The organism is Pseudomonas sp. Root71, from assembly GCF_001429045.1.
In the GTDB taxonomy this organism is placed as follows: Bacteria; Pseudomonadota; Gammaproteobacteria; order Pseudomonadales; family Pseudomonadaceae; genus Aquipseudomonas; species Aquipseudomonas monachiensis.
The window spans coordinates 1-112,565 of sequence record NZ_LMHY01000001.1; the positions used below are offsets into that span (position 1 = coordinate 1).

Annotated in this window: 111 protein-coding genes and 2 pseudogenes (1 of these 113 running past the window's edge); 56 read left to right on the forward strand and 57 right to left on the reverse strand. The window is 59.5% G+C overall.

The features are described 5' to 3' along the window. Positions 1-48 precede the first annotated feature (48 nt). From ASD95_RS00005 to ASD95_RS00045, 10 genes and pseudogenes are all read left to right on the forward strand, one after another. The gene (locus tag ASD95_RS00005; RefSeq protein WP_056726683.1) at positions 49-1,170 is read left to right on the forward strand and encodes a Re/Si-specific NAD(P)(+) transhydrogenase subunit alpha; all 1,122 of its coding nucleotides are present in this window, start codon (positions 49-51) and stop codon (positions 1,168-1,170) included. An 11-nt stretch (positions 1,171-1,181) separates the two neighbouring features. Continuing rightward, positions 1,182-1,535, forward strand: coding sequence for an NAD(P) transhydrogenase subunit alpha (locus ASD95_RS00010; RefSeq protein WP_056726684.1), 354 nt, complete (start codon positions 1,182-1,184; stop codon positions 1,533-1,535). After that, positions 1,532-2,886, forward strand: a 1,355-nt coding sequence (locus ASD95_RS00015) for an NAD(P)(+) transhydrogenase (Re/Si-specific) subunit beta (RefSeq protein WP_236709705.1), incomplete at its 3' end; no start/stop codon positions are given. The genes ASD95_RS00010 and ASD95_RS00015, both read left to right, overlap by 4 nt. Position 2,887: 1 nt before the next feature. Continuing rightward, positions 2,888-3,067, forward strand: a pseudogene (locus tag ASD95_RS30185) (NAD(P)(+) transhydrogenase (Re/Si-specific) subunit beta); the annotation flags it as partial. Positions 3,068-3,280: 213 nt separating this feature from the next. Next, entirely contained in the window at positions 3,281-4,774 is a 1,494-nt protein-coding gene (locus tag ASD95_RS00020; protein WP_056726685.1) for an acetyl-CoA hydrolase/transferase family protein, read from the forward strand. Positions 4,775-5,093: 319 nt separating this feature from the next. Then, positions 5,094-5,309 (forward strand): DUF1127 domain-containing protein, encoded by a 216-nt coding sequence (locus ASD95_RS00025; protein ID WP_008018491.1) that lies wholly within the window; start codon positions 5,094-5,096, stop codon positions 5,307-5,309. Positions 5,310-5,633: 324 nt separating this feature from the next. Further along, positions 5,634-5,951 carry a DUF2388 domain-containing protein gene (locus ASD95_RS00030; RefSeq protein WP_056726686.1) on the forward strand — a complete coding sequence of 106 codons (318 nt, stop codon included), beginning with the start codon at positions 5,634-5,636 and terminating at the stop codon, positions 5,949-5,951. A gap of 107 nt (positions 5,952-6,058) precedes the next feature. Next, complete coding sequence (locus tag ASD95_RS00035) at positions 6,059-6,376, forward strand: DUF2388 domain-containing protein (RefSeq protein WP_056726687.1); 318 nt, start codon at positions 6,059-6,061, stop codon at positions 6,374-6,376. A gap of 28 nt (positions 6,377-6,404) precedes the next feature. After that, positions 6,405-6,725 carry a DUF2388 domain-containing protein gene (locus ASD95_RS00040; protein ID WP_056726688.1) on the forward strand — a complete coding sequence of 107 codons (321 nt, stop codon included), beginning with the start codon at positions 6,405-6,407 and terminating at the stop codon, positions 6,723-6,725. Beyond that, complete coding sequence (locus ASD95_RS00045; protein WP_056726689.1) at positions 6,722-8,683, forward strand: DUF7844 domain-containing protein; 1,962 nt, start codon at positions 6,722-6,724, stop codon at positions 8,681-8,683. The genes ASD95_RS00040 and ASD95_RS00045 overlap by 4 nt, the downstream gene beginning before the upstream one ends. A 62-nt stretch (positions 8,684-8,745) precedes the next feature. Here ASD95_RS00045 and trpA read toward each other — a convergent pair whose 3' ends face one another. Both trpA and trpB read right to left on the reverse strand, forming a co-directional pair. Then, a complete protein-coding gene (trpA, locus tag ASD95_RS00050; protein WP_015092933.1) occupies positions 8,746-9,558 on the reverse strand; it encodes a tryptophan synthase subunit alpha in 813 nt (270 codons plus the stop codon). Next, positions 9,558-10,778 (reverse strand): tryptophan synthase subunit beta, encoded by a 1,221-nt coding sequence (gene trpB, locus ASD95_RS00055; RefSeq protein WP_056726690.1) that lies wholly within the window; start codon positions 10,776-10,778, stop codon positions 9,558-9,560. Before trpB ends, trpA begins: the two co-directional genes overlap by 1 nt. Before the next feature lie 124 nt (positions 10,779-10,902). Here trpB and ASD95_RS00060 point away from each other — a divergent pair, with 124 nt between their 5' ends. After that, entirely contained in the window at positions 10,903-11,796 is an 894-nt protein-coding gene (locus ASD95_RS00060) for a LysR family transcriptional regulator (protein ID WP_056726691.1), read from the forward strand. Here the strand turns inward: ASD95_RS00060 and ASD95_RS00065 are convergent. Then, positions 11,793-12,116, reverse strand: a complete 324-nt coding sequence (locus ASD95_RS00065; protein ID WP_056726692.1) for a DUF883 family protein — start codon at positions 12,114-12,116, stop codon at positions 11,793-11,795. The two genes, ASD95_RS00060 and ASD95_RS00065, sit on opposite strands and share 4 nt — an antisense overlap. A 157-nt stretch (positions 12,117-12,273) precedes the next feature. Here ASD95_RS00065 and ASD95_RS00070 point away from each other — a divergent pair, with 157 nt between their 5' ends. Together ASD95_RS00070 and ASD95_RS00075 are read left to right on the forward strand one after the other, a co-directional pair. After that, a complete protein-coding gene (locus tag ASD95_RS00070) occupies positions 12,274-12,489 on the forward strand; it encodes a dodecin (protein ID WP_008045871.1) in 216 nt (71 codons plus the stop codon). Between the two features lie 121 nt (positions 12,490-12,610). Beyond that, positions 12,611-12,832: a DUF1161 domain-containing protein gene (locus ASD95_RS00075; RefSeq protein WP_056726693.1), complete on the forward strand. Its 222-nt coding sequence runs from the start codon at positions 12,611-12,613 to the stop codon at positions 12,830-12,832. Positions 12,833-12,900: 68 nt separating this feature from the next. Here the strand turns inward: ASD95_RS00075 and ASD95_RS00080 are convergent, their stop codons facing one another. Next, on the reverse strand, positions 12,901-13,902 hold the full coding sequence (locus ASD95_RS00080; RefSeq protein WP_056726694.1) for an LLM class flavin-dependent oxidoreductase: 1,002 nt from the start codon (positions 13,900-13,902) through the stop codon (positions 12,901-12,903). Positions 13,903-14,142: 240 nt separating this feature from the next. On the opposite strand from ASD95_RS00080, the gene ASD95_RS00085 reads away from it, so the two are divergent. Further along, on the forward strand, positions 14,143-14,574 hold the full coding sequence (locus ASD95_RS00085; protein WP_056726695.1) for an OsmC family protein: 432 nt from the start codon (positions 14,143-14,145) through the stop codon (positions 14,572-14,574). Between the two features lie 178 nt (positions 14,575-14,752). After that, entirely contained in the window at positions 14,753-14,986 is a 234-nt protein-coding gene (locus ASD95_RS00090; RefSeq protein ID WP_056726696.1) for a DUF1161 domain-containing protein, read from the forward strand. Between the two features lie 5 nt (positions 14,987-14,991). On the opposite strand, the gene ASD95_RS00095 is transcribed toward ASD95_RS00090, so the two are convergent. Continuing rightward, positions 14,992-15,411 carry a PA0061/PA0062 family lipoprotein gene (locus tag ASD95_RS00095; protein WP_056726697.1) on the reverse strand — a complete coding sequence of 140 codons (420 nt, stop codon included), beginning with the start codon at positions 15,409-15,411 and terminating at the stop codon, positions 14,992-14,994. Between the two features lie 40 nt (positions 15,412-15,451). After that, the gene (locus ASD95_RS00100; RefSeq protein ID WP_056726698.1) at positions 15,452-15,874 is read right to left on the reverse strand and encodes a PA0061/PA0062 family lipoprotein; all 423 of its coding nucleotides are present in this window, start codon (positions 15,872-15,874) and stop codon (positions 15,452-15,454) included. 59 nt (positions 15,875-15,933) lie between these two features. Here ASD95_RS00100 and ASD95_RS00105 point away from each other — a divergent pair, with 59 nt between their 5' ends. Beyond that, on the forward strand, positions 15,934-17,031 hold the full coding sequence (locus ASD95_RS00105; protein WP_056726699.1) for an aminopeptidase: 1,098 nt from the start codon (positions 15,934-15,936) through the stop codon (positions 17,029-17,031). Here ASD95_RS00105 and ASD95_RS00110 read toward each other — a convergent pair. The 4 genes from ASD95_RS00110 to ASD95_RS00120 form a co-directional block, all read right to left on the reverse strand. After that, entirely contained in the window at positions 17,013-18,242 is a 1,230-nt protein-coding gene (locus ASD95_RS00110; protein WP_046042661.1) for a nucleoside recognition domain-containing protein, read from the reverse strand. The two genes, ASD95_RS00105 and ASD95_RS00110, sit on opposite strands and share 19 nt — an antisense overlap. A gap of 115 nt (positions 18,243-18,357) precedes the next feature. Then, on the reverse strand, positions 18,358-19,689 hold the full coding sequence (gene gltP / locus ASD95_RS00115; protein WP_056726700.1) for a glutamate/aspartate:proton symporter GltP: 1,332 nt from the start codon (positions 19,687-19,689) through the stop codon (positions 18,358-18,360). An 836-nt stretch (positions 19,690-20,525) separates the two neighbouring features. After that, entirely contained in the window at positions 20,526-20,690 is a 165-nt protein-coding gene (locus ASD95_RS28160) for a DUF1328 domain-containing protein (RefSeq protein ID WP_003177151.1), read from the reverse strand. Between the two features lie 71 nt (positions 20,691-20,761). Beyond that, complete coding sequence (locus ASD95_RS00120; protein WP_056726701.1) at positions 20,762-21,049, reverse strand: hypothetical protein; 288 nt, start codon at positions 21,047-21,049, stop codon at positions 20,762-20,764. 436 nt (positions 21,050-21,485) lie between these two features. Between ASD95_RS00120 and algB the strand changes: the two genes are divergently transcribed. Both algB and ASD95_RS00130 read left to right on the forward strand, forming a co-directional pair. Beyond that, complete coding sequence (gene algB / locus ASD95_RS00125) at positions 21,486-22,832, forward strand: sigma-54-dependent response regulator transcription factor AlgB (RefSeq protein WP_056726702.1); 1,347 nt, start codon at positions 21,486-21,488, stop codon at positions 22,830-22,832. Positions 22,833-22,842: 10 nt separating this feature from the next. Continuing rightward, positions 22,843-24,633 (forward strand): KinB sensor domain-containing domain, encoded by a 1,791-nt coding sequence (locus ASD95_RS00130; protein ID WP_056726703.1) that lies wholly within the window; start codon positions 22,843-22,845, stop codon positions 24,631-24,633. Positions 24,634-24,640: 7 nt separating this feature from the next. On the opposite strand, the gene ASD95_RS00135 is transcribed toward ASD95_RS00130, so the two are convergent. The 7 genes from ASD95_RS00135 to ASD95_RS00165 form a co-directional block, all read right to left on the reverse strand. Next, the gene (locus ASD95_RS00135; RefSeq protein WP_056726704.1) at positions 24,641-26,254 is read right to left on the reverse strand and encodes an EAL domain-containing protein; all 1,614 of its coding nucleotides are present in this window, start codon (positions 26,252-26,254) and stop codon (positions 24,641-24,643) included. A 76-nt stretch (positions 26,255-26,330) separates the two neighbouring features. Next, complete coding sequence (locus ASD95_RS00140) at positions 26,331-27,110, reverse strand: N-acetylmuramoyl-L-alanine amidase (protein WP_056726705.1); 780 nt, start codon at positions 27,108-27,110, stop codon at positions 26,331-26,333. Positions 27,111-27,202: 92 nt separating this feature from the next. After that, on the reverse strand, positions 27,203-29,182 hold the full coding sequence (locus tag ASD95_RS00145; protein WP_056726706.1) for a GGDEF domain-containing protein: 1,980 nt from the start codon (positions 29,180-29,182) through the stop codon (positions 27,203-27,205). After that, the gene (locus tag ASD95_RS00150; protein WP_056726707.1) at positions 29,179-30,057 is read right to left on the reverse strand and encodes an endonuclease/exonuclease/phosphatase family protein; all 879 of its coding nucleotides are present in this window, start codon (positions 30,055-30,057) and stop codon (positions 29,179-29,181) included. Before ASD95_RS00150 ends, ASD95_RS00145 begins: the two co-directional genes overlap by 4 nt. A 14-nt stretch (positions 30,058-30,071) precedes the next feature. Further along, entirely contained in the window at positions 30,072-30,713 is a 642-nt protein-coding gene (locus ASD95_RS00155) for a thiol:disulfide interchange protein DsbA/DsbL (RefSeq protein WP_056726708.1), read from the reverse strand. Between the two features lie 200 nt (positions 30,714-30,913). After that, the gene (locus ASD95_RS00160; protein WP_056726709.1) at positions 30,914-31,543 is read right to left on the reverse strand and encodes a c-type cytochrome; all 630 of its coding nucleotides are present in this window, start codon (positions 31,541-31,543) and stop codon (positions 30,914-30,916) included. 45 nt (positions 31,544-31,588) lie between these two features. After that, positions 31,589-31,879, reverse strand: coding sequence for a c-type cytochrome (locus ASD95_RS00165; RefSeq protein ID WP_008002190.1), 291 nt, complete (start codon positions 31,877-31,879; stop codon positions 31,589-31,591). A gap of 191 nt (positions 31,880-32,070) precedes the next feature. Here ASD95_RS00165 and yihA point away from each other — a divergent pair, with 191 nt between their 5' ends. Then, positions 32,071-32,715, forward strand: coding sequence for a ribosome biogenesis GTP-binding protein YihA/YsxC (gene yihA, locus ASD95_RS00170; RefSeq protein ID WP_046042671.1), 645 nt, complete (start codon positions 32,071-32,073; stop codon positions 32,713-32,715). 323 nt (positions 32,716-33,038) lie between these two features. On the opposite strand, the gene polA is transcribed toward yihA, so the two are convergent. After that, positions 33,039-35,843: a DNA polymerase I gene (gene polA, locus ASD95_RS00175; RefSeq protein WP_056726710.1), complete on the reverse strand. Its 2,805-nt coding sequence runs from the start codon at positions 35,841-35,843 to the stop codon at positions 33,039-33,041. 74 nt (positions 35,844-35,917) lie between these two features. Here polA and ASD95_RS00180 point away from each other — a divergent pair, with 74 nt between their 5' ends. Beyond that, positions 35,918-36,208 carry a DUF2782 domain-containing protein gene (locus ASD95_RS00180; RefSeq protein WP_015092908.1) on the forward strand — a complete coding sequence of 97 codons (291 nt, stop codon included), beginning with the start codon at positions 35,918-35,920 and terminating at the stop codon, positions 36,206-36,208. Positions 36,209-36,265: 57 nt separating this feature from the next. Next, positions 36,266-37,219: a homoserine kinase gene (locus ASD95_RS00185; RefSeq protein ID WP_056726711.1), complete on the forward strand. Its 954-nt coding sequence runs from the start codon at positions 36,266-36,268 to the stop codon at positions 37,217-37,219. Between the two features lie 79 nt (positions 37,220-37,298). Here ASD95_RS00185 and znuA read toward each other — a convergent pair whose 3' ends face one another. Continuing rightward, on the reverse strand, positions 37,299-38,219 hold the full coding sequence (gene znuA / locus ASD95_RS00190) for a zinc ABC transporter substrate-binding protein ZnuA (RefSeq protein ID WP_082563011.1): 921 nt from the start codon (positions 38,217-38,219) through the stop codon (positions 37,299-37,301). 66 nt (positions 38,220-38,285) lie between these two features. On the opposite strand from znuA, the gene zur reads away from it, so the two are divergent. From zur to ASD95_RS00210, 4 genes are read left to right on the forward strand one after another with little or no spacing between them, the layout of a single operon-like run. Next, complete coding sequence (gene zur / locus ASD95_RS00195) at positions 38,286-38,768, forward strand: zinc uptake transcriptional repressor Zur (protein ID WP_056726713.1); 483 nt, start codon at positions 38,286-38,288, stop codon at positions 38,766-38,768. Continuing rightward, positions 38,768-39,553, forward strand: coding sequence for a zinc ABC transporter ATP-binding protein ZnuC (znuC, locus tag ASD95_RS00200; protein ID WP_056726714.1), 786 nt, complete (start codon positions 38,768-38,770; stop codon positions 39,551-39,553). Before zur ends, znuC begins: the two co-directional genes overlap by 1 nt. Continuing rightward, a complete protein-coding gene (gene znuB / locus ASD95_RS00205; RefSeq protein WP_046042679.1) occupies positions 39,546-40,334 on the forward strand; it encodes a zinc ABC transporter permease subunit ZnuB in 789 nt (262 codons plus the stop codon). Before znuC ends, znuB begins: the two co-directional genes overlap by 8 nt. Positions 40,335-40,371: 37 nt before the next feature. Beyond that, positions 40,372-41,088 carry a PA5502 family lipoprotein gene (locus ASD95_RS00210; RefSeq protein WP_056726715.1) on the forward strand — a complete coding sequence of 239 codons (717 nt, stop codon included), beginning with the start codon at positions 40,372-40,374 and terminating at the stop codon, positions 41,086-41,088. Positions 41,089-41,222: 134 nt separating this feature from the next. On the opposite strand, the gene katE is transcribed toward ASD95_RS00210, so the two are convergent. Continuing rightward, positions 41,223-43,361, reverse strand: a complete 2,139-nt coding sequence (katE, locus tag ASD95_RS00215) for a catalase HPII (RefSeq protein ID WP_056726716.1) — start codon at positions 43,359-43,361, stop codon at positions 41,223-41,225. Between the two features lie 210 nt (positions 43,362-43,571). Between katE and ASD95_RS00220 the strand changes: the two genes are divergently transcribed. From ASD95_RS00220 to ASD95_RS00230, 3 genes are all read left to right on the forward strand, one after another. Beyond that, positions 43,572-44,579: a methionine ABC transporter ATP-binding protein gene (locus ASD95_RS00220; protein ID WP_056726717.1), complete on the forward strand. Its 1,008-nt coding sequence runs from the start codon at positions 43,572-43,574 to the stop codon at positions 44,577-44,579. After that, entirely contained in the window at positions 44,579-45,253 is a 675-nt protein-coding gene (locus tag ASD95_RS00225) for a methionine ABC transporter permease (protein ID WP_056726718.1), read from the forward strand. Before ASD95_RS00220 ends, ASD95_RS00225 begins: the two co-directional genes overlap by 1 nt. A gap of 73 nt (positions 45,254-45,326) precedes the next feature. Then, positions 45,327-46,097, forward strand: coding sequence for a MetQ/NlpA family ABC transporter substrate-binding protein (locus ASD95_RS00230; protein ID WP_056726719.1), 771 nt, complete (start codon positions 45,327-45,329; stop codon positions 46,095-46,097). Positions 46,098-46,173: 76 nt separating this feature from the next. On the opposite strand, the gene ASD95_RS00235 is transcribed toward ASD95_RS00230, so the two are convergent. The 5 genes from ASD95_RS00235 to ASD95_RS00255 are packed head-to-tail and all read right to left on the reverse strand — an operon-like array spanning position 46,174 to position 50,073. Beyond that, a complete protein-coding gene (locus ASD95_RS00235; protein ID WP_056726720.1) occupies positions 46,174-46,809 on the reverse strand; it encodes an SCO family protein in 636 nt (211 codons plus the stop codon). Then, on the reverse strand, positions 46,806-47,705 hold the full coding sequence (gene cyoE / locus ASD95_RS00240; RefSeq protein WP_056726721.1) for a heme o synthase: 900 nt from the start codon (positions 47,703-47,705) through the stop codon (positions 46,806-46,808). Before cyoE ends, ASD95_RS00235 begins: the two co-directional genes overlap by 4 nt. Next, positions 47,693-48,763 carry a COX15/CtaA family protein gene (locus ASD95_RS00245; protein ID WP_056726722.1) on the reverse strand — a complete coding sequence of 357 codons (1,071 nt, stop codon included), beginning with the start codon at positions 48,761-48,763 and terminating at the stop codon, positions 47,693-47,695. Before ASD95_RS00245 ends, cyoE begins: the two co-directional genes overlap by 13 nt. A 10-nt stretch (positions 48,764-48,773) precedes the next feature. Beyond that, positions 48,774-49,367 carry a hypothetical protein gene (locus ASD95_RS00250; protein ID WP_056726723.1) on the reverse strand — a complete coding sequence of 198 codons (594 nt, stop codon included), beginning with the start codon at positions 49,365-49,367 and terminating at the stop codon, positions 48,774-48,776. After that, entirely contained in the window at positions 49,333-50,073 is a 741-nt protein-coding gene (locus ASD95_RS00255; RefSeq protein WP_056726724.1) for an SURF1 family protein, read from the reverse strand. Before ASD95_RS00255 ends, ASD95_RS00250 begins: the two co-directional genes overlap by 35 nt. Positions 50,074-50,144: 71 nt before the next feature. On the opposite strand from ASD95_RS00255, the gene ASD95_RS00260 reads away from it, so the two are divergent. Beyond that, positions 50,145-50,348, forward strand: coding sequence for a twin transmembrane helix small protein (locus tag ASD95_RS00260; protein ID WP_007969817.1), 204 nt, complete (start codon positions 50,145-50,147; stop codon positions 50,346-50,348). A gap of 16 nt (positions 50,349-50,364) precedes the next feature. On the opposite strand, the gene ASD95_RS00265 is transcribed toward ASD95_RS00260, so the two are convergent. The 4 genes from ASD95_RS00265 to coxB form a co-directional block, all read right to left on the reverse strand. Then, positions 50,365-51,252: a cytochrome c oxidase subunit 3 gene (locus tag ASD95_RS00265; RefSeq protein WP_056726725.1), complete on the reverse strand. Its 888-nt coding sequence runs from the start codon at positions 51,250-51,252 to the stop codon at positions 50,365-50,367. Between the two features lie 25 nt (positions 51,253-51,277). Further along, a complete protein-coding gene (locus ASD95_RS00270; protein ID WP_056726726.1) occupies positions 51,278-51,829 on the reverse strand; it encodes a cytochrome c oxidase assembly protein in 552 nt (183 codons plus the stop codon). 117 nt (positions 51,830-51,946) lie between these two features. Next, positions 51,947-53,539 carry a cytochrome c oxidase subunit I gene (gene ctaD, locus ASD95_RS00275; RefSeq protein WP_056726727.1) on the reverse strand — a complete coding sequence of 531 codons (1,593 nt, stop codon included), beginning with the start codon at positions 53,537-53,539 and terminating at the stop codon, positions 51,947-51,949. A gap of 82 nt (positions 53,540-53,621) precedes the next feature. After that, the gene (gene coxB / locus ASD95_RS00280; RefSeq protein ID WP_056726728.1) at positions 53,622-54,749 is read right to left on the reverse strand and encodes a cytochrome c oxidase subunit II; all 1,128 of its coding nucleotides are present in this window, start codon (positions 54,747-54,749) and stop codon (positions 53,622-53,624) included. A 369-nt stretch (positions 54,750-55,118) separates the two neighbouring features. Between coxB and ASD95_RS00285 the strand changes: the two genes are divergently transcribed. Further along, positions 55,119-55,769: a hypothetical protein gene (locus tag ASD95_RS00285; protein WP_056726729.1), complete on the forward strand. Its 651-nt coding sequence runs from the start codon at positions 55,119-55,121 to the stop codon at positions 55,767-55,769. 57 nt (positions 55,770-55,826) lie between these two features. Here the strand turns inward: ASD95_RS00285 and ASD95_RS00290 are convergent, their stop codons facing one another. The 3 genes from ASD95_RS00290 to ASD95_RS00300 form a co-directional block, all read right to left on the reverse strand. Further along, complete coding sequence (locus tag ASD95_RS00290; RefSeq protein ID WP_056726730.1) at positions 55,827-57,353, reverse strand: SulP family inorganic anion transporter; 1,527 nt, start codon at positions 57,351-57,353, stop codon at positions 55,827-55,829. A 90-nt stretch (positions 57,354-57,443) separates the two neighbouring features. After that, positions 57,444-58,175, reverse strand: a complete 732-nt coding sequence (locus ASD95_RS00295; RefSeq protein WP_008045785.1) for a carbonic anhydrase — start codon at positions 58,173-58,175, stop codon at positions 57,444-57,446. Between the two features lie 243 nt (positions 58,176-58,418). Further along, positions 58,419-59,477 carry a PA0069 family radical SAM protein gene (locus ASD95_RS00300; protein ID WP_056726731.1) on the reverse strand — a complete coding sequence of 353 codons (1,059 nt, stop codon included), beginning with the start codon at positions 59,475-59,477 and terminating at the stop codon, positions 58,419-58,421. A gap of 219 nt (positions 59,478-59,696) precedes the next feature. Between ASD95_RS00300 and ASD95_RS00305 the strand changes: the two genes are divergently transcribed. The 3 genes from ASD95_RS00305 (at position 59,697) to ASD95_RS00315 (ending at position 61,387) form a co-directional block, all read left to right on the forward strand. Continuing rightward, complete coding sequence (locus ASD95_RS00305; protein WP_056726732.1) at positions 59,697-59,999, forward strand: hypothetical protein; 303 nt, start codon at positions 59,697-59,699, stop codon at positions 59,997-59,999. Positions 60,000-60,084: 85 nt separating this feature from the next. Continuing rightward, a complete protein-coding gene (locus ASD95_RS00310) occupies positions 60,085-60,633 on the forward strand; it encodes a hypothetical protein (protein WP_056726733.1) in 549 nt (182 codons plus the stop codon). Between the two features lie 109 nt (positions 60,634-60,742). After that, positions 60,743-61,387 carry a phosphatase domain-containing protein gene (locus ASD95_RS00315; RefSeq protein WP_201783893.1) on the forward strand — a complete coding sequence of 215 codons (645 nt, stop codon included), beginning with the start codon at positions 60,743-60,745 and terminating at the stop codon, positions 61,385-61,387. A 41-nt stretch (positions 61,388-61,428) separates the two neighbouring features. On the opposite strand, the gene ASD95_RS00320 is transcribed toward ASD95_RS00315, so the two are convergent. Next, positions 61,429-61,716, reverse strand: a complete 288-nt coding sequence (locus ASD95_RS00320; protein ID WP_056726735.1) for a YheV family putative zinc ribbon protein — start codon at positions 61,714-61,716, stop codon at positions 61,429-61,431. Next, complete coding sequence (gene prlC, locus ASD95_RS00325) at positions 61,713-63,764, reverse strand: oligopeptidase A (RefSeq protein WP_056726736.1); 2,052 nt, start codon at positions 63,762-63,764, stop codon at positions 61,713-61,715. The genes ASD95_RS00320 and prlC overlap by 4 nt, the downstream gene beginning before the upstream one ends. Before the next feature lie 88 nt (positions 63,765-63,852). Here prlC and ASD95_RS00330 point away from each other — a divergent pair, with 88 nt between their 5' ends. Next, positions 63,853-64,398, forward strand: coding sequence for a gamma carbonic anhydrase family protein (locus ASD95_RS00330; RefSeq protein WP_056726737.1), 546 nt, complete (start codon positions 63,853-63,855; stop codon positions 64,396-64,398). 26 nt (positions 64,399-64,424) lie between these two features. Next, entirely contained in the window at positions 64,425-65,075 is a 651-nt protein-coding gene (locus ASD95_RS00335; protein ID WP_056726738.1) for an HAD family hydrolase, read from the forward strand. Between the two features lie 67 nt (positions 65,076-65,142). Here the strand turns inward: ASD95_RS00335 and ASD95_RS00340 are convergent, their stop codons facing one another. From ASD95_RS00340 to ASD95_RS00380, 9 genes are all read right to left on the reverse strand, one after another. Further along, positions 65,143-65,766 carry an ABC-type transport auxiliary lipoprotein family protein gene (locus ASD95_RS00340; RefSeq protein ID WP_056726739.1) on the reverse strand — a complete coding sequence of 208 codons (624 nt, stop codon included), beginning with the start codon at positions 65,764-65,766 and terminating at the stop codon, positions 65,143-65,145. Next, positions 65,763-66,701: an MlaD family protein gene (locus tag ASD95_RS00345; protein ID WP_056726740.1), complete on the reverse strand. Its 939-nt coding sequence runs from the start codon at positions 66,699-66,701 to the stop codon at positions 65,763-65,765. The genes ASD95_RS00340 and ASD95_RS00345 overlap by 4 nt, the downstream gene beginning before the upstream one ends. Before the next feature lies 1 nt (position 66,702). Next, positions 66,703-67,506: an ABC transporter ATP-binding protein gene (locus ASD95_RS00350; RefSeq protein WP_056726741.1), complete on the reverse strand. Its 804-nt coding sequence runs from the start codon at positions 67,504-67,506 to the stop codon at positions 66,703-66,705. Then, complete coding sequence (locus ASD95_RS00355; protein WP_056726742.1) at positions 67,503-68,651, reverse strand: ABC transporter permease; 1,149 nt, start codon at positions 68,649-68,651, stop codon at positions 67,503-67,505. The genes ASD95_RS00350 and ASD95_RS00355 overlap by 4 nt, the downstream gene beginning before the upstream one ends. A 54-nt stretch (positions 68,652-68,705) precedes the next feature. After that, positions 68,706-69,734 (reverse strand): DUF5924 family protein, encoded by a 1,029-nt coding sequence (locus tag ASD95_RS00360; RefSeq protein ID WP_056726743.1) that lies wholly within the window; start codon positions 69,732-69,734, stop codon positions 68,706-68,708. 140 nt (positions 69,735-69,874) lie between these two features. Beyond that, the gene (locus ASD95_RS00365) at positions 69,875-71,251 is read right to left on the reverse strand and encodes a M16 family metallopeptidase (protein WP_056726744.1); all 1,377 of its coding nucleotides are present in this window, start codon (positions 71,249-71,251) and stop codon (positions 69,875-69,877) included. 56 nt (positions 71,252-71,307) lie between these two features. After that, the gene (locus ASD95_RS00370) at positions 71,308-72,966 is read right to left on the reverse strand and encodes a Na/Pi cotransporter family protein (RefSeq protein WP_056726745.1); all 1,659 of its coding nucleotides are present in this window, start codon (positions 72,964-72,966) and stop codon (positions 71,308-71,310) included. A 288-nt stretch (positions 72,967-73,254) separates the two neighbouring features. Continuing rightward, a complete protein-coding gene (locus tag ASD95_RS00375; protein WP_056726746.1) occupies positions 73,255-74,022 on the reverse strand; it encodes a TerC family protein in 768 nt (255 codons plus the stop codon). An 85-nt stretch (positions 74,023-74,107) separates the two neighbouring features. Further along, positions 74,108-75,415, reverse strand: a complete 1,308-nt coding sequence (locus ASD95_RS00380; protein WP_056726747.1) for a CitMHS family transporter — start codon at positions 75,413-75,415, stop codon at positions 74,108-74,110. A 432-nt stretch (positions 75,416-75,847) separates the two neighbouring features. Between ASD95_RS00380 and ASD95_RS00385 the strand changes: the two genes are divergently transcribed. Continuing rightward, on the forward strand, positions 75,848-76,249 hold the full coding sequence (locus tag ASD95_RS00385) for a GFA family protein (protein ID WP_056726748.1): 402 nt from the start codon (positions 75,848-75,850) through the stop codon (positions 76,247-76,249). On the opposite strand, the gene ASD95_RS00390 is transcribed toward ASD95_RS00385, so the two are convergent. Then, positions 76,250-76,576, reverse strand: a complete 327-nt coding sequence (locus ASD95_RS00390) for a DOPA 4,5-dioxygenase family protein (RefSeq protein WP_056726749.1) — start codon at positions 76,574-76,576, stop codon at positions 76,250-76,252. A gap of 86 nt (positions 76,577-76,662) precedes the next feature. On the opposite strand from ASD95_RS00390, the gene ASD95_RS00395 reads away from it, so the two are divergent. Beyond that, positions 76,663-77,325, forward strand: a complete 663-nt coding sequence (locus tag ASD95_RS00395) for an NAD(P)-dependent oxidoreductase (protein ID WP_056726750.1) — start codon at positions 76,663-76,665, stop codon at positions 77,323-77,325. Here the strand turns inward: ASD95_RS00395 and ASD95_RS00400 are convergent. After that, a complete protein-coding gene (locus ASD95_RS00400) occupies positions 77,322-78,272 on the reverse strand; it encodes a choline sulfate utilization transcriptional regulator (RefSeq protein ID WP_056726751.1) in 951 nt (316 codons plus the stop codon). The two genes, ASD95_RS00395 and ASD95_RS00400, sit on opposite strands and share 4 nt — an antisense overlap. A 114-nt stretch (positions 78,273-78,386) precedes the next feature. Here ASD95_RS00400 and betC point away from each other — a divergent pair, with 114 nt between their 5' ends. The 3 genes from betC (at position 78,387) to ASD95_RS00415 (ending at position 82,598) form a co-directional block, all read left to right on the forward strand. Beyond that, the gene (betC, locus tag ASD95_RS00405; RefSeq protein ID WP_056726752.1) at positions 78,387-79,901 is read left to right on the forward strand and encodes a choline-sulfatase; all 1,515 of its coding nucleotides are present in this window, start codon (positions 78,387-78,389) and stop codon (positions 79,899-79,901) included. A gap of 16 nt (positions 79,902-79,917) precedes the next feature. Next, on the forward strand, positions 79,918-80,838 hold the full coding sequence (gene choX / locus ASD95_RS00410) for a choline ABC transporter substrate-binding protein (RefSeq protein WP_056726753.1): 921 nt from the start codon (positions 79,918-79,920) through the stop codon (positions 80,836-80,838). 191 nt (positions 80,839-81,029) lie between these two features. Then, positions 81,030-82,598, forward strand: a complete 1,569-nt coding sequence (locus tag ASD95_RS00415) for a SulP family inorganic anion transporter (protein WP_056726754.1) — start codon at positions 81,030-81,032, stop codon at positions 82,596-82,598. A gap of 78 nt (positions 82,599-82,676) precedes the next feature. Here the strand turns inward: ASD95_RS00415 and aroE are convergent, their stop codons facing one another. Further along, positions 82,677-83,498, reverse strand: a complete 822-nt coding sequence (gene aroE, locus ASD95_RS00420) for a shikimate dehydrogenase (protein ID WP_056726755.1) — start codon at positions 83,496-83,498, stop codon at positions 82,677-82,679. A 13-nt stretch (positions 83,499-83,511) separates the two neighbouring features. Beyond that, positions 83,512-84,426, reverse strand: coding sequence for an oxygen-dependent coproporphyrinogen oxidase (hemF, locus tag ASD95_RS00425; protein ID WP_056727025.1), 915 nt, complete (start codon positions 84,424-84,426; stop codon positions 83,512-83,514). Positions 84,427-84,589: 163 nt separating this feature from the next. Between hemF and ASD95_RS00430 the strand changes: the two genes are divergently transcribed. Next, positions 84,590-85,567, forward strand: coding sequence for an NADPH:quinone reductase (locus ASD95_RS00430; protein ID WP_056726756.1), 978 nt, complete (start codon positions 84,590-84,592; stop codon positions 85,565-85,567). 151 nt (positions 85,568-85,718) lie between these two features. On the opposite strand, the gene ASD95_RS00435 is transcribed toward ASD95_RS00430, so the two are convergent. The 3 genes and pseudogenes from ASD95_RS00435 to ASD95_RS00445 all read right to left on the reverse strand — a co-directional run. After that, positions 85,719-86,276: an L-threonylcarbamoyladenylate synthase gene (locus tag ASD95_RS00435; RefSeq protein ID WP_056726757.1), complete on the reverse strand. Its 558-nt coding sequence runs from the start codon at positions 86,274-86,276 to the stop codon at positions 85,719-85,721. Positions 86,277-86,330: 54 nt separating this feature from the next. Further along, entirely contained in the window at positions 86,331-87,437 is a 1,107-nt protein-coding gene (gene dprA, locus ASD95_RS00440; RefSeq protein WP_056726758.1) for a DNA-processing protein DprA, read from the reverse strand. A gap of 81 nt (positions 87,438-87,518) precedes the next feature. Continuing rightward, positions 87,519-88,259, reverse strand: a pseudogene (locus ASD95_RS00445) (peptidoglycan-binding protein); the annotation flags it as partial. Positions 88,260-88,527: 268 nt separating this feature from the next. On the opposite strand from ASD95_RS00445, the gene def reads away from it, so the two are divergent. The 5 genes from def (at position 88,528) to ASD95_RS00470 (ending at position 93,261) form a co-directional block, all read left to right on the forward strand. Next, positions 88,528-89,034, forward strand: coding sequence for a peptide deformylase (gene def / locus ASD95_RS00450; RefSeq protein WP_056726760.1), 507 nt, complete (start codon positions 88,528-88,530; stop codon positions 89,032-89,034). Positions 89,035-89,103: 69 nt separating this feature from the next. Next, entirely contained in the window at positions 89,104-90,063 is a 960-nt protein-coding gene (gene fmt, locus ASD95_RS00455) for a methionyl-tRNA formyltransferase (RefSeq protein ID WP_056726761.1), read from the forward strand. After that, complete coding sequence (gene rsmB, locus ASD95_RS00460; RefSeq protein WP_056726762.1) at positions 90,060-91,370, forward strand: 16S rRNA (cytosine(967)-C(5))-methyltransferase RsmB; 1,311 nt, start codon at positions 90,060-90,062, stop codon at positions 91,368-91,370. The genes fmt and rsmB overlap by 4 nt, the downstream gene beginning before the upstream one ends. A gap of 22 nt (positions 91,371-91,392) precedes the next feature. Next, on the forward strand, positions 91,393-92,769 hold the full coding sequence (gene trkA, locus ASD95_RS00465; RefSeq protein ID WP_056726763.1) for a Trk system potassium transporter TrkA: 1,377 nt from the start codon (positions 91,393-91,395) through the stop codon (positions 92,767-92,769). Positions 92,770-92,943: 174 nt separating this feature from the next. Further along, positions 92,944-93,261 carry a tetratricopeptide repeat protein gene (locus ASD95_RS00470; protein WP_177336489.1) on the forward strand — a complete coding sequence of 106 codons (318 nt, stop codon included), beginning with the start codon at positions 92,944-92,946 and terminating at the stop codon, positions 93,259-93,261. On the opposite strand, the gene ASD95_RS00475 is transcribed toward ASD95_RS00470, so the two are convergent. The 3 genes from ASD95_RS00475 to ASD95_RS00485 all read right to left on the reverse strand — a co-directional run bounded on the left by ASD95_RS00475 (position 93,262) and on the right by ASD95_RS00485 (position 95,059). After that, positions 93,262-93,501 carry a PilZ domain-containing protein gene (locus ASD95_RS00475; RefSeq protein ID WP_056726765.1) on the reverse strand — a complete coding sequence of 80 codons (240 nt, stop codon included), beginning with the start codon at positions 93,499-93,501 and terminating at the stop codon, positions 93,262-93,264. It lies immediately after the preceding gene. Positions 93,502-93,573: 72 nt separating this feature from the next. After that, positions 93,574-94,461: a lysophospholipid acyltransferase gene (locus ASD95_RS00480; RefSeq protein ID WP_008045719.1), complete on the reverse strand. Its 888-nt coding sequence runs from the start codon at positions 94,459-94,461 to the stop codon at positions 93,574-93,576. 40 nt (positions 94,462-94,501) lie between these two features. After that, positions 94,502-95,059, reverse strand: coding sequence for a DNA-3-methyladenine glycosylase I (locus tag ASD95_RS00485; protein WP_056726766.1), 558 nt, complete (start codon positions 95,057-95,059; stop codon positions 94,502-94,504). Positions 95,060-95,140: 81 nt separating this feature from the next. On the opposite strand from ASD95_RS00485, the gene glyQ reads away from it, so the two are divergent. From glyQ to ASD95_RS00505, 4 genes are all read left to right on the forward strand, one after another. After that, positions 95,141-96,094, forward strand: coding sequence for a glycine--tRNA ligase subunit alpha (gene glyQ, locus ASD95_RS00490; RefSeq protein ID WP_003187265.1), 954 nt, complete (start codon positions 95,141-95,143; stop codon positions 96,092-96,094). After that, on the forward strand, positions 96,091-98,145 hold the full coding sequence (gene glyS, locus ASD95_RS00495; RefSeq protein WP_008045717.1) for a glycine--tRNA ligase subunit beta: 2,055 nt from the start codon (positions 96,091-96,093) through the stop codon (positions 98,143-98,145). Before glyQ ends, glyS begins: the two co-directional genes overlap by 4 nt. Before the next feature lie 4 nt (positions 98,146-98,149). Beyond that, positions 98,150-98,689 (forward strand): D-glycero-beta-D-manno-heptose 1,7-bisphosphate 7-phosphatase, encoded by a 540-nt coding sequence (gene gmhB / locus ASD95_RS00500; protein WP_177336487.1) that lies wholly within the window; start codon positions 98,150-98,152, stop codon positions 98,687-98,689. Positions 98,690-98,772: 83 nt separating this feature from the next. Further along, entirely contained in the window at positions 98,773-99,552 is a 780-nt protein-coding gene (locus ASD95_RS00505; RefSeq protein WP_056726768.1) for a lysophospholipid acyltransferase family protein, read from the forward strand. A 393-nt stretch (positions 99,553-99,945) separates the two neighbouring features. Here the strand turns inward: ASD95_RS00505 and gyrB are convergent, their stop codons facing one another. Genes gyrB through dnaA form a run of 4 tightly spaced genes read right to left on the reverse strand, consistent with a single transcriptional unit; the run spans position 99,946 to position 106,156 of the window. Next, a complete protein-coding gene (gene gyrB, locus ASD95_RS00510; RefSeq protein ID WP_056727026.1) occupies positions 99,946-102,363 on the reverse strand; it encodes a DNA topoisomerase (ATP-hydrolyzing) subunit B in 2,418 nt (805 codons plus the stop codon). Positions 102,364-102,368: 5 nt separating this feature from the next. Further along, entirely contained in the window at positions 102,369-103,472 is a 1,104-nt protein-coding gene (recF, locus tag ASD95_RS00515; RefSeq protein ID WP_056726769.1) for a DNA replication/repair protein RecF, read from the reverse strand. Positions 103,473-103,492: 20 nt separating this feature from the next. Beyond that, a complete protein-coding gene (gene dnaN / locus ASD95_RS00520; protein WP_007969885.1) occupies positions 103,493-104,596 on the reverse strand; it encodes a DNA polymerase III subunit beta in 1,104 nt (367 codons plus the stop codon). Positions 104,597-104,635: 39 nt separating this feature from the next. Beyond that, positions 104,636-106,156, reverse strand: a complete 1,521-nt coding sequence (gene dnaA / locus ASD95_RS00525; RefSeq protein ID WP_056726770.1) for a chromosomal replication initiator protein DnaA — start codon at positions 106,154-106,156, stop codon at positions 104,636-104,638. Positions 106,157-106,722: 566 nt separating this feature from the next. On the opposite strand from dnaA, the gene rpmH reads away from it, so the two are divergent. The 6 genes from rpmH to mnmG all read left to right on the forward strand — a co-directional run. Further along, on the forward strand, positions 106,723-106,857 hold the full coding sequence (rpmH, locus tag ASD95_RS28170) for a 50S ribosomal protein L34 (RefSeq protein ID WP_003213577.1): 135 nt from the start codon (positions 106,723-106,725) through the stop codon (positions 106,855-106,857). Between the two features lie 16 nt (positions 106,858-106,873). Then, positions 106,874-107,275 carry a ribonuclease P protein component gene (rnpA, locus tag ASD95_RS00530; protein WP_056727027.1) on the forward strand — a complete coding sequence of 134 codons (402 nt, stop codon included), beginning with the start codon at positions 106,874-106,876 and terminating at the stop codon, positions 107,273-107,275. Then, a complete protein-coding gene (gene yidD, locus ASD95_RS28175) occupies positions 107,268-107,513 on the forward strand; it encodes a membrane protein insertion efficiency factor YidD (protein WP_010207715.1) in 246 nt (81 codons plus the stop codon). The genes rnpA and yidD overlap by 8 nt, the downstream gene beginning before the upstream one ends. A gap of 2 nt (positions 107,514-107,515) precedes the next feature. Beyond that, positions 107,516-109,195: a membrane protein insertase YidC gene (gene yidC, locus ASD95_RS00535; RefSeq protein ID WP_056726771.1), complete on the forward strand. Its 1,680-nt coding sequence runs from the start codon at positions 107,516-107,518 to the stop codon at positions 109,193-109,195. Positions 109,196-109,274: 79 nt separating this feature from the next. Next, positions 109,275-110,645, forward strand: a complete 1,371-nt coding sequence (gene mnmE / locus ASD95_RS00540) for a tRNA uridine-5-carboxymethylaminomethyl(34) synthesis GTPase MnmE (protein WP_056726772.1) — start codon at positions 109,275-109,277, stop codon at positions 110,643-110,645. 550 nt (positions 110,646-111,195) lie between these two features. After that, a protein-coding gene (gene mnmG, locus ASD95_RS00545; protein ID WP_056726773.1) for a tRNA uridine-5-carboxymethylaminomethyl(34) synthesis enzyme MnmG crosses the window boundary here: on the forward strand, positions 111,196-112,565 show its 5' portion. Its footprint extends 529 nt past the window's final position; only the first 1,370 of its 1,899 coding nucleotides appear in the window; it begins with the start codon at positions 111,196-111,198; its stop codon lies beyond the right edge, outside the window.

Below are 112,565 nucleotides of genomic sequence, written 5' to 3' on the forward strand. Positions count from 1 at the left end.
ATCCGTAGTGCATGGGTTTACTCTATAAGATCACGCAGGAGATTTGACGTGCACATTGGTGTTCCTCTCGAAACCCAGACCGGTGAAACACGGGTTGCTGCAACCCCGGAAACCATCAAGAAGCTGATCGGCCAGGGCCATAAGGTCACTGTACAAAGCGGCGCCGGCATTAATGCCAGCGTTGTCGACAGTGCCTATGAAGCGGCAGGCGCAACCATTGGCAGCGCCAATGACGCGTTTGCTGCAGAGCTGATTTTGAAGGTGGTCGCGCCCAGCGACAGCGAGCTGGCGCTGATTAAAAGCGGCACCGTTGTGGTGGGCATGCTCAACCCGTTCAGCAACGAAACCATCGCCAAAATGGCCGAGTGCGGCATTACCGCCTTTGCCCTGGAAGCCGCGCCGCGTACCTCCCGCGCTCAGAGCCTGGACGTACTGTCSTCGCAAGCCAACATCGCCGGTTACAAGGCTGTGTTGCTGGCCGCTCACCACTACCCTCGCTTCATGCCGATGCTGATGACCGCGGCAGGCACCGTGAAAGCGGCGCGCGTGCTGATCCTCGGTGCTGGCGTGGCCGGTTTGCAGGCGATCGCTACGGCGAAACGCCTGGGGGCGGTGATCGAAGCGTCTGACGTGCGTCCGGCGGTAAAAGAGCAGATCGAATCCCTCGGCGCCAAGTTCGTCGACGTGCCCTACGAGACCGATGAAGAGCGTGAATGCGCCGTCGGTGTCGGCGGTTACGCCCGCCCGATGCCGGCCAGCTGGATGCAGCGCCAGGCCGCCGCCGTGCACGAACGCGCCAAGCAGGCTGACATCGTCATCACCACCGCGCTGATTCCCGGCCGCAAGGCACCGACACTGTTGAGCGCGCAAACCGTGGCCCAGATGAAGCCGGGGTCGGTGGTCATCGACCTCGCGGCGGCCCAGGGCGGCAACTGCCCGCTGACCGTGGCCGATCAGGTGGTCGTCGAACATGGCGTGACCATCGTTGGCCCGACCAACCTGGCCAGCGCCGTGGCGGCTGACGCTTCGGCGCTGTACGCCCGCAACCTGCTGGACTTCATGAAACTGTTGTTCGATAAAGAAGGACAACTGGTGATCAACCTTGAAGACGATATCGTCGCCGCGTGCCTGATGTGCCGCGACGGCCAGATCGTGCGCAAGAACGGCTGAGGATAAAAACAATGGAAGACATGCTGATCTCTCACGGTATCTACAACCTGATCATCTTCGTGCTGGCGATCTATGTCGGCTACCACGTGGTCTGGAACGTCACMCCYGCACTGCACACGCCACTGATGGCCGTKACCAACGCCATCTCGGCCATCGTGATCGTCGGCGCCATGCTGGCAGCGGCGCTGACCGTGACSCCGCTGGGCAAGACCATGGGCACCCTGGCCGTGGCCCTGGCCGCCGTCAACGTGTTTGGTGGCTTCCTGGTGACCCGCCGCATGCTGGAAATGTTCAAGAAGAAAGCGGCCAAAGCTCCGGCTGCCAAGACCGCAACAGCAGCCAAGGCTGAGGTGCAGCAAGCATGAGCATGAACCTGGTTACGTCCCTGTATTTGATCGCCTCGGTCTGCTTCATCCAGGCGCTCAAGGGCCTCTCGCACCCCACCACGTCGCGTCGTGGCAACCTGTTCGGCATGCTCGGCATGGGCCTGGCGATCCTCACCACGGTCGGCCTGATCTACAAGCTGGGCTCCGAGCTGGCGCAAGACGGTATCGTCTACGTGATCGTCGGCCTGCTGATCGGCGGCACCGCCGGTTCGATCATGGCCAAACGCGTTGAAATGACCAAGATGCCGGAACTGGTCGCCTTCATGCACAGCATGATCGGCCTGGCCGCGGTGTTCATCGCCGTGGCTGCCGTGGTCGAGCCGCAGTCGCTGGGCATCGTCAAGCARCTCGGTGACGCGATCCCGGCCGGTAACCGCCTGGAACTGTTCCTCGGTGCCGCCATCGGKGCAATCACCTTCTCCGGCTCGGTCATTGCCTTYGGCAAGCTGGCSGGCAAGTACAAGTTCCGCCTGTTCCAGGGKGCACCGGTACAGTTCAGYGGYCAGCACAAGCTGAACCTGCTGCTGGGCCTGGCCACCCTGGGCCTGGGCGTGACCTTCATGCTCACCGGTGACTACACCGCTTTCGCCGTGATGCTGGCCCTGGCCTTCGTGCTCGGCGTGCTGATCATCATCCCGATCGGTGGCGCGGACATGCCAGTGGTCGTGTCGATGCTCAACAGCTACTCCGGCTGGGCAGCGGCGGGYATCGGCTTCTCGCTGAACAACTCGATGCTGATCATCGCCGGYTCGCTGGTRGGCTCRWSCGGTGCGATCCTCTCGTACATCATGTGCAAGGCGATGAACCGCTCCTTCTTTAAYGTRCTGCTCGGYGGYTTCGGCAATACGGCAGAGGCGGCCGGCCCGGCGGGTTCCAAAGAAGCCCGTCCGGTGAAATCCGGTTCGGCTGACGACGCGACCTTCCTGCTGACCAACGCCGACACCGTGATCATCGTGCCGGGCTACGGCCTGGCGGTGGCACGCGCTCARCATGCACTGAAGGAACTGACCGAGAAGCTGACCCATCGCGGCGTGACCGTGAAGTATGCGATCCACCCGGTKGCCGGTCGTATGCCCGGCCACATGAACGTGTTGCTGGCCGAGGCCGAAGTGCCTTACGACCAGGTGTTCGAGATGGACGACATCAACTCCGAGTTCGGCCAGGCCGACGTGGTGCTGGTGCTGGGCGCCAACGACGTGGTCAACCCGGCCGCCAAGAACGATCCGAAATCGCCGATTGCCGGCATGCCGATCCTCGAAGCGTTCAAGGCCAAGACCATCATCGTCAACAAACGCTCGATGGCCAGCGGCTACGCCGGCCTGGACAACGANCCGATTGCCGGCATGCCGATCCTCGAAGCGTTCAAGGCCAAGACCATCATCGTCAACAAACGCTCGATGGCCAGCGGCTACGCCGGCCTGGACAACGAGCTGTTCTACCTGGACAAGACCATGATGGTGTTCGGCGACGCGAAGAAGGTCATCGAAGACATGGTCAAGGCCGTCGAGTAACCCTCTGCGGCACACGGAACGCCCCGACTCGTCGGGGCGTTTTTGTTTGTGCAAATCGTCGGACAAACTATTCTTTTGTTACCGATCCGGTAACGGTGTTTTGCTTGAAAAGCCCGGAATAGACGCCTCGATTGCGACCTTGGTAGCGGGACAGAAGCCGGCGCAATTCACTAGACTGCACGTCCTGCTACCTGTTGCCCGAGATAACAATCCATGTACCGTGACCGTATCCGCCTGCCTTCGTTGTTGGACAAAGTGATGAGCGCTGCCGACGCTGCCGCTCTGATTGAGGACGGCATGACCGTCGGCATGAGTGGCTTTACTCGCGCAGGCGAAGCCAAGGCCGTCCCCCAGGCGCTGGCTGAGCGCGCCAAGGTCACGCCGCTGAAAATCAGCCTGATGACCGGCGCAAGCCTGGGCAACGACCTCGATAAGCAGTTGACCGAAGCCGGTGTGTTGTCGCGACGCATGCCGTTTCAGGTCGACAGCACCCTGCGCAAGGCGATCAATGCCGGTGAAGTCATGTTCATCGACCAGCACTTGTCGGAAACCGTGGAGCAATTGCGCAACCAGCAATTGAAGCTGCCGGACATCGCCGTGATTGAAGCCGTAGCGATCACCGAACAAGGGCATATCGTGCCAACCACCTCGGTCGGCAACTCGGCCAGTTTCGCGATTTTCGCCAAGCACGTGATCGTCGAGATCAACATGGCGCACAACCCGAATCTCGAAGGTCTGCACGACATCTATATTCCGACCTACCGTCCGACCCGCACGCCGATTCCGCTGGTCAAGGTCGACGATCGCATTGGCAGCACCGCCATCCCGATTCCACCGGAAAAAATCGTCGCCATCGTGGTCACCAACCAGGCTGACTCGCCCTCCACTGTGCTGGCGCCAGACGCCGAGACCCAGGCCATTGCCGACCACCTGATCGACTTCTTCAAACAGGAAGTGGCAGCCGGGCGCATGACCAACAAGCTCGGCCCGCTACAAGCCGGAATCGGCACCATCGCCAACTCGGTGATGTGTGGCCTGATCGACTCGCCGTTCGAAGACCTGACGATGTATTCCGAGGTGCTGCAGGATTCGACCTTCGACCTGATCGATGCGGGCAAGCTGAGTTTTGCTTCGGGCAGTTCAATCACCCTGTCGAGCCGGCGCAATGCTGACGTCTTCGGCAATCTGGAGCGCTACAAGGACAAGCTGGTCCTGCGCCCGCAGGAGATTTCCAACCACCCTGAAGTCGTGCGCCGCCTCGGCATCATCGGCATCAACACGGCGCTGGAGTTCGACATCTATGGCAACGTCAACTCCACTCACGTCTGCGGAACGCGGATGATGAACGGCATCGGCGGCTCGGGCGACTTCGCGCGCAACGCGCATCTGTCCGTGTTCGTGACCAAGTCGATCGCCAAGGGCGGTGCGATCTCCAGCGTGGTGCCGATGGTCAGCCATGTCGACCACACCGAACATGACGTCGACATCCTCGTGACCGAAGTGGGCCTGGCAGACTTGCGCGGCCTGGCGCCCCGGGAACGCGCCCGGATCATCATCGACCAGTGCGTGCACCCGGATTACCGCCAGGCGCTCAATGATTACTTCACCACCGCGTGCGCCATCGGTGGGCACACCCCACACATCCTGCATGATGCCCTGAGCTGGCACATCAACCTGGAAGAAACCGGGCAAATGCTGAAGAAGTAATTAGTACAGATGGCAGCTGGCGCAAACACAGTTTCGTCAGCTTGCTCTTGCCTCTTCGAAATATGAAAAAAACTGTACTGCTGTACTGGTCATTTCCTAAGGAAAATTCCTACCTTTTCGGACAAAAACAACAATTTCGCACCTTAATAGTGCGGATAGGTACAGTTGCCTCAATTTAGACCAGTACACCCCCTATAAACAGTTAACTGAGCTCTCACAATACAGATGAACTGTATCTACAGAGACTAGGCAAACAAGAGGATCATGGGCACCAGTTAAACCACTACCTAATCCCGCCATAAGCGGAAGGATGTCAACCATGGAACGTACACTCAGTTCCGAACTGTTCTTCGAAGACACTGCTGCAAAAACCCAGGCTTCCCTGCCTCTGCGCGTTATCGCCAACCTGATGCTGTGGCAGCGCCGCATCACCAGCCGCCATCAACTGGCTCGCCTGGATTCGCGTCTGCTGGCTGATGCCGGGATTAGCGAAGCACAACGCTACGAAGAGCTGAGCAAGCCGTTCTGGCGCTAAGTTAGCGTCGCTGGCTCTGACCTGAAGGTCCACCGCCAGCAACCCGAATTGAAAAAACAAAGCCCGTCGTGGGAAACCACGACGGGCTTTGTCGTTTCGGAGAAGAAAGAAAAAAGCAGTACAGTTTTAACAAACCAAAATTATACCTGAACAGTTGCTTCACCAGATTTGATACAGTCTGGAAACTTCGCCAGATCAACACGATGAGACTGTCGCGGCGTCACGCACAGACAGCTACTATCAATCAGAACCTGGCGGGCAACGAGCGTCTGACACAGCAGACACTGCGCCATCTTCCAATCGGCTTACCCTAGGAGTTACACCATGTCCCGACTTCGCCTGCTCAGCGCTGCAGCCCTGCTTGCCGTAGCTGCCAATTCCCACGCCACCAGTTTTATCGTGACCACCGACGCAGTCGTTGGGGCACTCAAATCCAGTTCCGATGCGACGTCCGACATCACGTCTTCATTCAAAGATGACAAGATCGTGCTCGCCGCGCGTGACGATGCCGCCAGCTTCGTTGCCAGCGAAGGTTCCATCCGTGGGGTGAAACTGGAAAGCGCACTCAACCATATTCGTCATCAGGCACCCCAGTTGAACGCAACCGACGCACAACTGGCGCAGGCGATCCTGACGATCTGATCGACTGCTCTGTTCGGGGACACGCTCGACGTGCCCCGATATTTCCGTGCTGGCTCTGGAATGGGCCTTGCGCTAGCCTTGGGACTCACTTCTAACTGTCGAGTCTCATGCGTTTTCTTGCAAATCTGTTGATCACTCCAGTCATGATTACGGCTGCCTGTTCAGGTTCAGCCCATGCTTACGACGCCTTTAACCTGTCAACCCAGGGGATCGTGGCCAGTGGATATGCCACAAGCATGGTGACCTCCGCCCCCTTCGACCATAAACTGCTGCTCGCAGCCCAGGATGACGCCGCGGCATTCATTGCCAGTGACGGCCAGCTAAGAGGCGCACGACTGGAGTCGGCCCTGCGGTATCTGCGCCGAACCCAGGTAAAACTTCATGCCAGCGACCTTGAACTGGCACAAGCAATTCTCGTCCAATAGTTATCCCTGTTTTTTCTGGAGTCATTCCATGCGTAACCCGCTGATTGCTGCCACTTTAGGCCTGCTGCTGTTGGCCGATGTGGCCCAGGCACATACCCTGGTTGCCACCAGTAATATCCTGATCCGTGCTACCCAGCGCACCCTCGATTTCACTTCCGACACCACCACGTCCATTCGCGATTCGAAAATCGTGCGCGAGGCCCAGGACGACGCCGCCAGTTTCGTTGCCAGCAATGGCGACATACGTGGCGCTCATCTGGAATCAGCCTTCGATTTGCTGCGCACCCGCGTGCCGGAAGCCCGTGACGCCAGTGACCTGGATCTCGCTGAAGCCATCCTCGCACTGTGAAGCGTCCAGGCGCCTGGCTGCTGGCCGGGGCCCTGTTGCTGTTCGGCAACACGGCCCACGCCGGCCTTCAATTACAGCTCAAGACCGAAGGTCTGACACCCGCGCAACAGCACGCCAGCCAGGCGTTGCTCGATGAAGCCATGCAGGCACTGCCGCCACGCTTCGTCGAGCAACTCGATCGACACATCGATGTCGGCTGGACCGATGACATGCCAAGAAATGCCTACGGTCAGGCGACACTGGTGTCCGAACTCGACCTGAACCGCAACCTGCTGGCCGGCCTCACCGATGGCAGCGCCGCGACCAAAAAAACCCATCGCCCCCATGGCACCGTACGCCGGGAAATGCTCGCCACGGTGTTGCACGAGCTGACTCACATCTACGATCGCTCACGCCTGTGGCCAAAGTCGGAGCGTGCACTGATTCAACGCTGTACCCGCCAAGACAGCAGCTCAGGGCTGGTCGGCATCCCCGACCAATGCCGCGGCCAGACCGGCCGCCGCTTTACCCTCAGCGATGATCCACGCCTGCTCGACCTCGCCGGCTGGCCGCAATACGTCGGCCGTCGTGGCGAACGCGAACAGTACAACCGGCAGATCGCGCGCAGCCCGGACATCTACGAGACGAGCAGCCCCAAGGAGTTCGTCGCGGTCAATATCGAGTACTTCCTGCTCGATCCGAGCTATGCCTGCCGTCGTCCCGCGTTGTACCGCTACTACAAAGAACACTTCGGCTGGGCACCCGCTGCCAAAGACGCTTGCGGCAAAACCGTCGCCTTCCTCAATGCCGGCAGTGATTTCGCCAAAACACCACTGGGACAGGTCGATCCTGAACGGGTTTACGCCATCGATTACCTGTTGGCCGAAGCTAACCAGAACCTGTTCAGCTACTGGGGTCACAGCATGTTGCGCCTGGTCATCTGCGCACCGGGCCGGCCTCGCGGACCGGATTGCCGACTGGACCTGGACCAGCATCTGGTGCTGTCATACCGCGCATTTGTCGGTGATGTGCAGATGTCGAGCTGGAATGGGCTGGTCGGCAAGTACCCGTCGCGATTGTTTGTCCTGCCGCTTTCCCAGGTAATCGACGAATATACCAAGACCGAGTTGCGTAGCCTGGCCTCGGTACCACTGAACCTGTCGCGCCGCGAGATCGAAGATGTGGTGGAGCACGCCGCCGAAATGCACTGGAGCTACGACGGCAACTATTTCTTCCTGTCCAATAACTGTGCGGTAGAAGGACTGAAACTGCTGCGTAGCAGCACTAACAACCCGCAACTGGTTGGTCTGGACAACATCATGCCCAACGGCATGCTCGAAGTGCTCAAGGGGCGCGGTCTGGCCGATACCAGCGTGCTGGATGATCCTCGCGAAGCACTGCGCCTGGGTTATCGCTTCGACTCCTTCCGTGATCGCTACCAAGCGATGTTCGAAGTGTTGAAAAAGCAGATGCCGATCAAACAGGAAACTGTCGAAGAGTGGCTGGATCTTAAAGCCGCAGAGCGGCGGCAATGGTTCGAACAGGCCGATTTGCGTACCAGCGCAGCATTGCTGCTGCTGGAACAGGCGAGTTTCCGTCGACAGATGTTGCTGGCCCAGGACGAAGTGAAGCAGCGCTATCTGGGCGCTCGGGAGCTTAAAAACGGCGGCATGGACAAGGCCAACGAGACACTGAAGCAGATTCTCGCCAACAGCGGCTTCCTCAGCCGCCCGGCAGAGTTGCTGGGGACCACTGGTTACGGGTTGCCACAACCGAGCGAATGGCAGCATCTGGAAGCGGAAAGCAGCCAGCGCCAGAAACAACTCCTGGCGCTGTCCGGGGATCTGGACAAGGAGGTGAGGGCGTTGCTTGAACCGGGCCGCGCCGCCGAGATGGCCGCCAACGAGGCCAACGTGACGCAGATCGGTGAGCACCTGCGCAAACTGCACAAGGCATCAGGCGGGATAGAGTTGCCTTGATACCGCACCTTGTGGGAGCGAGCCTGCTCCCACAAGGTTTACAGCGTTCAGGAGCTTTACCTTCAGCTGACGCGGGCTTTACGCACGCCTTCGGCCAACGCCGAGCACAGGCTCAGAACGCCATCGACGGCTTGTTCCGGGGAAGTGGCATTGGCGATGTGATCGATCAACGCCGAACCCACCACAACACCGTCAGCCAGCCGCGCAATGGACGCCGCCTGTTCTGGAGTCCGGATACCGAAGCCGATGCTGATCGGCAGATCGGTATGGCGACGCAGACGGGCGACCGCTTCCTCGACGTGCTCCAGCGTGGCGGCACCGGCACCGGTCACACCGGCCACCGAGACGTAGTAGACGAAGCCGGAGCTGCCGTTGAGAACGGTCGGCAGGCGCACATCATCGGTGGTTGGCGTGGTCAGGCGAATGAAGTCCAGGCCCGCTGCCTGCGCCGGGTCGCACAACTCGCCGTTATGCTCTGGCGGCAGGTCGACCACGATCAGGCCGTCAACGCCGGCCTCCTTGGCTTCGGCGATGAAGCGCGGTACGCCGTACATGTGGATCGGGTTGAAGTACCCCATCAGCACCAGCGGCGTTTCGTTGTTGTCCTGGCGGAACTCGCGAACCATTTGCAGGGTTTTTGCCAGATTCTGCTTGGCACCCAATGCACGGATGTTGGCGAGCTGGATTGCCGGGCCATCAGCCATCGGGTCGGTGAAGGGCATGCCCAGTTCGATCACGTCGGCACCAGCCGCCGGTAAGCCCTTGAGGATGGCCAGGGAGGTGTCATAGCCCGGGTCGCCGGCAGTGACGAAGGTCACCAGGGCGGCGCGGTTCTGTTCCTTGAGTTCGGCAAAACGCGTTTGCAGGCGGCTCATCAGTGTTTCTCCTGCTTGGATTGTTCCATGTGGTGCATCACGGTCTGCATGTCTTTGTCGCCACGGCCGGACAGGTTGACCACCATCAGGTGATCTTTTGGCAAGGTCGGTGCGCGCTTGAATACTTCAGCCAGGGCATGGGCGCTTTCCAGGGCAGGGATGATCCCTTCCAGGCGGCAGCACTGGTGGAATGCAGCGAGGGCTTCGTCGTCGGTCACCGAGGTGTACTGAACGCGGCCGATGTCATGCAACCAGGCGTGTTCCGGACCAATGCCCGGGTAGTCCAGGCCAGCGGAGATCGAGTGGGCGTCGATGATCTGGCCATCGTCGTCCTGCAGCAAGAAGGTGCGATTGCCGTGCAACACACCGGGTACGCCGCCGTTCAGGCTGGCCGCATGCTTGCCGGTCTCGATACCGTAACCGGCGGCTTCGACGCCGATGATCTCGACACTCTGGTCGTCGAGGAACGGGTGGAACAGGCCCATGGCGTTGGAACCACCGCCGATGCACGCCACCAGGCTGTCTGGCAGGCGACCTTCCTGGGCTTGCAGCTGCTCGCGGGTTTCCTTGCCGATCACGGCCTGGAAGTCGCGAACCATCGCCGGGTAAGGGTGCGGACCGGCCACGGTACCGATCAGGTAGAAGGTGCTGTCAACGTTGGTCACCCAGTCACGCAGGGCTTCGTTCATCGCGTCTTTCAGCGTGCCGGTACCGGCTACCACCGGGATAACCTCGGCACCCAGCAGCTTCATGCGGAACACGTTGGCCTGCTGACGCTCGATGTCAGTGGTGCCCATGTAGATCACGCAATCCAGACCGAAACGCGCAGCGACGGTGGCAGTGGCCACACCGTGCATGCCGGCGCCGGTCTCGGCGATGATGCGCTTCTTGCCCATGCGCCGCGCCAGCAGGATCTGACCGATGCAGTTGTTGATCTTGTGCGCGCCGGTGTGGTTCAGCTCTTCACGCTTGAGGTAGATCTTCGCGCCGCCGCAGAACTCGGTCAAACGCTCGGCGAAGTACAGTGGGCTTGGACGTCCGACGTAGTCGCGCTGGAAGTAGGCCAGTTCTTCCTTGAATGCAGGATCTTCCTTGGCCAACTCATATTCGCGGGCCAGGTCGAGGATCAACGGCATCAGGGTTTCGGCAACGTAGCGGCCGCCGAACGCGCCAAACAGGCCGTTGGCATCAGGGCCGTTGCGCAGATTAGTCTGGGTCATGGGGCGCTCCAGTTGAATGCGTGAAGTGATGCATAAAGAGATAGTGGGCTTCACTCTACCCCTGACGCCCCGACCTGAAAACCGATAAGATCGCCACAACCTGTCAGGAAAACTCACAGATCAAATGAGCCATGACCTTCCTCCGCTGAACGCGCTTCGCGCCTTCGAAGCCACTGCCCGCCTGAACAGCGTCAGTCAGGCGGCGGAACAGCTGCACGTCACCCACGGTGCGGTCAGCCGGCAACTCAAGGTGCTTGAAGAACACCTCGGCGTAAGCCTGTTCATCAAGGACGGTCGCGGCCTGAAACTCACAGATGCCGGGTTGCGACTGCGTGATGCCAGCAGCGAAGCCTTCGAGCGCCTGCGCAGCGTTTGCGCCGAACTCACACAAAGCACAGCCGATGCGCCATTCGTGCTCGGTTGCTCGGGAAGCCTGCTGGCGCGCTGGTTTATCCCCCGACTGGGGCGGCTCAATGCCGACCTGCCGGACTTGCGCCTGCACTTGTCGGCCGGCGAAGGCGATCTGGATCCGCGAAAACCGGGGCTGGATGCCTTGCTGGTATTTGCCGAGCCGCCCTGGCCGGCGGACATGCAGGTTTTTGAGCTGGCCAGCGAACGCATCGGCCCGGTCATGAGCCCGCGGTTTGTCGGCTATGAACGGCTCAAGCAGGCGCCGGAAACCGCGCTGCTGAACGAACCCTTGCTGCACACTACCTCACGCCCGCAAGCCTGGCCGAACTGGGCGCAACCACGGGGGCTCGACCCCAGGGCGCTGAAGTACGGTCAGGGATTTGAACATTTGTATTACTTGCTGGAAGCCGCCGTCGCGGGTCTGGGCGTGGCGATTGCTCCCGAACCCTTGGTGACGGAGGACTTGAAGGCCGGGCGCCTGGTTGCGCCTTGGGGCTTCAGTGAAACCCCGGCGCAACTGGCGTTGTGGCTACCCAAGCGCGCCGCGGACGGGCGCGCCCGACAACTGGCGCAGTGGCTCAAGAACGAACTGCGTCGAGCGGATTAATCACGCTTGCACAACAGATAAGCGGCCAGCAGGCCCAATGCGCCCACGGCGACACCGGCAGTTGTCCAGGGGTGGTCCTGGGCGTAGTCCCGGGTGGCAATCCCGGTTTCGCGGGTTTTGACCTTGACCTCTTCATAAGCATCGGCAAGCAGATGGCGCGAGTGTTTCAAGGCATTCTCGGCGTTGCTTTTCAGGGTCTTGAGGGTTTTACGCGACTCGTCCGAGGTGTCGTCCTTCAGGCTTTCCAAAGACTTGAGCAGACTCTCGATCTCGGCTTCCATGCTTTGCAATGAGGCTTTACGTAACGAGGTGTTGGCCATGGTGGCTCTCCTGCATTGGTGATGAGTGGCGTGTGTTGGTTGGGACTTCACGGGTTCGAGAAAGTGCAGAAAATCTGAACCTCACCCTCAGAACGGCCAACAGAAGAAATAGGAAAAATCACTGCTAGTCTGTAATTCACACGCAGAGGAGAACGCCATGTCTGACCATCACACCTACAAGAAAGTCGAGCTGATCGGCTCGTCCACCAGCAGTATCGAAGATGCGATCAACAACGCGCTGGCCGAGGCCAGCAAAAGCATCAAGTACATGGAATGGTTTGAAGTGACCGAGACCCGTGGGCACATCAGGGACGGTAAGGCTGCGCACTTTCAGGTGACCTTGAAAGTCGGATTCCGGATTGCCAGCAGCTGACTTTGGGCTAGTCTTCTGAACTTGCACGCCGGTCGAATGCCATAGGGAATGGCAAAGCACTCCATGAGTGCGTCCGGCTGACGGCTGGTTACCCCTATGATCCGACCAGGGAATGCAACCGATGAAGAAGTTTATGTTGGCAGTAGGTTTGTTGAGCCTTGCGGGGAGCGCATTGGCGGGCGGCAAGCCATGCGAAGAGCTGAAAGCCGAAATCGCAGCGAAACTTGATGCCAAGGGCGTATCCGGTTATTCGCTGGAGATTGTCGACAAAGGTGCCGCTGCCGGCGGGAAAGTTGTTGGCAAATGCGAAGAGGGCGCCAAAGTGATCGTCTATAAAAAGTAGGCCGATTCTCGCCCGAATAAAAAAGCCGACGCCAAGGCGCCGGCTTTTTTATGCCTGCCGTTTGAGTATCAACCCCGCATGACCTGCGCCAGCAGCTCGTAGGAATGCACGCGATCGGCATGTTCGTACAGGTCACAGGTGAAAATCAGCTCGTCGGCCTGGGTCTGTTCGATCAGGACCTCAAGTTTGGCGCGGATTTTCTGCGGGCTGCCGATCATGGCCAGCCCAAGGAAATCGTGCACGGCATCTTTTTCATGGGGCAGCCACAGGCCGTCCATGGACTTCACCGGAGGACGCTGTACCAGGCTTTGGCCACGCATCAGGGCGAGAATCCGCTGGAACACCGAGGTCGCCAGGTAATCGGCCTGCTCGTCGGTATCGGCTGCCACCAATGGCACGCCGAGCATCACGTAGGGCTTGTCCAAAACGGCTGACGGCTTGAAATGATTGCGGTAGACCCGAATCGCCTCATGCATGTAGCGCGGAGCGAAATGCGAGGCGAAGGCGTAGGGCAGACCGCGCTCGCCGGCCAATTGCGCACTGAACAGGCTCGATCCCAACAACCAGACCGGCACATTGGTCCCGGTTCCCGGCATCGCGATGATGCGTTGGTCCGGGGTACGCGGCCCGAGGTAGCGCACCAGTTCCGCCACATCTTCCGGGAAGTCGTCGGCGCTGCCGGAGCGTTCGCGGCGCAGTGCACGTGCGGTCATCTGATCGGAACCGGGAGCGCGCCCCAGGCCCAGATCGATCCGGCCCGGATAAAGGCTTTCCAGGGTGCCGAACTGCTCGGCAATCACCAACGGTGCGTGGTTGGGCAACATCACCCCGCCCGAACCGACTCGAATGGTTGACGTGCCACCGGCCAGATAACCGAGCAGCACCGAAGTCGCGGAACTGGCGATGCCATCCATGTTGTGATGCTCAGCCACCCAGAAGCGGTTGTAACCGAACTTCTCGACATGCTGCGCCAGGTCCAGCGAATTGCGCAGCGACTGGGCCGCGCTGCCGTTCTCGCGCACCGGCACCAGATCGAGGGTCGAGAACTTGATATCGGACAGTCGTTTCATAAACCTGCTTCTCCAATTGAGGGCGCAGGTTTGTTCTTGCGAACGCAAACCTGCCGAATCCAAAAGCCTGATTCATGCAATGAGGGCATATACCCGAGTTTCAATAGCCCGGTAAAAAATCCCGCAAAAAAAGCAGACTGATCGGACGAGATGAACTTTGCCCCACCGTCTATCCTCACAACCCAGGCAAACGGAAACCACGAAGGCGCGACGTTTCGCGTCAATCTTGAGGAGGCAGGCATGGCTATCGTTAAGAAAGCTTCGGCTCATTGGGAAGGTGATCTGAAAACCGGCATCGGCTCGATTTCCACAGAAACCGGCGTGCTCCGCGAAGCACCCTATGGCTTCAAGGCGCGCTTCGAAGGCGGCCGGGGTACCAACCCGGAAGAGCTGATCGGCGCGGCCCACGCCGGCTGTTTCTCCATGGCGTTTTCCATGATTCTCGGCGATGCCGGCCTGAAGGCCGATAGCATCGATACCCAGGCTGAAGTCACCCTGGATCAAGTGGACGGCGGTTTTGCGATTACCGCAGTTAAATTGATTCTGAAGGCAAAAATCCCCGGGGCGACCCAGGCCCGGTTCGAAGAGCTGAGCAACAAGGCCAAAGAGGGCTGTCCGGTGTCAAAAGTGCTGAATGCGAAGATCAGCCTGGAGGCAACGTTGGTCGGCTAGATTTTCATTGAAGACAAAAGATCGCAGCCTTGCACAACCTGCCGGGATCATTCGGTAAAAGGAGCTCAAGGCTGCGATCTTTTTTGCGTCGCGACAGACTTGCCCGCTAAAACTGTGGTCGAATAAATGACAGCAGCGAAAACCACGATTGTGCGTGCTGCCTCAAAGGAGCTTCACCATGAAACGTTTTGCCTTGGCGCTTATCTGTTGCGCACTGGCCACTTCGGCCCTTGCGGCACCGAAACCCTGCGAAGAACTCAAGGCCGAGATCGAAGCCAAGATCCAGGCCAGCGGCGTCACTTCCTACACGCTTGAAATCGTCACCAACGACGAGGTTCATGACCAGAACATGGTCGTGGGCTCGTGCGAAAACGGCACGAAGAAAATCATTTACCAGAAAAACGACCGCTGAACCATTCACATCAGGCAGTAGGATTCCCGGTCTTCAGCAACGATTTCGCGTTTGGCGTTGTACAGCCGGGCACCGGGGGTAAAGGCAATGGAACGGCCTTCGAGCACATAACGCTGGCCGGCTTCGAAATGATCGTATTTGATGGTCAGGTAGCACAGCCGCTCCGAAGGGCCGCTCATCATGCCCAATCCGCCACCGGGTACTTCAAAGTCGAAACGCACGATCAGTTCATGGCTGCCCGGCGTGACCTCGAAAAAACGCCCGTCGCGCAGGCGTTGTTTATCCAGTCGTTCGGCCATCAACAACTTGTCGTTAGGGAAAGGTGTCGAGAATTCGACCCAGGCCATTTTGGGATTGGGTGTCGGCATCGGGCTTTGGCAACCCGCGACAACACCGACGGCGAGTAACAGCATCAACCTGCGCATGATGGATGTCCCAAGGGATATGCATCCAGCATAACGCCGATCAGGTGTGTTGACAGCCTGCCGGCGTGCCGCGCCCAATCACTTTGCGCTGCTGATCGTAGAGTTTCGCCCAAGGCCGAAACCCGATGTTCCCTGCCTGTAGCTGATAACGCTCACCCGCGTTGAAGTCGCTGAATTTCACATTCAACTGACAATCGCGCCACAACGGCTCGGCGTCTGGGCCGATATTGGTGGGCTGGACCGCGAATTGGTAGCGGACCGTCAACTCATGGCCACCGGGTTGAACCTGGAAATAGCGTTTATCGTCGGTGTTCCTGTCATCGACCTCCAGCGCCTGCAGCGCCGTATCTTCTTGCTTCGAGTCCAGGTCGATCCAGGCTTGCGCGGGATCGTGGCGGGGTATTCCGAAACCAGCACAGCCGGCCAGCATCAGCAGGCCTCCTGTCAGTATCAACATGCGCATAGCGGAGCTCCATTCAAGCGGGATAGTCTTGCGGAAAGACTCTCCAAGGAAGAATTATTGTGATCAGGCCGCTTCCTAGCCTTGGGTTACTTGATCGCGTTTTTCGCGTTTGGTTTCCGAGCCTGTTGTTTTTGTTGCTCAACGGCTGCACCAGCGCCAGCTATTACAGCCAACTGGCCAACGGCCAACTGCAGTTGCTGCGAGCCAGGGAGCCTGTTTCCAGCGTGATTGCCGACCCGGCGCGCGATCAAAAACTGCGCACACACCTGGAGCAATCGCAAAAGGCCCGAACCTTCGCCAGCCAGCAATTGCACCTGCCGGATAACCAGAGTTACCGCTTGTACGCGGACATTGGGCGTCCCTTCGTCGTCTGGAATGTCTTCGCCACGCCGGAATTTTCCCTCAAGCCCGTAAACCACTGTTTCCCCATAGCCGGTTGCGTGGCCTATCGCGGTTACTACAGCCAGAGCGCAGCCCGCGGCGCAGCGGCTTTGCAACGCTTGCAAGGCATGGACGTGTCGATTGGCGGCGTCGAGGCCTATTCGACACTTGGCTGGTTCAACGACCCGATCATCAGTTCGATGATGGGCTGGGGGGATGAGCGACTGGCCACGTTGATCTTTCACGAGCTGGCCCATCAGCGCTTCTATGTGAAGGACGACACGGAGTTCAACGAATCCTTCGCCACCTTCGTCGAGCAGGAAGGTACTCGCCAATGGCGCGCCTACCGCCAACTGCCACCGGATAACAATGCGCAGGCACGTCAGCGCGACCAGTTCACTGAATTGGTGCTCAAGACCCGCACCCGACTGGAAAAGCTCTACACCTTGCCGCTGCCAACTGAACAAATGCGCCAGCGCAAGGCGGCCGAGTTCGAGCGCTTGCGCAGCGAATACCGGCAATTGCGCGACAGTCAGTGGGACGCAGACAAACGCTATGACGCCTGGATCTATGCCCCCATGAACAATGCCCGGCTATTGCCGTTTGGCTTGTACGACCAATGGGTGCCGGCTTTTGCCGCACTGTTCCAGCAGGAGAATGGCGACTGGCTTAAATTTTACGCCGCCGTGGAAAAGCTTGGCGCCTTGCCGACGGACGAGCGCAAGGCCGCGCTGAAGGCTTTGGCTGACGGAGCCGATCAACCAAAGAACCAGTAGCAAACCCCGATCGCACCCAGCACCCCGGCAAGCTCGGCCAGCAATGCACAACCAACGGCATGGCGTGCACGCTGGATGCCCACGGCGCCGAAGTACACCGCCAGGACATAGAACGTCGTTTCGGTACTGCCCTGGACAGTTGCCGCCACCAGTGCCGGGAAGCTGTCCACACCCGAGGTCTTCATGGTTTCAATCAGCATCGCCCGGGCGGCGCTACCGGAGAAGGGTTTGACCATCGCCGTAGGCAGCGCATCGACGAAACGCGTGTCCCAACCGGCCCATTCCACCAGATGACGGATCCCGTCCAGGCCAAAGTCCAGCGCCCCGGACGCGCGCAGTACGCCTACCGCGCAGAGCATCGCCACCAGGTAGGGCAGCAAGTTTTTGGCGACGTCGAAACCCTCTTTGGCTCCTTCAACGAAAGCCTCGTAGACTTTCACTTTGCGCAGCGCGCCGATCACTAAGAACAGCATGATCAGGCCAAACAGCGTCAAGTTGCCGAGGATCGATGACAGGCCGGCCAGAGCGGTCGCCGAAAGGGTCGCCAGCAACGCCATGAAAGCACCGAGGGCGAGGGCGCCGGGGATCAGGTAGGCCAGCACTACGGGGTCCCAGATGCGCAGGCGCTGCATGAACGCCACCGACAGGAAGCCGACAATGGTGGAGCAACTGGTCGCCAGCAGGATCGGCAGGAACACCAGCGTCGGGTCCGGAGCCCCTTGCTGGGCGCGATACATGAAGATCGTCACCGGCAACAGGGTCAGCGAGGAGGCGTTGAGCACCAGGAACAGGATCTGTGCGTTGCTGGCGACGGTCGCGCTGGGATTGAGTTCTTGCAGTGCTTTCATGGCCTTGAGGCCGATCGGCGTGGCGGCGTTGTCCAGGCCCAGGCCATTGGCGGCGAAGTTCAGGGTGATCAGGCCGATGGCCGGATGACCCGGCGGGACTTCAGGCATCAAGCGCAAGAACAGTGGTCCCAGGGCCTTGGCCAGCCATTCGACGATGCCGGCTTTCTCGGCAATGCGCAGAAAACCCAGCCAGAGGGTGAGGGTGCCGAACAGCAGCACCATGACTTCGACCGACAGCTTGGCCATGGCAAAAATGCTTTCCACCATCGCCGCGAATATCCCGGCGTTGCCACCAATCAGCCACTGGGCCAGCGCCGATACGGCTGCCACGATGAAGAAGCCAAGCCACAGGCCATTGAGCATCAGTCAAATCCCCCCAAAAGATCCGCGAATGATAGCGGGGTGGCCAGAAACGACAAACCCCGGATTTCTCCGGGGTTTGTCTGGTGCGGCAGATGCTCCCACAAGGGGTATTACATCAGCTCTTGGAAATCTCGCCTACCGGCAGCTTTTCCTTGCTGCGCCAGTGCGGCAGGGAGTTCCAGTAGCGCTGGCCCTTGGCGTCGTCGTACATGCCTTCCCAACGAGCGATAACCAGAACCGCCAGGGCGTTGCCGATCACGTTCAGCGCGGTACGGGCCATATCCATGACACGGTCGACACCGGCGATGAACGCCAGGCCTTCCAGAGGAATACCGACGCTGCCCAGGGTGGCCAGCAGTACCACGAAGGACACACCCGGTACGCCGGCGATGCCTTTGGAGGTGACCATCAACGTCAGTACCAGCAGCAGTTGCTGGCTGATCGACAGGTCGATGCCATACAGCTGGGCAATGAAGATTGCCGCGATGCTTTGGTACAGGGTCGAACCGTCGAGGTTGAACGAGTAACCGGTCGGCACCACGAAGCTGCAAATCGCTTTCGGCGCGCCGTAGGCTTCCATCTTCTCGATCACGCGCGGCAGCACGGTTTCGGAGCTTGCGGTGGAGTAGGCCAGTACCAGCTCATCCTTGAAGATGCGCATCAGCTTGATCACCGAGAAGCCGAACAGGCGAGCGATCAGGCCCAGGATCACGAAAGCGAAGAAGGCGATGGCGACGTAAACCAGGATCACCAGTTTGGCCAGCGGTATCAGCGAGGCGAAGCCGAAGTTGGCAACGGTCACCGCGATCAGTGCGAACACGCCGATCGGGGCGTAGTTCATGATCATGTGAGTGACCTTGAACATGCTTTCCGAAACGCCCTGGAACATCTTCACCAGCGGCTCACGCAGGTCCGCCTGCAGGCTCGACAGACCGAGACCGAACAATACGGAGAAGAAGATGATCGGCAGCATTTCGCCGCGAACCATGGCCGCGAAGATGTTCGACGGGATCAGGTTGAGGATGGTTTCGATGAACGCGTGTTCATGCTGAACCTCGGCCGCCGTGGCCTGGTACTTGGAAATGTCCACAGTGCCCAGGGTGCTCATGTCGATGCCGGCACCCGGATGGAACAGGTTGGCCAGCAGCAGGCCGACCACGATGGCGATGGTGGTGACGATCTCGAAGTAGATGATGGTCTTGAAGCCGATGCGCCCCAGCTTCTTGGCGTCACCGACGCCGGCAATGCCGACGATCAAAGAGGAGATGACGATCGGGATCACGATCATCTTGATCAGACGGATAAAGATATCGCCTGCCGGTTGCAGGACGTTGCTGATCCACCAGGCTTTTTCGGCACTGAAATGGTTGAGCAGCGCACCGATTGCTATCCCCAATACCAGACCGATGAGGATCTGCCAGGCGAGGCTAAGCTTTGCCTTCTTCATATTTTTACCCTTACTTGCGTTTGACTCAGGGAGATGCGCGAACTGGAACGCTTATGGCGAAAAAGTCCAGTGCATCTGCCCCCCGTATAAGGTGCCCCGGAGCGCGTGTTTGCCGCTCTCTGGCAGGCGAAAAAAGGCGCAACTATTCCGATGCAGGTAAGCGCCGTCTAATGCCGTAAACGCCTACCCTATGCAGAATCGGCATGAGGTTTCTTTAGCGAAACGCGCGTCCCAACCGGTTCGAATACGACATTTCAGCAGGCATAAGTGCCGTGAACCGGCCATCACAGAGCAGATTGAATATTTTTTGAGCAGCGACTGAGCGTTGATTTTTCAGCAAAATCCCGCCGGGCGAAGGGAAAAATCGCGGCCAAAGAAAGGTGATTTTTCTCGATATACGGTCACCAATGAAACACCGAGAAAAGTATTTTCAGACGTAACAGGGATAAGGACGGGATAACACTGACGAAATAGAGACGAGCGCTCTATTTCAATATGTTGCTTGATCAAGCCCTTCGCAAGCCCGTCGAGCCTTGGCGGTCCGGCGAACTTGCGCAGTAGCTTCTCCTGACCCGGCCCTTGCGCAGGTACTCCCTGTACCCGTAGGTCACTCCGCCCCTGAAACAGGCAGAACGTCCCGACCCCTTGGTCATGCGCCGGCCTTCCTCAGGTGGCGCAGGTGGAAAGAGGCGCTGGCCTCCTTCGTGTATAAATTCTGTTCTATCAGCAAGCCCTTGATGGAGCCTCAGGCAAGTCGGGAAAACGCCAGCCCGCATGCCATGGCACTACCGCCCAACAGCAGGGCGGCTGCCAGTGATTTGAACAAACCTCTCATATCAGCCTCGACCGCGACGGCCAAAGAAGAAGGAAGCAATGAACATCACCAGGAACACGACAAACAGAATCTTGGCGATACCCGTGGCGGTGCCCGCGATACCACCGAAGCCCAGTACAGCGGCGATGATGGCGATGATCAGGAATGTGATTGCCCAGCTCAACATGGTGATTCTCCTTACGCTTCTGTTTAGAGGTGCTGCATTTCCCGGCGCATGGGGTGCGGCGGAAGTTATGTCTAGAACACCCAACGCTCTTGATGACGTATCTCACCCACAGGCCCGGCCTGGTCGACATCCATCATGCGCATCGGTGGGCTATCAGCCTGACTACTGCTGACGGCGCTGAAATGGGTTTGGGTCGGATGCGGAATCGACAGGAATGGCGCTTCCGGCTGCCGGCTCTGCTCCCAGCGCAGAAACTGCTGGCCGCCAAGCAAGGTAATCAACAGCGCCAGAACAGCAAACAGTCCTTGCTGGATATACACAGGCGAGAGTTGCAGGTGGGCGGCACGTTGACGGTTCATCCTGGGGCTCCTACCACTGGGGTCGGTTCGATAGCGGGCGCTTGTTTTTGAATACCCTGGTTAATCAGACAATTGCAGAGCGCATGCCAGCCTTGATACGAATTAATTCCCTTTAATATCAATATGTTATGAACGCCAAGGAAACCACTTCGCGCGCATCCTGCACGATGCCATCTATGCAGTCGTGCGTATTGCACGACGGGTCTGAAGGAAGGCGTAAATTTTTTGAATTGAGAGGAGGGTACGGAGGTCAGAAATTCACGCTGGCCGTTGGCAGATTCCGGGTATCTATCAAAAGACCCGCAAAGTCAGGTGGCTAACCGATACATCCGATGAGAGCTACCCTGCCATGACAGGAATGGCTCAGAATCAATCATGCAACTTGCCCGATTTCTCCGGGACTAAATTAAGATCATTCTTTAAGGAGCGTAGGAAAATGGAATCCGCCACTGAGCATCAAGGCCGCATTCTGCTGGTGGACGATGAGTCCGCCATCCTGCGTACTTTCCGTTACTGCCTTGAAGACGAAGGCTACAGCGTGGCCACCGCCACCAGCGCCGCGCAGGCAGATGCCCTGTTGCAGCGACAGGTTTTCGACCTGTGCTTCCTCGATTTGCGTCTGGGTGAAGACAACGGCCTCGATGTGCTGGCCCAGATGCGTATCCAGGCGCCCTGGATGCGGGTGGTGATCGTCACTGCCCACTCGGCCGTCGACACGGCCGTGGATGCGATTCAGGCCGGTGCCGCCGATTATCTGGTCAAACCGTGCAGCCCCGATCAATTGCGTCTGGCAACCGCCAAGCAACTGGAAGTTCGACAACTGTCGGCGCGACTGGAAGCCCTGGAAGGCGAGGTGCGCAAGCCCAAGGATGGTCTGGACTCCCACAGCCCAGCCATGAAAGTGGTACTCGAAACCGCCCGTCAGGTCGCCACGACTGACGCCAATATTCTGATTCTGGGTGAATCCGGTACCGGCAAGGGCGAACTGTCCCAAGCCATTCATGGCTGGAGCAAACGCGCGAAGAAATCCTGCGTCACGATCAACTGCCCGTCGCTGACCGCCGAGCTCATGGAAAGCGAACTCTTCGGCCACAGCCGCGGCGCCTTCACCGGCGCCAGCGAAAGCACCTTGGGGCGAGTCAACCAGGCTGATGGCGGAACGCTGTTTCTCGACGAGATCGGCGACTTTCCCCTGACATTGCAGCCGAAGTTGCTGCGTTTTATTCAGGACAAGGAATATGAGCGCGTCGGTGATCCGGTGACCCGTCGTGCCGATGTGCGCATCCTTGCGGCCACCAACCTCAACCTTGAGGACATGGTGCGCGATGGTCGTTTCCGTGAAGACCTGCTCTATCGCCTGAATGTCATAACCTTGCACCTGCCACCGCTACGCGAACGCCGCGAAGATATTCTCAACCTGGCCGACCGTTTCCTGGCGCGCTTCGTCAAGGAGTACGCCCGTCCCGCGCGCGCCTTCAGCGACGAGGCCCGGGAAGCGCTGCTGAGTTATCGCTGGCCGGGCAACATCCGTGAGCTGCGCAACGTGATTGAGCGGGCGAGCATCATCTGTCCGCAGGAGCGGGTCGAGATCAGCCATCTGGGCATGGCTGAAACCCCGGTCACCAATGCACCGCGCATCGGCGCGGCACTGAGCCTGGATGAGCTGGAAAAGGCCCACATCGGCGCGGTCCTCGCCACCGCCGACACCCTGGATCAAGCGGCGAAAACCCTGGGCATCGACGCCTCGACGCTGTACCGCAAGCGCAAGCAGTACAACCTGTGAGCAATCGCCGATGAAACTGGCGATGAAATTACGGACCCGGCTTTTCCTGAGCATCTCCGCACTGATCACCGTCGCGTTGCTCGGGCTCTTGCTCGGGTTGGTCAGCGTGATGCAGATGGCCGGCAGCCAGGAAGCACTGATCCGCAATAACTTCATCACCCTGGACCTGGGGCTCAAGCTGCGTCAGACCCTGGGTGATCAATTGATCATCATGCTCAGCGAGAAGCCTGACTCCGCCGCTTTCGCGGCCTCGAAGCAGCATTACTTCGAACTGCTGGAGGAAGGCATCGCCCAGGAGCCGGCAGATACCGGAAGCGAGCACGGCTTCAGAAAAGCCAAGGCCGACTACGAGAGCTTTATCCAGGCTTATGAAACGTCCCCGAACCCGTCGAATGTGCTCAGCAGCCACGACAACCTGACGGAAAAATTCAACGCACTACGCAATGGCCTGATCGCCGAGCACAAGCGCGCACTGGATAACATCAGCGATACCGAGCGACAGGCCCGGGAGCAGGCATTGCTGATTGCAGGGTTGCTTGGCCTGGTGGGGCTGGCAGTGCTGATCATCGGCTTCGTGACCGCGCAAGCTATCGCCCGACGTTTCGGGGAGCCCATCGAGGCCTTGGCCAAGGCGGCGGACCATATCGGCCAGGGCAATTTCGATGTCACCCTGCCGATTTCTTCGGCGATGGAACTGAACCAGCTGACCCGACGTTTCGGGATCATGGCCCAGGCACTGCGTGAACATCAGGCCACCAACGTCGATGAGCTGCTGGCCGGTCAGCAGCGTTTGCAGGCCGTGCTCGATAGCATCGACGACGGACTCCTGATGATCGACCGCCAGGGTCATCTGGAACACCTTAACCCTGTAGCCCAGCGTCAATTGGGCTGGGAGTCCGATCGTCTGGGTCAGGGGTTGGGCACGGCGCTGAAGCGCCCCGAGCTCGATGAGCAGCTGCAACTGGTACTGCGCGGCGGCACGCTGGAGCGGGCGCTGGAAGACTTGAGTGTCGAAGTCGACGGCGAGTCGCGACTGCTGACCTACAGCCTAACTCCGGTCAGCCATACCCAGGGCCATATTCTGGGCGCCGTGATGGTGCTGCATGACGTCACGGAACAGCGTGCCTTCGAACGGGTACGCAGCGAATTTGTATTACGCGCCTCCCATGAATTGCGCACACCAGTCACTGGCATGCACATGGCCTTCGGATTGTTCCGTGAGCGCGCGCACTTTGCCCAGGACTCCCGGGAAGCCGACCTGCTCGATACCGTGAATGAGGAGATGCAGCGGCTGATGCAGTTGATCAACGACCTGCTGAACTTCTCCCGTTACCAGAACGGTTTGCAGAAGCTCACCCTGACGCCTTGTTCCATCGAGGCGTTGCTGGAACAGGCTCGCTCACGCTTTGCCACGGCGGCCGAAGAGCAGGAAATCAATCTGCTGGTGGAGGTGCAGGAGCCTTTGCCGCGGTTACAGGCCGACCAGCCACAACTGGAGCGGGTACTCGACAACTTGCTCGACAATGCCTTGCGGCACACCGGATCCGGCGGGCGGATACGTTTGCATGCCCGGCGCCACGGTGACCGGGTCATCATCAGCGTCGAGGACAACGGCGAAGGTATTGCCTACGGCCAGCAGGGGCGGATCTTCGAGCCGTTCGTGCAGGTCGGACGCAAGAAAGGCGGGGCCGGGCTCGGCCTGGCCTTGTGCAAGGAGATCGTGCAATTGCATGGCGGGCGGATGGGCGTCTATTCACGGCCGGGGCAGGGTACTCAGTTCTACATGGCGCTGACCGTCTAGGTCACCCTCACGCTTCGTCATCCAGGCGCCGGCCTCCCCGACGTCGCCCCCGGGTAATCAATTCAGTGAACTGCACTGCGCTCAGCGCCCGCGCGAACAGCCAGCCCTGGCCGAACTTCACGCCTTCACTGCACAGGAACGCGGCCTGGGCCTCATGCTCGATGCCCTCGGCAATCACCTTCAGGTGCAGCGACTGGGCCATGTGAATGATGTGCGGGGCCACGCCGCTGCTGGCGGCGTCATGGCCCAGCGCGTCAATGAACGCCTTGTCGATTTTCAGGCAATCCACCGGCAGGGTTTGCAAATAGGCGAGGCTGCAATAGCCGGTGCCAAAGTCATCGATCAACACCTGGTGTCCGACATCCCGTAGCGCTTGCAGGTTTTCCCGGGCCACCACCACATCGACCAGCCCGCGCTCGGTGACTTCAAAGGCAATTTGCCGCGCAGCGACGCGGTGCAGGGTCAACAACCGCGCCATCACCTGGCCGATCCGCGGAACCATCACATCACACGCCGCGAGATTGACCGAGATGTACAACTGCGGGTTGGCACGCAGCAACTGGCCGAGTTGCTCGAGCAGGCGTTGCAGGACGAAGTCCGTCATCTGGCGAATCTGCCCGGTATTCTCTGCCATCGGAATGAACAGGTCGGGACTGGTCAGGGTGCCGTCCGGCCTGCGCCAGCGCAGCAGTGCTTCAGCCCCGACACAGTTGCGGCTATCGAGGTCGAAGATCGGTTGATACAGCACCTGCAACTCGCCCCGGCGAATCGCGCCGGTCAGTTCGGCGTCCAGCGACTGCCGCTGGCGCACCAGCAGAAACACCAGGAACCCGACGCAGATGCCCAGCGCGAGGCTGGCCGGCAGCAACCACCACCAGACCGCCGGGATATGCATGCCGGTGCGTGGGCTGATCAACACCAATTGATATTCCGGGTTGTCGGTGGGCATCCGGTATATCAGGCGTGCCTGGGTGATTTGCAGCGCATCACGGTTTTTCGGTGGCCAGGCCTCGTCCGGCGGCCATACCTGAGAAGCGCCGAGCACCGGAATCGCGCGCGCGCCATGGTCCAGGACTACCAGCAGGCTGCTGCCCGGCGACAGGTCGACCATATCGGTCAAATGCCCGCGAGAGGTCGCGACCCGGAAATTCCCGCGCCCGAGCATCAGCGCGGCGCGGTTTTCATCGGGTTCGGTGGTGGTGTTGAGCCAATAGCTGTAAGTCGGGCCCTTGATGTCTGGCGATCGACTCAGCGACAACCCTTCCTGGCGGGGGCGATTGGAGCAGATTCGCGAGGAGTCCATGTAGGCAGCTTCGTAGACGAAGCGATAATTGAACGAAACCTGCTGCAGGGTTGCGATCATTTCAGCATCGCAACCGCGCAACGGTTGCGCTTCAAGGTCGTCAAGGCTTTCACGCAGTTGACCGAAGAGCTGTTCCAGGCGGGCGAGGAAGCGTTCGCCCTGAGCATTCATTTCTTCGCTTTCGTTTTGCTCGACCTGGTGTATGGCAACGAACAGGCTGCCGGCCATCAACAACGTTGCGCTCAAGACAGTAGACATCAGCCCCAGGAACCAGGGGCGATGGAACCAACTACGTAAGGTCTCTCGAGCAGCGGTCATTGTGAAATATCCGAAGGATTACCAATGAGTTATAGCTGCTGATTGGAAAAAAGCCCTGACCGTCGGGCGGGCGTCATTATTTTGTCTGATTCAACACCAAAAGTAGCGCGGCAGTTTGCGCATCCGGAGTGCCATCGAAGTGCGCCGGACGGAAATGCATCTGGAATGCCGCGATCACATGTCGTGTCGCGACATCGAGCTCGCCGGTTTGTGGCGAGGCATAACCCAGGCGGGTCAACTGCGCCTGAAACCAGCTGATGCTCGGCAACTGCTCGGCGAACAACATTTGCTGGCGCGCCACCGCCTGTTCATTCGGCCAGATACCCAGGCCTTCGGCGGCCAGACGCTTCCAGGGAAACAGCGGCCCCGGGTCCAGCTTGCGCAAAGGTGCAATATCGCTATGGCCGATGATGTCGCGAGGCTTGATGCCCTGACGTTTGCTGATGTCCTTGAGCAATACGATCAACGACTGGATCTGATCTTCGGTGTAGGGATACCACACGCGTCCGGTCGGGGTTTCCTTGAAGCCCGGATTGACGATTTCGATACCGATGGAACTGGAGTTCAGCCAGGTCCGGCCATTCCATTCGCTCTCCCCGGCGTGCCAAGCTCGCACATTTTCATCCATCAGCTTGTAGATGGTGGCGCCCTTGTCGTCGCCGATCAGGTAATGGCTGCTGACTTCACCGTGGGTCAGCAATTGCAACGAACGCTCCAGCGAGGCATTGGTGTAATGCACCACCACGAACTGCACACGGCTGTCGTAATTGGCTGAGGGATGACTGGTGTCAAAACGGGGACCGCCGGCGCAGCCGGCCAGCAGAATCAGTGACGCAATCAGAGCAAAATATTTCATGGCGAAGGCAGTACACACAAGACAATAATGCAACAGTGTAACGTAATGCCTGGCGGGCTGACGGCAATCAAACAAAATGGAACAATTGACGATCAGCCCGGCTCCACGCGATTGCGTCCGGCATTTTTTGCGCGATACAGCGCCTGATCGGCTCTTTTAAGCACCTGATCGCCGTGTTCACCCGGCCTGAACGCCGTCATCCCGATAGACACGGTGATGGTCACCGGCTCTCCCTTGAAGTGGAAAGGACAAGCCTCAATGGAGGCCCGCAAGGCTTCCAGCAACTTCAACCCCGCCGCTGGCACCGTGGATGGCATCAACAGCACAAACTCCTCGCCGCCAAACCGGGCAATGAAATCCGTCCCGCGCAACCGCTTGCGCAACACACTGGCGATGATTTTCAGCACTTTGTCACCGGCCAGGTGCCCGTAGTTATCGTTGATCCGCTTGAAATGATCGAGGTCGAGCATGGCAAGCAACAACGTGTTGCCATGTTGCTGCCATTGTGTGATTTCATGATCCAGGCGCTCGCTCCAGGCCGCACGGTTGGGCAGCCCGGTCAACGGGTCGACCAATGCCTTCTGCCGTTGCTCTTCAAGGTGCTCGCGGTAACCCTGGGCCTCCTGCTCCATATGGGCGACCCGTTCGGCCAGGCTGTGCAAGCGCGCAGCGACCTCCTGCTCGCGCTCATCGCGTTGTTTCTGGTGCTGGTCCATGGTACCCAGCAAGCCTTCGAGATGGTTTTCCAGTACGTGCTTGAGATCCTCCAGGTCCGCCGCTTCCTGCATGCTGCTTTGCAGGCCATCGACCTGTTCACGGATCTGCGTATCCATCTGCCGCGCAGCCGAACGGTTGTCGGCGTGCCCTGCGGTGGCGGCCTGCAAGTTGCTCTGGAACGACTCGAGACGCTCGTTCAATCGTTGCAGATAGGCTTCGAACTCATGCTGGCCGCTGTCGGTAATAGCCAGCATCAACGTGGCGAAGTCGTCGAGGATCGGCAGCAATTCGTACCAGTTCAGACCGTTTTTCAAACGATCGCGCATGGATTCGGCTTGCGGGCGATGACGTTCGGGCAATGTCAGGTCGTCGAGCAGCCCCAGCAGCGTGTCTTCGATGTGACTGGCCACCGAGCTGTAGGAGGGCTCGGGGGAATCCGGAAGTGCATAGAGAATATCGTGTTCGGATAGCGCCTGATCGACGACGGCCACATCCTCCATAGGCATCGGAGGTAAAGGCAAGCTTTCCGGCGAAACTTGCGCGGTCAGCTCGTCAGGGTTTGCTTCCGATTCAGGAGTCGTCGCGATGGTTTCCGGGGCGGACTGCCCGGCCGATTCGATTTCTGCCGCGACGGCACTGGCCGGTTGAGGTTCCACAGCCGGGTGGGCAAAAGCTACGATTGCCGGAGCAGGCGCAGCCACGGTTGGCCCGGTCGGTGCAGACTCACCTTCAACTCGCGCAGCGGGGGGTACCTGGAAAGTTGCCGCAGGATTCCTGGCTACAGAGACCAGATCAGGAGAAATAACCGTTGATGCCGCTGCCTCCTCCGCTTCACGACCGCCGAACAACCGCTGCAGCAAGCCCGGCCGGCCATTCTCCGTCGGGGTCTCCAGCTGGCTCAGGGCCTTGCCCTGCAAGCCACTCAGCTCGCTGAGCAGCAAGGGTATCTCACGTGCCTGACTGACTCGCGCATCCAGTTGCTTGGCGAAACTCTTGAGTGGCCGACTCACATCCCGTGGCAACGGCAATGTTTGCAGTTGTGTGACCAGCGCATTGAGGGCGGCACTGGTCTGGTTGACCCGGGTTTCCCGACGCTGCTCCGAGTCGAGCACTGCCTTTTCAAGGCGTGGAATCAGCGCGGCCAGGCCTGCGTCCATGTCGTCGGTGCGCACGACCTCGCGCATTTCTTTCATGCATTGGTCAACGGCGCGGTCAGTACCTTCCGCCGCCAGGGTGCTGCGCACCAGCCCGCGACGCAGCAAGTCGAGCCGCGCGTCCCAGCGACGTTCGAGCTTTTCCTGTTGTTCGATGCTTTTGAGGTATTTCTCTTTCCAGCGCTGTGCTTCGTCGCTCATTCAGGGGTTCCGCGAGGGGCAGGACTCAATGCGGGCAATGCATCGGCCGTGAGCGAACCCGGCAAACGAATCTCTACCGCTACCGGCAGGTGATCGGAAATGGGCTGTGCCAGCACCTCGACCTTTTCCAGGGTCAGGCTCGGGCTCAGCAAGATATGGTCCAGGCAGCGCTGTGGGCGCCAGCTGGGAAACGTCGCTTCCAGTTGCGGCGCAAGCAGGCCGAGATCGCGCAACGGGGAATGTTGCAGCAGGTCACTGGCATGGGTGTTCATGTCGCCCATCAGTACCTGGTGCTTGTAGTCGCCAATCAACTCGCGGATGTAGGCCAATTGCAGGCTGCGGGCCCGGGCGCCCAACGCCAGGTGCATCATGACCACCACCAGCGCTTCCGGGCCTTCGCCGAACCGCACCAGAATGGCTCCGCGCCCCTTTGGCCCCGGCAACGGATGATCCTCGATTGCCCATGGGCGCAACCGGCTGAGCACGCCATTGCTGTGCTGGGCCAGGCGACCGAGATTGCGATTGAGTTGTTGATACCAGTAGGGAAAGGCACCGAGCTGGGCCAGGTGTTCGACCTGATTGACGTAGCCTGATCGCAGGCTGCCGCCATCGGCCTCTTGCAAGGCGACCAGATCGAAGTCGCCCAGCAGATTGCCGATTTTCTGCAGGTTATCGGCACGCCCGGTGTGCGGCAGCAGGTGCTGCCAGCCCCGGGTCAGGTAATGCCGGTAGCGCTCGGTACTGATACCGACCTGGATATTGAAACTGAGCAAGCGCAGACGACTGTCTGCGGGCAAGCCCGTGGACTCCAGATGATGCTCGTTGACCCGCGGATCATGCAGGCCAACGATGCGTTCAGTACCCCATCGGCGCATGGCAGTGACTGCCCTTAGTTGGCGGCAGCCTTGTTAGCCGCTCGCTCTTTGTCGATCAGTTTGTCGGCCAGTTGCAAGGCCTGTTCGGCACCGCCGGCGGAACCCACGTCAAAGCGGTACTTGCCATTGACGATCATGGTTGGAACGCCGGAGATTTCGTACTTCTTGGCCAGTTCACGAGCCTTGACGATCTGGCCCTTGATAGCGAAAGAGTCGAAAGTCGCAAGGAACTTGTCCTTGTCCACGCCTTGGGTAGCGAGGAAGTCGGCCATGTCGTTCTTGTCGGTCAGTTTCTTGTGTTCTTTCTGAATGGCATTGAACACCGCGGCATGGACGTTGTGTTCGACACCCATGGCTTCAAGGGTCAGGAACATCTGGCCGTGAGCGTCCCACGGGCCACCGAACATGGCTGGAATGCGCACGAAGTTCACGTCCGAAGGCAGCTTCTCGACCCACGGATTGATCACTGGCTCGAAGGCGAAGCAATGCGGGCAGCCGTACCAGAACAGCTCTACCACTTCGATCTTGCCAGGCACGGCGACCGGAACAGGGTTGGTCAGTTCGACATAAGGCGCGGCGGGGGCGTCAGCGGCCTGGGCAGTCATGCCGAACAGGCTGGCAGCGGCAAAAACGGCGCTGATGATCAGATTACGCATGCTTTACTCCTGGACAAATTTTATCGCCTCGCGCGACTTGTTATCGGACAGATCCTGGCGGGCTTGAGTTCTGTAGTGTAACGGCAGCGGCCACAAAAAAGGGCGGCCAAGGCCACCCTTTTTATACTTGCTGTGACGGATTAATCGAGCGTTAACACTGCAGGCGATAAGCTCGCCGCTCAACGCCTGATCCGCCGGCCTTAGTGCAGGCCTTGAATGTAGCTGGACACCGCGGCGATGTCTTCGTCGCTCAGCTTCTTGGCAATGCTCTGCATGGGCTTGGTATCGCCGTCGTTGGTGCGGCCGCCTTCTTCCTTGCGGAAATCGACCAGTTGCTTGCCGACGTATTGAGCGTGCTGACCACCCAGGTGCGGGAAACCGGCAGCCGCGTTACCTGCGCCATTTGGCGAGTGGCAACCGGTGCAGGCTGGCAAGCCCTTGGCCAGGTCACCACCACGGAACAGGGCTTCACCGCGAGCGACAATCTTCGGATCGGCGGCACCGACGCTACCTTTCTGGCTGGCGAAGTAGGCGGCGATGTCCGCCAGGTCCTGATCGCTCAGGTTGGTGAGCAGGCCGGTCATTTCCAGAACAGTGCGCTTGCCCGACTTGATGTCGTGCAATTGCTTGGTCAGGTAGCGTTCACCCTGACCCGCCAGTTTTGGAAAGTTTGGCGCCATGCTGTTGCCATCCGGGCCGTGGCAGGCGCCACAGACGGCGGCTTTGGCCTGGCCGGCTTTTGCATCACCCGGTTGTACTGCCTCACCTGCAGCATGGGCCATGCCGGAGATGCCCACGGTCAACAGCAGACTCACGATCAATTTCTTCATCAGCTAATCCAACTACGGCTAAGGGTTAAGAGTTATGGACCGGGCTTACTCGCTCATCCAAAGGATGATGGCTTGGTAATCCTCGGCACTGCAGTCCATGCACAAACCACGCGGCGGCATCGCCTTGAAACCCTGGGTCACGTGTTGCACCAGCGTCTCCATACCTTTCGCCAACCTCGGCGTCCAAGCTTCCTGATCGCCTTTTTTCGGCGCCATGGGGAGTTGGCCGGAATGACAGGCACCACAAACACGGTTGTACACAGCTTCCGGATCCTGTGTAGCCTGAGCGCTGTAAAGCGGCATCAATACACCGGCAGCTAGCAGCCATTTCGTCATAAAACGACCTTTTCAGGGTTGAGAGCGAGCTGCGTTCTAGTGCGCAATCAAGGTCTGTCGCTCTCGTGAACTTCATCCTACGCTGGGACAAAGCGCACACAAAATCTGCGGCATTATATACTGGCGTCACTGAAACGGAAGCGACACTGCTTGCCGCACCCATTCCTGGCGCCGCCCACATCGGAAATCCCATGCAACTCAAGAATCCCATCCTCGGTCTGTGCCAACAGTCCACCTTCATGCTCAGCGCCGCCAAAGTCGACCAATGTCCGGATGACGAGGGCTTCGAAGTCGCCTTCGCCGGGCGTTCCAACGCCGGCAAGTCGAGTGCCTTGAACACCCTGACGCACGCCAGCCTGGCGCGCACCTCGAAAACCCCGGGGCGCACGCAACTGTTGAATTTCTTCAAGCTAGACGATGAACGCCGTCTGGTCGACCTGCCGGGCTACGGTTATGCAAAAGTACCGATCCCGCTCAAGCAACACTGGCAGCGTCACCTGGAGGCATATCTGGGTGGTCGCGAGAGTTTGAAAGGTCTGATCCTGATGATGGACATCCGCCATCCGATGACCGATTTCGACCTGTTGATGCTCGACTGGGCCGTGGCTGCCGGCATGCCGATGCACATTCTGCTGACCAAAGCGGACAAGCTGACCTACGGCGCGGCCAAGAACACACTGCTCAAGGTTCAGGCGGAAATCCGCAAGGGCTGGGGCGACCTGGTGACAATCCAGCTGTTTTCGGCCCCGAAACGCATGGGCCTGGAAGATGCCTACACCGTACTGGCCGGCTGGATGGAACTGGCGGACAAGGGTGCCGAAGCAGAAGCCCAGTAATTGCGAAAACTGCCTGCGGTGCACGCGGGCAGTTTTCTCGGGGCAAAAAAAACCCCGGGCTTCATATGGGGAGGGAGAAGTTCCGGGGTTGAAGCTCTAGACCGCTAGGGCGGGGTCCAGATATCTGCCAACACTTAACACAACATAGGAGCATCGAAGGGCTTCACCAGCCATTCAGTAACTCTGAGTGGTGGTGTGCAAGATTAGTTCAGATTTTTTTCAAATGGGTTTGAAATAACTCTGATAACCCTTCGGACCAAACTGTTTTTTGCGCCCTTCTGCCGCGGCACTATGCCGCAGCAGAAAAGGTCTTTTCAGGGGGCTCAGTGAGCCTCATCCCAGTTGTTTCCAACACCCACTTCGACCAGCAACGGCACATCCAGTTTCGCCGCCTCGCTCATGTGCACGCGAATTTCATCGCGAACCTGGTCGACCAGGTCTTCACGCACCTCGAGCACCAGCTCATCGTGCACCTGCAAGATGACTTTGGCGTCGAGGCCCGACACGCTCAGCCAGTTATCCACCGCGACCATGGCTTTCTTGATGATGTCTGCAGCGGTGCCTTGCATCGGCGCGTTGATCGCCGTGCGTTCGGCGGCGGCGCGCTCTTGCGGCTTGTTGGAGTTGATGTCCGGCAGGTACAGGCGACGGCCGAAGAACGTCTCGACATACCCTTGCTCGGCGGCCTGGGCACGCGTGCGGTCCATGTACTGGCGAACGCCGGGGTACCGGGCGAAGTAGGTATCGATGTAGGCCTTGGCGGTCTTGGTGTCGACGCCGATGTCCTTGCCGAGCTTCTGCGCGCCCATGCCGTAGATCAGGCCGAAGTTGATCGCCTTGGCGCTGCGGCGCTGGTTGGAGGTCACGTCGGCCAATTCGACCTTGAACACTTCGGCGGCGGTCGCGGTGTGTACGTCCAGATTGTGGCGGAAGGCGTTCATCAGCCCTTCATCCCGGGACAGGTGCGCCATGATCCGCAGTTCGATCTGCGAATAATCCGCCGCCAGCAGCTTGTAACCGGCCGGGGCCACGAACGCCTGGCGGATGCGCCGCCCTTCGGCGGTGCGCACCGGGATGTTCTGCAGGTTCGGATCACTGGAGGACAGCCGCCCGGTGGACGCCACTGCCTGGTGATACGAGGTATGGATCCGCCCGGTACGCGGGTTGATCTGCTCCGGCAGACGGTCGGTGTAGGTGCTTTTCAGCTTGCTCATGGAGCGGTATTCCATGAGCACTTTCGGCAATCGATAGTCGTCTTCTGCCAGTTTGGCCAGCACTTCTTCGGCGGTGGACGGCTGGCCCTTGGCGGTTTTCTTCAATACCGGCAGGCCGAGCTTCTCGTAAAGGATCACGCCAAGCTGCTTGGGCGAACCGAGGTTGAATTCCTCACCTGCAATCTCAAAGGCTTCACGCTCCAGCGCCACCATCTTGTCGCCCAGTTCAATGCTTTGCACGCCCAGCAAGGCGGCGTCGACGTATGCGCCCTGGCGCTCGATACGCGCCAATACCGGTACCAACGGGATTTCGATGTCGGTCAGCACGCTGGCCAGGCTCGGAATGGCCGAGAGCTTTTCGAACAGGGCATGGTGCAAGCGCAGGGTGATATCTGCATCTTCGGCGGCGTAGGGCCCGGCCTGCTCCAGGGCGATCTGGTCGAACGTCAGCTGTTTCACGCCTTTGCCGGCGATGTCCTGAAAACTCACTGTGGTGTGGTCCAGATACTTCTGCGCCAGGCTGTCCATGTCATGGCGCGTGGCCGTGGAGTTGAGTACGTAGGACTCAAGCATGGTGTCGAAGGCGATGCCACGCACGGTAATGCCGTTGTCCTGATCGCCGCCGATGGCGCAGTTGGCCAGGATGTTCATGTCGAACTTGGCGTGCTGGCCGACCTTGAGTTTGCTCGGGTCTTCCAGAATCGGCTTGAGTACGCGCAGGACCGTATCGCGATCCAGCTGCTGCGGCACGCCAATGTAGGAATGGGTCAACGGGATGTAGGCCGCTTCATTGGCCTGAACCGCGAACGACAGGCCCACCAGTTGCGCCTGCTGCGCATCGATGCCGGTGGTTTCGGTATCGAAGGCAAACAGTTTGGCGTTGTTCAGCTTTTCCAGCCAGGCATCGAACCGCGCCTGATCGAGGATGGTTTCATAGGCGGCTTCAGCAGCGGCGGCTGGCGCTTCGGCCTCTGGTTCGCTGAACAGATCGGCGGCCGGTGCAGGCTCGGCGGTAGCGCTCAGCTCCAGACGCTTGGCATCCCTATCGAGGTCGTTCAACCAGCTCTTGAATTCCAGCAGGGTGTACAGCTCGTAGAGTTTGGCCGGATCTTCAGGACCCATTTGCAGGTCATCGAGCCCAACGTCCAGCGGCACATCGACCTTGATGGTCGCCAGCCGATAGGAAAGGAAAGCCATTTCCTTGTGCTCTTCGAGCTTGGCCGGCAGGGTCTTGGCGCCGCGAATCGGCAGGGTCGGCACAATGTCGAGCTGCGCATAGAGTTCGGTCAGGCCCCCGTTCACACCGACCAGCAGGCCGGAAGCCGTTTTCGGGCCAATACCCGGAACACCTGGAATGTTGTCGGACGAATCGCCCATGAGCGCCAAATAATCGATGATCTGCTCCGGAGCGACGCCAAATTTCTCCTTCACGCCCTCCACGTCCATGCTGCTACCGGTCATGGTGTTGACCAAGGTAATGTGACCGTCGACCAGTTGCGCCATGTCCTTGTCACCGGTAGAGATGATCACCGGACGATCCGCCGCCGCGCTGCTGCGGGCCAAGGTGCCGATCACGTCATCGGCCTCGACGCCTTCGACGCACAGCAGCGGGAAGCCCAGGGCGATCACGCTCTGGTGCAGCGGCTCGATCTGCAAGCGCATGTCGTCGGGCATGCTCGGACGGTTGGCCTTGTATTCGGCGAACATCTCATCGCGAAAAGTCCCACCCTTGGCGTCGAACACCACGGCGAACGGACTGTTCGGATATTGCTTGCGCAGGCTCTTGAGCATGTTCAACACGCCCTTGACCGCGCCGGTCGGCAGGCCTTTGGACGTGGTCAGCGGTGGCAGTGCGTGAAAGGCGCGGTACAGGTAAGAAGAACCGTCCACCAGGACGAGGGGGGCTTGGCTCATGAGCAGGATCAACCTTTTCGGCGGGTCCGGCGCTAGAATAGCGGGACCGTTGACGACAAAGGGACAAGGTTATCATGCGCACACTAAATCGCCTGTTGCTGGCTGGCTTGTTTGCAATCACACCACTGGCCGTCATGGCGGCGGACGATGCGCCATCGCCGGAACCGGATGTGACTATTCGCACGGAAGGCGACAACACGATCAAGGAGTACCGCCAGAATGGCTTCCTGTATGCCATTCAGGTAACACCGAAGGGCGGAAAACCGTACTTTCTGGTGCGGGCAGATGGATCGGACGGTAACTTTATCCGCTCGGATCAGCCCGATATGCTGATTCCGTCGTGGAAGATTTTCGAATGGAAGTAGTTTCTTAATTTCAATCGGCGCCGGCTCAACAGCGGCGCCCGTACTGGCAGCTTAAACATGTCTGTGTTCACCCCCCTGGCTCGGCCCGAGCTGGAAGCTTTTCTCGCCCCTTATGGCCTCGGCCGCCTGCTTGATTTCCAGGGGATTGCCGCCGGTAGCGAAAACACCAATTTCTTTATCAGCCTGGAGCAGGGCGAATTTGTCCTGACCCTGGTCGAGCGCGGCCCGGTTCAGGAAATGCCGTTCTTCATCGAACTGCTCGACGTGCTGCACGGCGCGGACCTGCCGGTGCCTTATGCCTTGCGCACCACCGACGGCGTGGCCTTGCGCGAACTGGCGGGCAAGCCTGCGTTGCTGCAACCGCGCCTGGCCGGCAAACACATCAAGCAAGCCAACGCGCAACATTGCGCGCAGGTAGGTGAGTTACTCGGCCATCTGCACCTGGCGACCCAGGCCAACATGATCAAGCGCAAAACCGATCGCGGCCTGGACTGGATGCTGGAAGAGGGCACGCAGTTTTTGTCGCACCTCGGTGGTGCCGAACAGAAAGAGCTGCTGCAGCGGGCGCTGGAAGAAATCACCCGGCAGAAAGAAAAAATCCTGGCACTGCCACGGGCGAACATTCATGCCGACCTGTTCCGTGACAACGCGATGTTCGAAGGCACGCACCTGACCGGGTTGATCGACTTCTACAACGCCTGCTCCGGGCCGATGCTCTACGACGTGGCGATTGCCTTGAACGACTGGTGCTCGGACGACGATGGCGTGATCGATGGACCACGAGCGCGGGCCTTGCTCGGCGCTTACGCGGCCTTGCGACCGTTCACCGCCGCCGAAGCCGAGTTGTGGCCGACCATGCTGCGGGTCGCCTGCGTACGGTTCTGGTTGTCACGCTTGATCGCCGCGGAGTCGTTCGCCGGGCAGGACGTGTTGATTCACGATCCGATGGAGTTCCAGTTACGCCTGGCGCAGCGCCAGACGGTCAATACGCCGCTGCCTTTCGCCCTTTAAAGCAAAGATCGCAGCCTTCGGCAGCTCCTACGGAGCAATGTAGGAGCTGCCGAAGGCTGCGATCTTTTTGTTTCAGCGGTTACAACGACTCCAGGCACCCTGCCAGATCATTCCCCAACTTCTCCAACACCTGCTCATAGCCCTGAGCGGTCGCCGGCGTGTACCCGCCCAGCGCATCCAGTTCAGCCAGCTTCACTGGCAGTCCGGCCACCAGGGTTTCCGCCAGGCGTGGCCGCAGCGGTGGTTCACTGAACACACAGGTCTTGCCGACTTCCTGCAACCGCGCGCGCATTGCCGCGACATGCTGGGCACCGGGTTGCACTTCGGCCGCGACGCTGAACACACCCACGTGCTTGAGGCCGTAGGCGTCTTCGAAGTAGTCGAAGGCTTCGTGGAAAACGAAGTAGGGCTTGCCTTGAACATCGGCCAGGCGTTTCTTCAGGCGCGCATCCAACGCATCGAGACGCTCGTCGAAGGCTTTCAGATTGCTCTGATAGCGCGCGGCATTTGCAGGATCGGCGGCAATCAAGTCAGCCGCCATTTTCGTGGCGATGACCCGGGCATTGACCGGCGACAGCCACAGGTGCGCATCCAGACTGCCCGGACGGTGATCGTGGTCGTGCTCGTCGGCTTCTTCGGCGTGTGAGTGGTTATCTTCGGCAAAACGACGCAGTTTCATGCCCGGCAAATCCTGCACGGCGACGTTAGGCAACGTACGACCATTGAGCACCCGTGGCAGGAAGCCTTCCATGTCCGGGCCGATCCAGTACAGCAGGTCCACCGACTGCACCTTACGTACGTCGGAAGGCCGCAACGCATAGTTATGCGGCGAAGCACCCGGTGGCAGCAAAACCTCGGGGATCGCCACGCCGTCCTGCACTGCAGCCGCGATCAACTGCAGAGGCTTGATGCTGGTAAGGACCTTGACCTCGGCCTGCGCCGAACCGATCAGCAGAAAACTTGCGATAAATGCGACAAAAACAGAAAAAAGTCGGGACACGATGACCACTCGAAGAGGCGAGAACGGGTAACATAATAACGTCTCTCACAATCGTCGTCGCCGCTCATGCTCAAAACACCGATCGCCAGCCGTCCCCACGACCACTCACATTGCGTTCACAGCGCTTTGTCCGAGGCCGATGCCCTGTGCGCGCGTCAAGGCCTGCGCCTGACCGCGTTGCGCCGGCGAGTGCTGGAACTGGTGTGGCAAAGCCACAAGCCGCTGGGTGCCTACGACATTCTCGCAGTCCTTAGCGAACAGGACGGGCGCCGCGCCGCGCCGCCGACGGTGTACCGCGCGCTGGATTTCCTGCTGGAAAACGGCCTGGTCCATCGGATTTCCTCGCTCAACGCCTTCATCGGCTGCAATCACCCGGAACATGCTCACCAGGGTCAGTTCCTGATCTGCCGTGCGTGCCACGCCGCGATCGAACTTGAGCAAAAATCCATCAGCGACGCGATCATCGCCAGCGCCAGGGATGTCGGGTTTGTCGTCGAAGGCCAGACCGTCGAAGTGGTCGGTCTCTGCTCGGGTTGCCAGGGGGCTTGATGAGCAACGCGCTGATCCGTCTTGAACAGGTTGCCGTCACGTTCGCCGGGCAACCGGTGCTGGACAACATCGAACTGAGCGTCGAGCCGGGGCAGATCGTTACCCTGATCGGCCCCAATGGTGCCGGCAAAACCACCCTGGTGCGGGCCGTGCTCGGCCTGTTGAAACCGGACAGCGGCAGCGTCTGGCGCAAGCCGAAACTGCGGGTCGGTTACATGCCGCAAAAACTTCACGTCGATCCAACCCTCCCGCTGTCGGTCCTGCGTTTCTTGCGCCTGGTACCGGGCGTGGACCGTGCGATGGCCTTGGCGGCACTCAAGGAAGTCGGCGCCGAACAGGTGATCGATAGCCCGGTGCAAAACGTTTCCGGTGGCGAAATGCAACGCGTGTTGCTGGCCCGGGCCTTGTTACGCGAACCGGAACTGTTGGTACTCGACGAACCGGTACAGGGTGTCGACGTGGCCGGCCAAGCTGAGCTGTACAGCCTGATCACCCGCCTGCGTGACCGTCACGGTTGCGGCGTGCTGATGGTCTCCCACGATTTGCACCTGGTGATGAGCACCACCGACCAGGTGGTTTGCCTCAATCGTCACGTCTGCTGTTCCGGCCATCCCGAGCAGGTCAGTGGCGATCCGGCTTTCGTCGAGCTGTTCGGAAAAAACGCACAAAGCCTGGCGATTTATCACCACCACCACGACCACGCCCACGACTTGCACGGCTCGGTGGTCAAGGCGCCCACACCGGGCCAACCCCATGTTCACGGAGATAGCTGCAAGCATGGCTGATTTTCTGCTCTACGCCCTGCTTGCAGGCTTGGCCCTGGCCGTTGTCGCAGGCCCGCTGGGGTCTTTCGTGGTCTGGCGGCGCATGGCCTATTTCGGCGACACCCTGTCTCACGCGGCATTGCTCGGCGTAGCCCTGGGCTTCCTGCTGGATGTCAGCCCGACCGTTGCCGTCACTGTTGGCTGCTTGCTGCTGGCGGTGATGCTGGTGACCCTGCAACAACGCCAGCCGTTGGCGTCCGACACGCTTTTGGGAATTCTCGCACCCAGCACGCTCTCTCTGGGCCTGGTGGTACTAAGCTTCATGCACGAAGTGCGGATCGACCTGATGGCATACCTGTTCGGCGACCTGCTGGCGATCAGCCCGACCGATCTGGCCTGGATCCTTGGCGGCAGTGCTGCTGTACTGCTCTTGCTGGTTGCGTTGTGGCGCCCATTGCTGGCGATCACGGTGCACGAAGAACTGGCCAGGGTCGAAGGCCTGCCGGTGGCGGGATTACGCCTGGCCTTGATGCTGTTGATCGCCGTGGTGATTGCCGTGGCGATGAAAATCGTCGGGGTGTTACTGATCACTTCGTTGCTGATCATCCCGGCGGCTGCGGCACAACGTCACGCCCGCTCGCCGGAGCAGATGGCACTGGGCGCGAGCCTGCTGGGCATACTCGCCGTGTGTGGCGGGCTGGCGTTGTCCTGGTTCAAGGACACCCCGGCCGGCCCGTCGATTGTGGTGACGGCCGCCGCGCTATTTCTGCTGAGTTTTGTTCTGCCCCGTCGAGGGGTGTAGACTTGCTCGTTTTTTGCGCAAATAGAGAGTCGCAGGAATGAAGTCGTTCGCCTCCCGTTATCTGCTCCTTGTCGCATTTTCTTTGCTGCTGGGCGCCTGCCAAAGCACGCCATCGGAAGCCACCAAGGCCGCCGATGCACGGGCCATGGCCATCGTGCAGCTGGAGCAAAACATCGCCAGCGATGAACTGGCCATCGCCGAAGACCAATTGGCAGCCTTGCAGGCCGAATCGCCCAACGATGCTTCCCTTGAGCAATACCAGCGGCAACTGGCCGAAGCCTATCTGCGCCGCAGCCAGACCGTACTGCAAAAAGGTGACGTGGATGCCGCCGCGACCGCCCTGAGCCGTGCCCGCGCGTTGATGCCCAAGGCTCCGGCACTGACCGGCGGAGTCAACGGCTCGATTGCCCAGGCGCGCAAGGCCGAGCTGGAAAAGGCCGAAGCCGCCCTCAAGGCTGCCGAAGCCAAGCCAAAAGCCAAGGTCATCGACCCGATGGCTGAAAGCACCACTGTCGTACTGAATATCAACGATATGGGCAAACTGCGTCGCCAACTGGATGCCATCGCCGCCGATGTGGTGAATTTTCAGTGTGATGTAAGCATTCAGGCTCCGCGCACCAACGATTACCCTTGGCTGGCTAACTTGCTGACCAAGCGAGTGAAGAAGCTCGATCCTGAGTTTGATCTGAAGCTGGAGCGGCAGATTTTGCGCAGTGTTCCGGCGCAGATGGTTCTGAGTCCGCGCAAACCCTGAAAAGCATCTTCGGAACGCCGACCGGAGCAAGCCCGCTCCCACAATGCCCGAGTTAGCCACAAAACAAGTGACCAACCTGGAGCCCTGTGGGAGGGGGCTTGCCCGCGAAGGCATCCTGTCTGGCAGTAAAACTCTCAGGCCGGAATCGCCTTGGCCTTCGCCTCTCTACCCCAAACCCGATGCTGCCCTATTGCAGCCAAAAACGGTTTGATCAATTTCGCATCCGCACCCACGATCAACCCCGCATCAGCCTCCAGCTTCAACACATCCAGCAACTGCTTCGCCTCGCCCTGCAACGCGATAGCCTTCAGATGCTTGTATGCCTCCAGCAGGTAATGCAGTGCCACTCCGTCAGTGCTCAGCGCCTTGATCGACGCGGCTCCGCCCGGCACGAACACCGCATCGAACGCCACCGAAGGAGAACCTTCCATCGAAGCTTCGACCGCAAGGGTTTTGCCATCAGCCGTTTTGACTGGCGCCGAACTCGGCCCTAACAGTATCCCGTGGGCCCCCTCCGCTTTCAGCGCTTTCTTCATTGCAGCGATCGAGGCGCCATCGACACCGTTCGCCGCCAAAATCGCAATTTTTCGCGTCTTGATGTTTTCCGGCAACAGATTGGCCTGGCTCAATGCCGGTGAATGATCCAGCGCGGTTTTGCGCACCTCGACGGTTCCTCGACTGGGCGCAGGCAATCCAAGGTTCTGCGCCACGCGCCTGGCCAATTCCAGATCGATATTGACGAGGATTTCGTTCACTTCCCGGGCGCGGATCGCCTCACGCTCGACTTTGCCCAGCTCAAAGCTATAGGCCGAGATGATGTGCTCTCGTTCATGCTCACTCATGCTGTGGAAAAACAAGCGAGCCTGGGAGAAGTGGTCCGCGAACGATTCGCTGCGCTGGCGAATCTTATTGGCGTCGATGCGCTCCGGGTAGCTATCGAACCCGCCGTTCTGAGCGGAAGCAGGCGTTTCTTTTGGCCAGCCGCCATCAATGGAGTTCGGCTCATAGGAGGCACGTCCTTTGTCGATAGTGGTGCGGTGCTGCGCATCCCGCTGGCCGTTGTGGAAGGGTGACACCGGACGGTTAATCGGGATCTCGTGAAAGTTTGGTCCGCCGAGTCGGCTGATTTGCGTGTCGGTGTAGGAAAACAACCGACCTTGCAGCAGAGGATCGTTGGAAAAGTCGATCCCCGGGACGATATGTCCGGGACAAAAGGCAACCTGCTCGGTTTCGGCGAAGAAATTGTCCGGATTGCGGTTCAGCACCATCTTGCCCAACGGCGTGATAGGGACCAACTCTTCGGGGATCAGCTTGGTGGGGTCGAGAATGTCGAAATCGAAGGCATGTTCGTTTTCTTCTTCGATGACCTGCACCCCCAACTCCCACTCCGGATAGTCGCCGATCTCGATCGACTCCCACAGATCACGACGGTGGTAGTCGACATCTTTTCCCGCAAGCTTCTGCGCTTCGTCCCACACCAACGAGCAAGTGCCGGCCGTGGGGCGCCAGTGGAATTTGACGAACCGCGATTTTCCTTCGGCGTTGATCAGGCGGAAGGTATGCACACCGAAGCCCTGCATGCTGCGCAGACTTTTCGGGATCGCCCGGTCGGACATCGCCCACATCACCATGTGCGCCGATTCCGGCACCAGCGAGACAAAGTCCCAGAAGGTGTCATGGGCCGAGCCCCCGGTAGGGATTTCGTTGTGCGGCTCGGGTTTGACCGCATGCACGAAATCGGGAAACTTGATGGCGTCCTGAATGAAGAACACCGGCATATTGTTGCCCACCAGGTCGAAGTTGCCTTCGTCGGTGAAGAACTTCACCGCGAAACCTCGTACGTCGCGCACGGTATCGCCTGACCCTCGCGGCCCCTGCACCGTGGAAAAACGCACGAAGACCGGGGTTTTCTTCGCCGGATCCTGCAGGAAACCGGCCTTGGTCAGCACAGAGTGGTTTTCATAACTCTGGAAGTAACCATGGGCACCGGTCCCGCGAGCGTGAACGATGCGCTCCGGGATCCGCTCGTGATCAAAATGCGTGATCTTTTCACGCATGATGAAATCTTCCAGCAAAGACGGCCCGCGGCCCCCGGCCTTCAGGGTGTTCTGGTTGTCCGCCACCTTCACGCCCTGGTTGGTGCGCAAGGCCTGCTCAGTGGCATCGGAGCGAAATGTTTCCAGGCTGTCGAGCTTGGCATTGGTGTTGTGGCGGTCCGGGGTATCGGACCCGGCCAGGGCACTCTGGGTGGCGGCAGGCTTCTTGATACTCATCAGGCGTGAACTCCTCAGGCGTATTCCAGTGGCCTAAGTAGTGACTGACGTATTTCTTCAGCCGTTCCTTTTTTCTGACCTTTGATCGCGTTATTGCCAAATGACAGGACAAATGCGAAATAAATGCTAAGAACCTCTATACGGACAGGCTAAAATGCGCGCCCGGCTAACCGCTGATCCTTTTCTAACGCGCCCCACAAGGTTCGCTACGTGATCGAGTTTCAAAACGTCCATAAAACCTACCGCGTCGCCGGTAAGGAAATCCCCGCCCTGCATCCGACCAGTCTGACGATTGAGAACGGGCAGGTTTACGGCTTGATCGGTCATTCCGGCGCAGGAAAAAGTACCCTGCTGCGTCTGATCAATCGCCTGGAAAACGCCAGCGGCGGCAAGATCATCGTCGACGGTGAGGAAGTCACCGCTCTAGACGCCAACGGCCTGCGCCGCTTCCGTCAGCAGGTCGGGATGATTTTCCAGCACTTCAACCTGCTGGCCTCCAAGACTGTCGCCGACAACGTGGCGCTGCCGCTGACCCTGGCCGGCGAACTGTCGCGCAGCGAGATCGATTCCCGCGTGGCCGAGTTGCTGGCGCGAGTCGGTTTGTCCGACCACGCCAAAAAGTACCCGGCGCAATTATCCGGCGGGCAGAAGCAGCGTGTCGGCATTGCCCGTGCGCTGGCGACCAAGCCGAAAATCCTGCTGTGCGACGAAGCCACCAGCGCCCTCGACCCGCAAACCACCGCGTCGGTCCTGCAATTGCTGGCCGAGATCAATCGCGAGCTGAAACTGACCATCGTCTTGATCACCCACGAGATGGATGTGATCCGCCGGGTCTGCGACCAGGTAGCCGTGATGGACGCCGGCGTGATCGTCGAGCAAGGCTCGGTGGCCGAGGTGTTCCTGCATCCGAAGCACCCGACCACCAAGCGCTTCGTGCAAGAAGACGAGCAGATCGACGAAAGCGAACAGCGTGACGACTTCGCTCACGTGCCGGGGCGCATCTTGCGTCTGACCTTCCAGGGCGAAGCGACCTACGCGCCTCTGCTGGGCACTGTCGCCCGGGAAACCGGTGTGGACTACAGCATCCTGGCCGGTCGTATCGACCGCATCAAAGACATCCCTTACGGGCAACTGACCCTGGCCGTGACCGGCGGTGACATGGAAGCGGCCTTTGCCCGCTTCACCGCAGCCGACGTCCACATGGAGGTGCTGCGCTAATGGAAGCCCTGACAAGTTTCTTCGCCAATATCGACTGGTTCGAAATCTGGCTGGCCACTGGCGACACGATGCTGATGCTCGGCGGTTCGCTGCTGTTCACCGTGTTGCTCGGTTTGCCCCTGGGTGTTCTGCTGTTCCTGTGCAGCCCGCGCCAGTTGCTGGAAGCCAAAGGCGTCTACGCGATGTTGTCGCTGGTGGTGAACATCCTGCGTTCGCTGCCGTTCATCATCCTGTTGATCGTGATGATCCCGTTCACCGTGTTGATCACCGGCACGTCCCTCGGTGTCGCCGGTGCGATCCCGCCACTGGTGGTGGGTGCCACGCCGTTCTTCGCACGCCTGGTGGAAACCGCCCTGCGTGAAGTGGATCGCGGCATCATCGAAGCGACCCAGGCCATGGGCGCGACCACGCGACAGATCATCACCAATGCCTTGCTGCCGGAGGCTCGTCCGGGCATCTTCGCAGCAATTACGGTGACAGCCATTACACTGGTGTCCTACACGGCGATGGCCGGTGTCGTGGGCGCCGGTGGTCTGGGTGACCTGGCGATCCGCTTCGGCTACCAGCGTTTCCAGACCGATGTGATGGTGGTGACCGTGGTGTTGCTGCTGGTACTCGTTCAGGTACTGCAAACCGTTGGCGACAAATTGGTCGTCCACTTTTCCCGTAAGTAAGACATGAGCCGGCCATTCGCTGGCAGGTGCCAAACGGGCACCGCAAGCGGGCACCTCACATGGAGTTAGCTGAATGAAAAAACTACTCGTGGCCTTCGCGGCCGTTGCGGCATTCTCTGCCCACGCTGAAACCCTGACCGTCGCAGCCACCCCGGTTCCGCACGCCGAGATCCTCGAATTCGTGAAGCCGACGCTGGCCAAAGAAGGCGTGGACCTGAAGGTCAAGGTATTCACCGACTACATTCAGCCGAACGTGCAGGTCGCGGAAAAACGCCTGGACGCCAACTTCTTCCAGCACCAGCCGTACCTGGATGAGTTCAACAAGGCCAAGGGCACCCACCTGGTTTCCGTGGCCGGCGTGCACCTGGAGCCCCTGGGCGCTTACTCCAGCAAGTACAAGACCATTGCCGAACTGCCTGGCGGTGCCAACGTGGTGATCCCGAACGACGCCACCAACGGCGGCCGTGCGCTGTTGTTGATGGCCAAGGCCGGCCTGATCAAGTTGAAGGATTCGAACAACATCCTGTCGACCGTGAAAGACATTACCGAGAACACCAAGGACCTGAAAATCCGCGAACTGGAAGCCGCGACCATCCCGCGCGTGCTGACCCAGGTCGACCTGGCGCTGATCAACACCAACTACGCGCTGGAAGCCAAGCTTGATCCGGCCAAGGACGCGCTGTTCATCGAAGGCAGCGACTCGCCTTACGTGAACATCCTGGTGGCTCGCCCGGACGACAAGGACAGCGATGCGATGAAGAAGCTGGTCGCTGCCCTGCACAGCCCGCAAGTGAAGGCCTTCATTCTCGAGAAGTACAAAGGCGCGGTGGTGCCGGCGTTCTGATCGAACTGCTGCAACGAAAAAGGGGACGCCAAGTGCGTCCCTTTTTTGTGCCTTGAAATATAGACCCCTGTGTCACTTAGTTGCGCTTGAGCATCACCGGCAACTGCGCCACCAACTTCGCATTATTCAACGGCGCCCGAATAAACCCGCGCTGAGTGCCATCCGGTCCGATGACAGCGAGGTTACCGCTGTGGTCAACGGTGTAGTTCGGCTTGCTGGTGTCCGCCGGAATGAACGGAATGCTCACCGCGTTGGCGATCTTTTGCAGCTCATCGGTCGACGCCGGGGTCAGGCCGATGAACTGCGGGTCGAAGTAGCCCAGGTATTGCTTGAGTTGCTTGGGCGTATCGCGATTGGGGTCGATGCTGACCAGCACGATTTGCAGTTTATCCACAGCCTCTGGTGGCAACTCGCTCTTGATCTGCCGCAACTGGGCGAGGGTGGTCGGGCAGATGTCCGGGCAGAAGGTGTAGCCGAAGAACAGCAGGCTCCACTTGCCTTTCAATTCGTTGATCGCGACCGGCTGGCCGTCCTGATTGGTCATCGTCACGTCCGGCAGATTACGGCTCTGCGGCAGCAAGATGATGCCGGCGTCGATCAGCGCCGTCGGATCGCCCTGGTTTTTCCCGGACAGCACCTTGTTGACGGTCAGGCCCAGGATCAATGCAACCAGGGCGACGAGTATGAAGACGGTTTTCTGGGTTCGAGTCATAGGTTCAACAATAGATAGTGGTCTACGAGCAGGGCGATAAACAACAGGAACAAGTAGTAAATAGAGTACTTGAACGTGTTGATCGCCGCGTGCGGCCGAGTGCCACGGTACAGCACCACGGCCCATTGCAGAAACCGCGCGCCCAGCCCGAGCGCGCAGACCAGGTAGAGAGTGCCGCTCATGTGGATCACATAAGGCATCAGGCTGACGGCAAGCAATGCGAAGGTATAAAGCAGGATGTGAATCTTGGTGTAGTGCTCGCCATGGGTGACCGGCAGCATCGGGATGTCGGCCTTGGCGTATTCCTCCTTGCGATGGATCGCCAGCGCCCAGAAGTGCGGCGGGGTCCAGGCGAAGATGATCAGCACCAGCAGCAGCGGTTCGGCGCTGACGTGACCGGTGGCGGCGGTCCAGCCGAGCAATGGCGGCGCGGCACCGGCCAGCCCCCCGATGACGATGTTCTGCGGAGTCGCGCGCTTGAGGAATCCGGTGTAGACCACCGCATAGCCAAGCAATGAGGCGAGGGTCAGCCACGCGGTCAGCGGGTTGGTGAACGCCAGCAGCATGGCTTGCCCGAGGACCGCCAATACCAGCGCGAACGTCAGCGCAGCGGTCGGCGAAACCCGGCCTTCGGCGAGCGGCCGTTTGTGGGTGCGCGCCATCAACGCGTCGATGCGCCGGTCCACCACATGATTGACCGCCGCCGCGCCACCGGCACACAGGGCGATGCCCAGGTTGCCGAAAATCAGCACCGTCCATGGCACCCCGGCGCGGGTCGCAAGGAACATCCCCACCAGTGAAGTGATGAGCATCAGCACCACGACTTTGGGTTTGGTCAGTTCCAGGTAGTCACGCCAGATCGCCTGACTGGGACGTTCGCCGATCAGAATCGCCATGGCATCTCTCCTTTTATTGTTATGGGCCCGGCTGAGTGTTTACGCGGGCTGAAGTGCCAGCGCGCTTGCTTGACCCGGACCAGACTGGTTCGGGCGTGGTAGTTGACCAACACCATGGTCAGCAACAGCGCCGCGCCGCCCGCGTTATGCGCAACGGCCACCGGCAGCGGCAGATGGAACAGCACATTGCTGATGCCCAGGGTGATTTGTGCGCCAAGGGCAATCAGCACCAGGCCTGCCAGGCGCGTCATGCCGACTGTTTTCAGTTGCCAGGCCAGACCGAGTAGCACCAAAGTCACCAACAGGGCGCCAATACGGTGAGTCAGGTGAATCGCAGTACGAGCATCGCTGTCCAGTTGCCCGCCGAGGTAGTTCGGGCCGATGTGCTGGGTCAGGTGAAAGCCGTTGGCGAAGTCCGCCGGTGGCAACCACTGGCCGTGGCAGGTCGGGAAGTCGATACAGGCCACCGCGGCATAATTGGAACTGACCCAGCCCCCGAGGGCGATTTGCCCGATCACCAGCAACAGCCCCGCCGTCGCCCAGTGCTGTAAACGTCGTGGCACAGTCAGCGCCGGCAGCACACCGGACAGGCGCAAGGTCAGCAGAAACAACAGGCTCAAGGTCGCGAAGCCGCCCAGTAAATGCCCGGTGACCACCTGCGGCCAGAGCTTTAGCGTTACCGTCCACATGCCGAACGCGGCCTGGCCAAGAACCACCGCCAACAGAAACAACGGCAGCTTCACCGGTTGCCCGGGATGGCGGCGATGCACCCACGCACGACCGGCCAACACCGCGATCAACAGCCCCAGCGTGCCCGCGAAGTAGCGGTGGACCATCTCGTTCCAGCCCTTGTGGGCCTCGACCGGAGCGTCCGGGAAATGCAATTCGGCATGGGCCAGCTGGGCTTCGCTTTTCGGTACGCTGATGAAGCCATAGCAGCCGGGCCAGTCCGGGCAGCCGAGGCCGGCGTGGGTCAGGCGGGTGTAGGCGCCGAGCAACACCACAATCAGTGCCAGCAAGGTGGCAAACAACGCGAGGCGAAATCCAGGCTTGGCCATGACGATGCCCTTATCCGATGTTCGACAGTTTCAGCAGGTGGCGCAGATCGTTGAGCAGGTCCTTGCCCTTTACCGACGGGTCGTAGCGCAGCACCAGATTGCCGTGGGGGTCGATGATCCACAGATGCGGCGTGTCATTGCTCTGGGCGCCTTTAGTGTAGGCAGGCAAGTCCAGCGAATAGCGTTGCAACTGCGGGTACTCGCGTTGAAGTTTAGACTCGTAATCGCTGTTCAGCGTCTGCGCAGCGGCCAATGCATGACTGGCGCGGGACGCATCGCGGCCCAGGCCGATCTGGATTTGCCGCGCCAGATACACCAGTTGCTGACAATCCACCGCGCAATCCTTGGGCGCGGTCACCAGTATCTGCCAACGCTCTTCCTGTGCCTGCACGCCGATGTCCGCACGGGTCTGGCCGTTGCCGATCAGTTCGCCGTGATAACTGCGGCCCTCGGGCACCCAGAAATTCAGCTTGTACATGCCGGTGGCGAGGATCATCGGACCGATCACCCCGAGCAGGATCAGCAGCAGTTGCATACGGCCCTTGCGGCGGTTCACCGACGGTTTCGCCTCAGACATGCTGGGTGGATTCATGGCCGCTCCCATGGTGTTTCTCCTTTGCGTTGTGCCAGCCGAGATAGAGATAAAGGCCGAACAGGGCGATCGCCATGGCGAACCACTGCACGGCATAAGCGATGTGTTTTTCCGGACCCATGGCGACTACGGGCCAGTCGGCCTGATAGGTGGCGGGGCCGGTTTCGGCGCGCAGTTCGTAGGCAAAGCCTTCGCGGTTCAGTGCTGTCCAGAGCTTGTCTGGCTCAACGGCCGTAATCAGCTTCGGCCATGTCAACGTTGTGGGATCTGCGTGCAATTGGAACGTCGCCCCGGGGGAGACATAGACCCACGCCTCGAGGCTGACTGCTTCGCCAGGTGTCTTGAATTGCGGTGGTGTGCGGCGCTCCGGCCAAGGCAACCAACCGCGATTGACCAGCAGCCAAAGCCCGGAGGCCTGGTCTAGAAAGGGTTGCAACAGCTCGACGCCAACCCTGCCGTTGCGTTGACTGTTGTCCAGCAGCAGGCTGTGTTCGGCATCAAACCGGCCGTACAGGTGAACCCGACGGAAGGCCGGGTCTGTCGTGTGTTGCAGTTCGGTGCTGGCCATCGGCTCAGCGGCCCGGCGCTCGGCGTAGGTTTGCAGCAGCGCGCTTTTCTCCGCGCCCCGGCTCAATTGCCAGAACCCCAGGAACACCAGTAGCGGCAGCAACAGCACCACCACCAGCGTTGGCACGATACCCGGCCGAAAGCGCTTCATGGCATCGCCAGAAAGTCGGTCATCGCGATAGCTATACTCAAGTGCATCGCTTATCCCCCCGGAGTCTCACCATGCTCAAAGCAGCCATCGTCCTGATGCTGATTGCCACGGTTGTCAGCCTGTTCAGCGGCCTGTTTTTTCTGGTCAAGGACGACAGCCGCTCAAACCGCCTCGTCATTGCCTTGAGTGTGCGTGTCACTCTGGCCGCCATTACCCTGGGCCTGATCACCTGGGGGTTTTTCAGTGGCCAGTTGGTTTCCCATGCCCCCTGGTAACTAAAAGCTCACAGCCTCAGAGCACATAGACGAAAACAAACAGCCCGATCCACACCACATCCACGAAGTGCCAGTACCAGGTCGCCGCTTCGAAACCGAACTGGTGCTCGTTGTCGAAGTGCCCGCGCATGATCCGCACCAGCATCACGAACAGGATGATGGTGCCGATGGTGACGTGGGCGCCGTGGAACCCGGTGAGCATGAAGAAGGTCGCGCCGTAGATGCCCGAACCCAGGGTCAGGCCCAGTTCACGGTAGGCGTGCATGTACTCTTCGGCCTGGAAGGTGAGGAACGCACAGCCGAGCAATACGGTGAGCGCCAGCCAGAGTTTCAGTGCGCCGCGATGGCCCTTCTTCAAGGCATGGTGGGCAATGGTCACGGTCACGCTGGAACTCACCAGCAACACGGTGTTGAGCAACGGCAGGCCCCAGGGGCTGATGACCTCCTTGGGCGGCGGAAACAGTTTCGAGTCGGGGTTGCTCAGCAGCGGCCAGGTGAACTGGAAGTTCGGCCACAGCATGTGCGCCACGCCTTTGGCGCCTTCACCACCGAGCGCCGGCCCGGAGATATGACGGACATAAAACAGCGCGCCAAAAAAGGCGATGAAGAACATCACCTCCGAGAAAATGAACCAGCTCATGCCCCAGCGGAACGAGCGATCCATCTGTGCGCTGTACAAGCCGCCGCGACTTTCCTTGATCACCGTACCGAACCAGCCGAACAGCATGTAGGCCACCAACAGCCCACCGACGAAAAAGATAAGCGGGCCGTGGGATTCCGGACGCGCTGCCTTCAGATCATTGAACCAGGTGGCCAGGCCAAACACCGTGACGAACATCCCGACCGTGGCGATGATCGGCCATTTGCTCTGGGCCGGGACGTAATAATGTTCATGAGTTGCCATTTATTGTTCTCCTTATCGGGCACGCTCAGCCGCCAGTGTTTACAGCTACCGGTGGATGTCGGGCGGTGATATCGAACAGCGTGTAAGACAGCGTCAGGTGCTTCACATCCTTGGGCATGTCACGGTCAACGATGAAACGTACCGGCATCTCGATCCGCTGACCGGGCTGCAGCACTTGCTGGGTAAAGCAGAAACATTCGGTCTTGTGGAAGTACGCCGCCGCATTGCTGGGCGCGATGCTCGGCACGGCCTGGGCACTCATCGGCTTATCGGTGGGGTTGTGGGCGATGAAGATCATCTCGTTCACCGCCCCCGGGTTCGCGGTCAATTCATCATGTTTGGGGTAAAAGTCCCACGGCATGTCGGCGGTGTTGGTCGACAGAAACTGCACGCGCACCTGCCGCGAGGTGTCGACCGTTTGCTCACCCTCGTACTGCCCGCCGGTCTTGCCATTGATGCCGAAGGCCTTGCACATCACGTCGTAGATCGGCACCAGGGCAAAGCCAAACACAAACATCGCCACCACCACGGTCAGCAGGCGCGTGACCAGTTTTTTCATCGAAATCGAGTCAGCCATGGGCCAAGCCCTCCACACAGAACTCTGTGGGAGCGGGCTTGCCCGCGATAGCGGCCTGCCCGACACACCGCGTCGCATGCATCGCAGGCAAGCCAGCTCCCACAGGACCGAGGCGTTTCATTTCACTTCCGGCGGTGTGGTGAAGGTGTGATACGGCGCCGGTGACGGAATGCTCCACTCCAGGCCTTCAGCCCCATCCCATGGCTTGGCCGGTGCTGGCGGGCCGCCGCGAATGGTCTTGATCACGATGAACAGGAAGAAGATCTGCGTGGCGCCGAACATGAACGCGCCGATCGACGACACCATGTTGAAGTCGGCGAACTGCAGGTTGTAGTCCGGAATCCGCCGCGGCATGCCCGCCAACCCCACGAAGTGCATAGGGAAGAAGGCCAGGTTCATGCCGATGAACGACAACCAGAAATGCAGCTTGCCCAGGGTTTCGTCGTACATGTGGCCGGTCCATTTCGGCATCCAGTAATAGGCCGAGGCGAAGATCCCGAAGATCGCCCCCGGCACCAGCACGTAGTGGAAGTGCGCGACCACGAAGTAGGTGTCCTGGTACTGGAAGTCCGCCGGGGCGATGGCCAGCATCAACCCGGAGAAACCGCCGATGGAGAACAGGATCACGAACGCCACGGCAAACAGCATCGGCGTCTCGAACGTCAGCGAGCCCTGCCACATGGTGCTGGCCCAGTTGAACACCTTCACGCCTGTCGGCACCGCGATCAACAGCGTGGCGTACATGAAGAACAACTCGCCCACCAGCGGAATGCCAACCACGAACATGTGGTGCGCCCAGACGATGAACGACAGGAACGCGATACTCGCCGTGGCGTAGACCATCGAGGTGTAGCCGAACAACGGCTTGCGCGAAAAGGCCGGAATGATCGAGCTGACGGCGCCAAAGGCCGGCAGGATCATGATGTACACCTCGGGGTGACCGAAGAACCAGAATACATGCTGGAACAGCACCGGGTCTCCGCCACCGGCGGCACTGAAGAAACTGGTGCCGAAGTGGATGTCCATCAGCATCATCGTCACGCAACCGGCCAGTACCGGCATCACCGCGATCAGCAGGAACGCGGTGATCAGCCAGGTCCAGACGAACAACGGCATTTTCATCAGCGTCATGCCGGGGGCGCGCAGGTTGAGGATGGTGGCGATCACGTTGATCGCCCCCATGATCGAACTGATCCCCATCAAGTGGATGGCGAAGATGAAGAAGGTCACGCTTTCCGGCGCGTAGGTCGTCGACAGCGGCGCGTAGAACGTCCAGCCGAAGTTCGGCCCGCCACCGGGGGTGAACAGGGTCGATACCAGCAGCAGGAACGCCGCGGGCAACAGCCAGAAGCTGAAGTTGTTCATGCGCGGCAGGGCCATGTCCGGCGCGCCGATCATCAGCGGGATCATCCAGTTGGCGAGGCCGACGAAGGCCGGCATCACCGCACCGAAGACCATCACCAGGCCGTGCATGGTGGTCATCTGGTTGAAAAATTCCGGCTGGACGATCTGCAGCCCCGGCTGGAACAGCTCGGCGCGAATCACCATCGCGAACGAACCGCCAAGCAGGAACATGGAGAACGCAAACCACAGGTACAGCGTACCGATGTCCTTGTGGTTGGTGGTCAGCACCCAGCGCATCAGGCCTTTGGCGGGGCCGTGGGCGTGGTCGGTGGCGGTATGAACATGTTCATCGATTACAGCAGTCATGTCCTGTCTCCTGCAAACAGATGGGCTGGGCAGGCCGGGGTGCGTAGCCCCGACCGGTTCCGTAGGTGCGCAATAGACCGGGTCATTTGCTTTCCGCCTGTTTCAGCTCCAGCACTTCTTTAGGCGTGACCATGTCGCCCTTGTTGTTGCCCCAGGCGTTACGTTCATAGGTCACGACTGCCGCGATATCGACTTCCGAGAGTTGTTTGCCGAATGCGGCCATGGCGGTGCCAGGCTTGCCGTGGAAGACAATGCTCAGGTGAGCATCTTTCGGCCCGGTGGCGATCTTCGAGCCCTTGAGCGCCGGGAACATCGGCGGCAGGCCCTGGCCTTCGGCCTGGTGACAGGCCACACAGGTGGTGTGATAGACCTTGTCGCCGCGATCCTTGAGCTCGTCGAGAGTCCATTCCTTGCTGGTCAGCTCTTTGAGCTGCGCGGCTTCGGTCTTGCGTTCGGCCAGCCATGTTTCGTAATCGGCCTTTTCCTTGACCTCGACCACGGTCGGCATGAAGCCGTGATCCTTGCCGCACAACTCGGCGCACTGGCCACGGTAGATGCCGGGCTTGTCGACGCGGGTCCAGGCTTCATTGACGAACCCGGGAATCGCATCGCGCTTGACCGCGAAAGCCGGCACCCACCAGGAGTGGATGACGTCGGCGGAGGTCACCAGGAAGCGCACCTTGGCGCCGACCGGCAGCACCAATGGCTTGTCGACTTCGAGCAGGTAATGCTCGCCCTTGGCTTCCTTGTTGTGGATTTGATCCTGGGGAGTGGTCAGGTTGCTGAAGAACTCGACGTCCTGGCCCAGGTACTTGTAGTGCCACTTCCACTGGTAGCCGGTGATCTGGATATCGATTTCCGGCTCGCTGGCGTCGTACATCTTGATCAGGGTCGCGGTAGCGGGAATCGCCATGGCCACCAGGATCAGGAAGGGCACGATGGTCCAGAGGATTTCGACGGTGGTGCTTTCATGAAATTTGGCGGCCACCTGCCCGGTCGAGCGGCGGTGGAGAATCATCGACCAGAACATGGCACCAAATACGATGATGCCGATCACCACACAGATCCAGAAAATGATCATGTGCAGGTCGAATACTGCGTGACTGATTTCAGTCGCTCCAGGCGCCATATTCACAGTCCAGGCCGCTTGTGCCTGACTGAAAATCGACCACAACAGGAGGCCCATCCAGACATGTGGATGTCGCATCATTGCGGGTTCCCCTTATCGTTCTTGTTATCCCGCCGGCTTTCACCTGCGGCAAGGGAGCGGCTGCATCAGACTACGAACTTGAGCACCGGGCCTTGCTGCATATGCAGTCGGGCGTCATCAGCTAACTCCATTCCACCCCGAGTATAGACAGCGACTCTCACCTCGCAATGCGAAGGCGTAAATGATCTGAAACAGCATTAACTTGCGTTGCAGGGCACGAATGGAGAAGGATGCAGACGAGTGGTGGCAAACCGATATAACGGGGCCGTCTCAAGGATGAAATAATTATGACAAATGCGTCTTAGCATTTTTCGTAAGCCAGCTAAGTTATGTCTTCCCTATTTCATTGCCTTGTTTCCTGGAGTTTTCATGAACACCGCCGCATTGCGCGAGCAGATCCAAAAAGCCCAACAACACGAAGCCCAGACCGGCCTGCTGACGCGTCAGCTGGAAAGTAAGCTGCCTCATCTGCACCCGGCGATCCAATTGCCGGAGGCCGATACCAACGGCGTACTGACGCGATTTGTCGCCGCCTACATCGAAGAAGTGCCCGATCTGCTGGATGCAGCCAATGAAGTCGCAAGGGAAGCGGGCATTGAGTCACAGATCAAACCGGTGCTGAGTATCGCCGAGCAGTACTTCCTCCAGCCGCCAGCCATCATGGCCGGCCATGTCGGGCTCGACAGCCTGCTGGATGAAGCTTACCTGGCGCACCGGTTTGTCGAAGAGGTCAACGACCTGTACATCAAGCATTTCGGCCAGCCACTGATCCCTTTGGACATGACTGTCGCCAACCTGATTGCTCACCAATTGATCGGTGAGGAATTTGCCAACCAACTGGACGAAGTGGTGCATCACACCATTGACGAGATGCTCAACGACGAAAGTTTCGCACTGGAGTCGGTGGAAGCCTACCGTGACAAACTCAATAGCCCGGACACCGGTGCCGCGTGGAAACGCTGGCCGTGCATGTCCCGCCGTTTGGGCGTAGGCCTGGAACTGGATCAGCCGGCGGCTTGATCCACCGGTAAACACAATCCCCTGTGGGAGCGAGCTTGCTCGCTCCCACATTGGGCTTCAGCCAGCCGCACCTATGCCCGTGTTGGTACGAACCCTGCCTTCGAGTCTGCGCTTCAACCCCCGCGATTCAATCAACAGCTTCGAACCCTTGGCCGCATTCGCCCGGCCCCATTCCTCCAGCAGTTCCAGACACGAGTGATCGATGTAGCTCAGGTTATTGAGCGGCACATGCACCGTCACGCCTGGTGGAATACTGCCCAGCACCTGGGTCAGCGCCGGCACTTTGAGGAAGGTCGCCGCGCCCACCAGGCGCAATTCCATTTCCCCTTCCTGCGGCAGGTCGATCAGGCTGATTTTCAACCGCGAAGCTTTCAGCGCCAGCTTCACCAGCGTCAGGCCGAAGCCAATCAACACGCCGGTCAGCAGGTCCGTGAAAACAATGGCGAGCGCGGTTGCCGCATAGGTGAACATCGGCGCCCGACCGTACCGACCCAAACCACGGAAGACCTTGAGATCCACCAGCTTGAAACCGGTGTAAACCAGCACACCCGCCAGGCTCGCCACCGGAATGCTTTGCAGCACGCTGGACAGCAACAGCACGAACGCCAACAACCACAGGCCGTGGAAAATGGTCGAAAACCGCGTGGTTGCGCCGGCCTGAACATTCGCCGAACTGCGCACGATAACGCCGGTCATCGGCAACGCCCCAAGCAGGCCACACAGCATGTTGCCGATACCTTGCGCCGACAATTCCCGGTCGAAGTCCGAGCGCTGACCACTGTGCATGCGATCAACCGCGGCAGCTGAGAGCAGGGTTTCGGCACTGGCGATGAAGGCCACCGCAAACGCCGCGATCAGTAAAGCCGGATCAGCCAGGTTGAGCAGATCCGCTGGCTTTAGCCAGTCGATGGCCTCCGTCAGGTTGGCCGGTACCTCGACCCGCTTGACCTGCAACGCCAGCATCAGACTGGCAAGCGTGGCCAGACCGACGCCGAGTAGCGCGCCAGGAACGAAGCGCAGGGATTGCGGACGGAATTTCTCCCACAGCCACATGACGGCGATCGTCGACAAACCGAGCAACCCGGCTTGCCAGCCAAACGAGGGCAACGCCTGGGCCATCGCCGCCGGGAAGGCCGCCAGGTTATCCAGGCCCGAGGGCTTGGGCACGGCATCCAGCATTACATGCACCTGAGACAGGATGATCAGCACACCAATCCCGGCCAGCATGCCGTACACCACCGCGGGTGCCGTCACCCGAAACCAGCAGCCCAGCTTCAAACGGCCAGCCACCAGTTGCAGCAAACCCGCCAACAACAGAATGGGCCCGAGCATGGCGATACCGTGTTGGCGAACCAGTTCGAATACCAGAACGGCCAGGCCCGCCGCCGGACCGCTGACTTGTAGCGGCGAGCCGGCCAACCAACCGACCACCAGACCACCGATGATGCCGGTGATCAGTCCTTTGGCCGGCGGTAGCCCCGAGGCAATCGCGATGCCCATGCACAGGGGCAGGGCGACCAGAAACACAACCACCGAAGCCAGCAGCTCCCGTGGCAGAACAGCTTTGAGTCGAGCAGCACGCATGGTGAATCTCCCGAAGTTTTCTTCAGGCATGGCAAAGCCAGGCTGCCTGAACGGCAGCCTCGGCTGAACCACACAACGATTTAGGAGGGTTTAGAAGCGCGCTTTGGGCGTCGCCACGGGAATTGGCAGGCTGCCATTAAGCGGCAGGAAACAGCCTTGATCGGCGTCGTACGCTTTGATTTCGCTGGTTTCGATGTTGTAGACCCAGCCGTGAATAAATAGCTGACCATTGGCCATGCGCGAGGCCACCGACGGATGGGTGCGCAGATGCTGCAATTGGGCGATCACATTCTCTTCGGTGAGGATGTGCATGCTTTCGCTTTCGCTAGAGCAGTTGCAGTTCTCCTGCACCATGGTCTTGGCCACTTCGGCATGACGCAGCCAGGCTTTGACCGTGGGCATTTTTTCCAGACTGTCCGGGTTGAGCACCGCGCGCATGGCGCCGCAGTCGGAATGCCCGCAAATTATGATGTGATGCACTCCCAGCGCCAGTACGGCGTACTCGATGGCCGTGGAAACACCGCCGTTCATTTGCCCATAAGGCGGCACGACGTTGCCGACGTTACGGGTCACGAACAAGTCGCCGGGGGAGCTCTGGGTAATCAACTCGGGAACAATACGCGAATCGGCGCAGGCGATGAACATCGCTCGTGGCCGCTGGGCCGTGGCGAGTTTCTTGAAGAGCTCTTCCTGCTGAGGAAAGATCTCATGATGAAAATGCAAAAAGCCGTCAACGATATGCTGCAACGCTGCATCGGCGGTTTCGGCCTCGGGTTGGGCTGAAGCCGACGCAGCCAACGGCTGTTTATCCTTGTCACTCATCAATTCATCCTCATTGGCGGGCTCAGGGAGTCTTCCCGGGTGGTCCGGTGTGAAGCCAGTGGCTGTTAAAAAACATCCAGGCCAAAAATCTCGACCCATCAGTCACTCGATGAACAAGGTAGCGGCCGAATCTTAATTGAAACTGAATAAAACGCTCTGGAATGCGTGTTCCAAGTCACAAAAAACGTGACCAGCCTAAGGCGTGAGCGCGATCTTCAGTACTCAACCATAGGCCAATTGTCCTCAAATCAACGACATTTGGCGACCAGGCGGACAAAAGGCATTGCAGTCCAGGTCAAAGCCTTCCCGGCGATTGAGCCCCAGGCGCTTGATGGTTTTGGCAAAGCGCTGTGCCAGCAGGTCGGCGAAGGGGCCTTCACCACGCATTCGAGCACCAAAGCGGCTGTCGTAGAGTTCACCGCCACGGCTCTGGCGAATCAGGCTCAGCACATGCGCCGCCCGCTGCGGATAGTGGGCGCCCAGCCATTCTTCGAACAGCGGCGCCACTTCCAGCGGCAGGCGCAACATCATGTAGGCAGCACTTTGCGCCCCGGCCGCATGGGCCTCGGCGAGCAGGCTTTCGAGTTCGCTGTCGTTGATCATCGGAATCATCGGTGAACACAGCACGCCCACCGGAATGCCCGCCTCGCGCATGACCCTGATCGCCCGCAACCGGGCCGTGGGCGCTGCGGCACGGGGCTCGAGGATGCGTTTGAGTTCGTCATCCAGGGTGGTCAGGCTGATCATTACCGCCACCAGTCTTTGGCTGGCAAGTTCGGTCAGCAGGTCCAGGTCGCGAAGAATCAGCGAGCCCTTGGTGACGATGGTCACAGGGTGTCGGTAACGCAGGAGTACTTCGAGGGTTTGCCGGGTGATCCTGTATTCACGCTCGATCGGCTGATAGGGATCGGTGTTGGAACCCAGATTGATCGGTGCGCATTGATAGCCACGTTTGGACAGCTGCTCCTCCAGTACGTCCACGGCGTTGGTCTTGGCGATCAGTTTTGTCTCGAAATCCAGCCCCGGCGACATGTCCCAATAGGCGTGACTGGGGCGTGCGTAGCAATAGATGCAGCCATGCTCGCAGCCGCGATAGGGATTGATCGAGCGATCGAAGGGCAAGTCCGGCGACGTGTTGCGGGTAATGATGGTTTTCGCCGTTTCGATGCGCACCTCGGTGCCCTGTGTGAGCGGTACTTCCTGGTACCAGCCGTCATCCTCAACCACCGAATGGCTGGGGGCAAAACGGTTGTGCGGGTTGGTTGCGGTGCCGCGGCCGCGAGGGGGTAGTGAAGTGGTCATCGACGGACCCTCTTGACTGTATATTCATACAGTACACGAAAGCATCGCTAGCGCCCAGTACCGTTCGGCCTGCGATTCGATGGCAGATCGCTCAGCTGATAATTAACACGCCAGCCGCAAACTAACGAAACATATAGCGCGTGGCTGAATTCAATACCAAATCGTATATTCACCTCTCCTGCAACGCCACCCACACCTAACCAATAAAAGGATTTATTGATGTCTTTTTTTAATCAGCGCGGTATCTTCCTCCAACTGATGCAACCGAGCCTTTCGGAGCCCAATACAGTTGTTTCTCTGCAACTGGCACGCAAGGAACTAAGCTGGGATGCCGATAACGAAAAGCAAGTTGAAGCACTGGTGGACTCGGTTTTTTTCAACGCCGTTTCCTCTGACGGCGGTAATTCTTTCAGCATCAGGGTCGTTGGAAAGGATGTAGACGGTGACGGTGACGTCGATGCCGACGACAAAGCCAAGCTACAGGCGCTGGCAAAGGCTTATGCCAGTATCGTCAATCCCTGAGCCCTGACTTTTCAATCACTGGAAAGCGCTATTGCCGAATGCATGCGGGCTCCCGCATGCATTCCAGACAGCCACGAGGATAAAAATGTCCACGCCCATAAAAACCGGTGCTTATCTACAACAAATAGAAACGCCGGAAGATGTGCAGGTAGTTATCAAGCTAATAAGGGCAGGTGAGTATCTGAACAAAACAATGGGGCAGTTCGCTGATGCTCTCGCGACTGCTCCATCCGTGACACTCCATATAAAAGACGACGGTAAAACTTTAAAGCTCGATTTTGACCCGTGGTCCGACATTAATGTTACCCCAGACAATAGTATCGACGAAAAGGACAATGCAGCTCTTACGGAGCTTGCACTCGCTTTTTATCATCAACAAATAATTGCTCCTGAGGGCATAGCGTATCTTTATCGTCTTCCCGCTGAACCACCCGAGCTTCGAGTAGATGTTGAGGTCTTCGACATTGATGAAGAGGATCACCAACTGTATAGCCTCGGTGTGTACGAGACCAAATCTGCGGACTCCGGCTCGCCTTTTGAAGGTAGTGAGCGCAACCCTGATACTGGACAGGTGTTTGACTATGGGACCGCACTGAACGAGTTGCTCAAAACATTCATCAAACTGAAACTGTAACCCGAGCGCGGACTTCACGATTCTTTGACGGTCCGCTCACAGGCCTTTGACTGTGCATGACTAATCCTTGCCACCATCTTCCCGTCCCTTTCTGAACGGTCGCTCAAGCATGCCTTTACCACGTTTTTTATCTGCAATATGCCTGTCGCTGGTCGCACTCGTTAACCTGACATCGGCACTTGCTGACGACAGTGTGATGCACGGTCCGGCAGACTGGGCTCAACCGGTAGAGAAGCAATACAACCTCTTCCAGATGTCGCCGACGCTCTATCGCAGCGCCTTGCCGGACAAGGGGGCGGTGCCGCTGCTGGAGACACTCAAGGTCGGGACGGTGATCAACTTCCTGCCTGAAGCGGACTCCAGTTGGTTGTCTACGCCAGGCATCACTCAAGTACAACTGCCTTATCGCACCAACCATGTGGATGACGCCGATGTACTCAAGGTCTTGCGCGCCATCAAGTCTGCCGAAGCCAAAGGCCCGGTGCTGATGCATTGCAAACACGGCTCCGACCGTACCGGCCTGATGGCGGCCATGTACCGGGTTGTCATCCAGGGCTGGACCAAGGAAGAGGCCCTGAACGAAATGACCCAGGGCGGCTTTGGCGACAGCACCCACTTCAAGGACGGCATCCGCTACATGATGCAGGCTGATGTGGAAAAACTGCGCACTGCCCTGGCCAATGGCGACTGCAGCACCAGCCCGTTCGCCGCGTGCTCGATGAAGAGCTGGTTCAAGTCCGCTCACATCGAATAAAAAAGCCCCCGCTGCATGGCGCAACGGGGGCTTTTTTTCACTCAGTGTTGTTCGTCAGGCTTTTTCTTCAATTTCGGATTCGGGAAGAACTGAACCGCCTGAACCTTGGTGTCGGCAGGTTTGGGGGCGCTGGTGTTAACCCGCGTACCCAACTCCTTGGGCACCGAAAGCCCTTGCTCATTAAGTGTGTCGGAGTAACCGCAGGCCACGCACTCTCGGTGCGGGACCTGGTCTTCATTCCACATCATCAATTTGTCCGGCTCGCTGCATGCCGGGCAGACCGCCCCGGCGATAAAGCGTTTTTTCGTAATCACAGGTCCCTCACTCATGCTGCCGCGTCCTCACTCAGGCCGCTGTGGCGCAAGAGTGCGTCAATTGATGGCTCACGACCACGGAAGTCGACGAACAGCACCATCGGCTCCTGGGAGCCGCCACGGGCCAGGATTGCTTCGCGGAACGCACGACCGGTATCGGCGTTGAGCACGCCTTCTTCTTCGAACTTCGAGAACGCATCGGCCGACAGTACTTCAGCCCATTTGTAGCTGTAGTAACCCGCTGCGTAACCGCCAGCGAAGATGTGAGCGAAGCTGTTAGGGAAACGGTTGTAGGCCGGTGGACGCATCACCGAGACTTCATCGCGCACGCCTTCAAGCACTTGCAGCACGCTGCGGCCGTCGCCGTGGGTAGCGTGCAGTTCGAAGTCGAACAGCGAGAACTCCAATTGGCGGACCATCATCAGGCCGGACTGGAAATTTTTCGCCGCGAGCATTTTCCCGAGCAGATCCTGGGGCAACGGTTCGCCGGATTCATAGTGACCGGAAATCAGCGCCAGTCCTTCCGGCTCCCAGCACCAGTTTTCCATGAACTGGCTCGGCAGCTCGACCGCATCCCAGGCCACGCCGTTGATGCCGGACACACCAGCATGCTCGACGCGGGTCAGGAGGTGATGCAGGCCGTGACCGAACTCGTGGAACAGGGTGGTGACTTCGTCGTGGGTCAGCAGCGCAGGCTTGCCGCTGTCGGCCGGGGTGAAGTTGCACACCAGGTTGGCCACCGGGCTTTGCAATACACCGCCAGCGGTGCGACGACGGTCGCGGGCGCCATCCATCCAGGCACCGCCACGCTTGTTGGCGCGGGCGTACAGGTCGAAGAAGAAGCGGCCGACGTGCTGGCCGTTTTCCTTGATTTCAAACAGGCGAACATCCGGGTGCCAGGTGTCGAAACCTTTCTGTTCGGCAATCTCGATGCCGTACAGGCGCTGGACAATGGCGAACAGGCCACTGAGCACCTTGTCGATCGGGAAGTAGGCGCGCAGGGCTTCCTGGGCCACGCTGTAGCGTTGTTCACGGAGTTTTTCGCCGTAGAAACCGCTGTCCCAGCTTTGCAGATCCGGGCAGCCCTGTTCAGCGGCATAAGCCTTGAGCTGCTCAAGATCCTGGGTGGCGAACGGCTTGCTGCGCTTGGCCAGGTCACGCAGGAAGCTCAGCACCTGATCGCTGGACTCGGCCATTTTGGTCGCCAGGCTCAGCTCAGAGAAACTGCTGAAACCCAGCAGCTTGGCCAGTTCCTGACGCAGGTCGAGGATTTCTTCCATGACCGGGCCGTTATCGTTCTGGCCGGCATTCGGGCCCTGGTCCGACGCACGGGTGCAGTAGGCCGCATAGACTTCTTCACGCAGTGCGCGGTCCTGGGCGTAGGTCATCACCGCGTAATAGCTCGGGAATTCCAGGGTGATCAGCCAGCCGTCCAGGTCCTTGGCCTGAGCCGCGGCGGCCATTTGCGCCTTGGCTGAGTCGGTCAGGCCGGCGAGGGCGGCTTCATCGGTGATGTGCTTGGTCCAGGCTTGAGTGGCATCGAGCAATTGGTTGGAGAAACGGCTGCCCAGTTCGGACAGCTTGCTCTGCACTTCGGCGTAACGCTTCTGTTCGGCTTCCGGCAGGTCGATACCCGACAGACGGAAGTCACGCAGGGAGTGTTCCAGGATAGTTTTCTGCGCCACGTCGAAACCGGCGGCCTCCGGACTGTTGGCCAGGGCTTCGAAAGCCTGGAACAGTTCGCGGTTCTGACCCATTTCGGTGGAGTAGGCGCTCAAGGCCGGCAGGCACGACTCGTAGGCTTCACGCAGTTCGGCGCTGTTGCACACGGCATTGAGGTGGCTGACCGGGCTCCAGGCGGCGCCCAGGCGGTCGTTGAGTTCGTCCATCGCCAACACCAGGCCAGCCCACGTTGGCTGTTTGACCTGGGTCTTGAGGATCTCGACGATGGCGGCACGGTTGTCAGCCAGGATCTGTTCAATGGCCGGTTGTACGTGTTCGGCGCGGATGGCGGAGAACGGCGGCAGGTCATAGGACTGCAAAAGAGGGTTGTTCACGCTCACGGTTGATACCTTGGCTGGAGAAACATGCAGCCATCTTAATTACAATCGACGTTCACCGCAGCTATCAGCAACAGAGAGAAACCCTATCGTGAACCTTCGCAAGTATCAGAACCACACGCCGCTGCTGGGTAAAGGCGCTTTTGTCGACGGCTCGGCGGTGGTGATCGGCGACGTTGAAATTGGCGAAGACAGCTCGGTCTGGCCGCTGACCGTGATCCGTGGCGACATGCACCGCATCCGCATCGGCGCGCGCACCAGCGTGCAGGACGGCTGCGTGTTGCACATCACCCACGCCGGGCCGTTCAACCCGGACGGCTTTCCGTTGCTGATCGGCGATGACGTGACCATCGCCCACAAGGTCATGCTGCATGGTTGTTCGGTAGGCAGCCGGGTGTTGATCGGCATGGGCAGCATCGTCATGGACGGCGCAGTGGTCGACGATGATGTGATCATCGGTGCCGGCAGCCTGGTGCCGCCGGGCAAGCATCTGCAAAGCGGCTTCCTGTATGTGGGCAGTCCGGTGAAGCAGATCCGCCCGCTGACTGACAAGGAGCGCGCCTTTTTCACCTACAGCGCGGCGAACTACGTGAAGCTCAAGGATCTGCATCTGGCCGAAGGCTACGACCAGCTTTGACCCGGCCCCCTTATTCAGGATTCGACATGCATTACCAAACCGTTTTGTTCGACCTCGATGGCACCCTGACGGACCCGCGCGAAGGCATCACCCGTTCGATCCAGTTCGCCCTGGGCAAACTGGGTATCGATGAGCCGGACCTAGCGAAACTCGAACACTTCATCGGCCCGCCGCTGTTGCAGGCGTTCATGCAGTTCTACGACTTCGACGAGCCGAAGGCGTGGGAGGCGGTGAATTTCTACCGCGAACGCTTCAAGGTCACCGGTCTCTACGAAAACCGCGTGTTCGATGGCGTCATGCCGCTGCTGGAAACCTTGGGCGGACAAGGGCGTCAGTTGTACATCGCTACCTCGAAACCCTGGGTGTTCGCCCGGGAAATCGCCCGGCATTTCGACTTTGCCAAACACTTCAAGGTGATTTACGGCAGTGAATTGGACGGCACCCGGACCAACAAGGTGGAGTTGCTCGCTCACTTGATGGCCGAAGAAAGCCTGGACCCGGCCAACACCCTGATGATCGGCGACCGCAAGCACGACCTGATCGGCGCGCGCAGCAATGGCCTGGACGCGGCGGCGGTGGGCTACGGGTTCGGCAGCCATGAAGAGTTGAGCGCCGAAGCGCCGGCGTATCACTTTGAAACGCTGGCTGAGTTGCATCAGGCGTTTTTGCAGCGCTGATAAGGCCGGCACAAATTAACTGTGGGAGCGGCGGTGCGGCGTTCCCACAGGGGGACTGTGTTCTTCCTCAAGGTCTCGGCGGTGGCGCTAACTTCTGCCCTTGCTCAACCGCCCAGTTCACCACCTGCGTGGTCAACTGATCGTTCGCCTGACCGAACCCGACCACCACCGCCGGAACCTGCACATCGCTGAGTGGCTGGCGCACTTCAAAGCGGCGGCTAGCGAGGATGCGCTGGTCATAACTGCGCACCAGCAATGCATCCAGACGCACGACCGCGCTGGCATTCATGCCCTGGTATTCAGTCTGGAACGCCTGCAGGCTGCCGCCCAATTCAAGATCGGTCTGGAAAATGCTGTCATCGGTGCTCAACAATGGCACCCGTCCGTCATACTGGAAACCTTCCAGCAGACGATTGCGCACCAGCACCGGCGCCGGGTCGCTCCAGCGTGAACCCTTGTAGTGGCTGATCACATCACCCTGGGGAATCACGGCAATGTTCGGACTGTTCAACGCTTCGCTGGACTGGAATTTGCTCAGGCGCAGCGACCAGCGCTGCGGCGTGCCATGGCTGGCCGATGCACTCTGGGCCGATGGCAATCGATAGACCTCGAAGGGCTCGGGCTTGGGCAGGATCGAGCACGAACTGATCAGCGTGAAGCCAGCGACGAGGGCAATCCGAATCAGCTTCATGGTGTGAATTCCTTGGTCTTGTCACTGCCCAGCAGGTAACCGCTGGGGTTGGCTTCCAGGCGTGTGGTAATGGTGCGCAACGAACTCAGGGTTTCGCGCATCTCGCGAACGGCCGGGCCCAGGCCATTGAGGCCTTGCATGCCGCTGTTGAGCGAATCCTGATTGGCGGTGATCAGTTTGTTGAGGGTGGCACTGCTCTCCTGCAGCGACTTCATCGCCTGCTCGGCGCTGCCCAGCGCCTCCTTGCCATGCTCGTTGAGCAGCCCGTTGGCATTGCGCATCAGCGCCGTGGTCTGCTCCAGCATGGTGTTGGCCTGCTTGCCCACCGACGCCAGTTGCTGCATGGCCTGGCGAATATCGCCGCGCTGATCGGCAATGGCCCCGGTGGTTTGCTCCAGGTGCTCCAGGGTATTGCTGATGCGCTCGATGTTTTCCGTGGAGAACATCAGGTTGGCGTTATGCATCAGCGTGGTCACCCCGGCCATCAGGTCTTCGCTGTCATTGAGCAGGCGGGCGATGGGCGAGGGCGAGGCGACGATGGTCGGCAGGTTGCCATTCTTGCCCTTGAGTGTCGGGCTCTGTGGCGTGCCGCCGCTGAGCTGGATGATCGAAGTCCCGGTGACGCCGGTCAGGGCCAACTTGGCATTGGTGTCTTCCTTGACCGGGGTATCGCCGGCCAGGCGAATTCGCGCCAGCACCCGGCGCGGGTCTTTCGGGTCCAGGCGCAGCGAGATCACATCGCCGACCTTGATCCCGCTGTACTGCACCGAGCTGCCCTTGGACAAACCGCTGACCGCCTCGTTGAACACGACTTCGTAGTCCTTGAACTCGGTGTCGACACTGGACTTGGCCAGCCACAGGCCGAACAGCAGCGCGGCCGTCACCACAATAACGGTGAACAGGCCGATCAATACATGATGGGCTCGGGTTTCCATGTCAGACCTCATTGAGCTGTTGGGCGGCCGTCAATGCCGCGCGGCCGCGAGGGCCATGGAAGTATTCGTGAATCCACGCATCGTCGGTTTCCGAGACATTGTCGATGGCATCCGCCACCAGCACTTTTTTCTGCGCCAGCACCGCCACCCGGTCGGTGATGGTGTAGAGCGTGTCGAGGTCGTGGGTCACCAGAAAGACACTCAGGCCCAGGGCATCGCGCAGGGTCAGGATCAATTGGTCGAACGCGGCAGCGCCGATCGGGTCGAGACCGGCGGTGGGTTCGTCGAGAAACAGGATGTCCGGGTCCAGCGCCAATGCCCGGGCCAGGGCGGCGCGCTTGATCATGCCGCCGGACAGCGACGACGGGTATTTCTCCGCCGCCGACAGCGGCAACCCGGCCAGGGCCATTTTCACCGCCGCCAGGTGCTCGGCGTCGTTGCGGCTCAAGCCGGCGTGTTCGATCAGCGGCAGGGCGACGTTCTCGGTCACGGTCAGCGAAGAGAACAACGCGCCTTTCTGGAACAGCACGCCGAATCGCCGCTCCACCAGCGAACGCTCGTGTTCGGACAAGGTCGGCAGGTTTTTCCCGAAGACTTTCACCACGCCTTCGCTGGGCTGGCGCAACCCGACAATGCTGCGCAGCAGCACCGATTTGCCGCTGCCGGAGCCACCGACCACGGCGAGGATCTCGCCCTTGTACAAGTCCAGGTCGAGGTTTTCGTGCACGCTCTGGCGGCCAAAGCGGTTGCACAGTCCACGGACTTCAATCACCGCCTCGGAGGGCGCTCGGGGGATACGACTCACCAACCCATCTCCATGAAAAACATCGCGGCAATCGCATCCATCACGATCACTACGAAAATCGACTGCACCACACTCGACGTGGTGTGCGCGCCCACAGACTCAGCGCTGCCGCTGACCTTGAAGCCTTCCAGGCAACCGATGGCGGCGATGAGGAAGGCGAACACCGGCGCTTTGACGATCCCCACCAGAAAGTGCTGAACGCCGATGTCCGTTTGCAGCAGCGACAGGAACATCGCCGGCGAAATATCCAGCGCCACCGCGCAGACCACGGCACCGCCGATAATCCCCGACAGCATCGCCAGGAAGGTCAGCATCGGCAGGGCGATCAGCAACGCCAGGACCCGCGGCACCACCAGCAACTCCACGGGGTCGAGGCCCAGGGTGCGGATGGCATCGATTTCCTCGTTGGCCTTCATCGACCCGATTTGCGCCGTGAACGCACTGGCGGTGCGCCCGGCCATCAGGATTGCAGTCAGCAACACACCGAATTCGCGCAGGAAAGCAAACCCCACCAGGTCCACGGTGAAGACGGTGGCGCCGAAAGTGGCCAGCACCGTCGAGCCGAGAAACGCCACCACGGCGCCCACCAGAAAAGTCAGCAAAGCAACGATGGGCGCGGCGTCGAGACCGGTCTGTTCGATGTGGGCGATCATCGGCGTGACGCGCCAGCGCTTGGGACGGAACAGGCCACGGGCGATGGTTTCGATGATCAGGCCGACGAAACCCAGCAGTTGCAGGGTGTCCTGCCAGACGGTGTCCACCGCGCGGCCAATACGGGTCAGCAACTGAATGGAAACGCTGACTTCCGGTTCCTTGATCGGTACGCAGAAATCGGTCAACGAGCAGTAGACGGTTTGCAGCAATGCACGATCGGCGGCAGAGAGTGTGCAATCAGGGTGTTCGGCGGAACGGCCGAGGCGCTCGGAGCCGAGCAGCTCGACCAACAGCGAGGCGCCAGCGGTGTCGAGGGCGCCTAGACCATTGAGGTCGATCGGGGTGTTGACGTCGTACTGGCCATGGAGTTTTTCGCTCAACAGCTTGAGGTCAGCGTAATGGGCAAGCGTCCAGTCGCCCGTCACCCGCAACCGCGCTGGGGTAATCGACGTGTCCAATCGGGCGTTGCCGGCCATCGTGCTGCTGATCATAAGCTCCGTGCTTGTTCAGTGATTACGCAGATTTACGTAATAGCACGAACCGGATTACTTTTCTTTGATCGCTGTGCTGTCCGTGACTTTGAAACGCAGCACGCCGATGACCTGGCCATCTTCGGTCAGCACCCGAACCTGCCATTTGCCGGCCGGGTTGCCCGGGAAGTTCTGCTTGTGGGTCCAGGCCCGGTAACCCTCCTTGCGCCCGCCACGAATATCCAGGGGGATGCGGTCGACCTCTTTACCGTTGAACTGCCAGACGTGATAAATCCGCTCGTCCAGGCCACGCGGGGCATTGATCGCGGTGTATGCGTAGAGCCCGCCATTGCGAATCTGCTCGGCGCTGACTTCGTCGAGGCTGGCGCCCGGCGTGCGGTCTTGCATCTGCGTGCTGATGGCCACATCGGTCATCCACAGCGTCGCTGGCGGCACCCACGAACGCAGCTCCCAACCAACGGCGCCGATGCCCAGGGTGATACTCAAGATCGCCAGCGCATTGCGCAGGGTACGAATCGGGAAGATCGACGCCAGGCTCGGGAACGACAGCAGCACCGAGATACCCAGTGCCCATTTGAAACTTTGCGCGGTGGTCAGGTGCATGATCACCGGCAAGGCGGTGAGCAGCGCGGCGAACAGGGTCAGGGTGTGCAGGGCCAGAAACGCCCAGCGCCGTGGGGCCAGCCATTTGTAGTAGAGCGGGTCGATGATCGAAATCAGCGCCGCGACGCCGAGCAGCCCGGTGAAAAACAACTGGCCACTGTTCCACGTCGTAGTGATGAAGAAGAACGGCAGGACAAAGAACAGGCTTTCCTGATGGATCATCTGCGTTGCGTAACGCAGCAAGGGTTCCGGGATTTCTCGCTTGAAGATGCGCTTGAACAGCTTGGTCAGGCTGTTTTCCAGCATCAGCCAGATCCAGCTGATCAGCATGATGGTGGTGATCCAGCTCGCCAGGCCTTGCTGGCGATCGACCAGAATGAAACTGCCCACCCCCGAGATGAAACCACAGAGCGCAATGACCCCAGGGTACCGCTTCATCAATTCGAGGATGCGCTGTACGAAAAAGGTCAGGTTTTGCATTCGGCGGTTTCACAGTCGTCGTAGGAAAAAACCTCGACAGGGTACCGCTGGTGCGGCTCTGTGGCGAGGGTTCACGGTCAGTTACACCATGCACCTGGGGGAACCGGCAAGGCCTCTCAGTCCGTTGTCACCTGGAATGGTTATTTCCTGCTATGCAAACGCCAGCCCACCAGCATCAACACGATCAAGCCCGTCCCACCGACCGCCAGCCACATCAACTGGTCATAACTGAACAACGGTTTCTCGATCCGCAAATACCCCGGTTGCAGGAGCAACTCACGCACGGCCTTGTTCGCTTCTTCCAGGGTCACCCCTTGCAGCTCCCGGGTCGGGTTGGTGAAGCGACCGTCCTCGTAGTTGCCGATGGCGCTCCAGTAGTAGTCGGCCAACGCGCTGTTGCCTTGCACGGCCCAGGACTGGCGGGCAATTGCGGCCTGCTTGAGGCGGTTGAAGGTATCGGCATTGAGGCCATCCTTGAGCAGTCCGGCCTTCAGGTCCTCAAGTACTTGTTCGGCATCGGCCACGTCGTCGCGTTCAAGGTCGGCATTGAGGCTCATGAACCCCACGCCGCCGAACACCTCGCGCTCCGCCCACGGGCCGTAGGACAAACCGTGAGCCAGGCGCAACTGGCGATAGAGCGCCCAATCCAGATAGTCCTTGAGCAAATCGAAGGTTTCATCGTGCCCATCCTCCAGTACCGGCTCCGGCACCAGCCAGTGTAACTTGGCGCCGTTGCCGACCAGACCGTGGGTCAAGGTGCGTTCATGGGCGGCGCTGGCCTGGATTTGCGGCAGCGGCGGATGCTCGCCAGGGGTGATCGCTTCCAGCGCGCCATACGCCCGCTCCAGATAGGCCGGCAGCAACTTGTCGAGGTCGCCGACCACGATCAGGGTCATGTTGTTCGGCGCATACCAGTCCTTGCGCACCTGCTCCAGCTGTTCACGGGTCAGGTCATTGACTTGCGCACGCTCCGGGCACTTGAGGCCCAGCTCCACGGCCAGTTGTTTGCTGGCCGTGTGACCGAGGTCCTGTCGATCGAGCCAGCGTTGCAGGTGCGAGTAGTGGCCGCCGTCTTCACGCTCGACCACTTGCTTGGCCGCGTTGATGGCGTTGTCGTCGAAGCGGGTCTGGGTCAGCAGCGCCAGCAACAGGTCAAGCACCTTGCGCTGGTTTTTCGCCGGGGCTTCGATGACGAAGGTCGTATCGGCATTGCTGGTGAACGCGTTCCACTCACCGCCCAGGGCCTGCATGCTTTCTTCCAGGCCGCCTTCGCCGCTGGCGTCGATTCCGCTGAACAACAGGTGTTCCAGCAGATGCGGCAGCTCCTTTTCTTCACACTTGAAATCGTCCAGGCCAACGCCGACCACCAGCCGGATCGCCACATGCCCGCGATCAGTGCCGGGTTTGAGCAGCAACTGCAAACCGTTGCGCAGGGTGTAGCCCTCGACCTGGAAGCGATCCAGAGCGAATGACGGGAATGAGCCAAGTAACAGGCAAGCGAACAACAGACAACGCATAACGAGCTTCCGTACGGCTGGCGTAAGTTCAACAGACTTCAGGCAACTGCGGACGTTCAGGGTGAATGAGTGATGTCGCTCAAATCGTCGACCACCAGCGCACCTGTCTCCGATGTTTCCAGCACCACGTAGGCACTGCTGCAAAACAGCGAATTCAGACGTTTCATGTCGGCGATCAGTTCCAGGTGCAACGAACTGGTTTCGATACTTTGCACGATTTTTCGTTGCAAGCGGCTGACATGAGCGTGGGCCAGGCGCCGTTCCTGTGCGCGGAAACGACGTTTTTCACGCACCAACTGGCGGGCACTTTCCGGGTCGCCACTGAGAAACACCGACATCCCGAGCCGCAGGTTGGAGATCAACTGAGTTTGCAGCCCGGTCAATTCGTCCAGCCCGACTTCGGAAAACGACCGGCGCTGCGAGGTTTTCTGCTGCTGGACCTTGCGCAGCATGCGTTCGATCAAGTCGCTGGCCAGTTTCAGGTTGATCGCCAGTTCGATGATTTCCGCCCAGCGCCGGCTGTCCTGATCGCTGAGATCTTCCCGGGGCATTTGCGCCAGGTACAACTTGATCGCGCTGTAGAGCGCTTCGACATCGTCGGTCAGGCGGCGCATTTCCTGGGTGACGGCGGTTTGCTTGCCGTGCAAAACATCCAGCATGGCTTCAAGCATGTTGTCGATCAGGTCGCCCATGCGCAGGGTTTCCCGGGCCGCATTGGCCAGCGCCAAGCCAGGGGTGACCAACGCCGTCGGGTCAAGATGCCGGGGCTTGGCCGTACCGTTGGCCAGCGGGCGCTCCGGCAGCACCCAGGCACAAAACCTGGCCATCGGCCCAACGCTTGGCAGCAGGATCAGGCAACGCGCGATGTTGTAGAGCAGGTGAAAGCCGATGACCATTTCCTGAGGGCTGAAATCCAGGCCATCGAGCCAGTGCACCAGCGGATCGAGCACCGGAATGATCAATAAAAGACCAATCAGTTTGTACAGCAGGCTGCCCAGCGCCACTTGGCGCCCGGCGGCGTTCTGCATGCTGGTGCTGAGGAAAGCGAGTACACCACTGCCGATATTGGCACCGATCACTAGCCCGATGGCCACCGGCAAGCTGATCACGTTGGCGCCCGCCAGAGTCGCGGTAAGCAACACAGCGGCCAGGCTGGAATAGGAAACCATCGCGAACAGCGCGCCGACCAGGGCGTCGAGCAGGAGGTCGCCGGTGAGCGAAGCGAAAATCACCTTCACCCCTTTGGCATGGGTAATCGGGTGCGCGGCTTCGACAATCAGTTGCAACGCCAGAATGATCAACCCCAAGCCAATGGCGACACGGCCCATCTGCCCGAGTCGGGTCTGCTTGCGCGACAGAAAGAAAATCACCCCGGTAAAAATCAGCAGGGGCGACAACCACGACAGATCGAACGTCAGCACCCGCGCCATCAAGGCCGTACCGACATCGGCACCGAGCATGGTGACCAACGCCGGCGTAAGCGCCATCAGGCCCTGGCCGACAAAGGAAGTGACCAGCATGGCGGTGGCGTTGCTGCTCTGAACCATCGCCGTCACAGCGATTCCGGAGAGGAAAGCCAGCCAGCGGTTGGACATGTTATGGCTGATGACATGCCGCAAGTTGGTGCCGTAGACCCGCAGGATGCCGGTTCGGACGATGTGCGTGCCCCAGATCAGCAGGGCCACGGCAGAAAGCAAATTGAGCAGGGTGAGCATAATGACCCCCTGTGGTGTAGCGCCCCAAAGGAGCAAGTTGACGGTACCGCGCAACGTTCTACGTTCTGTACTTAAGCTGTAGTTGGCTAACGGTCTGCGCGCCAGCATCGCATAGCCAAAGAAGGGATTGAAACAAAACTGTCATGAAATCCCGTTCATGCAACCCGCCAAAAAACAAAGTGGGAGCGAGCCTGCTCGCGATGAGGCCATCAGCTCCAACGTTGATGTTGACTGACAGACCGCCATCGCGAGCAGGCTCGCTCCCACAGGGTGTTGCGTACTACCGGGTTACTGGCCCGGAATATCTTTGCGCAGCTTTACCGGATCCTGCTGTTTCTTCTTTTTCGCGATGGCAGTGCGCATCCTGATGTTGATCGCTTCCACCGCCAGCGAGAACGCCATGGCGAAGTAGACGTAGCCTTTTGGCACGTGCACGTCCAGGGATTCGGCAATCAGCACCGTACCGACGATCAACAGGAACGACAGCGCCAGCATCTTCAGCGATGGATGCTTGTCGATAAACTCACTGATGGTGCCGGATGCCCACATCATCACCAGTACCGCCACGATGATTGCCGCGACCATGACCGGTACGTGGGAGACCATGCCAACGGCGGTGATCACCGAGTCCAGGGAGAACACGATGTCGATGATCGCGATCTGGATGATGGTGTAGAGGAAGTTTCCGCCCTTGCCCGAAGGTTCGTCGTTGCTTTCATCTTCACCTTCCAGCGCGTGGTACATCTCTTGCGAGCTTTTCCACAGCAGGAACAGACCACCGAAGAACAGGATCAGGTCGCGTCCGGAAATACCCTGGCCGAATACGACGAACAGGTCCGCCGTGAGGCGCATGACCCAGGTGATCGACAGCAGAAGCAGGATTCGCGTGATCATGGCCAGCGCCAGACCGAAAATCCGGGTGCGTGCCTGCATGTGCTTGGGCATGCGGCTGACCAGGATCGAAATCATGATGATGTTATCGATACCCAGGACGATTTCCAGGGCGGTCAGGGTGAAGAAGGCAACCCAGATTTCAGGGTTGGTCAGCCATTCCATGTGTATTCCTTTGAGCGATTGTTAAACCACAACGGGCCCGGGCTTCAAACAGCGAAGCCTGGACCCGAAGTGGTGAGTCTTGGGCTTATAGAGTGCTGAACACCGGGAAAGTCCCCAACAGCAGTGCAGCAATCAGTATGCAGATACAAACCAGCACTGCCCACTTCAGGGTGAAGCGCTGGTGGTCACCGAAATCGATGCCTGCCAGGGCCACCAACAGGTAGGTCGATGGAACCAGCGGGCTCAACAGATGGACGGGCTGACCGACGATCGAGGCACGTGCCATTTCCACGGCGGTTATACCGTAATGGCTGGCGGCTTCGGCAAGAACCGGTAACACGCCGTAATAAAATGCATCGTTCGACATGAAGAAAGTGAACGGCATGCTTACCAGTGCCGTGATCACCGCCAGGTACGGGCCGAGGAAGTCCGGAATCACCGCCAACAGGCTTTTCGACATGGCGTCGACCATCCCGGTGCCGGTCAGGATACCGGTGAAGATACCGGCCGCAAAGATCAACCCGACCACCGCCAGCACGCTACCGGCGTGGGCCGCGACACGATCCTTCTGTTGTTGCAGGCAAGGATAGTTGACGATCATGGCGATACTGAACGCCACCATGAACAGCACCGGCAACGGCAGCAGGCCACCGATCAGGGTGCCCATCAGGGCCAGGGTCAGGGCGCCGTTGAACCAGATCAGCTTCGGACGACGGGCATCCGGGAACTGCGAAACGCTGATTTCGCTGTGATCGATTTCATCGCCAACCAGGTGCAGTTCACCCAGGCGTGCACGCTCACGCTTGCCGTAGAAGTAGGCAATGACCAGGATCGCCACTACACCAGCCAGCATCGCAGGAATCATCGGTACGAAGATGTCGGACGGGTCCACATGCAACGCACTGGCAGCGCGAGCGGTCGGACCGCCCCATGGGGTCATGTTCATCACGCCACCGGCGAGGATGATCAGGCCGGCCATGATCCGCGGGCTCATGCCGATACGGCTGTAGAGCGGCAGCATGGCGGCCACGCAGATCATGTAAGTGGTCGCGCCGTCACCATCGAGGGAGACAACGAGCGCCAGAACGGCGGTGCCGACCGAAACTTTCAGCGGGTCGCCCTTGACCAGTTTGAGAATCTTGCGCACAGCCGGGTCGAACAGGCCGGAGTCAATCATCAGGGCGAAGTACAGGATAGCGAACATCAGCATCACGCCGGTCGGCGCAAGCTTGGTAATGCCCTCGAGCATCATCGGGCCGATCTTCGGCGAAAAACCGCCGAACAGGGCAAAGATGATTGGAATGATGATCAGGGCGATCAGCGCGGACAGGCGCTTGGTCATGATCAGGAACATGAACGTGATGACCATGGCGAAGCCAAGGAAAGTCAGCATGGGAATACTCCAGGCGTAGCGCGGCTAGGGAATGGGCGGATCGGGCGGGATCAGCGCAGAACGGGAAGCACGAGACGTACGGGCGGAGTAGCAGCGAAGCGGCGGATAGAAGAGGACATCAGAATCACCATTGTTGTTGTTAAATGGGCTGTGCGAGCGATAAAACGCTGGCATTGGCCAACCGGTCTGTTGCCGGTAGTGGGGGCGATCCTAATCGGGGAAGCTTTCAGCCAGCTTTCGCCAATGAAAGCAAGGACCGGATGTGCAACCGATCGTCGGATTGGGGCGGGGAGGTGAACCGAGTTACGGCCTTCGCGAGCAAGCCCGCTCCCACACTGGATCTGAGTCGTACACAAAACCAATGTGGGAGCGGGCTTGCTCCGGGCGGCGATCCGACGAAGACGTCGGTAACTACGCATCAGGAGGAATGCCATGAACAGAATTCACACCGGGGGCTGCCATTGCGGGCAACTGCGCTATCAATTCAGCGGGCCGCTGCACGATATCGCCCACTGCCATTGTTCGATTTGCCGACGGGTTAGCGGCGGCATCGTGACCACCTGGATCACCGTGCCGGTATCGGCCTTTCAATGGCTGGCCGGGACGCCGTCGCGCTATGATTCTTCATCCACCTGCGCGCGATATTTCTGCGGCCACTGCGGGGCGCAGCTGGCGCTGGTGACGCACCTGAGCCCGAAAAGCATCGACCTGACCATCGCCACCCTCGACCATCCAGAGCAAGCGCCGGCCGAGCGGCACATCTGGACCGACAGCCGCTTGCCGTGGCTGCATCTGGACGAACACCTGCCCGGTGAGGCCGGAGAAACACTCTGATCAAAAAACCGTCAGGTCCAACGGCCGAATAGCGCCCATCCAGATCGCGTGCTCGGTGTGGTCGAGCAGATCGTTGCCGGTGTCCGGGTGCAGAAACACCACCAGCCCCTTGCGGTTGAGCGCCAGCCACGGCAGCACGTCACCCAGCACCTGCGGCTCGAACGCCAACTGGCAGCTCCAGTCCGGGTGCGGACCGACCAGGCGCTCATGCACGCGGCCCATTTTCAGTGGAAACAATTGCGCCGCCTGCTCACACAAGGCCCGCGCCAGCCCGATTGTGCTGGCATCGAAATAAACGTGGGCGTGGTAACCCCTGATCTGCTGCATCTGAACCCCTCTGAAAACTGTTCGAACCCTTGCTGGTTCCTGCGGGTCAAACATCATACAGGCGCTGGAAAACAGGAAGCCCAGCCATGAAAAATGCCGAAACCCCCGTCGTGAAAGTGGTGCTTTATGGTGCCATGAGTAGCTTGGGCAGTGCGCTGATGGCTGAGATGCTGCGGCGCCAGCATGAAGTGATCGCAATTCTCGATGACCTCAATGCGCTGGCACCCCGTCCGGGGCTGCGCACCAAGACTGGCGACCTGTTCGACGCGCAACGGGTCAAGCAGAGTGTGGCCGGCAGCTCCGTGGTCATCTGCCTACTGGACGCTCCAGGTTTACCGTTCAGCAGCGAACACGTGGAAAAAACCATCGTACCGGGCCCGGTAGAGCAGGTGCTGGCAGTAGATGCGCTAATCGATGGCATGCAGGCAGCAAAAATCGCCCGATTGTTTCTGGTGGGTGATTTCGACGTGCTGGACGATCCGGAAACCGAGGACAGCTTGGAACGTCACGCCGCCGAGGAAATCCGCGAAGCACTGCAGAGCAGCCCTTTGCAGTGGACGATGGTTAACGAACCGCGCGGCATACCGGGACTGACCATCGAACATTTTGCCCAAATCGGGGGCAACCTCGAGCCGGGACTGGCCGAACCACTCGGACGACTGGCCCGCACCGCCGCGGGCATTGCCGATGAATTGCACTTGAACCTGCACATCCGAGAGCACGTCAACTTCATCGCCACCGACAGCTAAACCGCAATGGACGGCAGTGTCAGGCCGTTGAGTGATTGCGCACTGCTGGCCTGCTCTGCCATCAACCAATCCACAAACTGCTGGATCAACGCTCCGCGTCGTTTGCGCTGGGGCAACACCACGTAGTAACCCAGCCTCGACATCACCGTTTCGCCGATCGGTCGACACAACAACCCCTGCGTCAGTAAGTTATCCACAAGGTGGCGCCAGCCGATGGCAACGCCTTGGCCACCAATCGCCGCCTGAATCAGCAAGGTGTAATTGTCGAAGCGCAACTGCCCGGGTGCCGGGGGCGAAGTGATGCCCAGTTCGCGGAACACACCACTCCAGTCGAACCAGTTACTGCTGTGCTCCCCACGCAGGTGCAGCAACGGAAACTCCAGCAATGCGTGGGCCGGCAAGGGCAGGGGACGTTCGCTCAACAACTGCGGGCTGCACACCGGAAACACTTCTTCGCTGAACAGCCAATGGCTTTCACCCTGCTTGAAGCGGCCATCGCCGAACAGTACCGCCACATCGATATCGGTACGTAGCATGTTATGGCTGCGTTCACTGGTGACCAGGCTGACATCCACCTGCGGATTGGCCGCGTGAAAGCGGTGCAGACGCGGCATCAACCAATAGGCGGCGAAGGCAAAATCCGTGGCCACCTGCAGCACTTCATGCTGTTGCTGTGCGCTGATCGCGCTCAATCCTGCGTCGATATTCTGCAAACCTAGCTGAACCTGCTCGAAAAGGATCTGCCCGGCCTCAGTCAGTTCGATTCCACGGTAAATGCGATCGAACAGGCGTGTCGACAGTTGCTCTTCCAGGCGCTTGATCTGCTGGCTGATGGCCGGTTGCGTGGTGCCCAGCTCAACCGCCGCGGCGGTAAAACTTCGCTGACGGGCCGCCGCTTCGAAGGCACGAAGCAGATCCAGTGACAGGTCACCAAGGGCGTCATACATAAGCTGTGCTTATCCTAGTCATTGCCGCGCGTGGGCTTTACCGCAAGCTGTGAGGGTTTCATTCTCGAAACCAGCACTCTCGCATAAACATCCACTATGGAATGCCGCGATCACATGAAGCGCAAGAACATTCTTTTCATCATGGCCGATCAAATGGCTGCGCCAATGTTGCCGTTCTACGGCCCATCGCCCATCAAACTGCCTAATCTCAGCCGCCTCGCCGCACAAGGCGTGGTGTTCGACTCGGCTTATTGCAACAGCCCATTGTGCGCGCCCTCGCGCTTTACCCTCGTCAGCGGCCAGTTGCCGAGCAGGATCGGTGCCTACGACAACGCCGCCGATTTCCCCGCCGACGTACCGACCTACGCCCACTACCTGCGCCGCCTCGGCTACCGCACCGCCTTGTCGGGCAAGATGCATTTCTGCGGGCCAGACCAGCTGCATGGCTACGAAGAACGCCTGACCAGTGACATCTATCCGGCTGACTACGGCTGGGCAGTGAACTGGGATGAGCCGGACGTGCGCCCGACCTGGTACCACAACATGTCGTCGGTACTGCAAGCCGGCCCGTGCGTGCGCACCAATCAACTGGATTTCGACGAAGAGGTGGTGTTCAAGGCCCAGCAGTACCTGTTCGACCATATTCGCGAGGACGGCGACCAGCCGTTCTGCCTGACCGTTTCCATGACTCACCCACACGATCCGTACACGATTCCCAAGGCTTTCTGGGATTTGTACGACGATGCAGACATTCCGCTGCCTGTAACCCCGGACCCGCATGACCTCGACCCGCACTCGCAACGTCTGCTCAAGGTCTACGACCTGTGGGACAAGCCGCTGCCTGTGGATAAAATCCGCGACGCCCGCCGCGCCTATTTCGGCGCGTGCAGCTATATCGACAGCAACGTCGGCAAACTCCTGCAAACTCTCGAGGATACCGGGCTGATTGATGACACCATCATTGTGTTTTCCGGCGACCACGGCGACATGCTCGGCGAGCGCGGCCTCTGGTACAAAATGCACTGGTATGAAATGGCTGCTCGGGTGCCGCTGCTAGTCAGCGCACCAGGGCAGTTCGGTGCCAGCCGGGTCAGCGCCAGTGTTTCCACGGCGGACCTGTTGCCAACCTTCGTCGAACTGGCCGGCGGCTCGCTGGAACCGGGCTTGCCGCTGGACGGCCGCTCGCTGGTCCCGCACCTGCAAGGGCAGGGCGGTCACGACGAGGTGTTTGGCGAATACATGGCCGAAGGCACCGTCAGCCCGTTGATGATGATTCGCCGCGGTGCCTACAAATTCATCTACAGCGAAGACGACCCTTGCCTACTCTTCGACGTACAGAATGACCCTCGCGAACTGGAAGAACTCAGTCATTCGCCGCAACATCGCCAGTTGTTCGACGATTTTCTCGCCGAAGCGCGGGCCAAATGGAACATTCCGGCGATTCACCAGCAGGTGCTCGCCAGCCAGCGGCGCCGACGCTTCGTGGCCGAGGCGCTGACCCTCGGCAAGCTGAAGAGCTGGGATCACCAGCCACTGGTGGACGCCAGTCAGCAGTACATGCGCAACCACATCGACCTCGACGATCTGGAGCGTAAAGCACGTTATCCACAACCCTGCCAAAACCAATAATGTTAAGGGGAAGTCCATGCAAAGGTTATCCACAGTACTGACGGTCGGGCTCCTGGCTCTGGGCAGTGCATCGGCGTTTGCCGATCAGAGTTGCGAGACCGTGAAAATGGCCGACCCGGGCTGGAGCGATATCGCCGCGACCAATGCCATCACCGGGTTTCTGCTGGACGGTATGGGCTACAAGGCCAAGGTCGACACCCTCGCGGTGCCGATCACCTTTGGCGGGCTGAAGGATGGCCAGGTCGATGTATTCCTGGGTAACTGGATGCCGGCGCAGCAGGGCTTCTATGACAAGTTCGTCGCCAACGGCGATGTCACGCAATTGGCGAAGAACCTCGACGGCACCGAATTCACCCTCGCTGTTCCGGACTACGTGTGGGACGCGGGTGTGCATAACTTTGCCGACCTGAACAAATACGCCGACAAGTTCGACCACAAGATCTACGGCATCGGCTCCGGTGCTCCAGCGAACATCTCCCTGCAAGAGATCATCAAGAAAAACGATTTCGACATGGGCCAGTGGAAACTGGTCGAGTCCAGCGAGCAGGCGATGCTGGCGGAAGTGTCCCGCGCGGTGAAAAAGCAGAAATTCGTGACCTTCCTCGGCTGGACGCCGCACCCGATGAACGTGCAGCTGAAAATGCACTATCTGAAGGGTGGCGAGAAATACTTCGGTGACACCGGCAGCGTGCATACCCTGACCCGCAAAGGTTATGCACAGGCCTGCCCGAACGTTGGCAAACTGCTGAGCAACCTGAGCTTCACCCAGGACATGGAGAACAGCATCATGGCCGAGGTGGTGAACAAGAAAGTCAGCAATGCCGACGCAGCCAAGGCGTGGATCAAGGCCAACCCGGCGGTGTTGGATAAATGGCTCGATGGAGTGAAGACCGTGGACGGCAAGGATGCGCTGCCAGCGGTCAAAGCGAAACTCTGATGATTACCTGTGGCGAGGGAGCTTGCTCCCGCTCGGCTGCGCAGCAGACGCAATCCGGTTACCTCGATGAGTCAGACACATCGTGATTGCCCTTTTGGGACCGCTACGCGGTCCAGCGGGAGCAAGCTCCCTCGCCACAATGATCGCGTTGTCCTGCTACCCTTGCGCAAAATCCCCAACCGAGAGGCCCCATGGCCCTGCCAAGCCGCCATTCACTCTTCCCCTTCCTCACCTGGCTGCCCCGGCAAACCCGCGCCAGTGTCGGTCGCGACCTGATCGTTGGCCTCAGCGGCGCGATTCTCGCGTTGCCGCAATCCATTGCCTACGCACTGATTGCCGGCCTGCCGCCGGAATACGGCCTGTACGCCGCAATCATCCCGGTGTTGATCGCTTGCCTGTGGGGCTCGTCGTGGCATTTGATCTGCGGTCCTACGGCGGCCATCTCCATTGTCTTGTACGCCAGCGTCAGTCCTCTGGCCGTTCCTGCGTCGCAGGACTACGTCATGTTGATCCTGTTGCTGACGTTTCTTGCCGGCCTCTTTCAGTGGATGCTGGGATTGCTGCGCTTTGGCGCACTGGTGAATTTCGTCTCGCATTCGGTGGTGCTCGGCTTCACCCTGGGTGCCGCCGTGGTGATTGCCATCGGTCAATTGCCTAACCTGCTGGGACTGGACTTGCCCAGTCAGGCTACCGCGCTGGATAGCTTCATCACCTTGTTGCGCCATCTCGGCGAAATGGACAAGCCTTCACTGGCACTGGGGCTGGCGACGGTGGTGGTGGGCGTGATCCTCAAGCTGCTGCTGCCACGCTGGCCGACGCTCTTGATCACCCTGGTTCTCGGCGGCTTGCTGGTTTGGCTCTGGCCATCAATGTTCGGCCATGTGCAACTGGTCAGCGCCTTTACCGGCAAACTGCCGCCCTTCAGTCCATTGCCGCTGGACCTTGATCTGATCCTGCGCCTGCTGCCCAGCGCGGTAGCGGTAGGAATGCTCGGGTTGGTCACCAGCCTGTCGATTGCCCGCTCGATCTCCGCACGTTCGCAGCAATTACTTGACGCGAACCAGGAAGTTCGTGCCCAAGGCCTGTCGAACATCGTCGGTGCGTTTTTTTCCGGATCACTGTCAGCCGGCTCCTTCACTCGCTCAGGCCTGAGCTATGAAGCGGGGGCCTGTTCGCCACTGGCCGGGATTTTTTCGGCATTGTGGGTGGCGCTGTTTGCGATCTTCGGCGCGAGCCTGATCGCGCACATCCCGATTCCGGCCATGGCCGGCAGCATTCTGTTGATCGCCTGGGGGCTGGTGGACCATCGCGGCATTCGCGCGTTGTTGCGGGTCAGCCGCGCCGAATTCGTGGTCATGGCGCTGACCTGCGTCGCCACCCTGCTGCTGGAATTGCAGACGGCAATCTACGCCGGTGTGCTGGCCTCGCTTTTTTTCTACCTCAAGCGCACATCGCAACCACGGGTGCAGCATGTGCGGGATGGCGAGGAAGACATTCTGCGGGTGGGCGGCTCGATCTTTTTCGGCGCCAGCCATTACCTGCAAGTGCGCCTGCAACGCATGCACGGCGCGCGCGTGGTGATCGAGGCGCAGCAGATCAACTTCATCGACTATTCAGGAGTGGAAATGCTGCACCAGGAAGCGCGGCGCCTGCTTCGCCAGGACCGCAGCCTGACCTTGCGCCGAGCCCGGCCGCAGGTGGTGGAAGAGTTGAGGAAGCTGGAAGGGGCACAGAAGTGCCCGATCCGGTTTGAAGATTAAAGAGATCGCTGCCTTCGGCAGCTCCTACGGGTTGTGTGATCACCAGTAGGAGCTGCCGAAGGCTGCGATCTTTTGACTTTAAAGGGCCAGTTGCCGGCGAAGCTCAGCCAATACCGGCGCTGTATCCGGGCGTACACCGCGCCACAGAAAGAAGGCCTCGGCTGCCTGCTCGGCCAGCATCCCCAAGCCATCCATCACCACTGCCGCGCCGTTTTCGCTGGCCCAGCGGCAGAACGAGGTCGGCTCCTTGCCGTACATCATGTCGTAGCACACCGTTTTGCCAGGCTCGATCAGGCTGGCAGCAATCGGTGGCACATCGCCGGTCAGGCTCGCCGACGTCGCGTTGATGATCAGGTCCACCGACTCCCGTAACCAGTCGTAGCCACTGGCCGAGACCGGCCCCAGATCGCAGAACAGTTCCGCCAGCAACTCGGCCTTTTCCACCGTGCGATTGGCGATGATCACCGATGCCGGCTGCTCGGCCAGCAACGGCTCCAAAGCACCGCGCACCGCGCCGCCAGCACCGAGCAGCAGGATGCGTTTGCCTTTGAGGCTGAACCCGGCATTGACCGTCAGGTCGCGCACCAGCCCGGCACCGTCGGTGTTGTCGCCCAGCAAACTGCCATCGGCCAGTTTGCTCAGGGTGTTCACCGCGCCCGCCCGCTGCGCCCGTGCCGTCAGGCTGTTCGCCAGCCGATAGGCTTCCTCCTTGAACGGCACCGTCACATTGGCGCCACGCCCTTCGAGGAAAAACGTCCGGGCACAGGTGGAAAAGTCGTCCAGTGGCGCCAGTAGCGTGTTGTAGTCCAGCTTCTGCGCGGTCTGCTCGGCGAACAAGCGATGGATCAACGGCGACTTGCTGTGGCCAATCGGGTTACCGAATACGACATAACGGTCCATCAGGATTCCTCGTTCAGGCTTCGGCCAACCAATCGCGGTCTTGCAGGAAGTACTCGGTCAGGCGCGCTTCTTCGCTGCCGGGCTCGGCCTTCCAGTCGTAGGCCCAGCGCACTTGCGGCGGCAGCGACATCAGGATCGACTCGGTACGTCCGCCCGATTGCAGGCCGAACAGCGTGCCACGGTCATAAACCAGGTTGAACTCGACATAGCGCCCACGGCGGAACTCCTGGAATTCCCGCTGTTTTTCGGTGAACGCATCGTTCTTGCGGCGCTGCACGATGGGCAGATAGGCGTCGATGTACGCATCACCGATGGCGCGCATGAAGGCGAAGCTGGTGTCGAAATCCCACTCGTTCAGGTCGTCGAAAAACAACCCGCCGATGCCACGCGGCTCGTGACGATGCTTGATGTGGAAGTAGCTGTCGCACCAGGCCTTGTAACGCGGGTAGACGTCCGGGCCGAACCGCGCACAGGCCTGCTCGGCGACACGGTGCCAGTGGATGCAGTCTTCTTCGTTGCCGTAATACGGGGTCAGGTCGAAGCCGCCGCCAAACCACCAGACCGGTTCTTCACCTTCTTTTTCCGCGATGAAAAAGCGCACGTTGGCGTGGGAAGTCGGCACGTGCGGGTTGTGCGGGTGAATCACCAGCGAAACGCCGAGGGCTTCGAAGCCACGGCCGGCCAGTTCCGGTCGATGAGCGCTGGCAGACGGTGGGAGACCGCTGCCGAAGACATGGGAAAAGTTGACGCCGCCCTTTTCAATCACCGCGCCGTTTTCTATCACGCGGGTGCGACCGCCACCGCCCGCCGGCCTGGTCCAGACGTCTTCGACGAATTGCGTGCCACCGTCTTCGGCCTCCAGAGCGGCGCAAATACGGTCTTGCAGGTCGAGCAGGTAGGCTTTTACGGCCTCGGTGCGGGTCGTCATGTCATCACCTTGAATCGGGCAAAACAACGCGGCGCTCCATTGGAGCTCAGCCTGCGCAAATGGGCGCGTAGCATACCATCGCAAGTCACCCCGCCGCAGTTGACGAAGATCAAGCTTAGGAGTCCGATAGGGAGCTTGGTAAAACGACCTATGGAGAGTTCTGATGGCAAAGCGTATCCAGTTCCGCGCCCATGGTGGCCCCGAAGTGCTCGAATATGTGGATTACCAGCCCGCCGAGCCAGGTCCGAAGGAAGTGCGCGTGACCAACAAGGCCATCGGCCTGAACTTCATCGACACCTATTACCGCAGTGGCCTGTACCCACCACCGTCCCTACCGTCGGGTGTCGGCTCGGAAGGTGCAGGCGTGGTCGAGGCGGTGGGCAGCGAAGTGAGCCGCTTCAAGATCGGCGATCGCGTCGCCTATGGCAGCGGCCCTCTGGGCGCCTACAGCGATCTTCACGTCTTGCCCGAGGCTAATCTGGTGAAACTGCCGGACGCCATCAGCTTCGAACAGGCCGCCGGCGTGATGCTCAAGGGCCTGACCGTGCAGTACCTGCTGCGTCAGACTTATGAACTCAAGGGTGGCGAAACCATCCTGTTCCATGCCGCGGCCGGCGGGGTCGGTTCCCTGGCCTGCCAATGGGCCAGAGCCTTGGGCGTCAAGTTGATCGGCACCGTCAGCTCGGCGGAGAAGGCCGCGCTGGCCAAGGCCAACGGCGCCTGGGCGACCATCGACTACAGCCATGAAAATGTCGCGCAACGCGTGCTGGAATTGACCGACGGCAAAAAAGTCCCGGTGGTGTACGACGGTGTTGGCAAGGACACCTGGCTGACTTCACTCGATAGCGTCGCGCCACGCGGGCTGGTGGTGAGTTTCGGCAATGCGTCCGGCGCGGTCGACGGTGTGAACCTGGGGATCCTGGCAGGGAAAGGCTCGCTGTACGTAACCCGGCCAACCCTGGGCACTTATGCGAACAACGCCGAGAACCTGCAACGCATGGCCGACGAGTTGTTCGAGATGATCATCGGCGGCAAGCTGACCGTGGACATCAGCCAGCGTTATCCACTGGCTGACGCGGCGAAGGCGCAGACCGAGTTGTCGGCGCGGCGCACGACGGGTTCGGTTGTTCTGCTGCCATAACCCTCTGTGGCGAGGGAGCTTGCTCCCGTTGGGCTGCGCAGCAGCCCTGCATTCGGCAACTGTGTAGTTTCAGTTATAACGCGCCTGCAGTTTTTGCGGGCGCTGCGCACCCGAACGGGAGCAAGCTCCCTCGCCACATGTCCATCCAGCTTTAGTCCGGACGCACAACCCTGCCGGTCGCCAGATCACGAATCACGCTCGGGTTCTTGCGCCCGCCCAAATTGCCACCCAGCACCAGATCCACCTGGCCACGGAAATACTGCTCGACGCGAATCCGCGTACGCGCCGCCGGACGTCCCTGCGGGTTGGCCGACGTCGACACCAGCGGCCCGACCAGCGCGCACAAATCCCGCACCTGAGGGTGATCGCTGACCCGCAGCGCCACGGTTTCATGCACGCCGGTAATCCACTCCGGCAACAGGTTCTGGTGCGGCACCAGCCAGGTGTTCGGACCCGGCCAGGTGCTGGCCATGCGGTCCATCCACAATTCGGGGAAGTCTTCGAAAAGGAAATCGAACTGACGGATGTTGTCGGCGACCAGAATCAGCCCCTTGTCCACAGACCGGCCCTTGATCAGCAGCAGACGTTCCACCGCTTCCTCATCCCAGGGGTCGCAACCCAGGCCCCAGACTGCTTCGGTTGGGTAGGCAATCACCGCCCCGGCGCGAATTGCTTGCGCGGCTTGTTGCACACGCCAACTGTTGACCATGAAAAACACTCCAGAATTAGGCTCTGCGCAGTTTACCGATCTTGTTTATAAAACCTAGCTCACCCGCGCAAACCAGCGCCCGCTTTCGCACACGGCGCGGCCATCCATTTCCAGTTCCGTCAGCGCCGCCAGCACTTTCGGCAGGGCCCAGCCGCTTGCGTCGGCCAGCGCTTCACTGGTGTGAGGCGCGGCATGCAGCAGCTTCAGCAGTGGGTGAGTCGTTGCAGGGATGCAGGTTTCTGTGGATAACGACAGTCGTTGCCAGCCGCGCAAGGCTTCGAGGATATGTTCGATAGTTTCCACCAGCACCGCACCGTCCCGAATCAACTGATGACAGCCGCGGGCACCGGGGTGATGGATCGATCCAGGCATCGCAAACACCTCGCGCCCCTGTTCCGCCGCCAGCCTCGCGGTGATCAGAGAACCGCTGGCGACACTGGCTTCGACCACCAGCACCCCGAGAGACAAACCACTGATGATCCGGTTGCGCCGGGGGAAGTTGCCGGCGCTGGGGCCTGCATCCAGTGGAAACTCCGAAAGCACTGCGCTGCCCGACGCGATCATGGCGTCCGCCAGACGTCTGTTTCGCTGTGGATAAAACTTCTCGAGCCCCGTGCCGAGCACACCAACTGTTTGCCCACCGACGTCGAGCGCGGCCTGGTGCGCGGCGGCGTCAATGCCCAGGGCCAGGCCGCTGGTAATGACAAAACCGGCACCGGCCAGGCTGCGGGAAAACGCGGCAGCGGTGTCCATTCCTGGCCGGGACGCGCGACGGCTGCCGACCATCGCCAGTTGTGGTTTTTCCAGAATGCCCGGATCGCCCGCGACAAATAACAGCGGCGGTGCATCGCTGATTTGTGCCAGCAGTGCCGGATAGTCCGGTTGGTCCCACATCAGTAAATGCTGGGCCGGATGCTCCAGCCAGGCCAATGCATGACTGGCGCCGTCACGGATCTCGGTGCTACGCCTGGCCTCGGAACAGGCCAGTGGCAAACCCAGCGCGCGCCAGGCACTGGCCGGTGCGCTGATCGCTTTTGACGCCGAGCCAAAGGCTTCAAGCAGCTTCTTGAAACGTGCCGGACCGAGTTCCGGCAAGCGGTGCAGACGTAATCGAGCTTCCAGTTCCGCGGGGGAAACCGGTGTAACAGTAGGCAGCGACATGGATCATCCTTGATCGTAATAAGCACCCGTACAAACGGGAATAAGCTGTGGATAACTCTGTTGGTAACTTGTGAAGCACTCTTACGGATTTCGCACCTTGTCCATCACCGACAGCGAGCGCGAAGCGCTGAGCACCAGCCCATAGCTGAGCTTGTCGTAGGTACGGAAAACCATCAGCAGACCAGCGCGCTCATCGGGAATTTTCAACGGCTGACCGGTTATCCGGTCGCGCACGGTTTCGCCGGTCTTCATCACCGCCAGCAGATTGCCTTCGGCCAGGCCGTCGCGCTGCCCCTTGTTCAGTGTTACCACGTCCAACTCGCCGATCTGCGTGACCCCACGCGGCACATCGATGATCAAACCGTTGATTTCGTGGCTCGGTGTGCTGGGCGTAAAGGTCGAGTTGATCGCGCGCTCCTCACCGCCGAACAAGCGATCGCCGAGGCGGACCTCCTGGGTTGTGCGTTGCAACTCCAGGGTGGCGACCTCACCTTCGATGGCCACGACCTCGCCGCCGCCGATGTCATCGGCGTTGATCCCCAGGATTTCCTTGCTCTGCGGATCGGTGTAGACCTTGCCTTGGCGGAAAATGCCGTACGCCGGTTGCGCCGGATCGAAATGGCCGCGGGCAAAAATGCGGTCACCCGCGCCACTGAGCACGCGCTCGGCATCGCCTGCGACGATGTAGGGCGCCTTGTCGAAATCCTCGGCCTTGTCGACGATGCGGTTGCTCAGCAAAAAGCTGTTGATCGATTTCAGCGCAATGCCGGGGATAGCCTCGGTTACCGGGCTGCTACGCACCTGAGGCGACAGCTTTATGGTGGGAATATCTTCCCGAAGTTGCACTTGCCCGTAGGCCAGACCGGCCGAGGCCAGTAGCAGCAGGGCGAGTAGTGATTTCCTCATGCGGTGAATCCCTTTATTATGTGCGTTCGCGTGAAACGCCAGAGCCATCAGAGGCTCGCTCCCTGCTTGCTTATCAAGACTTGCTTGTCAACAAAAGGGAGCTACGTTTTACAACGGTAGCCTGCATCTTCGGACTGCCAGGCCATCGACCCGACCTTACTTCACACGTGCACTAATCAAGCTTATGGCCATTTTAAACATCCTCGAATTCCCTGATCCGCGTCTGCGCACTATCGCCAAACCAGTGGCCGTAGTGGACGACGAAGTGCGTCAGTTGGTCGACGACATGTTTGAAACAATGTATGAAGCGCCTGGCATCGGCCTCGCCGCTACCCAGGTCAACGTGCACAAACGTATCGTCGTGATGGACCTCTCCGAAGACCGCAGCGAACCGCGAGTGTTCATCAACCCCGAATTCGAACCCCTGACCGACGAGATGGAGCAATACCAGGAAGGCTGCCTTTCGGTACCGGGCTTCTACGAAAACGTCGATCGCCCGCAAAGGGTCAAGGTCAAGGCGCTGGACCGCGATGGCCAACCCTACGAACTGATCGCCGAAGGCCTGCTCGCGGTGTGCATCCAGCATGAATGCGACCACCTCAACGGCAAATTGTTCGTTGATTACCTGTCGACGCTCAAACGCGACCGCATCAAGAAGAAGCTGGAAAAACAGCATCGCCAAAACGCTTGATGCCCTCCTTCAAAGGCTTGCCGCGGCAAGCCTTTTTCTTTTCAAGATGCTTTGCAATAGAGAACACCCATGACTGAGCCACTGCGCATCGTCTTTGCCGGCACCCCCGAATTCGCCGCCGAACACCTCAAGGCCCTGCTCGACAGCCCTTACGAGATCGTCGCGGTCTACACCCAACCGGATCGTCCGGCCGGTCGCGGGCAAAAACTGATGCCAAGCCCGGTCAAGCAACTGGCGCTGGAGAACAATATCCCGGTGCTGCAACCGCCGACCCTGCGCAACGAAGATGCCCAGGCGGAACTGGCCGCGCTCAAGCCGGACTTGATGGTGGTGGTCGCCTACGGCCTGATCCTGCCGCAAGTGGTGCTGGATATTCCGCGCCTGGGTTGCATCAACAGTCACGCCTCGCTGCTGCCGCGCTGGCGTGGTGCGGCGCCGATCCAGCGCGCCGTGGAAGCGGGGGACGCCGAAAGCGGCGTGACCGTAATGCGCATGGAAGCCGGCCTCGATACCGGGCCGATGCTGCTCAAGATCGCCACGCCGATCAGCGCCGAAGACACCGGTGGCAGCCTGCATGATCGTCTGGCCGAAATGGGCCCGCCGGCCGTGGTCCAGGCGATTGCCGGCCTCGCCGCCGCAACACTGGAGGGCGAAGTGCAGGACGACAGCCTGGCCACCTATGCGCATAAATTGAACAAGGACGAAGCACGCATCGACTGGAGTCGCCCGGCGGTTGAGCTGGAGCGTCTGGTGCGTGCCTTCAACCCGTGGCCGATCACCCACAGCACCTTGAACGGCGAAGCCCTGAAAGTGCTGGCCGCAAATCTGGCTGAAGGCAAAGGCGCCCCGGGTGAAATCCTTAGCGCCAGCAAGGACGGTCTGATCGTCGCCTGCGGCGAGCAGGCCTTGTGCCTGACCCGTCTGCAATTGCCCGGCGGCAAGGTGCTGAACTTCAGTGACCTGTTCAACAGCCGCCGTGAGAAATTCGCCACCGGAACGATCCTCGGTCAAGCGGCGGACGCTCAATGAATCCGCGTCTGGCCGCCGCCAAGGCACTCGCCGCAGTCCTGAGCGGCAAAGCCTCGCTCAACAGTTCGCTGCCAACACAAATGGACAAGGTCGACGACCGTGATCGCGGCTTCACCCAGGACCTGGCATTCGGCACCGCACGCTGGCAGCCACGCTTGTCCGCGCTGGCGGCCAAACTGTTGCAGAAGCCGTTCAAGGCAGCCGACGCCGATGTCGAAGCGTTGCTGTTGGTCGGTCTCTATCAATTGCTCTACACCCGCGTCCCGGCCCACGCCGCCATCGGCGAAACCGTCGGTTGCGCCGACAAGCTGAAAAAGCCTTGGGCCAAGGCATTGCTCAACGCTGTGCTACGCAATGCTCAGCGCGAAAGCGAAACGATTTTCGCCGAGCTGGAACGTGATCCGGTGGTGCGCACCGCCCACCCGCGCTGGTTGCAGAAATCCCTGAAGGCGTTCTGGCCCGAGCAATGGGAAGCCATTTGCGCCGCCAACAATGCGCATCCGCCGATGATTCTGCGGGTCAACCGTCGTCATCACAGCCGTGATGCCTATCTCGGATTGTTGACCGACGCCGGTATCGCCGCGACGCCATGCATTTATAGCCGCGATGGCATCGTGCTCGAAGCCGCCACCGACGTGCGCGGCCTGCCAGGCTTCGCCGAGGGCTGGATCAGCGTGCAGGACGAGGCCGCGCAACTGGCTGCCGATCTGCTCGACCTCGCGCCAGGCCAACGGGTGCTGGACGCCTGCTGCGCACCGGGCGGCAAGACCTGCCACATCCTCGAAGCCGAGCCAAAACTGGCCGGCGTCGTGGCCGTAGACCTTGAAGCCAAGCGACTGATACGGGTGCGGGAAAACCTCGAACGCCTGAAACTGAGCGCCGAACTGATTGCCGCCGACGGTCGCGACACTCAGGCGTGGTGGGACGGCAAGCCGTTCCAGCGCATCCTGCTGGACGCGCCATGCTCGGCCACCGGCGTGATTCGTCGTCACCCGGACATCAAGCTGACCCGCCAACCCGACGACATCGCCGCGCTGGCGCTGCTGCAGGGCGAGTTGCTCGATGCCATGTGGAAAACCCTGGAAGTCGGGGGCATCCTGCTGTACGCCACCTGTTCCACGCTGCCGACCGAAAACACCGAAGTCATCGAAGCCTTCCTCGCCCGAACGCCGGGTGCCCGGGAACTGGACCTCGCCACGGCGGCCGGCATCAAGCAGCCCCATGGTCGCCAGTTGCTGGCCCAGGAAGGTGGCCACGATGGTTTCTACTACGCCAAGCTGATCAAGATCGCCGCCGCTCGCGGTTAAATGGATTCAATGGAGTGACTGGATGAAAATCATCATCCTTGGTGCAGGGCAGGTCGGCGGTTCGCTGGCCGAACACCTGGCCAGTGAAGCCAACGACATTACTGTGGTCGACACCGATGGCGAGCGCCTGCGCGACCTTGGTGACCGCCTGGACATCCGCACGGTACAAGGTCGTGGCTCATTCCCGACCGTGTTGCGCCAAGCCGGAGCGGATGACGCCGACATGCTGGTCGCGGTGACCAACAGCGACGAAACCAACATGGTCGCCTGCCAGGTCGCCCATACCCTGTTCCACACCCCGACCAAGATCGCCCGGGTTCGCGAAGCCGCGTACCTGACCCGCGAAGAGCAGCTGTTCCAGAACGAAGCGATTCCGGTGGACGTTCTGATCAGCCCGGAACAAGTGGTCACCAACTATATAAAGCGCCTGATCCAGCACCCCGGCGCCTTGCAGGTGATCGACTTCGCCGAAGGCAAGGCGCAACTGGTGGCGGTACGGGCGTACTACGGCGGGCCGCTGGTGGGCCAGCAACTGCGGCAGTTGCGTGAACACATGCCGAACGTGGAAACCCGCGTCGCGGCGATTTTCCGTCGTGACCGGCCGATCCTGCCCCAGGGCGACACGGTGATCGAGGCCGACGACGAGGTGTTTTTCATCGCCGCCAAGGCGAATATTCGCGCGGTGATGAGCGAAATGCGCCGTCTCGACGAAACCTATAAACGCATCGTCATCGCCGGTGGCGGGCAGATTGGCGAGCGTCTGGCCGAGGCCATCGAAAGCCGTTATCAGGTGAAAATCATCGAGATGAACCCGGCGCGCTGCCGTCATCTCTCCGACACACTGGACAGCACGGTAGTGTTGCAGGGCAGTGCTTCAGACCGCGACCTGCTGATGGAAGAGAACATCGCCGACGCCGACCTGTTCCTGGCGCTGACCAACGACGACGAAGCCAACATCATGTCATCGTTGCTGGCCAAGCGACTGGGCGCGAAGAAGGTGATGACCATCATCAACAACCCGGCCTATGTCGATCTGATCCAGGGCGGCGACATCGACATCGCCATCAGCCCGCAACTGGCGACCATCGGCACCTTGCTGGCCCACGTGCGCCGAGGCGACATCGTCAGCGTGCACTCACTGCGCCGGGGTGCGGCGGAGGCCATCGAGGCAATTGCCCATGGCGATGCGAAATCGAGCAAGGTGATCGGCAAGGCCATCGAGAACATCGGCCTGCCGCCAGGCACCACCATCGGTGCGATTATCCGCGACGAAGAAGTGATCATCGCCCACGACAACACCGTGATCGAAGCGGGCGACCATGTGATTCTGTTCCTTGTGGATAAAAAGCATATTCGCGATGTGGAGAAGCTGTTTCATGTGGGGTTGAGCTTCTTCTGATCCGGATTTTTCGGCGATCAGACTGGCCTCATCGCGAGCAAGCTCGCTCCCACAGGGTTCTCGGTCGTACACAGCATTTGTGTTTCTGAAGATCAACTGTGGGAGCGAGCTTGCTCGCGATAGCGGACTTCCAGATACCGGATATTTTCCTGACACACCTCAAAAAGGAATCCACTGATGATCGAATCCCTGGAAAAAATGCTCGCCAAGGGTGTGGATAACTCATTGCTGCGCTTCGGCCTGGGCAAGGGCTATCTGGATCTGGGGGAAAACGCCAAGGCTGCGGAGCATTTCCAACGCTGCGTCGAATTCGATCCGAAGTATTCGGCGGCATGGAAACTACTGGGCAAGGCCCATCTGGCGCTGGCGGACTTTACGGCCGCGCGCCAAGCCTGGGAGCAAGGTCTGGAAGCCGCTCGCGCCCATGGCGACAAGCAGGCCGAAAAGGAAATGACGGTGTTCCTGAAGAAGCTCGAGCGTCAGGCGTACTGATCAGAGATAACGCAAACCGATTCCCTCGGCATCCACCTGCACTACTTCCATACGCACCCGCGGCGCGCCTGTGGGTAAGCCCTGCACCTGACCGTAAACCACCGCGCCTTTGGGCAAAGTCGACAACCCCGGATGCTTGACGTAAACGCCGGTGGTCGACAGGTTGCGCGTCTGCCCCAGGCAATCGCCAAAGCTTTCGTGACTGATCTTGATGCGGAATGACTTGCGGTGTTCGGACATCTTCTGCGCCCTTGAGTGAACGGTTGTGGATAACCCCGAGTCCAGGGTCATCCACAGATCATGCCAATCGATTCAATACCAACGCTCTTCACCCGGCGGACGCTTCTTGAAGCGCTTCATGCTCCACATGTACTGGCTCGGGTATGCCCGCACATAGCGCTCGACCACCTGGCTCATGGCCGCGCAGGACTGCGCGGTATCGGTGCTGTACATGGCCTCTGGCGCAGCTTCAAGGATCACTTTGTAGCCGGAACCGTCCGGCAGGCGCAGGGCATGCAGGAACACGCCGACCGCTTTGCCGCCGGCCAGCATGTTCGGCACGAACTTGCTGGTCAGCGCCTGGGTGGCGAAGAACGGCACGAAGATCCCGGCGGATTCGGACGGTTCCGGGTCAGCGGGAATGCCCACTGCACCACCTTTGCGCACTTCCTTGATGACGCTGAGGATGCCTTCCTTGGTGGAAGCGGCGACTTTGTTACCCAACTGCACCCGCTGCTTTTGCAGCAATTCATCCACCGCTTTCAACTTCGGCGGGCGGTAGAAAATGATCGGTTTGCACTGGCTGCAATAGAAGTGGTTCAGCACTTCCCAGTTGCCCAGGTGGCTGGTGATACCGACCACGCCTTTGCCGGAGGCGAGGGCGTCCTTCAAGATGTCGAGGCCTTCAACCTCGCGCACCAGGTCGATGGAGCGCTGGGCCGGCCAGATCCAGGCGCAGGCGCTTTCGGTCAGGGACTTGCCGATGTCCTTAAGGCTCTGTCCGACTAAACGTTCGCGCTCGGCGGGGTCCATGTCCGGAAAGCACTTGGACAGGTTGATCCGCACCACGTCGCGGGAACGGTTCGGGGTTTTCCACATGACCCAGCCAATCGCCGAGCCGACGGCCTGCACGGCCCGCCACGGAAGCAGGGCAAACAGCCGCAGAGCGCCTACCAGCAAGGCGCCTTTCAACTTATCCACAGGTCACTCCTGATTTTGTGCTGTGCGCGAGGCGGCCATTCTAACCGCCGTTCGCCAACTGCGCGTAGCGGTCGCAGTCCCGGGTGTGATCCATCACCATGCCCGAAGCCTGCATTAGCGCATAGCAAATGGTCGGCCCGACGAACGTGAAACCGGCTTTTTTCAGGCCTTTGCTCATTTCCACGGCGATCGGCGTCACGGCCGGGACTTCACTGCGATCCTTGAAATGATTGATCACAGGCACGCCACCGACGAACGACCAGAGAAACGCCACCGGGTCCTCCAGCGCCAGCCAGGCCTGGGCATTGCGCCGGGCCGCGTTGAGCTTGAGGCGGTTGCGGATGATGCCGGGATCGAGCATCAACTCGTCGATTTCGGCATCGCTCATCTGCGCCACGCGCTGGACATCAAAGCCGAACATCACCTGGCGATAGTGCTCGCGTTTGCGCAGCACAGTGATCCAGGAAAGCCCGGCCTGGAACCCTTCGAGCAAAAGCAACTCGAACAAACCCTGCGCATCGCGTAGCGGCGTGCCCCACTCCTGATCGTGATAAGCCATGTACAGCGGATCTTCGGAACACCAAAAGCAGCGTGGCATAAGGCTCCAGGGGGCGTGCGCAGCAATGAATCGGGTATACTCCCGCTCTTTAAATCGCAGCCCAAGAAACAGGTGAATTTCGTGAGCCAGCCTACGCCAGCCGTGCGTACCTTCCAAGACTTGATCCTCGCCCTCCAGCAATACTGGGCCGAGCAAGGTTGTGTGGTACTTCAGCCCTACGATATGGAAGTAGGCGCCGGCACTTTCCACACCGCAACGTTCCTGCGCGCCATCGGCCCGGAAACCTGGAACGCTGCCTACGTGCAGCCAAGCCGTCGTCCGACTGACGGCCGCTACGGCGAAAACCCGAACCGTCTGCAGCACTACTACCAGTTCCAGGTGGTCCTCAAGCCGAACCCGGACAACTTCCAGGAACTGTACCTGGGCTCCCTCAAGCACGTCGGCCTGGACCCGCTGGTCCACGACATCCGCTTCGTCGAAGACAACTGGGAATCGCCGACCCTCGGCGCCTGGGGTCTGGGCTGGGAAGTCTGGCTCAACGGCATGGAAGTGACCCAATTCACCTACTTCCAGCAAGCGGGTGGCATCGAGTGCTACCCGGTGACCGGTGAGATCACCTACGGTCTCGAGCGTCTGGCCATGTACCTGCAAGGCGTGGACTCGGTCTACGACCTGGTCTGGGCTGACGGTCCGTTCGGCAAAGTGACCTACGGCGACGTGTTCCACCAGAACGAAGTGGAGCAGTCCACTTACAACTTCGAACACGCCAACGTCGACAAGCTGTTCGAACTGTTCGATTTCTACGAAAGCGAAGCCAAGCGCCTGATCGAACTCGACCAGCCGCTGCCGTTGCCGAGCTACGAAATGGTGTTGAAGGCTTCCCATACCTTCAACCTGCTGGATGCGCGCCGGGCGATTTCCGTGACTGCGCGTCAGCAATACATCCTGCGTGTACGCACCCTGGCGCGTTCCGTTGCGCAAGCCTACCTGCTGGCTCGTGCCAAGCTGGGCTTCCCGATGGCGACCCCGGACCTGCGTGATGAAGTACTGGCCAAGCTGGAGGCTGCACAATGAGTGCTCTGGATTTTCTGGTTGAACTGGGCACTGAAGAACTGCCACCCAAAGCCCTGAACACCCTGGCCGAGGCATTCCTCGCCGGTATCGACAAGGGCCTGCAAGCTGCCGGCCTGAACTACGAGAGCAAAACCGTTTATGCCGCCCCGCGCCGCCTGGCCGTGCTGATCACCGCACTGGCTACCCAGCAGCCGGATCGCAGCATCAACCTCGACGGCCCCCCACGTCAGGCCGCGTTCGATGCCGAAGGCAACCCGACCCAAGCGGCACTGGGCTTTGCCAAGAAGTGCGGCGTCGACCTGAGCGAAATCGATCAGAGCGGCCCGAAACTGCGCTACAGCCAGAGCATCGCCGGCAAGGCGACCGCAAGCCTGCTGCCGACCATCGTCGAAGATTCCCTGAACGACCTGCCGATCCCGAAACGCATGCGTTGGGGTGCGCGCAAGGAAGAGTTCGTTCGTCCGACCCAGTGGTTGGTGATGCTGCTCGGTGACCAGGTCATCGATTGCACCATCCTCGCCCAGAAGGCCGGCCGCGACTCCCGTGGCCACCGCTTCCATCACCCGGAAAACGTGCGCATCGGTTCGCCGTCCAGCTACCTGGCCGACCTGCGTGCCGCCTACGTTCTGGCCGACGCCAACGAGCGTCGCGAGATCATCAGCAAGCGCACCGAAGAGCTGGCCACCCGTCAGGAAGGCACGGCAATCGTTCCGCCAGCCCTGCTCGATGAAGTGACCGCGCTGGTCGAATGGCCAGTGCCGCTGGTGTGCTCGTTCGAGGAGCGCTTCCTCGACGTGCCGCAGGAAGCCCTGATCACCACCATGCAGGACAACCAGAAGTACTTCTGCCTGCTGGACGCCGACGGCAAGTTGCTGCCACGTTTCATTACCGTGGCCAACATCGAGAGCAAAGACCCACAGCAGATCATCGCCGGTAACGAGAAAGTGGTTCGTCCACGCCTGACCGACGCCGAGTTCTTCTTCAAGCAAGACAAGAAGCAGAAGCTCGAAGACTTCAACCTGCGCCTGCAGAACGTGGTGTTCCAGGAAAAACTCGGCAGCGTCTACGACAAGGCCGAACGTGTTTCCAAACTCGCCGCTTACATCGCAGCGCGCATTGGCGGCAACGCTTCGTGGGCTGCTCGTGCGGGCCTGCTGTCCAAGTGCGACCTGTCGACCGAGATGGTCGGCGAGTTCCCGGAGATGCAAGGTGTCGCCGGTTACTACTACGCCCTCAACGATGGCGAGCCGGAAGATGTCGCACTGGCCCTGAACGAGCAGTACATGCCGCGCGGTGCCGGCGCTGAACTGCCTAGCACCCTGACCGGTGCGGCCGTGGCCATCGCCGACAAGCTCGACACCCTCGTGGGTATCTTCGGTATCGGCATGCTGCCGACCGGCAGCAAAGACCCGTACGCCCTGCGCCGTGCCGCACTGGGCGTGTTGCGTATCCTGATCGAGAAGCAACTGGATCTGGACCTGAACGACGCCGTGGCCTTCGCTGTGAATGCATTCGGTACCAAGGTCAAGGCAGCCGGCCTGAACGAATCGGTACTTGAGTTCATCTTCGACCGCCTGCGTGCCCGCTACGAAGACGAAGGTGTCGATGTCGCGACCTACCTGTCTGTACGTGCCCTGAAGCCAGGCTCGGCCCTGGACTTCGACCAGCGCGTGCAAGCGGTACAGGCCTTCCGCAAACTGCCGGAAGCCGCCGCCCTGGCCGCCGTGAACAAGCGCGTGTCGAACTTGCTGAGCAAGGTCGAAGGCTCCGTTCCGACAGTCGTGGAGGCCAAGTACTTCGACAACGCCAACGAGTTCTCCCTGTACTCGGCGATCCAGCAGGCTGACCAGGCTGTACAGCCAATGGCCGCCTCGCGTCAGTACAGCGAATCCCTGGCACGCCTGGCTGCACTGCGCGAGCCGGTGGATGCGTTCTTCGAAGCTGTGATGGTCAACGCGGAGGACGCAAAAGTCCGCGCCAACCGTTATGCGTTGCTGGCGCGTCTGCGTGGGTTGTTCCTCGGCGTCGCCGACATTTCGCTGCTGGGCTGAGGGATTGCTGTTGAAACTGCTGATTCTCGATCGGGACGGAGTGATCAATTACGACTCCGACGCTTACATCAAGTCGGTGGAGGAGTGGATTCCACTCCCCGGTTCGATCGAAGCCATCGCGCAGTTGAGCAAGGCCGGCTGGACGGTAGCGGTCGCTACCAACCAGTCGGGTATCGCTCGCGGCTATTACGACCTCGCCACCCTGGATGCCATGCACGAGCGCTTGCGCGCGCTGGTGGCGGAGCAGGGCGGTGAAGTCGGCCTGATCGTCTATTGCCCGCACGGGCCGGACGAAGGCTGCGATTGCCGCAAGCCGAAACCCGGGATGCTGAAAACCATCGCCGCTCATTACAACGTGTCGCTGACCAATCTCTGGTTCGTCGGCGACAGCCTTGGTGACCTGGAAGCCGCCAAAGCCGTCGATTCACAGCCAGTTTTGGTAAAGACCGGGAAAGGCGAAAAGACTCAGGGCTTGACCCTTCCGGTTGGCACATTGATTTTTGACGATCTGGCGGCGATTGCCGCAGAACTTATCCACAATTAGAGTGCTTCTGAATTTCCTGGCAAAGGATTGATCAGGAGTGCGCTTTATACAGGCGGGTATTGCCCGCAACGGTAAACGTCACCATGTCGATATTGCAGGCCATCAGAACCTTCCTCTTTTACCTGCTGCTGGGCACCAGCTCCTTGCTGTGGTGCAGCCTGAGTTTTTTTATCGCGCCGTTTCTGCCATTCAAGGCACGTTATCGCTTCATCAACGTGTACTGGTGCCGCTGCGCCTTGTGGCTGAGCAAAGTGTTTTTGGGCATTCGCTACGAAGTGAAGGGGGCCGAGAACGTACCTGAACGGCCTTGCGTCATTCAGTCGAATCACCAGAGCACGTGGGAGACGTTCTTTCTCTCTGCCTACTTCTCGCCGCTGAGCCAGGTGCTTAAGCGTGAATTGCTCTATGTGCCGTTCTTCGGTTGGGCCATGGCCATGCTGCGACCGATCGCCATCGATCGCGACAACCCGAAAGCCGCACTCAAGCATGTGGCGCAAAAGGGTGATGAGTTGCTCAAGGACAATGTCTGGGTGCTGATCTTCCCCGAAGGCACGCGCGTTCCTTTCGGCACCGTTGGAAAGTTCTCGCGCGGTGGCAGCGCCTTGGCGGTCAACGCCGAATTGCCGGTGCTGCCAATTGCGCACAACGCAGGCAAGTTCTGGCCGAAAACCGGTTGGGTGAAGAAGCAGGGCGTCATCACTGTGATCATTGGCGAGCCGATGTATGCCGCAGGCACCGGACCGCGAGCCATCGCTGAATTGAACGACCGGGTCCAGGCGTGGAACGAGCAGATGCAACGGGAAATGGGCTCGCTACCACCGGCTCCGCAAGCGCCGGTTTCAAACGATCAGGTGGCTGTCTGAGATTCTGTGGATAACCTGTGTACCGTTTCATTGAAAACCGTCGTTTTTTGTATGTAACCTTATGATTTTTTTACATATTTTTTTGAATGATAAAAACCATAAAAACGTGCATAAGTTTTTTTTGGACGTAAAAAAACCGGCTGATATAGCCGGTTTTTTTATGCCTGGAACAAACACTGGCTGTCGACCTGACGGGGCGGCCTGGATCACCCGGTTTCATTCTGCAAACAGCGGAATTTGCAGCCTGAATGTCTATCCCACCGAACTTAATCCGACACTCGATTCGCCCACAGATCGTGAGACAGGAGCCGCAACGGGACCGCGCGTTGCTCCGGCGAGACAATAAAAAAGGCCAACGCAATGCGTTGGCCTTTTCGTTGGTATCGACCGGGATCAGAAATCCAGGTTGGACACCGCCAAAGCGTTGCTCTCGATGAAGTCACGACGTGGTTCGACCGCATCACCCATCAGGGTGTTGAAGATCTGGTCCGCGCCAATGGCGTCTTCGATGGTCACTTTGAGCATCCGGCGCTGGCTTGGGTCCATGGTGGTTTCCCACAGCTGATCCGGGTTCATTTCGCCCAGACCTTTGTATCGCTGGATGGTGTGACGCTTGGTGCTTTCAGCCATCAGCCATTCAAGGGCTTCCTTGAACTCGGTCACCGGCTTCTTGCGCTCGCCACGCTGGATGTACGCGCCGTCGTCCAGCAGGGTGCTCAGTTGAGCGCCTAGCGAAACGACAGTCTTGTAATCGTTACTGCCGAAGAAGTCGCGGTTGAAGGTGACGTAGTTCGACAGGCCGTGGGAGATCAGTTCGACCTCTGGCAGCCACACACCACGCTCACGGTCTTCACGCAGGCTGGCCTTGTAGACCAGACCCGACTTCTCGACGGTGCGCAGACGCACTTCGTACTGGGCCAGCCAATCTTGCATCGCTGCGTGATCGGACAGTTGCTCCATGCTCACCGCTGGCAGGTAGATGAAGTGCTCGGTCAGCTCCTGTGGGTACAGGCGCGACAGACGCTTGAGGGTCTTCATCACCAGACGGAAGTCATTCACCAGGCGCTCGAGGGCTTCGCCGGAGATACCCGGTGCATCCTCGTTCAGGTGCAGGCTCGCATCTTCCAGAGCCGACTGCGTCATGTACTCTTCCATGGCGTCGTCGTCTTTGATGTATTGCTCTTGCTTGCCTTTCTTGACCTTGTACAGCGGTGGCTGAGCGATGTAGATGTAGCCGCGTTCGATCAGCTCCGGCAACTGACGGAAGAAGAAGGTCAGCAGCAGGGTACGGATGTGCGAACCGTCGACGTCAGCATCGGTCATGATGATGATGTTGTGGTAACGCAGCTTGTCGATGTTGTACTCGTCGCGGCCGATGCCGCAGCCCAGCGCGGTGATCAAGGTGCCTACTTCTTGCGAAGAGATCATCTTGTCAAAACGCGCCTTCTCGACGTTCAGGATCTTGCCCTTCAGCGGCAGGATGGCCTGGGTCCGACGGTTACGTCCCTGCTTGGCGGAGCCGCCAGCAGAGTCACCTTCCACGAGGTACAGTTCGGAAAGGGCAGGGTCTTTTTCCTGACAGTCAGCCAGTTTACCCGGCAGGCCGGCGATATCCAGCGCGCCTTTACGACGGGTCATTTCACGGGCTTTACGCGCCGCTTCACGAGCACGTGCCGCATCGATCATCTTGCCGACGACCAGCTTGGCTTCGTTCGGGTTTTCCAGCAGGAAGTCGGAGAAGTACTTGCCCATTTCCTGTTCGACCGCGGTCTTCACTTCGGAAGAAACCAGCTTGTCTTTGGTCTGGGAACTGAACTTCGGATCCGGTACTTTCACCGAAATGATCGCGGTCAGGCCTTCACGGGCATCGTCACCGGTGGTCGCGACTTTGTGCTTCTTCGCCAGACCTTCGGCTTCGATATAGGTATTCAGGTTACGCGTCAGTGCGGAACGGAAACCCACCAGGTGAGTACCGCCATCGCGCTGTGGAATGTTGTTGGTGAAACACAACAGGTTCTCGTTGAAGCTGTCGTTCCACTGCAAGGCGATTTCCACGCCGATGCCGTCTTCGCGCTGAATATTGAAGTGAAACACCTGGTTGACCGCAGTCTTGTTGGTGTTCAGGTATTCAACGAACGCTCGCAGGCCGCCTTCGTACTTGAACAACTCTTCCTTGCCGCTGCGCTCATCCTTGAGGACGATGCCGACACCGGAGTTGAGGAAGGACAGTTCACGAATCCGCTTGGCCAGGATGTCCCAGCTGAAGTGGATGTTCTTGAACGTCTCGGCCGATGGCTTGAAGTGAATCTGGGTGCCGGTGGTTTCACTCTCACCAACGATTTTCATCGGTTCTTGTGGAACACCGTGGACGTAAGTCTGTTCCCAGATTTTGCCGCTGCGGCGCACCGTAAGAACAAGCTCTTTGGACAGTGCGTTCACTACCGACACACCTACACCGTGCAGGCCACCGGATACTTTGTAGGAGTTGTCGTCGAACTTACCGCCGGCATGCAGTACGGTCATGATGACCTCGGCTGCCGAAACACCTTCTTCTTTGTGCACGTCTACCGGGATGCCACGACCGTTGTCACGAACGGTTATGGACTCATCCGGGTGAATGATGATGCTGATGTCGTCGCAGTGGCCGGCGAGAGCTTCGTCGATCGAGTTATCGACCACTTCGAACACCATGTGGTGCAGACCGCTGCCATCGTCGGTGTCACCAATGTACATACCGGGACGTTTGCGTACGGCATCCAGGCCTTTCAGCACTTTAATGCTCGTTGAGTCGTACGTATTTTCTTCGCTCAATGCCTTCACTCCCGATGGTCGTGGGTCTGGGTGATACGGCCCTGTTCCACGTGGAACAGAGCGACTGGCGTTTCCGTCTGCCAGCCTTCCCTCAATAATTCGTGATCTACACAGGTGATAAAGACCTGGCAGCGTAAGTCTTCCAACAAGCGGCAAAGCGCGCGACGGTGGTGCTCGTCCAGTTCGGACGGCAAGTCATCCACCAGATAAATACACTGACCGCGTCGAGCCTGGCTGACCAAGTGACCTTGGGCAATCCGCAATGCGCAAACCACCAACTTCTGCTGGCCACGGGACAAGATGTCCGCAGCGTTATGCGCGCCCAGTCTGAGCCGCAAATCAGCACGTTGTGGTCCGGCCTGGGTATGCCCCATTTGCTGGTCCCGCTGAAGAGACCCGGCGAGCACAGTACTCAGTTCACGGTCCTTGTCCCAGCCGCGGTAATAGCTGAGCGTCAAGCCTTCAAGCTCAACCAGATCGCTCAAGGTTTGTTCAAAGACTGGTTTCAAGGCTTTGATATAAGCGCGGCGGTATTCATCAATTTCAGCGCTGGCCTGGCACAGTTCCCTGTCCCAAACCGCTTGCGAAACGGCGTCAAGTGTACCATGCCGAAGCCAAGAGTTTCTCTGGCGCAGGGCCTTCTGCAAGCGCTGCCAGGTTGACATGAAGCGCGGTTCCACGTGGAACACCCCCCAGTCAAGAAACTGCCGGCGAATCTTCGGTGCACCTTCCAGCAATCGAAAACTGTCCGGATTGATCAGCTGCAGTGGCAGGATCTCGGCCAGTTGCGCGGCGCTGCGAGCATTCTGCCCATCGATACGGATCTGGAATTCGCCCTGTCGATCCCGTGATATGCCCAAGGCGCTATGCCCACCCTCCGCTAGCTCAACCTGGCCAAAGACCGTGCATGCCAGTTGTTCATATTGAATGACCGGCAACAGACGGGTGCTGCGAAACGAACGGGCAAGCCCCAGCAGATGGATGGCTTCCAGAACACTGGTTTTGCCGCTGCCGTTGGCGCCGTAAAGAATATTGATGCGGGGGGAGGGGGAGAAGGTCACCGGGTGCAGATTGCGCACCGCGGTGACCGAGACGCGACTTAAGGACATCTAGCTTCTGCTGGGCATGATTACAGACGCATCGGCATGACAACGTAGGCCGAGTCGTCGTTATCCGATTCCTGTACCAGCGCACTGCTGTTGGAGTCGGACAGGATCAGGCGAACCTGCTCGGTGGTCATCACGCCCAGTACGTCAAGCAGGTAGCTCACGTTAAAGCCGATTTCCAGGGAGCCGCCGTTGTATTCAACGCCCACTTCTTCTTCCGCTTCTTCCTGTTCCGGGTTGTTCGCCTGGATCTTCAGCTGACCGCTGGCCAGTTGCAGACGGATACCACGGTACTTCTCGTTGGACAGAATCGCGGTACGGCTGAACGCTTCGCGCAGAGCCTGACGATCGCCAAGTACCAGCTTGTCGCCGCCTTTAGGCAGAACACGCTCGTAGTCCGGGAATTTGCCGTCGACCAGTTTCGAGGTGAAGGTGAACTCACCAGTGGTGGCGCGGATGTGGTGCTGACCCAGTACGATGCTGACATTGCCGTCCGGCTCGGTGAGCAGGCGTGCCAGTTCGAGGATACCTTTGCGTGGCACGATGACTTGATGACGATCCGGCTGACCGATATCGGCCTGCATCGAGCACATGGCCAGCCGGTGACCGTCGGTGGCCACGGCGCGGATCACACCAGCGGAGACTTCCAGCAGCATGCCGTTGAGGTAGTAGCGCACGTCCTGCTGGGCCATGGCGAAGCTGGTGCGTTCGATCAAACGACGCAGCTTGCTTTGCTCCAGGCTGCAGGTCAGCGAACCCGGGCCTTCTTCCACGGTAGGGAAGTCGTTGGCCGGCAGTGTCGACAGGGTGAAGCGGCTACGGCCAGCCTTGACCACAAGCTTTTGCTCGTCGACCTTGATGTCGATCAGCGCATCGTTCGGCAGGCTTTTGCAGATGTCCATCAGCTTGCGCGCCGGTACGGTGATGGAGCCCGGATCCGCCGGCTCTTCGAGTTGAACACGACCAACCAGCTCGACTTCCAGGTCGGTACCGGTCAGCGACAATTGCTGGCCTTCGACAACCAGCAGCACGTTGGAAAGTACCGGCAAGGTCTGTCGGCGTTCGACGACGCCTGCGACCAGTTGCAGGGGTTTCAACAGGGCTTCGCGTTGAATGGTGAAATGCATGGTCTAGTCCCTTGCCTTAATAAGCTGCGCTGGTGTTCATCAAGTGGTCAGCGTACGCAGCAGGTTCTTGTAGTCCTCGCGGATGTCCGCGTCGGATTCCTTAAGTTCGTTGATCTTGCGGCACGCGTGCAAGACCGTTGTATGGTCGCGACCGCCAAACACATCGCCGATTTCCGGCAAGCTGTGGTTGGTCAGTTCCTTGGACAACGCCATGGCGACCTGACGCGGACGAGCGACCGAACGCGAACGGCGTTTGGACAGCAAGTCGGAGATCTTGATCTTGTAGTACTCGGCGACAGTGCGCTGAATGTTATCCACAGAAACCAGTTTATCCTGCAACGCCAACAAGTCTTTAAGGGATTCGCGAATCAGCTCGATGGTGATGTCGCGCCCCATGAAGTGCGAGTGGGCGATCACACGCTTGAGCGCGCCTTCCAGCTCACGGACGTTGGAGCGAATGCGCTGGGCAATGAAGAACGCGGCATCGTGAGGCAGCTCGACTTTGGCCTGATCGGCCTTCTTCATCAGGATCGCCACGCGGGTTTCCAGCTCCGGCGGCTCGACCGCTACGGTCAGGCCCCAGCCAAAACGGGATTTGAGGCGTTCTTCAAGGCCTTCGATTTCCTTCGGGTAGCGGTCACTGGTGAGAATGACCTGCTGGCCACCTTCGAGCAGGGCGTTGAAGGTGTGGAAAAACTCTTCCTGGGAACGTTCCTTGCGGGCGAAGAACTGAATGTCATCGATCAGCAACGCATCCACCGAACGGTAGAAGCGCTTGAATTCGTTGATCGCGTTCAGTTGCAGGGCCTTGACCATGTCCGCCACGAAACGCTCGGAATGCAGGTACACCACCTTGGCATTCGGGTTCTTCTTTAACAGATGGTTACCCACTGCATGCATCAAGTGGGTTTTACCCAGGCCGACGCCACCATAAAGGAAGAGTGGGTTGTAACCGTGCTTGGGGTTGTCTGCCACCTGCCAGGCGGCGGCGCGCGCCAACTGGTTGGATTTACCTTCAACGAAATTCTCAAAGGTAAAGGTGCGGTTCAGGTAACTGGTGTGCTTGAGCGCACCTTCGACCTGCACCGTACGTTGCTCGGCGCGCACAGGTGCCTGTTGCGAACTGGCACCGGCCATCGGGTCGAAGCTGTCACGTGAAGGTTCTTCTTCGGTGACCTCGGCCACTTTTTGCGTCGCACGCTTGGTCGACGCGGCGGCAGGTGCCGGCGACGGACTGGCGGGCGCTTGAGCAGCCTGGGCCTGGGAAGCCGCGGCAGCCAGGGGAGCATTGGGCGCGGCACGGGGTGCCGAACTGCGTTTGCTGCCTATTAATAAGGAAAGCGCTGGCGCCATGCCATTGCCGTGCTCATCGAGCAATTCGAGAACACGCCCCAGGTATTTTTCGTTGACCCAGTCCAAAACAAAACGATTGGGCGCATAGACACGCAACTCGTCGCCTTCGGCTTCGACCTGTAGTGGACGGATCCAAGTGTTGAATTGTTGGGCAGGCAGCTCATCGCGCAAAAGCTCCACGCACTGCTGCCAAAGTTCCACTGACACGGATATCCCCTAAGTTGAAAGCCGGTGAGGCAAAAACAAGCGGCCATTGTAGCGACCAGACGCCGACTTATCCACACGAAGGTGGTTCATCGACCAAGAAGAATCACCCTTTCATACGCAAAAAAGGCGACCAGTGGTCTGTGCATAAGCTCTGTGGATAACCGGGGTTAAGGTCGTTGCACAAGTGGGGGCGAAACTCGGTGGATAACCACCCTGTGGATAAAGCCTGCTTTCACACACAGGTTATCCGACAGCGCAGCACAGGCTGAACACTGTTTTCCACTGTAGTTGTCATTCTCTGTACAGCAGGTAAAACAAGGGTTGAATTGAGTTATCCACAGAAGGGTGCGGGCCTAGCTTTTATAAGCTTTACAGAAAAGCTTTAAATACTTTCCTTTCTTATTTTTATATCTACGTAAGGGGCAAGCGCCGAAAAACCTCTGGAGATCTATTTATAAGGAAACGCTGGTTGGAAATTGACCTGAAGGCTTGCTTTCTCTAGAATCCCCGGTCTCTTAAAACGGGGGCCATTCCGGCCCGTTGTGGACGAACCAGGTAACACGACAATGAAACGTACTTTCCAACCAAGCACTATCAAACGCGCTCGTACCCACGGTTTCCGTGCTCGCATGGCTACCAAGAACGGTCGTGCCGTCCTGTCGCGTCGTCGCGCCAAAGGTCGTGCGCGTCTGGCAGTTTGATAATCCGGCACTGGAGGTGAGTCAGGACTTCAGTCGGGAAAAGCGTCTGCTTACCCCCCGGCAATTCAAGGCAGTCTTTGACTCCCCTACCGGCAAGGTTCCGGGGAAAAATCTCCTGCTCCTTGCGCGCAACAACGATCTTGATCACCCCCGTCTCGGGTTGGTTATCGGGAAAAAGAGCGTAAAGCTCTCCGTCGAGCGCAATCGCCTCAAACGTCTGATGCGCGAATCGTTTCGCCTGAACCAGGATTCACTGGTCGGCTGGGACATTGTTATCGTCGCGCGCAAAGGTTTGGGCGACGTAGAAAACCCCGAATTGATTCAGCATTTCGGCAAACTCTGGAAGCGTCTGGCTCGCAGTTCGCCGGTACCAGCAGTCAAAACCGAAACTGTAGGGGTAGACAGTCCAGATGCGTAAACTGGCACTCGTTCCGATCCAGTTTTACCGCTATGCCATTAGTCCTCTGATGGCCAGTCACTGTCGTTTCTACCCCAGTTGTTCCTGCTACGCGTTAGAAGCCATCGAAAATCATGGCCTTCTTCGCGGTGGCTGGCTGACCTTTCGTCGTTTAGGTCGCTGTCATCCGTGGAATCCCGGTGGTTATGACCCGGTTCCACCTATCCCTACCTCCCGTTCTTCTTCGATGGCCGAGTAATCATGGATATCAAACGCACGATCCTGATCGTCGCCCTGGCAATCGTGTCCTACGTTATGGTTCTTAAATGGAACCAGGACTATGGTCAGGCTGCCTTGCCGACTCAGAATGTTGCCTCCAGTACGACTGCACCGGGCCTGCCGGAAACGGCAACTGGCTCCAACGCTTCCGCCAGTGACGACATTCCACGTGCTGCAAGCGACACCAGCGCACCTGCCGAAACTCCGGTAGCTGTGAGCAAGGACCTCATCCAGATCAAAACGGATGTACTGGACCTGGCTATCGACCCACAAGGCGGCGATGTTGCCCAGTTGACCCTGCCGCTGTATCCGCGTCGTCAGGATCACCCGGAAATTCCGTTCCAGCTGTTCGATAACGGCGGCGAACGTACTTATCTGGCGCAAAGCGGTCTGATCGGCACCAACGGTCCGGATGCAAATCCGGCCGGTCGTCCGGTTTATTCCTCGGAGAAGAAGGTTTATCAACTGGCTGACGGTCAGGACCAAATGGTCGTAGACCTGAAGTTCAGTAAGGACGGCGTCAACTACATCAAGCGTTTCACCGTGAAACGTGGCTTGTATGACGTAACCGTTTCCTACCTGATCGACAACCAGAGCGCCCAGCCCTGGACCGGTGCGATGTTTGCCCAGTTGAAGCGCGACGCCAGCGCCGATCCTTCGTCGACCACGGCTACCGGCACCGCGACCTACCTGGGCGCCGCCCTGTGGACAAGTTCCGAGCCGTACAAGAAAGTGTCCATGAAGGACATGGACAAGGCGCCGCTCAAAGAAACCGTCACTGGCGGTTGGGTTGCCTGGTTGCAGCACTACTTCGTGACCGCATGGATTCCGGCCAAGGGCGAAAACAATGTCGTCCAGACCCGTAAAGACAGCAAAGGCAACTACATCATCGGCTATACCGGCCCATCGATGAGTGTTGCACCGGGTGCCAAGGCCGAGACCAGCGCTGTTCTGTACGCCGGTCCGAAAAGCCAGGCCGTGCTCAAAGAGTTGTCCCCAGGTCTGGAACTGACGGTCGACTACGGCATTCTGTGGTTCATCGCCCAACCGATCTTCTGGTTGTTGCAACACATCCACGCCATTGTGGGTAACTGGGGCTGGTCGATCATCTTCCTGACCATGCTGATCAAAGGGATCTTCTTCCCGCTGTCGGCTGCCAGCTACAAATCCATGGCGCGCATGCGTGCAGTGGCGCCGAAACTGGCTGCACTGAAAGAGCAACATGGCGATGATCGGCAGAAAATGTCGCAAGCCATGATGGAGCTGTACAAGAAAGAGAAGATCAATCCGCTGGGTGGTTGCTTGCCAATCCTCGTGCAGATGCCGGTTTTCCTCTCGCTGTACTGGGTTCTGCTGGAAAGCGTCGAGATGCGTCAGGCTCCGTTCATGCTGTGGATTACTGACCTGTCGATCAAGGATCCGTTCTTCATTCTGCCGATCATCATGGGTGCAACCATGTTCATCCAGCAGCAGCTGAACCCGACTCCTCCGGATCCGATGCAGGCCAAGGTGATGAAGCTGATGCCGATCATCTTCACCTTCTTCTTCCTGTGGTTCCCGGCCGGTCTGGTGCTGTACTGGGTAGTGAACAACTGCCTGTCGATCGCCCAACAGTGGTACATCACACGTAAGATCGAAGCAGCCGCTAAAGCAGCTGCCTGATTTACACTGTGGATAACCACTCAAAACGCCCCCTAGTGGGGCGTTTTGCTATCTGTCACTTTTGTCTGGATACCGGTTTATGAGCGTTCCTCGCGAAACCATCGCAGCCGTCGCCACCGCTCAAGGTCGAGGCGGTGTAGGCATCGTGCGTATTTCCGGGCCGTTGGCCAGCGTTGCGGCCAAGGCCTTCAGCGGTCGCGAGCTCAAGCCGCGATTTGCTCACTACGGTCCGTTTTTCAGTGAAAACGACGAGGTGCTGGACCAGGGCATTGCCTTGTATTTCCCCGGCCCGAACTCGTTCACAGGCGAAGATGTGCTGGAGCTGCAAGGCCATGGTGGTCCGATCGTTCTGGATATGCTGCTCAAGCGTTGCCTGGAACTGGGTTGCCGTCTCGCCCGGCCGGGAGAATTCAGTGAGCGCGCCTTCCTCAACGACAAACTGGACCTCGCCCAGGCCGAGGCCATTGCCGACCTGATTGAAGCCAGTTCTGCCCAGGCTGCGCGAAACGCGTTGCGCTCACTGCAGGGTGCTTTCTCGTCGCGTGTGCATAACCTCACCGAGCAATTGATCGGCCTGCGCATCTATGTCGAAGCGGCCATCGATTTTCCGGAAGAGGAAATCGACTTCCTTGCCGATGGCCACGTCCTGAGCATGCTCGACAAGGTTCGCGACGAGTTATCCACCGTCATCCGCGAAGCCGGGCAGGGCGCCTTGCTGCGTGACGGCATGACAGTGGTCATTGCCGGCCGTCCGAATGCCGGTAAATCCAGTCTGCTCAATACCCTGGCTGGGCGTGAAGCGGCGATCGTGACCGAAATTGCCGGCACCACCCGTGACGTGCTCCGTGAACATATCCACATCGATGGCATGCCGCTGCACGTGGTGGATACCGCCGGCCTGCGCGATACCGATGATCATGTGGAAAAAATCGGCGTCGAGCGTGCCTTGAAAGCCATCGGCGAAGCGGATCGGGTACTGCTGGTGGTCGATGCCACGGCCCCGGAAGCCCTCGATCCTTTCGCACTCTGGCCGGAGTTTCTCGAAACCCGTCCCGATCCCGCGAAAGTCACCCTGATCCGCAACAAGGCCGACCTTACGGGCGAAGCCATTGCCCTGGAGGTCAGCGCGGACGGCCATGTCACCATCAGCCTGAGCGCCAAGTCTGGTGGTGTCGGGCTGGACCTGCTGCGCGAACACCTCAAGGCCTGCATGGGCTATGAACAAACGTCCGAAAGCAGCTTCAGCGCTCGCCGGCGACACCTTGAGGCGCTACGTCATGCCAGTGCAGCCCTCGAGCATGGCCGCGCTCAATTGACCCTGGCCGGCGCTGGCGAGTTACTGGCCGAGGATTTGCGCCAGGCTCAGCAGTCGCTGGGTGAAATCACTGGTGCTTTCAGCTCCGATGATCTGCTGGGGCGAATTTTCTCCAGCTTCTGTATCGGTAAGTAGCCCACCTGTTACTCACAGACAGGCCATTCGTGCCTGTCTGTTCTCTCCATTTCTGAAAAAAACCTCCAGTGCCGAGCGGACTTTGTCTGCTTTAGCGCAATTCCTGTACCCGAATTTCGAGCAAACGGCACTTTTCTGTGGATTAAGCCCTGTGAATAACCGTGGCTAAGGTCAGTTGATAACAGGGCCTGAAAACTGAACATAACCACCTCTGTGGATAACCACCTCTTTCATCCACAGGCTTACACCGGTTATCCAAGGGCCTCATTGGCACATGAACACAGGGTTTTGAATCTCTGTACACATTGAAAATAAAGGCCTGTATCAATCTATCCACAGAAATGAGGGTGCATAGAAATAAACATAAAAACAAAGATTTAATAAATTTCTTTCTTTTTAATTTCTATAACTCCGACTTTTCCACAGCTGGTTAAATTTTGTGCAAAGGGTTCTTTAGGAAGGGCGAAGTCCCTATACTTGTCGACCAGGTCCAAAAACCTGAGCTCAAACTATTCCTGAATTACCTACTTAAGCAGGCACGAGGTGCGTGGTGGATTTCCCTTCCCGTTTTGAAGTGATCGTCATCGGCGGCGGTCATGCCGGTACCGAGGCAGCACTGGCCTCAGCACGTATGGGGGTTAAAACCCTGTTGCTGACGCATAACGTGGAAACCCTCGGTGCCATGAGTTGCAACCCTGCCATTGGCGGGATCGGCAAAAGCCACCTGGTCAAGGAAATCGACGCCCTCGGCGGTGCGATGGCCATGGCTACCGATAAAGGCGGTATCCAGTTTCGCGTGTTGAACAGCCGCAAAGGCCCGGCCGTGCGAGCAACCCGCGCGCAGGCAGACCGGGTTCTGTACAAGGCAGCTGTCCGCGAAATCCTGGAGAACCAGCCGAACCTGTGGATATTTCAACAAGCCGCTGACGACCTGATCGTCGAGCAGGAACAAGTCCGTGGTGTTGTCACGCAAATGGGTCTGCGTTTCCTCGCCGATTCCGTGGTGTTGACCACCGGCACGTTCCTCGGTGGACTTATCCACATCGGTTTGCAGAATTTTTCCGGCGGTCGCGCCGGTGATCCGCCATCGATCGCGCTGGCTCACCGTCTGCGTGAACTGCCATTGCGTGTGGGTCGTTTGAAAACCGGTACTCCGCCGCGTATCGACGGCCGGTCTGTGGATTTCTCGGTGATGTCCGAGCAACCGGGTGATACGCCGATCCCGGTGATGTCGTTCATGGGGTCCAAAGAACAGCATCCGAAGCAAGTCAGCTGCTGGATTACCCACACCAATGCCCGCACCCACGAAATCATTGCCGCGAACCTCGACCGTTCGCCGATGTATTCCGCTGCCGGCGAGATCGAAGGGATCGGCCCGCGTTATTGCCCGTCGATCGAAGACAAGATCCATCGCTTTGCCGACAAGGAAAGCCATCAGGTGTTTATCGAACCGGAAGGTTTGACCACTCATGAGCTGTATCCGAACGGGATATCCACAAGCTTGCCGTTCGACGTGCAATTGCAGATCGTGCAATCGATCCGCGGCATGGAAAACGCGCACATCGTGCGTCCGGGCTACGCGATCGAGTACGACTACTTCGATCCACGTGACTTGAAGTACAGCCTGGAAACCAAAGTCATCGGCGGTCTGTTCTTTGCCGGGCAAATCAACGGCACCACCGGTTACGAAGAAGCCGGTGCCCAGGGTTTGCTGGCCGGGACCAACGCTGCGCTGCGTGCGCAAGGCAAAGAGGCCTGGTGCCCGCGTCGCGACGAGGCCTATATCGGCGTGTTAGTCGACGACCTGATTACCCTTGGTACCCAAGAGCCGTACCGGATGTTCACGTCCCGCGCCGAATATCGCTTGATCCTGCGCGAAGACAACGCCGACCTGCGCCTGACCGAAAAAGGCCGCGAACT

What these genes read in the sequence shown, in the direction of transcription:
- ASD95_RS00030 (WP_056726686.1), top strand. Translation starts at nt 5,634, where the DNA reads ATGTCCCGACTTCGCCTGCTCAGCGCTGCAGCCCTGCTTGCCGTAGCT.
- dnaN (WP_007969885.1), bottom strand. Translation starts at nt 104,596, where the DNA reads ATGCATTTCACCATTCAACGCGAAGCCCTGTTGAAACCCCTGCAACTG.
- ASD95_RS00395 (WP_056726750.1), top strand. Translation starts at nt 76,663, where the DNA reads ATGAAAAATGCCGAAACCCCCGTCGTGAAAGTGGTGCTTTATGGTGCC.
- ASD95_RS00295 (WP_008045785.1), bottom strand. Translation starts at nt 58,175, where the DNA reads ATGAGTGACAAGGATAAACAGCCGTTGGCTGCGTCGGCTTCAGCCCAA.
- ASD95_RS00140 (WP_056726705.1), bottom strand. Translation starts at nt 27,110, where the DNA reads ATGAAATATTTTGCTCTGATTGCGTCACTGATTCTGCTGGCCGGCTGC.
- ASD95_RS00230 (WP_056726719.1), top strand. Translation starts at nt 45,327, where the DNA reads ATGAAAAAACTACTCGTGGCCTTCGCGGCCGTTGCGGCATTCTCTGCC.
- ASD95_RS00375 (WP_056726746.1), bottom strand. Translation starts at nt 74,022, where the DNA reads ATGGAATGGCTGACCAACCCTGAAATCTGGGTTGCCTTCTTCACCCTG.
- ASD95_RS00035 (WP_056726687.1), top strand. Translation starts at nt 6,059, where the DNA reads ATGCGTTTTCTTGCAAATCTGTTGATCACTCCAGTCATGATTACGGCT.
- ASD95_RS00435 (WP_056726757.1), bottom strand. Translation starts at nt 86,276, where the DNA reads ATGGTCAACAGTTGGCGTGTGCAACAAGCCGCGCAAGCAATTCGCGCC.
- ASD95_RS00160 (WP_056726709.1), bottom strand. Translation starts at nt 31,543, where the DNA reads ATGAAGAAATTGATCGTGAGTCTGCTGTTGACCGTGGGCATCTCCGGC.
- ASD95_RS00340 (WP_056726739.1), bottom strand. Translation starts at nt 65,766, where the DNA reads ATGAAGCTGATTCGGATTGCCCTCGTCGCTGGCTTCACGCTGATCAGT.
- ASD95_RS00145 (WP_056726706.1), bottom strand. Translation starts at nt 29,182, where the DNA reads ATGAGCGACGAAGCACAGCGCTGGAAAGAGAAATACCTCAAAAGCATC.
- hemF (WP_056727025.1), bottom strand. Translation starts at nt 84,426, where the DNA reads ATGACGACCCGCACCGAGGCCGTAAAAGCCTACCTGCTCGACCTGCAA.
- yidC (WP_056726771.1), top strand. Translation starts at nt 107,516, where the DNA reads ATGGATATCAAACGCACGATCCTGATCGTCGCCCTGGCAATCGTGTCC.
- ASD95_RS00180 (WP_015092908.1), top strand. Translation starts at nt 35,918, where the DNA reads ATGCGCACACTAAATCGCCTGTTGCTGGCTGGCTTGTTTGCAATCACA.
- cyoE (WP_056726721.1), bottom strand. Translation starts at nt 47,705, where the DNA reads ATGGCGATTCTGATCGGCGAACGTCCCAGTCAGGCGATCTGGCGTGAC.
- ASD95_RS00485 (WP_056726766.1), bottom strand. Translation starts at nt 95,059, where the DNA reads ATGCCACGCTGCTTTTGGTGTTCCGAAGATCCGCTGTACATGGCTTAT.
- ASD95_RS00080 (WP_056726694.1), bottom strand. Translation starts at nt 13,902, where the DNA reads ATGAAACGACTGTCCGATATCAAGTTCTCGACCCTCGATCTGGTGCCG.
- ASD95_RS00310 (WP_056726733.1), top strand. Translation starts at nt 60,085, where the DNA reads ATGTCCACGCCCATAAAAACCGGTGCTTATCTACAACAAATAGAAACG.
- dprA (WP_056726758.1), bottom strand. Translation starts at nt 87,437, where the DNA reads ATGTCGCTGCCTACTGTTACACCGGTTTCCCCCGCGGAACTGGAAGCT.
- algB (WP_056726702.1), top strand. Translation starts at nt 21,486, where the DNA reads ATGGAATCCGCCACTGAGCATCAAGGCCGCATTCTGCTGGTGGACGAT.
- ASD95_RS00075 (WP_056726693.1), top strand. Translation starts at nt 12,611, where the DNA reads ATGAAGAAGTTTATGTTGGCAGTAGGTTTGTTGAGCCTTGCGGGGAGC.
- ASD95_RS00255 (WP_056726724.1), bottom strand. Translation starts at nt 50,073, where the DNA reads ATGAAGCGCTTTCGGCCGGGTATCGTGCCAACGCTGGTGGTGGTGCTG.
- ASD95_RS00040 (WP_056726688.1), top strand. Translation starts at nt 6,405, where the DNA reads ATGCGTAACCCGCTGATTGCTGCCACTTTAGGCCTGCTGCTGTTGGCC.
- ASD95_RS00270 (WP_056726726.1), bottom strand. Translation starts at nt 51,829, where the DNA reads ATGGCTGACTCGATTTCGATGAAAAAACTGGTCACGCGCCTGCTGACC.
- fmt (WP_056726761.1), top strand. Translation starts at nt 89,104, where the DNA reads ATGACTGAGCCACTGCGCATCGTCTTTGCCGGCACCCCCGAATTCGCC.
- ASD95_RS00320 (WP_056726735.1), bottom strand. Translation starts at nt 61,716, where the DNA reads ATGAGTGAGGGACCTGTGATTACGAAAAAACGCTTTATCGCCGGGGCG.
- def (WP_056726760.1), top strand. Translation starts at nt 88,528, where the DNA reads ATGGCCATTTTAAACATCCTCGAATTCCCTGATCCGCGTCTGCGCACT.
- aroE (WP_056726755.1), bottom strand. Translation starts at nt 83,498, where the DNA reads ATGGACCGTTATGTCGTATTCGGTAACCCGATTGGCCACAGCAAGTCG.
- polA (WP_056726710.1), bottom strand. Translation starts at nt 35,843, where the DNA reads ATGAGCCAAGCCCCCCTCGTCCTGGTGGACGGTTCTTCTTACCTGTAC.
- ASD95_RS00065 (WP_056726692.1), bottom strand. Translation starts at nt 12,116, where the DNA reads ATGGCCAACACCTCGTTACGTAAAGCCTCATTGCAAAGCATGGAAGCC.
- ASD95_RS00120 (WP_056726701.1), bottom strand. Translation starts at nt 21,049, where the DNA reads ATGAACCGTCAACGTGCCGCCCACCTGCAACTCTCGCCTGTGTATATC.
- ASD95_RS00355 (WP_056726742.1), bottom strand. Translation starts at nt 68,651, where the DNA reads ATGATCAGCAGCACGATGGCCGGCAACGCCCGATTGGACACGTCGATT.
- ASD95_RS00475 (WP_056726765.1), bottom strand. Translation starts at nt 93,501, where the DNA reads ATGTCCGAACACCGCAAGTCATTCCGCATCAAGATCAGTCACGAAAGC.
- ASD95_RS00090 (WP_056726696.1), top strand. Translation starts at nt 14,753, where the DNA reads ATGAAACGTTTTGCCTTGGCGCTTATCTGTTGCGCACTGGCCACTTCG.
- katE (WP_056726716.1), bottom strand. Translation starts at nt 43,361, where the DNA reads ATGAGTATCAAGAAGCCTGCCGCCACCCAGAGTGCCCTGGCCGGGTCC.
- gltP (WP_056726700.1), bottom strand. Translation starts at nt 19,689, where the DNA reads ATGAAGAAGGCAAAGCTTAGCCTCGCCTGGCAGATCCTCATCGGTCTG.
- ASD95_RS00315 (WP_201783893.1), top strand. Translation starts at nt 60,743, where the DNA reads ATGCCTTTACCACGTTTTTTATCTGCAATATGCCTGTCGCTGGTCGCA.
- recF (WP_056726769.1), bottom strand. Translation starts at nt 103,472, where the DNA reads ATGTCCTTAAGTCGCGTCTCGGTCACCGCGGTGCGCAATCTGCACCCG.
- coxB (WP_056726728.1), bottom strand. Translation starts at nt 54,749, where the DNA reads ATGATGCGACATCCACATGTCTGGATGGGCCTCCTGTTGTGGTCGATT.
- choX (WP_056726753.1), top strand. Translation starts at nt 79,918, where the DNA reads ATGCAAAGGTTATCCACAGTACTGACGGTCGGGCTCCTGGCTCTGGGC.
- ctaD (WP_056726727.1), bottom strand. Translation starts at nt 53,539, where the DNA reads ATGACTGCTGTAATCGATGAACATGTTCATACCGCCACCGACCACGCC.
- ASD95_RS00400 (WP_056726751.1), bottom strand. Translation starts at nt 78,272, where the DNA reads ATGTATGACGCCCTTGGTGACCTGTCACTGGATCTGCTTCGTGCCTTC.
- znuC (WP_056726714.1), top strand. Translation starts at nt 38,768, where the DNA reads ATGAGCAACGCGCTGATCCGTCTTGAACAGGTTGCCGTCACGTTCGCC.
- yihA (WP_046042671.1), top strand. Translation starts at nt 32,071, where the DNA reads ATGCAACTCAAGAATCCCATCCTCGGTCTGTGCCAACAGTCCACCTTC.
- trpB (WP_056726690.1), bottom strand. Translation starts at nt 10,778, where the DNA reads ATGACCCAGACTAATCTGCGCAACGGCCCTGATGCCAACGGCCTGTTT.
- trkA (WP_056726763.1), top strand. Translation starts at nt 91,393, where the DNA reads ATGAAAATCATCATCCTTGGTGCAGGGCAGGTCGGCGGTTCGCTGGCC.
- ASD95_RS00285 (WP_056726729.1), top strand. Translation starts at nt 55,119, where the DNA reads ATGAACACCGCCGCATTGCGCGAGCAGATCCAAAAAGCCCAACAACAC.
- ASD95_RS00505 (WP_056726768.1), top strand. Translation starts at nt 98,773, where the DNA reads ATGTCGATATTGCAGGCCATCAGAACCTTCCTCTTTTACCTGCTGCTG.
- ASD95_RS00360 (WP_056726743.1), bottom strand. Translation starts at nt 69,734, where the DNA reads ATGCAAAACCTGACCTTTTTCGTACAGCGCATCCTCGAATTGATGAAG.
- ASD95_RS00415 (WP_056726754.1), top strand. Translation starts at nt 81,030, where the DNA reads ATGGCCCTGCCAAGCCGCCATTCACTCTTCCCCTTCCTCACCTGGCTG.
- ASD95_RS00305 (WP_056726732.1), top strand. Translation starts at nt 59,697, where the DNA reads ATGTCTTTTTTTAATCAGCGCGGTATCTTCCTCCAACTGATGCAACCG.
- ASD95_RS00380 (WP_056726747.1), bottom strand. Translation starts at nt 75,415, where the DNA reads ATGCTGACTTTCCTTGGCTTCGCCATGGTCATCACGTTCATGTTCCTG.
- ASD95_RS00185 (WP_056726711.1), top strand. Translation starts at nt 36,266, where the DNA reads ATGTCTGTGTTCACCCCCCTGGCTCGGCCCGAGCTGGAAGCTTTTCTC.
- ASD95_RS00210 (WP_056726715.1), top strand. Translation starts at nt 40,372, where the DNA reads ATGAAGTCGTTCGCCTCCCGTTATCTGCTCCTTGTCGCATTTTCTTTG.
- ASD95_RS00085 (WP_056726695.1), top strand. Translation starts at nt 14,143, where the DNA reads ATGGCTATCGTTAAGAAAGCTTCGGCTCATTGGGAAGGTGATCTGAAA.
- ASD95_RS00070 (WP_008045871.1), top strand. Translation starts at nt 12,274, where the DNA reads ATGTCTGACCATCACACCTACAAGAAAGTCGAGCTGATCGGCTCGTCC.
- rsmB (WP_056726762.1), top strand. Translation starts at nt 90,060, where the DNA reads ATGAATCCGCGTCTGGCCGCCGCCAAGGCACTCGCCGCAGTCCTGAGC.
- ASD95_RS00165 (WP_008002190.1), bottom strand. Translation starts at nt 31,879, where the DNA reads ATGACGAAATGGCTGCTAGCTGCCGGTGTATTGATGCCGCTTTACAGC.
- ASD95_RS00300 (WP_056726731.1), bottom strand. Translation starts at nt 59,477, where the DNA reads ATGACCACTTCACTACCCCCTCGCGGCCGCGGCACCGCAACCAACCCG.
- ASD95_RS00025 (WP_008018491.1), top strand. Translation starts at nt 5,094, where the DNA reads ATGGAACGTACACTCAGTTCCGAACTGTTCTTCGAAGACACTGCTGCA.
- mnmE (WP_056726772.1), top strand. Translation starts at nt 109,275, where the DNA reads ATGAGCGTTCCTCGCGAAACCATCGCAGCCGTCGCCACCGCTCAAGGT.
- ASD95_RS00290 (WP_056726730.1), bottom strand. Translation starts at nt 57,353, where the DNA reads ATGCGTGCTGCTCGACTCAAAGCTGTTCTGCCACGGGAGCTGCTGGCT.
- zur (WP_056726713.1), top strand. Translation starts at nt 38,286, where the DNA reads ATGCTCAAAACACCGATCGCCAGCCGTCCCCACGACCACTCACATTGC.
- ASD95_RS00060 (WP_056726691.1), top strand. Translation starts at nt 10,903, where the DNA reads ATGAGCCATGACCTTCCTCCGCTGAACGCGCTTCGCGCCTTCGAAGCC.
- ASD95_RS00365 (WP_056726744.1), bottom strand. Translation starts at nt 71,251, where the DNA reads ATGCGTTGTCTGTTGTTCGCTTGCCTGTTACTTGGCTCATTCCCGTCA.
- ASD95_RS00250 (WP_056726723.1), bottom strand. Translation starts at nt 49,367, where the DNA reads ATGGGAGCGGCCATGAATCCACCCAGCATGTCTGAGGCGAAACCGTCG.
- ASD95_RS00150 (WP_056726707.1), bottom strand. Translation starts at nt 30,057, where the DNA reads ATGCGCCGATGGGGTACTGAACGCATCGTTGGCCTGCATGATCCGCGG.
- rpmH (WP_003213577.1), top strand. Translation starts at nt 106,723, where the DNA reads ATGAAACGTACTTTCCAACCAAGCACTATCAAACGCGCTCGTACCCAC.
- ASD95_RS00335 (WP_056726738.1), top strand. Translation starts at nt 64,425, where the DNA reads ATGCATTACCAAACCGTTTTGTTCGACCTCGATGGCACCCTGACGGAC.
- ASD95_RS00345 (WP_056726740.1), bottom strand. Translation starts at nt 66,701, where the DNA reads ATGGAAACCCGAGCCCATCATGTATTGATCGGCCTGTTCACCGTTATT.
- ASD95_RS00390 (WP_056726749.1), bottom strand. Translation starts at nt 76,576, where the DNA reads ATGCAGCAGATCAGGGGTTACCACGCCCACGTTTATTTCGATGCCAGC.
- ASD95_RS00135 (WP_056726704.1), bottom strand. Translation starts at nt 26,254, where the DNA reads ATGACCGCTGCTCGAGAGACCTTACGTAGTTGGTTCCATCGCCCCTGG.
- ASD95_RS00265 (WP_056726725.1), bottom strand. Translation starts at nt 51,252, where the DNA reads ATGGCAACTCATGAACATTATTACGTCCCGGCCCAGAGCAAATGGCCG.
- ASD95_RS00130 (WP_056726703.1), top strand. Translation starts at nt 22,843, where the DNA reads ATGAAACTGGCGATGAAATTACGGACCCGGCTTTTCCTGAGCATCTCC.
- ASD95_RS00370 (WP_056726745.1), bottom strand. Translation starts at nt 72,966, where the DNA reads ATGCTCACCCTGCTCAATTTGCTTTCTGCCGTGGCCCTGCTGATCTGG.
- ASD95_RS00235 (WP_056726720.1), bottom strand. Translation starts at nt 46,809, where the DNA reads ATGACTCGAACCCAGAAAACCGTCTTCATACTCGTCGCCCTGGTTGCA.
- ASD95_RS00095 (WP_056726697.1), bottom strand. Translation starts at nt 15,411, where the DNA reads ATGCGCAGGTTGATGCTGTTACTCGCCGTCGGTGTTGTCGCGGGTTGC.
- ASD95_RS00385 (WP_056726748.1), top strand. Translation starts at nt 75,848, where the DNA reads ATGAACAGAATTCACACCGGGGGCTGCCATTGCGGGCAACTGCGCTAT.
- ASD95_RS28160 (WP_003177151.1), bottom strand. Translation starts at nt 20,690, where the DNA reads ATGTTGAGCTGGGCAATCACATTCCTGATCATCGCCATCATCGCCGCT.
- ASD95_RS00020 (WP_056726685.1), top strand. Translation starts at nt 3,281, where the DNA reads ATGTACCGTGACCGTATCCGCCTGCCTTCGTTGTTGGACAAAGTGATG.
- ASD95_RS00260 (WP_007969817.1), top strand. Translation starts at nt 50,145, where the DNA reads ATGCTCAAAGCAGCCATCGTCCTGATGCTGATTGCCACGGTTGTCAGC.
- ASD95_RS00155 (WP_056726708.1), bottom strand. Translation starts at nt 30,713, where the DNA reads ATGCGTAATCTGATCATCAGCGCCGTTTTTGCCGCTGCCAGCCTGTTC.
- ASD95_RS00225 (WP_056726718.1), top strand. Translation starts at nt 44,579, where the DNA reads ATGGAAGCCCTGACAAGTTTCTTCGCCAATATCGACTGGTTCGAAATC.
- ASD95_RS00100 (WP_056726698.1), bottom strand. Translation starts at nt 15,874, where the DNA reads ATGCGCATGTTGATACTGACAGGAGGCCTGCTGATGCTGGCCGGCTGT.
- glyS (WP_008045717.1), top strand. Translation starts at nt 96,091, where the DNA reads ATGAGTGCTCTGGATTTTCTGGTTGAACTGGGCACTGAAGAACTGCCA.
- ASD95_RS00110 (WP_046042661.1), bottom strand. Translation starts at nt 18,242, where the DNA reads ATGCTCAATGGCCTGTGGCTTGGCTTCTTCATCGTGGCAGCCGTATCG.
- znuB (WP_046042679.1), top strand. Translation starts at nt 39,546, where the DNA reads ATGGCTGATTTTCTGCTCTACGCCCTGCTTGCAGGCTTGGCCCTGGCC.
- betC (WP_056726752.1), top strand. Translation starts at nt 78,387, where the DNA reads ATGAAGCGCAAGAACATTCTTTTCATCATGGCCGATCAAATGGCTGCG.
- ASD95_RS00430 (WP_056726756.1), top strand. Translation starts at nt 84,590, where the DNA reads ATGGCAAAGCGTATCCAGTTCCGCGCCCATGGTGGCCCCGAAGTGCTC.
- yidD (WP_010207715.1), top strand. Translation starts at nt 107,268, where the DNA reads ATGCGTAAACTGGCACTCGTTCCGATCCAGTTTTACCGCTATGCCATT.
- trpA (WP_015092933.1), bottom strand. Translation starts at nt 9,558, where the DNA reads ATGAGCCGCCTGCAAACGCGTTTTGCCGAACTCAAGGAACAGAACCGC.
- ASD95_RS00245 (WP_056726722.1), bottom strand. Translation starts at nt 48,763, where the DNA reads ATGGCCAAGCCTGGATTTCGCCTCGCGTTGTTTGCCACCTTGCTGGCA.